Below are 111,541 nucleotides of genomic sequence, written 5' to 3' on the forward strand. Positions count from 1 at the left end.
GCAGCCACAGCGGCCTCGGGCTGAGCGCCTTCTACTACACGCTGCTGCTCGTGCTGGCCGGCTTCCTCGGCGGCAACGTCATCAACAACGCCGTCGACACCGCACTCGGCTACGCCGACAACGAGATCGGCCCCTGGCACACCCGCCGCCCCACCGTCCCCATCAACCGCACCCAGACGCTGCTGCTGAAGATGGCCATGACCGCCGGCATCACCGTCATCAGCGTCTCCCTGGTCATGCTCGCCACCATCGGCCTCCTGGGCATGGACGCCACACACATCCCGCTGCTGTGGATCTACTCCTACTGCGCCTCCCTCGCGGTCGGCCTGGGCGTGCAGGCCATCAACGCGGCATTCGGCGGCATCGGCCAGCTGGTGTCCATGTTCGTGTTCATCGTCCTCGGTCTGCCGTCCTCGGGCGCCACCGTCCCCCTCCAGGCCATCCCAGGCTTCTACCGCTTCCTGTCCCACTTCGAGCCCATGCGCCAGCTCAGCGACGGCGTCCGCGCCATCCTGTACTTCGAGGCCCGCGGGGACGCCGGCCTGACCCGCTCGTGGATCATGATCGCGGTCGGCGCGGCCCTGGGCCTGCTCTTCGGCTTCGCGATGACGCGGTACTACGACCGCAAGGGGCACCAACGGCTGACGCCGCAGCCGGTCGCTGCCCGTACCTGATACTGGCTGATCATGATGACCACCGACCCTTCCGATCTCGTCCGGCCGCGAACGGACGGCGACCTCGCCGCCTGCGTCGAGGTTCTGGCCGCCGTGCACCGACACAGCGGCTATCCGGTCAACTGGCCCGACCGCCCGGCCGATTGGCTGACGACACGCTCTCAGTTGGCGGCCTGGGTGGCCGAACTCGACGGCCCTGTGGTCGGGCATCTCAGCCTGTCCCGGGCCGCCGAGGGGGACGCGGCGCCCGCGGTGTGGGCCGCCCGCGCGGGGATCGGCGTCGACGTCACCGCCGTGGTCGGCCGGTTGTTCGTGTCACCGACCGCACGCGGGCACGGGCTGGGCGCCGCGCTGGTGGCACGAGCCGTCGGGGAGGCCCGGACACTGGGGCTGCATCCCGTGCTCGACGTCGTCGACTCCGACACCGCGGCGACGGCCCTGTACGAGCGCCTGGGCTGGGAACTGCTCGATGTCGTCGAGCAGCGCTGGGCACCGGACCGGACGGTGTCGGTGCGTTGCTATGCGGCGCCCGGGCAGCCGTAGTCGTCTTGCTGCGGTGGGGTGCGCCGAGGATGCTGTTCCGGTGCCAGGGCAGCGGAGGCGAAAACACCGGCAACGGGGAGAGCGGCGGCATGCCGCCGAACGTCCCGCTCCCGAGGCCGGCCACTGGAAGGTCGTCTTCGAGACTCAGGACGAGTCCGAATGGCGGGCGCATCTCCGGCGTCTGCGGGCCACGGACCGGCCCGACGCTCCGAGTGAGGGCGAGGGCCGCTGCAACCCTCTCGCAACCTCCCCCGTGCTGCCCTGAACCCATGTATGAGGAGACCCCGCGCGTCGAACTCACCCCCGCCGCCGCCGACCTGCTGCGCCGGCTGCGTGCCACGCACGGCCCGTTGATGTTCCACCAGTCCGGTGGCTGCTGCGACGGCAGCGCGCCCATGTGCTACCCGGACGGCGAGTTCCGCACCGGCGGCTCGGATGTGCTGCTCGCGGAACTGGAGGTCGACGGGGTGCCGGAGCCGGTGACGTTCTGGATGTCGCGCAGCCAGTACGAGGTGTGGAGCCACACCCGGCTGATCGTGGACGTCGTAGCAGGCCGCGGCAGCGGTTTCTCGCTGGAAGCACCCGAGGGGGTGCGTTTTCTCACCCGTTCTCGCGTAGTCGGCGCATAGTCGTCCCGCGGACCACCGCGATCTGATGCACTTCCCCTGAGACCCGAGACAGTTGACGATCCCTCAGGGGGAACTGTGACGCGTCATCAGAAGCGTTTCGCAGCAGGCAGATCCGAGGCAACGGTTCGGACGTCGGTCAGATCGGCACTGGCGTTTCTCATGGCATTCGGCGCACTGGCCGGTGCGGCCCTGGTGGGGGCGGCACCGGCCAGTGCTGTGGAGAGCGGCACGGCGCTCGCGCCGGGAGTCACCTACAAGCAGTTCGACGTCCAGGGGGCGAAGGGCGTGACCCACGCCCATCTGCTCACCGTGGACCTGCGCAACAAGCACGTACGCCTCGGCCTGCTCTATCCGGGAGCCGTGGCCGCACGTGCCGCCGTCTCCAGGATGGCCGACGCACAAGGGGCCCTCGCGGGCATCAACGGCGACTTCTTCAACATCTCCGAGACCCAGCACCCCGGCGTCGAGGTGACGGGCTCGACCGACGGGCCGGCGATCGCGAACGGCCATGTGCTCAAGGCGTCGGTGCCGGACGGGCAGCGCTTCGGGCCGGCCCTGCCACCGGGCATCACCACCCGGGACGTGCTCGGCGTGGGCATGGACCGCAGGGCCCGGCTGGACCGTCTGACCCTCGCCGGGTCGGTCCGCACTCCGTTGGGACGGCTGCCGCTGGGCGGGCTGAACCAGTACGCGCTGCCGGAGAATTCGGTCGGCGCCTTCACCTCCGGCTGGGGCAGCGTCTCCCGGGTCCGCGCCACCTGCGGCACGGACACCGACCGGGCGGCCGCCTGCAGCACGGACACCTACGAGGTGACGGTCCGCAGGGGCCGGGTCGTCGCCACGTCCGGCACTCCCGGCAAGGGCGCCATCGCCGCGGGGACCACGGTGCTCGTCGGCCGGGAGGCGGGCGCGCAGCGGCTGCGGAAGTTCTTCAAGGGCGAGCCGGTGACGGTGACGCACCGACTGGTCTCCGCCACCACCCGCAAGGCGTACAGCTTCGCGCTCGGCGGCTACCCCGTCCTGAAGGGCGGCCAGCCACTCGCGGGCCTGGACGACACGACCGGGGCCGTGCGCACGGCCGTCGGCATCGCGAACGGCGGGAAGCGGCTGCTGCTGTTCGCCCTGGACGGTGCGCCCGCCTACCGCAAGGGCCTGACGATCGCGGAAGTGGCCGACACCATGCGGGCGTTGGGCTCGACCGACGCCTTCAGTCTGGACGGTGGCGGATCGACGACCCTGGTCGCCCGCGCGCCCGGGGCGGCAACCGTCTCCGTACGCAATCATCCGTCCGGCGATGCGGAACGGCCGGTCCCGAACGGAATCGGGGTGTTCTCGACGTCATGAGACGGCTCGTGGCCCTCAGGGCCTGAGGCTGCTGACGATGTCTGCGGTCGCCGTCACGCCACTGTGAATGGTGGGCGCGATGTTCGTGCCGGCCAGATAGAAACCGAGCAGTGTGCACACCAGGGCGTGGGAGATCTTCAGTCCGCCGTTGCGGGTGAAGATCACCGCCAGGACCAGCAGCAGCACCACCACTGAGATGGAAATCGCCATTGTCAACCTCCTCCGCTGCGCCGCCACTTCCGGTTCGCGGCGTTCGGCCGCAAGTGTGGCGTAGCGGAGGGTTCGTCCGTGCGGCTGACCTGTCCGCCGAACGTGTGGTGTCTACGCCACTCGGTGGGCGTCCAGGAACGCCTCAAGGCCGGCGAGGTCGTCGGTGTTGAAGTAGTCGACGCCGGCGGCGAGCAGCTCGGCCCACAGGGCGTCCCGAGCGGGGCCGGCCAGATCAGGGGTGTTCCAGAAGCGCACCTTCTGCACGCGCGCGTGCGCCCGGCCGATGATGCCGCGCAGCTTCTCCCGCTCGGCGTCGGGGAACGTGCCCTCGCCGAGCCAGGTGAAGTTGAGCTGCCAGTTGTCGCTGATCAGCGGGATGAAGGAGGCGGGCGCCGAGGTGCCGAGGTCGGTGAGCCGGCCGTCGTAGAAGGCCCGCCGTACGGTCTGGGCCTCCATGGGGATACGCGCGGCACGGTCGCCGGAGATCACATTGGTGACCGGGCCGGAGTGCACACGGCCGTGGGCGTACGTCGTGAACAGGTGCTTGTAGCGGCGGAGATGGCGGTCGTGTTCGAGGTAGGTCGACGAGCCCTCGGTCTTGATGCCGATGAGCAGTTGGAGCGGCTTGCGGTGGCCCCGGTACACGGAGCCGTTGTTGGCCTTGACCAGAGCGGCCAGCGGGTCGAGGTAGAGGGACTCCAGGGTCCGGGTCGGGTCGAGGTCGCTCTCGGTGTGGCCGATGAGGAGCTGGTCGCCGACGAGGAAGATGTCGGCCTCGACGCTGCCGAAGCGGTGGTCGAGGGCGTCGAAGAGGGGGCGCGGATGCTCGTAGTCGTTGTGGGCGTGGGCGTTCCACAACGGGCGGCGGTGCTTGTGTTCGTCCGCGAACGCGCTGCCGGCGGGCGGCGCGAGCACTGCCGCGAGTGTGGCACCGAACGCGGTGAGGGCTCTGCGACGGGTGACGGGGCCATGTTCTGCCTCCCTGTGGGGCGGGTCGGAACCACAGGGAGTATCGGGCGGAAGCGGCCTCAATGGACCTGCGCACGACAGGAGTTGGCCGGACTGCCGTGGTCCGTTCACTCCTGTCGCAGGACGGCATGGAAAGGCCCGCCCCAGGTGGGGCGGGCTTCACCGGGTGACCGTCAGGGGACGTCAGGGTGCCTGGAGGTCGACGAGTTCGGCCACGGCGGACCGGTGGGCGCCGGCCGTGCCGTAGGCGATCGAGTCGGCCTTGGCCCGCTTGAGGTTCAGATGGATCGGGTGCTCCCAGGTCATGCCGATGCCGGCGTGCAGCTGGAGCGCCTCCTCGGCGGCGTGCACCGCGACCGGCGCCGCGTAGGACTGCGCCACGGCCACCGCCACTTCGACGTCTCCTCCGGTGGTGAGCGCGTCTGCGGCATTGCGGGCAACGGCGCGGAGGTTGACGACCTCCAGCCACAGCTGGGCGAGGCGGTGCTTGAGCGCCTGGAAGCCGCCGACGGGCCGGTTGAACTGCTTGCGCTCCTTCAGATAGCGCACGGTCTCCGTCAACGCCCAGTCGGCGAGCCCGAACTGCTCGGAGGCGAGCAGCCCGGCCGCGGACCGCAGGGCACTTCGTACGGCGGGTTCGGCCTCACCGAGCCTGCGCGCCCGCGCCCCGTCCAGGGTGACGGTCGCGAGCGGCCGGGTGAGGTCGAGGGAGATCTGAGGAGTGACGGTGGCCTCGGACGCGTCCACCGCGTACAGCCCACCGTCCTCGGCCGGTACGAGCAGCACGTCCGCGGCAGCCGCGTCCGCGATGCCGGTCAGCTCCCCGTGCAGGGTGCCGTTCTCCAGTCGTACGGCGGGAAAGGCGGTGCCGGGGGCGCGGTGCAGCGCCACCGCGAGCACGCCGATGGCACGCCCGGAGGCCAGCCGCTCGAGCAACTCCTCGTCGCCACACTCCAGCAGGGCCTCGGTGGCGACGACGGCGCTGGAGAGGTAGGGCACGGGGGCGACCGCGCGCCCCAGCTCCTCCAGTACGACGGCGACCTCGCGGTGCGTGGCGCCCTGGCCGCCCTGCGCCTCGGGCACCAGCAGGCCCGCCAGGCCCATGCCGTCGGCGAGGGCCTTCCAGGCCGCGAGGTCGTGCGGGGCGTCGGACTCGGTCCGTGCGATGACGCCGGGCGCGTCGCAGTGGTCGGCGAGGAGGTCCCGTACGGCGGACCGCAGCGCCTCTTCCTCCTCGGAGTAGAGGAGATCGGGCTGTGCGCTCATCGGGCGAGGTCCTTCCATGCGACGTCCTTGTCGGTGCGCGGCTCGGACGGGAGGCCCAGGACGCGTTCGGCGACGATGTTCAGCAGGACCTCGCTGGTCCCGCCCTCGATGCTGTTGCCCTTGGAGCGGAGGTAGCGGTAGCCGGCCTCGCGGCCGGTGAAGTCCACCAGTTCGGGGCGGCGCATGGTCCAGTCGTCGTACAACAGGCCCTCCTCGCCGAGGAGTTCGACCTCCAGACCGCTGATCTCCTGGTTGAGGCGGGCGAAGGCGAGCTTCATGCCGGCGCCCTCGGGGCCGGGCTGCCCGGCGACGAGCTGCTGGCGCAGGCGTTCGGCGGTGAGCCGGGCGACCTCGGACTCCACCCACAGCTTCAGCAGCCGCTGGTGCAGGTCGTGGGTGCGCAGTTCGGGGCGCTCGCGCCAGGTCTTCGCGACCGGGGCGATCATGCCGCCCTCGCGGGGCAGCCGCATGCCGCCGATGGCGACGCGCTCGTTGTTCAGGGTGGTCTGCGCGACGCGCCAGCCGTCGCCGATCTCGCCGAGGCGGCGGGAGTCGGGGATGCGGACGTCGGTGAGGAACACCTCGTTGAACTCGGCCTCACCGGTGATCTGCCGCAGCGGGCGGACGTCGACGCCGGGGTCGGTCATGTCGCAGACGAAGTACGTGATGCCCGCGTGCTTGGGCACGTTCGGGTCGGTGCGGGCGATGAGGATGGCCCAGCGGGCGTTGTGCGCGCCCGACGTCCACACCTTCTGCCCGTTGACGACCCAGTCGTCGCCCTCCCGGACGGCCCGGGTGCCGAGCGCGGCCAGGTCGGAGCCGGCGCCGGGCTCGCTGAACAGCTGGCACCACACCTCCTCGCCGATCCACAGCGGCCGCAGATAGCGCTGCTTCTGCTCCTCGGTGCCGTACTTGAGGATCGTCGGGGCGGCCATGCCGAGGCCGATGCCGTTGCGGCGCGAGTCGTTGTCGGGGGCGCCGGCGGCCTCCAGCTCGGCGTCCACGACGGCCTGAAGGGAGCGGGGCACGCCGAGCCCGCCGAGGCCCTGCGGGTAGTGCACCCAGGCCAGACCCGCGTCGAAGCGGGCCTTGAGGAAGTCCAGGCGGTCGGTGGTCGCCGGCGGGTGGGCGGCCAGCAACTCCTGTGTGCGGCTGCGCAGTTCGGCTGCGTCGGTCATGCGGCGGCTCCGTTCTCCAGGGACGGCAGGACGGCCACCCGGCCGGTGGTCACGCCGTCGGCGACGCGCTGCACTGCGGCCGCGGCCCCGGCCAGCGGCACGCGCTCGCTGACCAGCGGCTTGACGGCACCACGGGCGGCCAGCTCGGTGAGCTGCTCGTGGCAGTGCGCGATCAGCTTCGGGTTCCTGGTGCCGTACAGGCCCCAGTGCAGGCCGAGGATCGAGTAGTTCTTCACCAGGGCGTGGTTGAGCCCCGGGCTGGGGATGACGCCGCTGGCGAAGCCGACGACCACGATCCGGCCCTCGAAGGCGACGACCTTGGTCGACTGGGCGTAGGCCTCGCCGCCGACCGGGTCGTAGATGACGTCGGCGCCGCGGCCGCCCGTGGCCTCCTTGACGGCGTCGATGACGTCCTCGCTCTTGCGGTCGATGACGACGTCGCAGCCCGACTCCCTGGCCGCAGCCACCTTGTCGGCCCCGCCGACGACCCCGATCACGGTGGCCCCGGCCGCCTTGCCGAGCTGCACGGCCGCGCTGCCGACCCCTCCTGCGGCAGCGTGGACGAGCAGCGTCTCGCCTGCTTCCAGGTGAGCGCGCCGGTGCAGACCGAACCAGCCGGTCTGGTAGCCGATGTGCAGGGCGGCGGTCTCGGCGTCGTCCAGCGAGTCGGGCGCGGGCAGCAGGGTGGCGGCGTCCGCGAGGGCGTACTCCGCGAAACCGCCGTGCGGCAGCGCGGGGTTGGCGATGACCCGCCGCCCGTCCTCGGTCTCCCCGCAGATCTCCACGCCCGGCGTGAACGGCAGCGGCGGGCGCACCTGGTAGTGGCCACGGCACATCAGCACGTCCGGGAAGTTGATGTTCGCGGCCCGCACCTTCAGCAGCACCTGGCCGTCGCCGGGCGTGGGCGGCTCCACCTCCTCGAGCCGCATCACCTCGCTCGGCTCGCCGTTCTCGTGCACTTGCCATGCCTGCATGCGGTGCCTCCAGGGGACTGCTCTGTCTGACCGGGGTCCATCGCATACTAAGCGGTCGCTTGCCCATGAGGAAACACTTCCCACGGACAAGACTCCCGGTGGCCGGGTTCACTCGGGCAGTACACCGCGGCCGTCGCGGACCTCGAAGACCAGCTGGGTCTCGGTCTGCCGCACCATGGGGTGGACGGTCACGTGCTCCAGGATGAGATCCCGCAGCTCTTCCGGGCTCGCCACGGCCACATGCAGAAGAAAGTCGTCGTCGCCGCCGACGTGCCACACGGTCAGGGCTCCCGGCACCCTGACCAGCCGGTCGTAGAGGGTGCGGACGTGTTCGCGACTGTGGCTGCCCAGGCGGACCTTGATGATGGCGTGGATCGGGTGGCCGAGTGCGCCGAGGTCGAGCCGGGCGTTGATGCTCGTGATGACACCGGACTCCCGCAGCGCACGGACCCGGTACGCGCAGGTCGACTCGGCTACGCCCACCCGGGCCGCGAGCGCCGCGTTGGTCATCCGGCCGTCCTCCACGAGGGCGACCAGGATGGCCAGATCGGTGCCGTCGAGCGCCGCCGCAGCGGGTTGCGTTTTCTTCAGCTGCTGGCCTGTCATGAGCCCTCCTCTTGCCGAATCCGCACCAATATCGGGGATCGACCATGGCTTCCACAATGACTCTTGTGGGGTCTTGTGGATCGCCTCATTCTCTGGGCATGACCTCGTCGTACCTGCATCTCGACTCCCTGGCCGTCCACGCCGGCCGTGAGGACCTGACAGAGCTCGGCGTCCACGCGCTTCCCATCGACCTGTCGTCGACCAATCCACTGCCGGACATCGAGGCCGGCGGGCTGTCCTACGAGGCCATGGCGGGCGGAGGGACGCCGAACGCGGACGGTGGAGCCGTCTACGCGCGGCTCTGGAACCCGACCGTGGCGCGGTTCGAGTCGGCGCTGGCCCAGATGGAGCACGCTCAGGCCGCCGTGGCGTTCTCCTCGGGCATGGCGGCGATGACCGCGGCGATCCTGGCGACCGTGAAGGAGACCGGCCGCCGCCATGTCCTGGCCGTCCGCCCCCTCTACGGCGGCACGGACCATCTGCTGGCCTCGGGCCTCCTCGGCACGGAGGTGAGTTACTGCTCGGCGCCGGACGTGGCCGCCGCCATCCGTCCCGATACGGCGATGATCGTGCTGGAGACGCCCGCCAATCCGACCCTCGAACTGGTCGACATCCGTGCCGTCGTCGAGGCGTCCCAGGGCGTTCCGGTGCTCGTCGACAACACGTTCGCGACGCCGGTCCTGCAGAATCCCGTGGACCTCGGTGCCGCGATGGTGCTGCACAGCGCGACCAAGTACCTGGGCGGACACGGCGACGTGATCGCCGGTGTCATCGCCTGCGGCCAGGACCAGGCAGCCGCGCTGCGCCGGGTCCGCACGGTCACCGGCGGTCTGCTGCACCCGCTGGGCGCCTATCTCCTGCACCGGGGACTGGCCACGCTTCCGGTTCGGGTACGGGCCCAGCAGGCGAACGCCCAGCGGATCGCGGCATGGCTGACGACCCACCCGAGCGTCGACCGCGTCCACTACCCCGGGCTCGACGGAGACCCGCAGGGGCTGCTCGGCCGACAGCTGAAGGGCACCGGAGCGATGATCTCCATCGACCTCCGCGGCGGCTGCGAACAGGCCGCGCACGTCACCTCGGCGGTCAGCCTCTTCACCCATGCGGTGTCCCTGGGCGGCGTCGACTCACTGATCCAGCACCCGGCCTCACTGACACACCGGCCCGTCGCCCCTCAGGCCCGCCCCGCCGCCGGCCTGATCAGGCTCTCCATCGGGCTGGAGGCCCCGGAGGACCTGATGGCGGACCTCGACCGGGCGCTCACCACGCACCGGCCGATCCCTGTGGCAGCGGGCGTGTCCCACGCGTGACCGTCAGGTCGTGACGGACGGGCGGCCGCACGCCTGGCCTGCCCGGATCCGCGGGTTCGCCGCCCGGCAGGAACCGCAACCACAAGACCTCGCACCGCACCCACACCCCGCCGGCACTGAACCCGGCATCGCGGACCGGCCCCCCCGGCGGCGCAGTTGCGTCGCTCAGTGCGACTCGCGGCTCACCTCCGAGCCGCTGGAGCCGACGAGGAAGTCCAGGTCGGCGCCCGTGTCGGCCTGCAGGACGTGGTCGACGTAGAGGCGTTCCCAGCCGCGGCGGGGGTTGGCGAAACCGGTGACGGTCGCCTTGTCGGGGGTGCGGGCGGCGAGTTCGTCGGCGGGTACGTCCACGTCGATGCGGCGGGCTTCGACGTCGAGGGAGATGACGTCCCCCGTGCGCACCAGCGCGAGGGGGCCGCCCGCCGCGGCTTCCGGGGCCACGTGCAGGACGACGGTGCCGTACGCGGTGCCGCTCATGCGGCCGTCGCAGACGCGGACCATGTCGCGTACGCCCTGTTCGAGGAGCTTCTTCGGGAGCGGCATGTTCGACACCTCGGGCATGCCGGGATAGCCCTTCGGACCGCAGCCGCGCAGGACCAGCACGCTGTCGGCGCCGACGTCGAGGTCCGGGTCGTCGATACGGGCGTGGAAGTCCTCGATCGAGTCGAAGACGACCGCCCGGCCGCGGTGGCGCAGCAGATGCGGGGAGGCGGCGGCCGGTTTGACGACGGCGCCGTCGGGGGCGAGGTTGCCGCGCAGGACGGCGATTCCGCCCTCGGCGACGAGCGGTTGGGCGCGCGGGCGGATGACGTCCGTGTCCCAGATCGGGGCGTCGTCGAGGAATTCGACCAGGGGGCTTCCGGTGACGGTCAGGGCGTCGGGGTCGAGCAGGTCGCGGACTTCGCGCAGGACGGCAAGGAGGCCGCCGGCGCGGTGGAAGTCCTCCATGAGGAAGCGGCCGGCCGGCTGGAGGTCGACGAGGACCGGTACGCGGGAGCCGATGCGGTCGAAGTCGTCGAGGGACAGGTCGATGCCGAGGCGCCCCGCGATGGCGAGGAGGTGGACGACCGCGTTGGTGGAGCCTCCTACGGCGGCGAGCGCGACGATCGCGTTGTGGAAGGAGGCCCTGGTGAGGAAGGTTCCGGGCCGCCGGTCGGCGCCCACCATGTCCACCACCAGCCGTCCGGTGCCGTGCGCGGCCTTGAGAAGTAGGCTGTCGGGGGCGGGAGTTCCGGCCGTACCCGGCACGACCGTGCCCAGGGCCTCGGCCACCAGCGCCATCGTGGAGGCGGTGCCCATGGTGTTGCAGTGGCCGCGGCTGCGGATCATCGACGACTCGGAGCGGGTGAACTCCTCCTGGGAGAGGGTGCCGCCACGGACCTCCTCGGACAGCCGCCACACGTCGGTGCCGCAGCCCAGCGGCCTGCCGCGGAAGGTTCCGGTGAGCATCGGACCGCCGGGCACGACGACGGCGGGCAGGTCGACCGAGGCGGCGGCCATCAGCAGCGACGGGATCGTCTTGTCGCAGCCGCCCAGCAGGACGACGCCGTCGACGGGGTTGGCCCGCAGCATCTCCTCGGTGGCCATCGCGGCCATGTTGCGCCACAGCATGGCCGTGGGACGGACGTTCGTCTCGCCGAGCGACACCACGGGCAGGTCCAGGGGGATCCCGCCGGCCTCGTACACACCGTTGCGCACGGACGCCGCGACCTCGTTCAGGTGGGCGTTGCAGGGGGTCAGATCGGATGCGGTGTTGGCGATGGCGATCTGCGGGCGGCCCGTGAAGGCGTCGTCCGGTGCGCCCCGTCGCATCCAGGCCCGGTGGATGTAGGCATTGCGGTCCTGGCCCTCGTACCACTGCGCGCTGCGGAGCGTCACCTTGGCCTCTTCCAATAGTCGGTACGGCGCTCTAGAGTCCGGAACATCATGAAGCGTACGCAGACGTACGAGGGTCCGACAGACCCCGGCACGGACGGCTCCACCGGTGCCGACGGCGGCCGGCTTGTGGGCTCGGACCGGGTGCTCGCCGTTCTGAAGGAGCTTGCCCGGTATCCCGAGGGCGTTGGCCTGGAGGAGTTGACCCGGGTGATCGGCAGTCCGAAGCCGACCGTGCACCGGGCGCTCGCGGCCCTGCGCCGGGCGGGTCTGGCCGGACAGGACGCCCGCGGCCACTACGCGCTCGGGGACGAGTTCCTGCGGATGGCCTTCGCCCACCACGAGGCCCGGCCCGACCATGTCCGCGTCCGCCCGGTCCTGGAGGCGCTGGCGCAGCGGTTCGGCGAGACCGCGCACTACGCGGTCCTCGACGGCCGTGAGGTCGTCTACCGCGCCAAGGTCGATCCGCCCAGCGGTGCCGTCCGGCTCACCTCGATGGTGGGCGGCCGCAACCCCGCGCACGCCACCGGAGTCGGAAAGCTGCTGCTGGCCCGCCACTTGGAGACCGTGGCGGAGGTCGAGGCATGGGTCGGCGGCTCTGCCCTGGTGCGGCGCACCCCGCGGACCTTGTGCACCGCCGACGCCCTGCACCGCGAGCTGCAGTCCATACGTGAGCGGGGCTATTCCCTCGACGACCAGGAGAACGAGCCGGGTGTCAACTGCCTCGCCCTGCCCGTGTACGCGACCTCACCGAGGACGCCGTCCGGAGCCGTCAGCGTCAGTGCGCTGACCTACCGGACACCGCTGAGCGCCCTGGTCGAGGCGGCCGACGAGATCCGTGCCCTGCTCGGTCCCCTCGGCGAGCCCCACCGCTGAAGCCCCGCCGGGGGCCACCGACCCACCCCGCCGAACCCACCCTGGAGACTGAGCTCGTGTACCTCATGCGCATCGGCGCCGTCGGCGCCGAAAAGGCCGTCGCCCGCATCGACGACGAGACCTACGTGGACCTCTCGGACGTCGTCACGGACTTCGACGAGGCGTTCTTCGGCGCAGGCGGCCTGGACCGCGTCCGCCCCGTCGTGACGGAGCGGGCGGCGGCCGGGCAGGTGTCCCGCTTCGCCGGGGAGCGCATCGGCGCTCCCGTGGCCCGCCCGCACCAGATCCTGTGCATCGGTCTCAACTACCGCGACCACGCGGCCGAGAGCGGTATGGCGGTGCCCGACGAGCCGATCCTGTTCACCAAGTCGCCCAACACCCTGGTCGGTCCGAACGACGACGTGCGGATCCCGCGCGGGTCCGCCAAGACGGACTGGGAGGTGGAGCTCGGGATCGTCATCGGCCGGCGCACCCGCTACCTGGACTCGGTGGAAGAGGCGCGCGAGGCCATCGCCGGCTATGTGGTCGTCAACGACGTCAGCGAGCGCGCCTTCCAGCTGGAGCGGGGCGGGCAGTGGGCCAAGGGCAAGTCGGCTGAGACCTTCAACCCCGCGGGCCCGTGGCTGGCCACCACCGACGAGATCGAGGACGTCCTCGCGCTCGACATGTGGCTGGACGTCAACGGGGTGCGCCGGCAGACCGGCAACACCAAGACGATGGTCTTCGACCCGTACTTCATCGTGCACTACCTCAGCCAGTTCCTCGTCCTGGAGCCCGGCGACCTGATCAACACGGGCACCCCGCCCGGCGTCGGCATGGGCCTCACTCCGCCCGTGTATCTCCAGCCGGGCGACGTGATGGAACTCGGCATCCAGCAGCTCGGCACCCAGCGTCAGCACGTGCTCGGGCCCCGGTGAGCAGTGGCCTGATGCGCGCCTTCGTCCTGACCGGCCCGGGCAAGTACTCCGTGCAGGAGGTCCCCGCACCGGTGGCGGCACCCGGCGAAGTCGTCGTCGACGTCGAGCGGGTGGGCGTCTGCGGCACCGACGTGGAGTTCTTCACCGGGGCGATGGCCTATCTCCACCATGGCCACGCCACCTACCCGATGCGGCTCGGTCATGAGTGGGCGGGGCGGGTGGCGGCGGTCGGCGACGGTGTCGATCCCGGCTGGGTCGGGCGGCGCGTCATGGGCGACACCATGCTCGGCTGCGGGGTGTGCCGCCGTTGTCTGCGCAGCCACCGGCACGTGTGCGAGAAGCGGCAGGAGGTCGGCATACGCGGGGACCGGCCCGGCGCCCTGGCCGAGCAACTCGCCGTCCCCGCCTCTTCGTTGCACGCCCTGCCGGACTCCGTCGACGCCGTGCTCGGCGCGCTGGTCGAGCCGGGCGGCAACGCCCTGCGCGCCGCGCAGGCCGCCGCACCAAGCCCCGGGGACCGGGCTCTGGTCCTGGGACCGGGGACCATCGGACTGCTGGCCGCGATGTTCCTCCGTACGACCGGTGCGGAGGTCCACCTCATGGGCAACACCCCCAGCTCCCTCGCCTTCGCCCGCGCACTGGGGTTCGAGCACGTCTGGGCGGAGGGCTCGCTGCCGGACCTGCCCTTCGAAGCGGTCGTCGACGCCTCGAACGCCGCCCATCTGCCGGACCTGGCACTGGAGTTGGTCGAGCCGTCCGGCCGGGTCGTGTACATCGGGCTGGCCGGCGAACCCAGCAGGATCGACACCCGCACGCTCGCCCTCAAGGACGTCACCGCGGTGGGCATCCTGTCCGCCTCCCCCGGCCTCGACGCCACGATCCGCGCCTACGCCGCCGGGTCCGTCGACCCCAGGCCACTCGTCGCCGCCACGGTGGGCCTCGCCGAGGCAGGCCCCGTACTCGCCGGCGAGCGCCCGCCCGGCGCCGGGCCGGGCCCCAAGATCCATGTGGATCCCCGCTCGGGCTGAGGCGTGAAACCCGGACAAGAGCCCTGTCACGACCCAAGTGGGCCGATACGCTGGAGAACGGCCATGGACCGGGGGCGGGGCTGGGGGCGGGGGCATGGATCCACGGATGCAGCTGTCGGTGGGCGGATACGTCTGCGAGCGCGAGCTGGGTCGGGGCGGGCAAGGGGTGGTGTGGCTCGCCCGGGACCGGGCGGGGCGGCAGGTCGTGGTGAAGTTCCTGCTGCCGGGCAAGGAGTACGACGAGGTCGCGCTCGCCCGCGTACGGCGGGAGTTCGGTGCGGCGAGCCGGGTCGGGGAGCTGGCCACGGCGCGGGTCCTCGATGCCGACCTGTCCGGGCGCAGTCCGTACATCGTGAGCGAGTTCGTGCCGGGCCCCACGCTCCACCAGCATGTGGCCGCGGGCGGCCCGCTGTCCTCCGGGCGGCTGCAGTCCGTGGCGCTGGCCGTCGCCCACGCCTTGGCGCAGGTGCACCGGGTGGGTGTGGTGCACCGGGACATCAAACCGTCCAACATCCTGCTCTCCCCGGACGGACCACGGATCATAGACTTCGGTATCGCCCGCGACGACCGGCTGCTGGAGTCGGCGCTCACCACACCGGGCAGTGTGCTCGGTTCGCCCGCGTACATGTCGCCCGAGCAGGTCAAGTCGATGCGGGTCAACGGCGCCACCGACGTGTTCTCCCTCGGCGGCACGCTGTACTTCGCCGCCACGGGGCGGCATCCCTTCGAGGGGGAGAACGGCTACGAGGTGCTCGTCGCGGTGTGCGAGCGGGACGCGGATCTCGCAGTGGTGCCGGAGCCGGTCCGTTCGGTCATCGCCGACTGTCTGCGCAAGGACCCGGCGCAGCGGCCCACCGCCGCCCAACTCGTCTCCCGGCTCGCGGGCGCGGCGGAGGGCGCGCAGTCGCAGTCGGGGACACCACAGCCACCGCTGCCGGCGGCCGGACGCGGGAAGGGCGGCTCCCGCCCCGGCACCAGTGCCAGGCAGCTGCGCCTGTGGGGGTTCGCGGCCGGCAGTGCCGCGGCGGCGGTGCTGCTTGCCGTCGTACTGAGCACCGCCTCCTCCGGGGGAGCCCATGGCTCGGGCTCCACCTCCTCGTCCGGGAGGCCGAACAGCTCCGCGGGCTCCCAACCCCTCTCGTACACCGACGACTTGACCGACTCGGGCGACTGGACGCACAAGGACCCGACCCTGGCGAGGATCACGCACAAGGGCGGGACCATGCTGGTGGATCCCAGGACCGAGCTGGAGGTGTGGCCGCAGGCACCCTTCGAGCCGTCGTCGTTCGCGGTACGGCTGAGCACCCAGGCGGAGTGGTACGGGGGCGAGGGCGGGGTCGGGCTGTGGTGCAACGGCTCGGGGGACTACCGGAAGGGCTCCCGCTGGGCGACCTACCTGACGACAGGTCAGGAGGCTCTTATTGTGCGGGAGTTCCGCTTCAAAGGGGCTTTCCAGCATGACCGGGTCGTCGAGGTCGACCTCGCGGATGCGGGTCTGAAGGTGGCGAGTCAGCAGCAGGTCGACATGTCGATGACCTGTTCCCCGGCCGGTGCGGGCCGGATCAAGGTCGAACTCGGAGTGGACGGCACCCGGGTCGCCTCGTACACGGGGGCCGCCTTCGATTCCAGGGGCTGCGGGGTGGCCGCCTTCCACTACAGCGCGACCGACCCGCAGGGCACGGCCTTCCACGCCGGGTTCGAGCGCTTCACCGCCTCCGAGCCGGCGGGAGGCTGACGTCCGGCAAGAGGGGTGCCGCCACCGAGCGGCTGATTCCTCGGGCCGCGCGGCGTGTCCGGGTCGGCGGGGTGGCCGGCTCGGAGGAGGGTGGGCGGCACTGTCGTAGCGGAGGAGGAACCGTGAAGCGTCGTGTCGCCGCCGTCCTGGCCATCGCCCTCGCCGGGCTGATGCTGTTCGCGGGACCAGCCACAGCTCAGGACGGCCGTGGCGACGTCGAGAGCAACGACTGGAACATCCCGCTCACCAACATCGGCATCCTGTAGAGGTTGCGGATTGCGTTCCGAACCCTTGACGCCGCCTCTATGACTGCGTAGACATGACTACGTAGACATGACAGCGCAGTCAGCCGCGAGGTCAGCCGATCTGCGAATGGCATGATGGGGCTCGACCGAACGGCCACCGGGAGGCGCGATGACGCGAGGAACAGGGCGGGGCGCAGGCTCCGCCGCACCGCGCAGCGTGGACGTCGCCCGGCTCGCGGGGGTCTCGCAGAAGACGGTCTCCCGGGTCTTCAACGACGAGCCGTATGTCTCGGCCGACGTACGCCGGCGGGTGCTCGACGCCGCCGAGCAGCTCGGCTACCGGCTCAACAACGCCGCCCGCGCGCTGGCCTCCGGGCGCACCCGCTCGATCGGCGTGGTGACGCTCGGCACAGCGCTGTACGGGCCCGCCTCGCTGCTCATGGGTGTCGAGCGGGTCGTCCGGGACACCGGTTACGCCCTTCGCGTGGTCAACACGATGGAGGGCGACCCGGCGGGCGTCGCGGGTGCCGTGGACTCGCTCCTCGATCAGGGCGTGGACGGCATCGTCATCTCCGAACCGATCGACGAGCAGGCCGACGGCAAAGCACCCGCCCTCCGCCTCGACGTGCCGGTCCTCGTCATCGGCGCACCGCCGCCCGTCACGGCGCCCACGGTGCTGACCGCGGGCGACGGAGCCGACCTGATGGCCCGGACCGCCACCGAACACCTGCTGGACCTCGGCCATATGACGGTCCATCACCTCTCCGGTCCGCAGCGATGGTACGCCGCCCGGGACCGGCTGGACGGATGGCAGACGGCCCTGACCGCGCAGGGCCGCCAGGTGCCTGAGGTCGTCGCGGGCGACTGGTCGGCCGCCTCCGGCTACCGGGCGGGACGGGAGCTGGCGAAGGAGGGCGGCGTCACCGCGGTCTTCGCCGCCAACGACGACATGGCGATCGGACTGATCCGCGCGCTCACGGAGGCCGGCCGGCGCGTGCCGGAGGACGTCAGCGTCGTCGGCTTCGACGACATCCCGGTCGCCGCCTATGTGACTCCTCCCCTGACCACGGTGCGGCAACCGTTCGACGCCGTGGCCCAGGAAGGGCTCAAGCGCCTGGTGCATGCCATCGAGAACCCGAAGGCAGAGCCCTTGCCGCCGAGTGGCCCACCGGTCGACCTCGTCGTCCGTGCCTCGACCGCGGCGCCACCGCCGAGCCGGAAAACCCCGGCCCGCGGACGGCGCACCGCCTCCCGTGCCCACGGGACATCGAGTCCGCCGCTTGCGAACGGAGGCCTGTCCACCCGCCACTGAACCCCTCCGCAAGCCAGACCGACCACAGCCGTTGAGCTGCGTGCGATCCCCGTGCGAGCCGCTGTGCTGATCGCGCACCCGTCCACGAGCACCCCCGACGGACCGGCGCCACAGGGCCGACCCTGACCGCGATGGGCCCGAGTCAGGTTCACGCGCCCGCCGCCGCTTCCTCCCCACCCCGCTTCTTGTCTCCGACCCCGACCTCCGCCTTCAGCAGGTGGAGCGCTCAGCGGTCGCCCTCCACGAGGCCGCACACCGATTCGAGCCGCGGTCGTCGCGCCCTCGCACCTCTTTCTCACCCCCGCACGCCCTCGCCAGGCGTGCCGTCACCTTCGCCACCGGCGGGAGTTCACCATGCCCAGAAACACGTCCGTACCCAGCACGTCCGCCCTGAGCCGTCGGCTGTTCCTGACCGCCACGGGCGCCCTGTCGCTCGGCGCCGCCCTCACCGCCTGTGGCGGCAGCGACTCCGGCAGTTCCGCCGCGTCCGCCAAGCCGGTCAGCCAGGCCGACATCGACAAAGCCATGAAGACCCCGACCCAGCTGACGTTCTGGACCTGGGTCCCGAACATCGCGAAGGAGGTCGCGCTCTTCGAGAAGAAGTACCCGGCCATCAAGGTCAAGGTCGTCAACGCCGGGCAGGGAACACCCCAGTACACCAAGCTCCGTACGGCGCTGAAGGCGGGCAGCGGAGCCCCCGACATGGTGCAGATCGAGTACCAGGCCATCCCTACCTTCACGATCACCGACAGCCTGCTGGACCTGCGGCCGTACGGTGCCTCCGCGCTCAAGTCCGCGTTCGTGGACTGGACCTGGGGCCAGGTCAGCGGGCCGAAGGGGGAGGTCTGGGCGATACCGCAGGACACCGGCCCGATGGGCATGCTGTACCGGCAGGACATCTTCGACAAGCACGGCATCGAAGTACCCAGGACCTGGGACGAGTTCGCGGCCGCCGCACGCAAGCTGCACAAGGCGGACCCGGACGTCTATCTGACCAACCTCGCCGCCAACCAGGTCGCCGCCTGGCACGGTCTGCTCTGGCAGGCGGGCGCCGAGCCCTATGTGACGGCCGACAGGAGCGACATCACCATCCGCGTCGACGACGCCGTCTCCAAGAAGCTCGGCGCGTACTGGGGCGGCCTGGCGAAGGAAGGGGTCATCGGCGTCGAGCCGGACTTCACCGACTCCTGGTACGCCGCCCTCAACAAGGGCAAGTACGCCACCTGGATCACCGCCGCCTGGGGGCCCGTGTTCCTCTCCGGCTCCGCCAAGGCGACGGCGGGCAAGTGGAGGGCGGCCCCGCTGCCGCAGTGGGACGCCGCCAAGCCCAGCTCGGGCAACTGGGGCGGCTCCACCACGGCGGTCATCCGCTCGACCAAGAACCCCATCGTGGCGGCCGAGTTCGCCAAGTTCCTCAACAGCGACCCGGCCAGCGCGAAGATGTTCGCCACCGAGCAGTTCTTCTTCCCCGCCACCAGGTCCCTGCTCACGGACCAGTCCTTCGTGTCGGACGCGCCGTCCTTCTACGGCGGCCAGAAGGTCAACCAGGTCTTCGCCGACATCAGCACCACGGTCAACTCCTCCTTCCAGTGGCCGCCGTTCCTCGACCAGGCCGCGACGGACTGGACCGAGACGGTCGGCAAGTCCCTCGCGGACCACACCGACACCGTCCGGGCGCTCGGCACCTGGCAGTCCCGGCTGACCACGTACGCCAAGAACCAGGGCTTCACGGTCAGGGGAAGCTGACATGAGCGCCACGACCGCTGTCCCCGGCAAGGGGGGACCCAAGTCCCGTACGGCTCACCGAATTTCGGGGCCGCTGTTCGTCGCCCCGTTCATGGTGCTGTTCCTGCTGCTCTTCCTCGCTCCGCTCGGCTACGCCGCCTACCTCAGCCTGTTCCAGCAGCGCCTGATCGGCGGGACGGTCTTCGTGGGCCTGGACAACTACGTACAGGCCCTGGGCGACCCCCAACTCCTGCACGGCGTGGGGCGCGTCGCGCTGTTCTTCGTGATCCAGGTGCCGGTGATGCTGCTGCTGGCGCTGGTGTTCGCGCTCGCGCTCGACAGCGGACTGCTGCGGCTGGCGCGCGTGATCCGGCTGGGCATCTTCGTCCCGTACGCCGTACCGAGCGTGGTCGCCGCGCTGATGTGGGGGTATCTGTACGGGCCGGACTTCGGGCCGTTCGCCCAGCTGAGCCGGAATCTGAGCCTGCCGGCCCCGCACTTCCTCAGTGACGGCTGGATGCTCGGCAGTCTGGCGAACATCGTGACCTGGGAGTTCGTCGGCTACAACATGATCATCCTGTACGCCGCCCTGCGCACGATCCCGCAGGAGCTGTACGAGGCGGCCGCGATGGACGGAGCGGGTGCCTGGCGCATCGCCTGGTCCGTCAAACTGCCCGCGCTGCGGCCGACGCTGCTGCTCACCCTGCTGTTCTCCGTCATCGGCAGCTTCCAGCTGTTCAACGAGCCGAAGCTGCTGATGAGCATCGCCCCGGACGTCATCTCCAGCTCCTACACCGCCAACCTCTACGCCTACTCCCTCGCCTTCACCGGCCAGCAGGTCAACTACGCGGCCACGGTGTCCTTCCTCCTCGGCCTCGTCATCGTGATCGCCTCCTACGCCGTCCTGCTCACCGCGAACCGCAGGAGGACCCCCTGATGACGTCCCCCAAGCTCTCGACTTCGCTCGGCAAGGGGGCGCCCCCATCCACTCCCCCCGCCACGGTCGTGACGGCGGCCGAGCCGCCTGCCCCGGTGACGTCGAGGAAGCGCGGACCCAGGGCCCGCCGCAGCACTCCCCTGACCATCGCCATGCTGGCCGCCCTCGCCTACTTCCTCCTCCCCCTGTTCTGGCTGCTCATCGCCTCGACGAAGAACACCCAGGACCTCTTCAACAGCTTCGGCCTGTGGTTCTCGCACGCCCCGCAGCTGCTGACCAACATCAAGGCGACGTTCACCCAGGACGACGGCGTCTTCGTGAACTGGCTGCTCAACACGGTCATGTACGCCGTGGTCAGCGCGCTCGGCGCCGCACTGCTCGCGGCCGCCGGCGGCTACGGGTTCGCCAAGTTCCGCTTCCGCGGCGACCGTCTGGCCTTCAACGTGGTGCTGGGTGCCGTCATGGTCCCGACCACCGCGCTGGCCATCCCGACATATCTGCTCTTCGCGAAGGCGGGCCTGGTCAACACCCCGTGGGCGATCATCCTGCCGTCCCTGGTCAACCCGTTCGGCCTCTATCTGATGCGCATCTACGCGGCCGACGCCGTCCCGGACAGCATCCTGGAGGCCGCCCGCATCGACGGCGCCGGCGAGGCGCGGATCTTCTTCCGGATCGCGCTGCGGCTGCTGGGGCCGGGCCTGGTGACGGTGCTGCTGTTCACCCTGGTGGCGACCTGGAACAACTACTTCCTGCCGCTGATCATGCTCAACGACCCGAAGCTGTACCCGATCACGGTGGGCCTCGCCTCCTGGGCCGCGCAGGCCCAGAACGGCGGGGCGGGCGCCAGCAGCGACATGCTCGCGCTCGTCGTGACCGGCTCACTGCTCTCGATCATTCCGCTCGTCGTGGCCTTCCTGATGCTCCAGCGGTACTGGCAGAGCGGCCTGGCCACCGGCGGCGTCAAGCAGTAGCCCACCCCCCTCTTCCCTTCCCCCCGGAGGTTTCCCTTCATGGCGGCTCTGCCTGCCCGCGTCCTGTTCGGTGCCGCGTACTACCACGAGTACCAGCCGTACGAGCACCCTGCCGAACGCCTCAAGACGGACCTCGACCTGATGGCCGACGCCCATGTCAGCGTCATCCGCGTCGGCGAGTCGGTCTGGTCGACGTGGGAGCCGGACAACGGCCGCTTCGACCTCGACTGGCTGCAACCGGTGCTGGAGGGCGCCCACGAGCGAGGCATCTCCGTCGTCCTCGGCACCCCGACCTACGCGGTGCCGCCGTGGCTGGCCCGCCAGTACCCGGAGATCACCGGCGAGCGGCGCACGGGTGAGCGCATCGGCTGGGGCGCCCGGCAGGAGGTGGACTTCACCCACCCGACCTTCCGCTTCCACGCCGAGCGGGTGATCCGCCGTATCCTCGCCCGCTACGCCGACCACCCGGCGGTGATCGGCTTCCAGGTCGACAACGAGCCGGGCCTGGAGCTCTTCCACAACCACGGCGTCTTCCAGCGCTTCGTCGACCATCTGCGCGAGACGTACGGCGACGTGGAGACCCTGAACCGCGAGTGGGGCCTGGTGTACTGGTCGCACCGGCTGTCCACCTGGGCGGACCTGTGGACCCCGGACGGCAACGCGCAGCCGCAGTACGACGTCGCGTGGCGCGCGTTCCAGGCCCGCCAGGTCACCGAGTTCATCGGCTGGCAGGCGGACATCGTGCGCGAGTACGCCCGCCCCGACCACTTCGTCACCACCTGCATCTCCTACACCCGCCCGGCGGTGGAGGACGACGAGCTGACCGACCGCCTCGACATCGCCTCCGGCAACCCGTACTACGACATGCAGGACGGGCTGCTGCTGCCCGATCCCACGCCCGACGGCCACGAACAGATGTGGAAGACCACCGGTGTGTGGGCGCTGTACCAGACCGCCGACTGGATGTTCTCCTCCCGGCAGGAACCGTTCCTGGTCACCGAGACCAACGCCGGCTCCATCGGCTTCGCCTGGGACAACCGGCCCGCCTACGACGGCCAGTGGCGCCAGGCCGCCTGGGCACTGGTCGCACGCGGCGCCCGCATGATCGAGTACTGGCACTGGCACACCCTGCACTTCGGCGCCGAGACCTACTGGGGCGGCATCCTTGCGCACACCGGCCGGCCCGGCCGGACGTACACCGAACTCGCCCGTCTGGGCGGGGAGTTCGAGACCGCGGGAGCACTCGTCGCCGGGCTCGAACCGGACGCCGACATCACGATGGTGTACTCGACGCCGAGCAAGTGGCTGATGCAGAAGTACCCGCCGCTGGCGAGGCCCGACGGTGAACCGGACCCGGCCGCCTACCACCGCATCTTCGACCCGTTCTACCGCGGCGCCTTCGAGGCCGGCCGGCAGGTCCGCATCGTGCACGCCCGCCAACTGCACGACCCGAGCGGCGAACGGGAGGGCATGACCCCGCTGGAGGCGGTCCAACGTCACCCCGTTCTCGTCGTCCCGGCGCTGTACATCGCCGCAGACGCGACCCTCGACTGGCTCGCCGACTACGCCCGCGCGGGCGGCCACCTGGTCCTGGGCCCACGCACCGGCTACGCCGACCACGAGGCGCGCGCCCGCACCGAACCGGCCCCCGGGCGGCTCACCGGCGCCGCGGGCGTCAGCTACGACGAGTTCAGCAACCTGGCACGGGACATACCCGTGCGGTCCGCACCGGACAGCCCCCTCCAGCTCCCCCAGGGCGCCACGGCGACTCAGTGGGCGGACGGCCTGACCGTCGCCGACGCCAACGTACTCGTCACCTATGACCACCCGCACTTCGGCCGCTGGCCCGCGGTCACCACCCGTTGTCACGGCGCGGGCCGGGTCACATATGTCGGCACGGTGCCCGGCCGGGACCTCGCCCGGGCGTTGGCCGAGTGGCTGACGCCGTCGGCCCGCCACGGCTGGCGGGACCTGCCGGCCGCGGTCACCGCGACGACCGGTACCTCGCCGGACGGACGCCACGTCCACATCGTCCACAACTGGAGCTGGGAGCCCGCGAGCGTGTCTGCGCCGGCGAACCTCTCCGACGTCCTCAACGGCACAACCGTCCCTGTCGGCACGGCACTTGAGCTCGGCCCCTGGGACGTACGCGTCCTCGTCTCCGCCGACACCGCCCCCACCCGTTCGTGAGCCCCCCAGGAGAGGCCATGCAGAGAAGAAGAGCCGCCAGAGCACTGGGCACCCTCACCGCGGCGTCCGTGCTCCTCGCGATCCCGATGACGAGCGCGCAGGCGTACGACCCCACGGGCGGGATCCTGTACCAGCTCGGGAACGACCCCTGCCTGAAGGGGCGGGGCAACTGCGCGATCTACCCCAAGTCGGCGCAGCTGCCGAGCGGACGTCTGGTCGCGGCGTTCGAGAAGTCCACCGTCGTGCCTCGGACAGGAAGCGCCGACGGGCAGACCCTCCCGGTCTACAGGAGCGACGACCACGGCACGACGTGGCAGCCGCTGTCGGAGGTCAAGGCCCCAGCGTACCTGTCCAAGGATCCCCGGTACGCGCACTACACCAGCAACTGGACGAACCCGTATCTGTACGTGCTTCCGCAGCGCGTCGGCACGCTGAAGGCGGGCACGCTGCTCCTGGCGAGTGTCGTCTCGGGCGACGACCAGTACTACAAGGAGCACAAGGCGGCCGACCCGAACTGGACGCCGTCCAACGACGGCGACCGCAGTGACATGGCGATCGCCCTGTACTCCAGCACCGACGAAGGCGTGACGTGGAAGGTCGCCAATGTCATCGCGACCGGTGGCCGGCAGGGCGGCAGCGCGGGCGCGATCGGGCAGAACGTCGCCGCCGCGAACACATACAAGCAGGTGGATCCCCTCTGGGAGCCGTACCTGATGGTCTACAAGGGCAGACTCGTCTGCTACTACTCCGACGAGAACGACTACACCGGTTTCGACCCGGCCACCGGTGTCCCGGCGCTCGACCCGGCGAACGGCACCGCCACGGACTCGCACGGCCAGATCCTCGTCCACAGGACCTGGGACGGGAGCGGCGAGAAGTGGAGCGCCCCCGTCGTCGACGTCGCCGGTCTGACCCAGGACGTGGGGGGCGGCAAGTCGGAGATCGGCGGCGGCCGGCCCGGCATGACGAACGTGGTCCGCACGACGGACGGCAGATGGCTGCTGACCTTCGAGTACTGGGGCGGCGGGGCCAATGTCAGATACAAGATCGCGGACGACCCGCTGAAGTTCTTCCACGGTTCCGCCACCGGTATGGGGGTCAACTCCCTGCCGGTGGTGGCGGGTTCGCGGCCGCTCGCGACGGGCGGTAGTCCGGTCGTCGTCGCGCTCCCGGACGGGCGCCTGGTGTACAACGCCGCCGGCAGCGGCGATGTCTGGGTGAATGAGACCGGGCGCAGCGACGGCGTGTGGAAGGAGTACCAGACGACCTCGCCGGCCGCCTACAGCCGCAACCTGCAGTACGTCGAGGGCACCGGCCGCATCGCGATCCTCAACAACCAGGGCACCTCGACGCTCGCGTACGCCGAGGTCGACCTCGGCCACTCCGACGGCGCCTACTACCAGTTGGTGAACCGCAGGACCGGCCAGGTGATCGGCACCGGGAACAGGACCAACGACGCGAACCTCGGCAACGGCGACGTCCCCGACGTCGTCCTGGAGGATGCCGGATCGGCGGCGGACCCGGCCACCCAGTACTGGCATGTCGTGACCGAGCCCAAGGGCGGCGTGACCCTGCTGAACAAGTCGGGCGGCCGTGCGGCGGCCATCTGGACCGGCAACGCGACGGTCGGGCAACGCATCGGCCAGTGGGTCGACAACAGCCCGACAGGCAGCTGGAACCTGGCCAAGACCGCCGACGGCTACTACCAGCTGCAGTCGGTCAAGAACACCGCCCTTTACCTGACGGGCGCCTCCGACGGGGCCCCGCTGACCTTGCAGAACGCGGCCGGAGACGGCTCGCAGGACTGGAAGCTCGTCAGGTGAGGGAGACGGTAGTCTGCCGCCGCGCGGACGGGCACACTCCCCCGGTCCGACCCGGCGGGACCGCCCCGGCAGACGCCCGTCATGAGCCGCACCCGCCGACCCGCTTGCTGCTCAGCGCCACGTCGTCCATGTGCATGTCGTACGAGGAGGGGGTGGGATCGGCCTGGTACAACTGCCAGCCCAGCCTGAGCCTGTCGAAGTGCGGGAAGACGAAGTCGTCCGCCGTGCCGCCGTGTTGCTGTGTCGACACTGCCAACTCGGGCTGCTCGGCACCGTCCAGGTAGACGGTGACGCGGTTGTCGGTCGCGTCGAGGTGGAATTCGACGCACTGCCAGGCCCCCGCCGTGGCGGGAGCGGAGGTCTTCCAGGCGGTCCAGTCCCCGGTGGGACCCAGATCGGAACCGACCCCCCAGAAGTTGCCCTTCGAGGTGGGAACGTACTGGCCGCCCAACGGCCTCACCAGCGTGGGGACATCGGAACCGGAGGCTTCCGCGAGGGTCCAGTGCGCCCAGGCGGGAGCCGTGGGCAGGCGGTCCACGCGCAGTCGCAGCCGGGCCCAGAAGCTGTTGCCGGCAGGCGCGAGACCGGACAGGGCGAGGAAGGCGCGGCCGTTGCCCTCCGTGTGGAGCCGCAGTTCGTGTCCGCGGCCGGTGGCGCTGGGCTCCACGGTCAGCGAACCGCCCGAGGTGTCGGCACTCCAGCCGCGGCCGGCGGTGACCGGCCCGAGGGGAAGACGGTCGAAGTTCTCCTTGAAGAAGGTCTTGTGCGGGGCGGGGGTGGCGGAGGCGGTGGGGGGTATCGCGAGCAGCGCGGCCGATGCGGCCAACAGCGCGGCTGCGATCTTCCTCATGCGTGTCATGGGCTCAGTGTGCAACACCAGTCACAGCAGTCACATGGGCAGGGGTTCACGAGAAGTGAAACGGCCAACAGCCGGGCGGCGGCGTCGAGTTGGCGTATCGGCCCGACCGTCATGACCGCTTCGGCCGCGCCCTCACATGCATCCGCTCCCCCTGCGGCCCGAACAGGCTCAGGAACTCCACCGGACCCTCCCCCGTCGACCCGAACCAGTGCGGCACCCGGGTGTCGAACTCCGCCGCCTCGCCCGCCGCCATGACGACGTCGTGCTCGCCCAGCACCACCCGCAGCCGACCGGACAGGACGTACAGCCACTCGTAGCCCTCATGGGTGCGCGGTTCGGGCTCCTCATTGCTCTGCGGTACCAGCACCTTGAAGGCCTGGAGGCCGCCGGGCTGACGGGTGAGCGGCCAGAAGGTGCGGCCGTGTCGTACCAGGGGCTTGCCGCGTACCCGCGGGTCCCCCGCCGGCGGCGCGCCGACCAGTTCGTCCAGCGGCACCTGGTGCGCCCGCGCGATCGGCAGCAGCAGCTCCAGGCTGGGCCTGCGCAGCCCGGACTCCAGCCGGGACAGCGTGCTGACCGAGATCCCGGTCGCCGCCGACAGCCCGGCGAGCGTGGCACCCCGCTCCTTGCGGATCCGGCGCAGGCGGGGGCCGACCTCCGCGAGGACCTCGTCCGTGTCGTCGTCATTCATGGAGGACATTGCAGTTTCGGCAAACAGGTTTGTCAATGCGGCAGCGGTGCGGCGACCGTCGGTCGTGGAGGTGGTCTCCCATGACCGAGAAGCACAGCGAGCAGTACGAAGTGATCGTCGTCGGAGGGGGCGCGGCCGGGCTCTCCGCCGCGCTGGTCCTGGGCCGGGCCCGGCGCCGCACGCTCGTCGTCGACGCGGGCGAGCCCCGCAACGCGCCCGCAGCCCATATGCACGGCTATCTGTCGCGGGACGGCCTGCCACCTGCCGAGTTCCTGGCGATCGGCCGGGAAGAGATCGCACGGTACGGGGTGGAGCTGGTCCGGGACCGGGTGGTGGACGTCACCAAGGGCTTCACCGTGTCCCTCGCGAGCGGCCGTACCGTGCACGCACGGCGGCTTGTGATCGCCACCGGTCTGCGCGACGAACTGCCGGCGGTGCCCGGAGTCGCCGAGCGCTTCGGCCGGGACGTGCTGCACTGCCCGTACTGCCACGGCTGGGAGGTCCGCGACCAGGCCTTCGGCGTACTGGCCACGACCCCGCTGAGCGTCCACCAGGCCCTGATGGTGTCCCAGTGGTCGAAGGACGTGACGCTCTTCCTCCACACCGTGCCCGAGCAGGAACTGTCGGGCGACGACCTGCGCAGACTCGCGGCGGCAGGGGTGAAGGTGGTGCCCGGCGAGGTCGCGGAGCTGGTGATCCAGGACGACCACCTCGCAGCCGTACGCCTCACGGACGGCACGACGCACCCCCGCGAGGTCGTCTTCACCGCACCCCGGGCCTTCCCGCGGACGGATCTGCTGCAACGCCTCGGAGCCGAACTCCACGAGACACCCTTCGGCGCGTATCCCGTGGTCGATCCGACCGGCCTGACGACCGTGCCCGGCGTCTGGGCGGCCGGCAACGCGACGGGCTTCGCCGAGCAGGTGATCAACTCGGCGAGCCGCGGCTACCGCGCGGGCGCCACGATCAACGGGGATCTGCTGATGGCGGACCTTGACGCAGCCCCGCAAGGGGCGCGAGGAACTGCGCGACCAGCCACAACGGACCCGCAGACGAAACACAGGCCGTCCCCCCGGGTGTAACCCAGCGGAGCGCACCGCACCATGGCTTCATGCTGCTCGCCCGCCTGGCCCAAGTCTCGCAGGAGGTCGCCGCCACCTCGGCGCGGTCCCGGAAGATCGCTCTGCTCGCCGAGCTGTTCCGGGACGCCGAGACGGACGACGTGCCGATCGTGATCCCGTATCTGGCGGGACGGCTGCCGCAGGGGCGGCTCGGCATCGGCTGGAAGGTGCTCAGCCGCCGTGTCGCTCCGGCCGCCGAACCCACGCTCACCGTGCGGGAGGTGGACGGCCTCCTCGGCGAGCTGGGCAAGGTCTCGGGCACCGGCTCGCAGGCGGAACGAGTCCGGCTGGTCGGAGAGTTGATGGGTGCGGCCACCGAGGACGAGCAGCGGTTCCTGCTCGGGCTGCTCACCGGTGAGGTGCGGCAGGGCGCCCTGGACGCCGTCGCCGTCGAGGGCCTGGCGCAGGCCACCGAGGCGCCGCCCGCGGACGTACGCCGGGCGGTGATGCTGGCGGGCTCCCTGCAGACGGTGGCACAGGCGCTGCTCGCCGACGGGCCGGCGGCCCTGGACCGCTTCCGCCTCACCGTCGGCCGCCCGGTCCTGCCGATGCTGGCGCACAGCGCCTCCTCGGTGGCCGAGGCGGTCGACAAGCTCGGCGCGTGCGCGGTCGAGGAGAAGCTGGACGGCATCCGGGTGCAGGTCCACCGGGACGGCGACAGCGTAGGGATCTACACCCGCACCCTCGACGACATCACCGACCGCCTGCCCGAACTCACCGCCGTCGCACTGGAGTTGAAGGTCCGCAGGTTCATCCTGGACGGCGAGGTGATCTCCTTCGGGGCGGACGGGCGGCCCCGGTCCTTCCAGGAGACGGCCGGGCGGGTCGGCTCGCGCGTGGACGTGGCCACGGCCGCCGAGACGGTCCCCGTCTCCCCCGTGTTCTTCGACGCACTGTCCGTGGACGACCGCGACCTGCTCGACCTGCCCTTCGCCGAGCGGCACGCCGAACTCGCCCGGCTGGTGCCCGAGCCGATGCGGGTACGGCGCGCCCTGGTCTCCGGGCCACAGGACGTGAGCGCGGCCGAGGACTTCCTCGCCGAGACCCTGGAGCGCGGCCACGAGGGCGTGGTCGTGAAGGGCCTCGACGCCGCCTACAGCGCGGGCCGGCGCGGCGCGTCCTGGCTGAAGGTCAAGCCCGTACACACGCTCGACCTGGTGGTGCTCGCCGCCGAGTGGGGCCACGGCCGGCGCACCGGCAAGCTCTCCAACCTCCACCTCGGAGCCCGCAACCCCGACGGCTCCTTCGCCATGCTCGGCAAGACCTTCAAGGGCATGACCGACGCGATGCTCACCTGGCAGACCGAACGCCTCCAGGAGCTCGCCACAGGCACCGACGGCCACGTGGTGACCGTACGCCCCGAACTCGTCGTCGAGATCGCCTACGACGGCCTGCAGAGGTCCACCCGCTACCCGGCCGGCGTCACCCTCCGCTTCGCCCGCGTGGTCCGCTACCGCGAGGACAAGCGTCCGGAGGAGGCGGACACGCTCGAGACGCTGCTCGCGGCGCACCCGGAGGTGAAGCCATGAGCGGCAGGCGCAGCGCCGGCCTGCTGTTGTTCCGGCACACCGGTGGCGGCTTGGAGGTCCTGCTCGGCCACATGGGCGGGCCGTTCTTCGCCAAGCGGGACGCGGGGGCATGGACCGTCCCGAAGGGCGAGTACGAGCCCGAGGAGGAGACGGCCTGGGACGCCGCCCGGCGCGAGTTCCAGGAGGAGCTCGGGCTGGCGCCGCCCGACGGCGAGGCGGTGGCGCTGGGCGAGGTCCGGCAGACGGGCGGCAAGACCGTCACGGCCTGGGCGGTCGAGGCCGACCTGGATCCGGCGACGATCGTGCCCGGCACCTTCCGGATGGAGTGGCCGCCGAGGTCCGGGCAGACGCAGGAGTTCCCCGAACTGGACCGGGTGGAGTGGTTCGGGCTCGACCGCGCCCGGGATGTGATCGTCAAGGCGCAGTCCGCGTTTCTCGACCGGCTGGCGGAGCACTCGGAGGAATCCGAGCAATCGGATTAACCGCACGGCCGCCCACGCGTTGCGGTCACCGGCAGCGCGCGGGAAGGTCGAATCAAGCCCGCCCCAGGAGGTCAGCCATGCCCATCGCGACGGTGAACCCGGCGAACGGCGAGACGCTCAAGACGTACGAGGCCATGGGCGAGGAGGAGCTCGAGCGCCGGCTCCAGCTCGCGGAGGCGACGTTCCGCACGTACCGGAGGACGCCCTTCGCCGAACGCGCCCGCCTCATGAACAAGGCCGCCGCTCTCCTCGAAGAGATCCAGCAGGACATCGGCCGCGTCATGACCACCGAGATGGGCAAGCCGATCAAGCAGGCGCGTGCGGAGGCCGCCAAGTGCGCCAAGGCGATGCGCTGGTACGCCGACCACGCCGAGGAACTCCTCGCGGACGAGGAGCCGTCGGAGTTCGACGTCAAGGACTCGGGCGCCTCCCGCGTCCGGGTCCGCTACCGGCCGCTCGGCCCCGTCCTCGCCGTGATGCCGTGGAACTTCCCGCTGTGGCAGGTGATCCGGTTCGCGGCGCCCGCGCTGATGGCGGGCAATGTGGGCCTGCTCAAGCACGCCTCGAACGTCCCGCAGACCGCCCTGTTCCTGGAGGACCTGTTCCACCGGGCGGGCTATCCGGAGGGCTGCTTCCAGACCCTGCTGATCGGCTCCGGCGCCGTCGACGACATCCTGCGCGACGAACGCGTCAAGGCGGCCACCCTCACCGGCAGCGAACCCGCCGGACGGGCGGTCGCGTCCACCGCCGGGGACATGGTCAAGAAGACGGTGCTCGAACTGGGCGGCAGCGACCCGTACGTCGTCATGCCGTCCGCCGACCTCGACCGGGCCGCGCAGATCGCGGTCACCGCGCGCGTGCAGAACAACGGACAGTCGTGCATCGCCGCCAAACGGTTCATCGTGCACACGGACGTCTACGACGCCTTCGCCGAACGCTTCGTCGAGGGCATGAAGGCACTGAAGGTCGGCGACCCCATGGAGGAGGACACGGACGTCGGGCCGCTCTCGAGCGAGCAGGGGCGCGACGACCTGGAGGAGCTGGTCGAGGACGCGCGGCGGAGCGGGGCGGAGGTGCTGTGCGGCGGCCATCGGCTGCGCCGGCCCGAGCTGCCCGGCTGGTACTACCCGCCGACCGTGCTCACCGGGATCACCCGTGAGATGCGCATCCACCGCGAAGAGGCCTTCGGGCCCGTCGCCACGCTGTATCGCGCGTCCGACCTCGACGAGGCCGTGCTCATCGCCAACGATTCGCCGTTCGGGCTGAGTTCGAACGTATGGACGCGGGACGAGGCGGAGGTGGACCGCTTCGTACGGGACCTGGAGGCGGGCGCCGTGTACGTCAACGGGATGACCGCCTCCCACCCGGCGTTCCCGTTCGGCGGGGTCAAGCGGTCCGGTTACGGGCGTGAGCTGTCCGGGCACGGAATCCGGGAGTTCTGCAACATCACGACGGTTTGGCACGGTGCGTGACGGCCGCGCGGCTAACATCCCGGTTGTGAACCGCGAAGTGACTCTGCCTCTGATCGTCGATGACCGCGGTGTCCTGCAGGTGGCTGCGGTCGATGTGAGCAAGCTTCTGCGGACGGTGGGTGGGAGGTGGCTCCACCTGGTCGAGACCGGGGAGGACGGACTCGATGAGGACACGGTCGCTGCACTGACCATTGAGCTGGCCAAGCTGGCCGACCGTATCGACGTGGCGTGTATCGCTCACAGCAGCGGAAGTGCGCCGTAGGCGGAGCCGCACATCGATACGGCCCCGCGCCCTTATTGGGCCAGCTGCAGCAGCGTTGACCAGAACAGTGACTCGTAGCTCTGGAGCAGACGGCCGTAGCCGTGTGCGCGCTCCACATTCAGGAACCCGGTGTCCAGGCCCGCCTCCACCGCCGCCGTCGCCCTCTGGTCCAGCTCCGGGGCCGGTCGGGCGAAGAAGTCGAAGAATGCGCAGGCCTCGTCCGTGAAGTCGTAGTTGACGCGCAGGGACTCGGCGATGGTTCTGCAATAGCCGCCCCATGCGGAGAAGTTGGCGGTGATGGCCAGGACCGCGTCGGTCGGGGAGGCGTTGAGGGCGAGCCAGGCGACGTAGGACGGATAGGCCTGGCAGCCCGGGAGCGGCTCGTAGGCGAGCGTCCTTGCCTCGTCGATGCCGCATGCCTGCGCGAACGGCTGCAGCCGGTCGGCTGCCAGCGCCTCGCCGTCGGCGAGCATCTCGAAGAACGCGGCGGCCTCCGGTTCCTCCGTGGCGCGTTGCGCCAGATGGAGGAACGCGCGGCGGTCCGCGGGGATCACCCAGCGCTGTTCCAGGGCCAGGGTGGCGAGTGTGTCGCGGGAGGCCTCGCCCCGGCCGATGAGGGGCACGAGCGGGTTGGCCTGCGGGTCCGGGGCGAGCTTCGCGGTGGTCGTCTCCAGCAGTTCCGTGGCCGTACGCGTCATTGCGTCCTCCATGGGATCGGATGTGGGGCTCCTGCTTCGACCTTGGCACGGGGTCCCCGATACGGAGTAGTCCGGCGCGAGATCGTCGCCTCGTCGGGTGATCGTGGGTGAACCACCCCCAGAGGTGAACCCTTTTCGACCCGGGGGCCGAAAGCCTTCCGGACGGCGAAAGCAGGACGGTTCATGGCGACTTTGTGCAGACCCTCGGTGTCCGTCCCAGAGCACGTGATCACGATGGAGGAGACGCTGGAGCTCGCACGCTCCCGCCACGCCGACCATCCACAACTGCCGCTGGCCCTCCGGCTGATCGAGAACACCGGCGTTCGCACGCGGCACATCGTGCAGCCCATCGAAGAGACGCTGGAGCATCCCGGTTTCGAAGAGCGCAACAAGGTCTACCAGGCCGAGGCGAAGGCCCGGGTCCCCGCCGTCATACAGCGGGCGCTCGACGACGCGGAGCTGCTCACCAAGGACATCGACGTGATCATCTACGTGTCGTGCACGGGCTTCATGATGCCCTCGCTCACGGCCTGGCTGATCAACGAGATGGGCTTCGACAGCACCACCCGCCAGATACCCATAGCCCAGCTCGGTTGTGCGGCCGGCGGAGCCGCGATCAACCGGGCGCACGACTTCTGCTCCGCCTACCCCGACGCCAATGCGCTGATCGTGGCCTGCGAGTTCTGCTCGCTCTGCTACCAGCCCACCGACCTGGGCGTCGGATCCCTGCTCTCCAACGGCCTGTTCGGCGACGGGATCGCCGCCGCGGTGGTGCGCGGACGGGGCGGCGAGGGCATCGAGCTGGTGCGCAACGGCTCGTACCTGATCCCCAAGACCGAGGAGTGGATCATGTACGACGTGCGGGCCACCGGATTCCACTTCCTGCTGGACAAGCGGGTGCCGGGCACGATGGAACCGCTCGCACCGGCCCTGCAGGAGCTGGCGGGTCTGCACGGCTGGGACGCCTCCGACCTGGACTTCTACATCATTCACGCCGGCGGCCCGCGCATTCTCGACGACCTCAGCAAGTTTCTGCAGGTCGATCCGCACGCGTTCCGGTTCAGCCGGGCCACGCTCACCGAGTACGGCAACATCGCCAGCGCCGTCGTCCTCGACGCGCTGCGTCGGATGTTCGACGAGGGCGGAGCGAAGCACCGGGCGCGCGGGCTGCTGGCCGGGTTCGGGCCCGGCATCACCGCGGAGATGGCGCTGGGCCGCTGGCACAGCCCCGACGACAGAACGGCGTGAGTACGGCATGACTGAAGAAACCCTCACCGAGACCCTCCCCCCGATCCGGCACTGGCCGGCCCTCGACCTGACCGGCGTCGACTTCGACCCGGTGCTGGCCGAGCTGATGCGCGAGGGCCCCGTCACCCGCATCCAGCTGCCCAACGGGGAGGGCTGGGCCTGGCTGGTCACCCGCTACGACGACGTGCGCATGGTGACCAACGACCCCCGCTTCAGCCGTGAGGCGGTGATGGACCAGCCGGTCACCCGGCTCGCACCGCACTTCATCCCGCAGCGCGGCGCGGTCGGTTTCCTCGATCCGCCGGACCACACCCGGCTGCGCCGCTCGGTGGCCGCGGCGTTCACGGCGAAGGGCGTGGAGCGGGTGCGCGAGCGGTCGCGGCGGCTGCTGGACGAGCTGGTCGACGAGCTGTTGCAGGACGGTCCTCCGGCGGACCTCACGGCGGCCGTCCTCAGCCCCTTCCCCATCGCGGTGATCTGCGAGCTGATGGGCGTCCCGGCCGCCGACCGGCACGGCATGCACACCTGGACCCAGCTGATCCTGTCCTCCTCGCACGGCGCGAAGGTCAGCGAGAAGGCCAAGAACGAGATGAGCGCCTACTTCGCCGACCTCATCGGGCTCCGGGAGGGCAGCTCCGACGAGGACGTGACGTCCCTGCTCGGTGCCGCCGTCGGCCGCGAGGAGATCACCCTGGAGGAGGCCGTCGGTCTTGCCGTGCTCCTGCAGATCGGCGGCGAGGCAGTCACCAACAACAGCGGCCAGATGTTCTACCTCCTGCTGACCCGCCCGGACCTTGCCGAACGGCTGCGTGCGGAGCCGGAGATCCGTCCCCAGGCCATCGACGAGCTGCTGCGCTACATCCCGCACCGCAACGCGGTCGGTCTCTCGCGCATCGCGAGGGAGGACGTGGAGATCAGCGGTGTACGGATCCGCGCGGGCGACCCGATCTACGTCTCCTACCTGGCCGCCAACCGCGATCCGGACGTCTTCCCGGACCCGGAGACCATCGACTTCACCCGCGCCCCGAACCCCCATGTGTCGTTCGGCTTCGGCCCGCACTACTGCCCGGGCGGCATGCTGGCCCGGCTGGAGTCGCAACTGCTCGTCGACGCGCTGCTGGACCGGGTTCCGGGCCTGAAGCTCGCCGTACCGCCCGGCCAGGTGCCGTTCAAGAAGGGGGCGTTGATCCGCGGTCCCGAAGCACTGCCGGTCACGTGGTGAGCAGCCGGTGACGGCGACGGAGGGTCTGCTGGTACCGCCGGGCCACGGCCGGGTCGTGGAGACGCCGGCCCAGCGCGTGACGTTCAAGGTGACCGGCACGCACTCGCGCACGGCCTCCACCTTCGAGGTGGAGGTACCGCCCGGCTTCGACGTCGGCGCCCATGTGCACACGCGCAGCGAGGAGTTGTTCTACGTACTCGAAGGCGAACTGGACGTCCTCGCCTTCGAGCCACGCGTCCGGACCCCCGACAACTGGCAGCACTGGGAGTCGAGTTCGGGGAATCGGGTGGTACGCGCCACCCCGGGCACGGTCATCGTCGTACCCCCGGGCTGCCCCCACGCCTTCGCCAACCCTGCGGACACCCCGGCAAAGATGTTCTTCCAGGCCTCCCCGCCCCCGGATCACGAGCGCTACTTCGAGGAACTGCTGGAGATCCTGGGGTCGGGGGGACCGCCGGACCACGAGGCGATCGAAGAACTGCGCGGACGCTACGACATCGAGCAGCTGACGCCCCTGCGGCACCGCTGAGCGACCCGGGGCTCCGGTCCGTCGCCGCACCCCGCCTGCCCCGCCCGTCGTGCACTGTCGGGGTTCCGCGCGTGCGCCCTGGGGGGTTGCTGTGAAGTGTCCGTTTGACGGCAGGTGCCGTAGCACACGCCGCGAGCCCCCGGCCGGTGTCGGCCGCGGGCTCGTGGACAGCACCGGGGGCGCTACCGGATCGGCATCCCGGACAGCGTGCGCGCGATCACCAGGCGCTGGATCTCGCTCGTGCCCTCGAAGATCGTGTAGATCGCGGCGTCACGGTGCATCCGCTCCACCGGGTACTCGCGGGTGTAGCCGTTGCCGCCCAGGATCTGCACCGCCTGCGCGGTGACCTTCTTCGCCGTCTCGCTCGCGAAGAGCTTCGACATGGAACCCTCGGCGGCCGTGAACTGCTTGCCGCTGACCGCCATCCACGAGGCACGCCACACCAGCAGCCGGGCGGCGTCGATGGACGTGCGCATGTCCGCGAGCTGGAAGGCAACACCCTGGTTGTCGATGATCGGCCGCCCGAACTGCTCACGCGTCTTCGCGTAGTCGAGGGCCACCTCGTACGCGGCGCGGGCCGTGCCGACCGCCATGGCGCCGACGGCCGGGCGCGACGCCTCGAACGTGGCCATCGCCGCGTTCTTCACGCGCTCGCCGCCCGCCTTCGCCCGCTCCCGGGCCCGGGCGAGGCGCTCGTCGAGCTTCTCCTTGCCGCCGAGCAGGCAGGAGCCGGGGACCCGGACGTTCTCCAGGACGACCTCCGCGGTGTGCGAGGCGCGGATGCCGTGCTTCTTGAACTTCTGGCCCTGGGACAGGCCCGGCGTGTTCGGCGGGACGATGAAGGACGCGTGGCCCTTGGAGCCGAGCTCCGGGTCGACGACCGCGACCACGACGTGGACGTTGGCGATGCCGCCGTTGGTCGCCCAGGTCTTGGTGCCGTTGAGCACCCACTCGTCCTTGGCCTCGTCGTACACGGCCCGCGTACGCATGGAGGCGACGTCGGAGCCGGCGTCGGGCTCGGAGGAGCAGAACGCGGCGACCTTGACATCGTTCGCGTCGCCGTACATCTGCGGGATCCAGGTGCCGATCTGTTCCTCGGTTCCGTTGGCAAGAACGCCCACGGCGGCGAGCCCGGTGCCTACGATCGACAGGGCGATGCCCGCGTCGCCCCAGAACAGCTCCTCCATGGCCATCGGAATGCCCAGGCCGGTGGGGTCGAAGTACTGCTGGGCGTAGAAGTCGAGGGAGTAGATGCCTACCTTCGCGGCCTCCTGGATGACCGGCCAGGGAGTCTCCTCACGCTCGTCCCATTCGGCGGCCGCGGGGCGGATGACGTCGGCGGCGAAGCCGTGCAGCCAGTCCCGGACCTCCTTCTGTTCGTCGTTGAGCTCCATGGTGAACTCGGCCATGTCCCCTCCAGCGGCGGTGGTGCTCTTGCATGTTACTAGCGGTAACGCCAGTGTGTTACTCACGGGTAGGAAAGTCAACTCCCGATGACGGGTCGGGACGGGTCGGCAGCCCGTTCGATGCGGGGGCCATGCTGAGTGTTAGTTTGCGCAGGCGTCACCGAATAAGCACGGGTGGGGAGAGCTCATGGACACCACGCAGCGGACCGAGCAGCAGCGGTCCGCCGACCGACGTCGGCGCGAGCTGCTGGAGGCCGCCGACAGAGTGGTGCTGCGCGACGGACCGCAGGCCTCGATGAACGCCATCGCCGCGGAGGCGGGCATCACCAAGCCGATTCTGTACCGGCACTTCGGCGACAAGAGCGGACTGTACGCCGCACTGGCGAAGCGGCACACCGACGCGCTGCTGAACTCGCTCCGCGCGGCGCTGGACGCCCCGGCGGACCGGCGGGAGCGGGTCGAGGCCACCCTCGACACCTATCTCGCGGCGATCGAGGCACGTCCGCAGGTGTACCGGTTCCTGATGCATCCGGCGGAGGGCAGCCCCGGCGGTGAGCAGGGGTTCGACGTCGGCAAGCATTCGATTCCGCTGCTCCGGCGTATGGGCGAGGAGTTGGCGCAGGTCATCGAGGACCGGCTGGATCTCGGGCCCGGGGGGCAGCAGCTGGCTCGGGTGTGGGGGCACGGGATAGTCGGCATGATGCATGCCGCCGGGGACTGGTGGTTGGGGGAACGGCCTTGTTCTCGGGGGGAGTTGGTGCGGAGTCTGGCTGATCTGCTGTGGGGGCGACTGGCCGCGGCCGGCGACAGGATAGGTGGGCCTGGGTTCTGACGGTTGCCTTTCGACTGCGGGCCGGTGGGGTTGATCGCGCCCGCGGGGCGCAGGCGCAAATCGACACGGCCCCGCGCCCCTAGGTAGCAGCATCCGTCCGGCGCCAGGACGCTCGCGTCACCTGGCGCATCAGTTTCCGGTGGCGCCGGCCCTTCAAGTGGTCCGCGTAGATCCTGCCCTCCAGGTGGTCGCACTCATGCTGCAGGCAGCGGGCGAAGAAGCCCGTCCCATGAACGGTGATCGGCTCTCCGGTCGCCGTGAAGCCCTCGACCACCGCATGGTCGTAGCGCTCCGTCCCGGCCTCCAGGCCCGGTAGGGAGAGGCAGCCCTCCGGGCCGCGGATCACCACGCCGTCCTTCTCGACGAGTCGGGGGTTCACCACGTGGCCGACGTGGCGGACGTCCTCGTCGTCGGGGCAGTCGTAGACGAACACGCGCAAAGGTTCACCGATCTGGTTCGCTGCCAGGCCGACGCCCTGCGCCGCGTACATCGTCGCGAACAGGTCCTCCACGAGGGCCGAGAGTCCGGGGCCGAAGTCGGTCACCTCCTCGCAAGGGGTGTGCAGGAGCGGGTCCCCGAGCAGGGTGAGGGGCCGGACGCGCCCTCGGGCGCCCGGAATGGAGCTGTTTCGCATGGCCGTCAGGGTACGGCGGTTCGGGACTGTGAATGGATCTCGATAGGCTGAGGTCCACACCACGTTGCCGTCAGGCAGAGGCGCGGCGCGTACGCAAGGAGGATCGAGAACTCATGGCAGGCAACTCGGACCCGCTCACGCCGCGGGCCAAGCTGGCCGTGACCGCGGGCAAGGCGGTCGCGGCGGCATCGCGCGCCGCGGGGCGCGGGAGCGGTTCGGTGATCGGTGGCCGGGTGGCGCTCAAGCTCGACCCCGACCTCCTCGCGCGGCTCGCCCAGAACCTGGACGTCACCCTGGTCTCGGCGACCAACGGCAAGACCACGACCACCCGGCTGATCGCCGAGGCGCTGCGCGCCGCGGGCCCGGTCGTCTCCAACGCACTCGGCGCCAACATGCCGGCCGGCATCACCTCGGCCCTCGCGGGCAGCTCGGACGCCCGGTTCGGGGTCATCGAGGTCGACGAGAAGTACCTCGCCGGGGTCGCCCGGGACACCGCCCCGAAGTGCATCGCGCTGCTGAACCTCTCCCGCGACCAGCTCGACCGCGCCGCGGAGACCCGCATGCTCGCGGAGAACTGGCGTGAGGGGCTGGCCGGGTCGAAGGCCGTCATCGTCGCCAACGCCGACGACCCGCTGGTCGTGTGGGCCGCGTCCTCCTCCCCCAATGTGATCTGGGTCGCCGCCGGGCAGATGTGGAAGGACGACGCCTGGTCCTGCCCGTCCTGCGGTGGTGTGATGCAGCGCCCGGGCGACGACTGGTTCTGCGGTGAGTGCGGTTTCCGCCGGCCCACGCCGAGCTGGGCGCTCTCCGGGGACCACGTCCTCGACCCGCACGGGTCCGCATGGCCCATCCATCTGCAGCTGCCCGGGCGCGCGAACAAGGCGAACGCGGCCAGCTCCGCCGCCGTGGCCGCCGTCTTCGGTGTGCCGCCGCAGGTCGCCCTGGAACGCATGTACCAGGTGCAGGCCGTCGCCGGACGCTACGACGTGGTGCAGTTCCAGCAGCGCGACCTGAGACTGCTGCTCGCGAAGAACCCGGCGGGCTGGCTCGAAACGTTCAGCCTGATCGATCCTCCGCCCACCCCGGTGATCCTCTCCGTGAACGCGCGCGGCGCCGACGGCACCGACACCTCCTGGCTCTGGGACGTCGACTACACGCGTCTGACCGGCCACCCGATCTGTGTGATCGGCGACCGGAAGCTGGACCTCGCGGTGCGTCTGGAGGTCGCGAACCAGCACTTCCAGGTCTGCGACGACCTCGACCAGGCGGTGCAGATGAGTCCGCCGGGGCGGATCGAGGTCATCGCCAACTACACCGCCTTCCAGGACCTGCGCCGCCGCGTCGGCAACTGACACAGGGGACATTTGTGAGCGACAACCAACTGCGGATCGTCTGGATCTACCCCGACCTGCTCTCCACCTACGGCGACCAGGGCAACGTCCTCGTCGTGGAGCGCCGCGCCCGGCAGCGCGGCCTCGACGTGGCACGCCTCGACGTGCGCAGCGACCAGGCGATCCCGACCTCCGGCGACATCTACCTGATCGGCGGCGGCGAGGACCGTCCGCAGCGGCTCGCGGCCGAGCGGCTGCGCCGGGACGGCGGACTGCACCGGGCCGTGGAGAACGGCGCGATCGTCTTCTCGGTCTGCGCCGGCTACCAGATCCTCGGCCACGAGTTCATCAACGACCTCGGCCAGCGCGAGCCCGGCCTCGGGCTGCTGGACGTGGTCTCGGTACGCGGTGAGGGCGACCGCTGCGTCGGTGACGTGCTCGGCGACATCGACCCGCGCCTGGGCCTGCCCCCGCTGACCGGCTTCGAGAACCACCAGGGCGTCACCCACCTCGGCCCGACGGCCCGCCCGTTCGCCAAGGTCAAGCTGGGCAACGGCAACGGCACGGGCGACGGCACGGAAGGCGCGTTCAACGACACCGTCTTCGGTACGTACATGCACGGGCCGGTGCTGGCGCGCAACCCGCTGATCGCCGACCTGCTGCTGAAGCTGGCGCTCGATGTGAACGCGCTGCCCCCGACCGACGACCGCTGGTACGAGGCCCTGCGCAACGAGCGCATCGCAGCAGCCCAGCAGCCCGCCTGACACCTGGATGCAAGGTCCGCTCCACCAGCCCGTCTGACACCCCGTCCGCACAGGTGAGCGGGGTCGTCCAGCAGGCGGACGCATGCTGCTGCCCCGCCCCCTCCTGCCGCTAGGGTGGCGGGGTTCGTGCCGGACGACGGGGTCCGGTCCCGGCCCACGTTGAGAAGGTTCTTTCGGGCTATGCGCATTGGTGTCCTCACGTCCGGCGGCGACTGCCCCGGCCTGAACGCCGTCATCCGGTCCGTCGTGCACCGTGCCGTCGTCGACCACGGCGACGAGGTCATCGGCTTCCGGGACGGCTGGAAAGGCCTCCTGGAGTGCGACTACCTCAAGCTCGACCTCGACGCGGTGGGCGGCATCCTGGCCCGCGGCGGCACCATCCTCGGCTCCTCCCGCGTCCAGCCCTCGCATCTGCGCGACGGCGTGGAGCGGGCCAAGGGCCACGTCGAGGAACTCGGCCTCGACGCGATCATCCCCATCGGTGGTGAGGGCACGCTGAAGGCGGCCCGGCTGATGTACGACAGGGGACTGCCGATCGTCGGCGTCCCGAAGACCATCGACAACGACATCGCGGTCACGGACGTCACCTTCGGCTTCGACACGGCCGTCGGCGTGGCGACCGAGGCTCTGGACCGGCTGAAGACCACCGCCGAGTCCCACCAGCGCGTCCTGGTCGTGGAGGTCATGGGCCGGCACACCGGCTGGATCGCACTGCACTCCGGCATGGCGGCCGGCGCGCACGCCATCGTCGTCCCCGAACGGCCCTTCGACATCGAGGAGTTGGCCAGGCGGGTCGGCGAGCGGTTCGAGGCGGGCAAGCGCTTCGCGATCGTGGTGGCGGCGGAGGGCGCCAAGCCCAAGGCCGGTTCCATGGAGTTCGACGAGGGCGGCAAGGACATCTACGGCCACGAGCGCTTCGCCGGGATCGCCCGCCAGCTCTCCATCGAGCTGGAGGAGAGGCTGGGCAAGGAAGCCCGGCCGGTCATCCTGGGGCACGTCCAGCGTGGCGGTACGCCGACGGCGTACGACCGTGTGCTGGCCACCCGCTTCGGCTGGCACGCCGTGGAGGCGGTGCACCGGGGCGAGTTCGGCAAGATGACCGCGCTGCGGGGGACCGACATCGTGATGGTGTCTCTGGCGGAGGCCGTCGAGACGCTGAAGACGGTTCCCTCGGAGCGGTACGACGAGGCGGAGTGCGTTCTGTAGTGCGCATTTGATCTCGTACGGAATTGAAGAGTCCGCCCCCGGTCGCAGCAGCGGCCGGGGGCGGTTCTACTCTGGGTCCGGACAGACAGCGCACAACCCCCACGAATCAGGAGCCGTTGGATGGATCACAGCGGGCACGGCATGACCATGGATCTGCCGCCGTTCACGCTGGGGCGGGGTCTTCAGTGGTCGGCGGACCCGTTCTTCCTCGTGGCCTGCCTGGTGGGGCTCGGGCTGTACGCGTACGGCGTGGTGCGGCTGCGGCGGCGCGGGGACAGGTGGTCGGCGGCGCGGACGGTGTCGTTCGTCCTCGGTGTGCTGACCATCGGGCTCGTGATGTGCACGAAGCTCAACGACTACGGCATGGTCATGTTCAGCGTGCACATGGTGCAGCACATGATCATCAGCATGCTGTCGCCGATCCTGATCCTGCTCGGCGCGCCCGTCACGCTCGCCCTGCGCGCACTGCCGACCGCGGGCAACGGCCGCAGGGGGCCGCGCGAAGTGCTGCTGATGCTGCTGCACAGCCGGTACATGCGGATCATCACGCATCCCGCGTTCACCATTCCGCTGTTCATCGCGAGCCTGTACGCGCTGTACTTCACCCCGATCTTCGACTTCCTGATGGGCTCCAGGGCGGGGCACATCGCGATGATGGTGCACTTCCTCGCCGTGGGCGTCGTGTTCTTCTGGCCGATCATCGGGGTGGACCCCGGACCGCAGCGGCCGGGCTATCTGATGCGGATGCTGGAGCTGTTCGCGGGCATGCCGTTCCACGCGTTCTTCGGCATCGCCCTGATGATGGCTTCGACGCCGATGGTGGAGACGTTCAAGAACCCACCCGCCTCTCTCGGCATCGAGGCGCTCTCCGACCAGACCGCGGCGGGCGGCATCGCCTGGGCGTTCAGCGAGATCCCCTCCGTGCTGGTGCTGCTCGCCCTGCTGTTCCAGTGGTACGGCTCCGAGCAGCGACAGGCCCGCCGCAAGGACCGGGCTGCCGACCGTGACGGCGACAAGGAACTCGAGGCATACAACGCCTATTTGGCCTCATTGAACGCACGCGGGCGTTGAAGGCCTCGTCATTCGAAAGCATTCAGTAGCATGAAGTGCATGGGGGGAACCGCCGGGGGGAGCGGTGATGACACTTCACGCATTTATGCAAGGGGCCGGGAAATCGGCGATTCGCAAGGTCGCCGTCCTGCTCGTTTTCGTACTGGCGCTCAGCGGTTGTGATCGAAGTACACCGCTGCTCGTCGTGAAGGCGGTGGCCGCGGGAGTTCCCTCCCTCGCGCCTTTCTTCGACGAGGGCAGCGGGCTGGGCCATGACGCCGCGATCAGGCCGCAGAGGGTGCAGGGGAGTCTGCAGCAGGGGGACACGCCCGGTCTGTACGGGGGCACGAGGAAGCCGACCATCTGCGATGTCAAGCAGCTCAAGGCATTCCTCACGGACCCCAGGAATCATCAGAAGGCGCAGGCGTGGGCGACTGCGCTGGACATCACCACGGATGAGATTCCGGGATACCTGGACCGGCTCACTCCAGTTCTCCTGCGTCACGACACGCTCGTGCAGAATCACGACTACAAGAAGGGAAAGGCTGTTCCCTTCAACTCCCTGCTGGAGGCGGGAATCGCCGTACTCGTCGATGAACAGGGACTTCCGGCTGTGAAGTGCTCGTGCGGAAATCCACTGCGTCCCTTCACGGGTGACACAGACAGGATTTCGGTCAAGTTCGGGGACGGGAACGAGAAGTGGCGGGGATATCAGCGCTCCTCCGTGGTGGCCGTGCAGCCGGCCTCCCGGAAAATGCAGCGGCTCGTTCTGGTCGACGTCGGCGATCCCGCCGTGGGCATCGACCGGCCGGTCGGCACGACGGGGGCGCACGACAAGACCTTCGAGACGCGCAGGGAACGGGCCGTGCCCCGGCTCGCCGGGACGACGTTCGGGGATGCGAGCCGGCGGCTGGCCGACGCGGGGCTCGCGGCCGGATACGACGGCAAGGCACGACCGCCCGACGACGCGCGGGTGACGGCGTCGGACCCGCCGCCGGGGAGCAGGCTGGGGTTCGGGGCGTACGTGACGCTGAGCGTGGCCGGGGGGACGTCTCACGAGGCGACCGCTCCCCCGCCGCCCTCGACGTCGGGGCCGCCGTCCACAGCGCCGCCGTCCTCGCCGTCGTCGTCCCGGTCGTCACCGGCATCGCCGTCGTCGCCGTCGCCGTCGGGCAGCGGCCCCGCGTCGTCGTCGAGTGCGCCGCCCCGTTCCAAGGCGCCCCCGTCGAGCGCGCCGCCCAGTTCGCCGCCGCCGACGACCGGTTCGCCCGCGACGACCAGCGCCCCGGTCACCAGCAGCGCGCCCCCGCCCGGCAAACCGGTCACCACGAGCGCCCCGCCGCCCGGGACCACGAGCGCTCCGGCCACCGGCGGGTCGGCGAGCAGCGCACCTGCCACGCGTGAGCCCGCGAGCTCGGGGCCCGCCTCGATCGCGATCACGTAGCGCCTCCGCAGAACCGGGGAGTCACCGGATGCATTCAGGATCACCCACGTCGGGAGTGGGCCGGGTCATCGCCGGCCGCTATCTGCTGCTGAACCGGCTCGGCAGCGGTGGCATGGGCCATGTGTGGCTCGCCCACGACCAGAGACTCGCCTGCGAGGTCGCGCTCAAGGAGATCGCGTTCCGGGACCCGGACCCGACCGGCGACGAGCGGGAGGCCCGGGTCGCGCGGGCCCGCGCGGAGGCCCGGCACGCGGCGGGACTGCGCGGCCACCCGCATGTGGTCACGGTGCACGACGTGCTGGAGCACGAGGGGCTGCCCTGGATCGTCATGGAGTACGTGGCGGGCGCCGTCGACCTCAAGGAGCTGGTCGAGACGCGCGGCCCCCTCGCGCCCGCCGAGTGCGCCCGCATCGGGCTGGCCGTACTGGACGCGCTGACCGCCGGGCACGAGCGGGGCGTCCTGCACCGGGACGTGAAACCGGCGAACATCCTGCTCGCCCCGGACCGCTCCGGGGCGCCGTACGGACGCATCCTGCTCACCGACTACGGCATCTCGGTGCAGCCGGACGCCGGCGAGACGCGGTACACGCTGGCGTCCGTGCTGGTGGGGACGTCGGGCTATCTGGCGCCGGAACGGGCCACGGGCGGGCCGCCGACCCCGGCCGCCGACCTGTTCTCGCTGGGCTGCACGCTCTACCACGGCGTCGAGGGCCACGGCCCCTTCGAGCGCGAGTCGCACCTCGCCGAGGTCACCGCGGTGGTCATGGAGGAGCCGCGTCCGGCCCTGCGCGCCGGTGCGCTGGGCCCCGTACTGCAGGCGCTGCTGGAGAAGGATCCGGGGCGGCGACCGTCCGCGCCGGAGGCGGAGGCTGCGCTGTCGCGGATCGTCACGCCGCAGGCCGAGGCGTACGCCCGGACGCAGACCGACCCGGGTTCGCAGCCGCCCTGGGCCGGGCCCACAGCCGCTCCCTTTCCGCCGGGGCCCGGGACGAACGGCTTCGGGCCGGTCGTCGCGTCCGCGTCCGGTCCCGCCCACCGTCGCCGCGAGCTCCCACGGGCGCTGCGGGCGGTCCTCGCCGCCTCGCTCGGTCTGGTGCTGGCCCTGGGCGGGGTCTGGTACGCCGTGGCGCACCAGAAGAGCGGCGGCGACGGGACGGCCTCGCCGTACGGTTCGGCCGTGGGGCTTTCCGCCCCGCTCAAGGACGGCGAGTGCGTGCTCGCGGACTGGCCGGGCGACCGTTTCCAGGGGGTGCCGCGGCTGAGGCCGGATCCGTCCTGCCGGGACCAGACCCCCGACGGGCAGGTGATGGCGTTCGCGTCGGCCGCGTCCGCGGACGAGGCGCGCAAGCTGGGGCCCACCCGGTGCGAGGAGCGTACGCAGGAGATCCGGGAGCGGCTGGCGGACGTCCGCAGCGTCGCCGTCGTACCCACCGGGGCCGGGTTCGAGGCCGCGGGGCGGCGCACCGCCTGTGTGGTGCTGGGCGCGCACGGGCCGGTCTACGGGCCGCTCGGCGATCGGCGCAAGGTCGGCTCGGACTTCACCGACACGGCGAACATGCAGCGCCGTGACTGTCTGCAGACCCGCTCCGACCGGGCCGCCCGGCTGGTGTCCTGCAGCGGCCCGCACGACGAGCAGGTGCTCGGTTTCACCCGGCTGGGCAGGGACGTCACGCTCACCGAGGCCCGTACGCAGTCGGATGCGGCCTGTGCGAAGGACGTGCCGCCGCGGGACTACGGCTTCGATCCGTCGGTGTACACCTCCGGTTCCTGGAGCAGCCAGGGCGCCTGGAGGTCGGGCACGCATTTCGTCGTCTGCACCGTACGGATGCAGAACGGGGGCACCATGGAGGGGGACGAATCCTGAGGAGGGTGTTGCGATGCCCGGTTCTACGGACGGTTCTACGAAGGCGATGGGGGCGATCACGGTCGGCGGCCTGGTCGTGGTGACCGCCTACACGGTGGCCCTCGGCTCCAACGGCTGGCTGTGGTTCGGCTGGGTCGTGCTGGGTCTGCTCACCCTCGGGATGGTCGCCTCCCGCAGCACGTGACACTTCCGCAGCACGTGCCGTTCATTCCTCGCTCAGCCGCCCGGCCGAGTGCACTCCCGGCTGGTATTTCGGCAGCCTGGCGGTGATCTTCATGCCTGCTCCCACGGCGGTCTCGATGACGAGCCCGTAGTCGTCGCCGTAGACCTGGCGCAGGCGGTCGTCGACGTTGGACAGTCCGATGCCGCCCGACGGGCTGACCTCGCCTGCGAGGATGCGGCGCAGCAGGTCGGGGTCCATTCCGGCGCCGTCGTCCTCGATGACGACCAGGGCCTCGGCGCCGGCGTCCTGCGCGGTGATGCTGATGTGGCTCTTGCCGGCGGGCGCCGCCTTGCCCTCCAGGCCGTGTTTGACGGCGTTCTCGACGAGCGGCTGCAGGCACAGGAAGGGCAGGGCGACCGGGAGCACCTCGGGGGCGATCTGCAGGGTGACGGAGAGGCGGTCGCCGAAGCGTGCCCGCACCAGCGCCAAGTAGTGGTCGATGGCGTGCAGTTCGTCGGCGAGGGTGGTGAAGTCGCCGTGCCTGCGGAACGAGTAGCGGGTGAAGTCGGCGAATTCCAGAAGGAGTTCGCGGGCGCGTTCGGGGTCGGTGCGGACGAAGCTGGCTATCACCGCGAGCGAGTTGAAGATGAAGTGCGGGGAGATCTGGGCGCGCAGTGCCTTGATCTCGGCCTCGATCAGACGGGTGCGGGACTGGTCGAGATCGGCCAGCTCCAGCTGGACGCTCACCCAGCGGGCGACCTCTCCGGCGGCCCGGACGAGGACGGCGGACTCGCGGGGGGCGCAGGCGACCAGGGCGCCGTGCACGCGGTCGTCGACGGTGAGGGGGGCGACGACCGCCCAGCGCACCTGGCAGTCCGGGTCGGGGCACTTGAGGGGGAAGGCCTCGCCGCGGCCGGTCTCCAGGGGTCCGGCGAGGCGTTCCATGATCTCGCCGCGGTGGTGGCCGCCGACGCCGTCCCAGACCAGGACCTCCTTCTGGTCCGTCAGGCACAGGGCGTCCGTGCCGAGGAGGGTGCGCAGCCGGCGGGCGGACTTGCGTGCGGTCTCCTCGGTCAGTCCGGCCCGCAGCGGGGGTGCGGCCAGGGAGGCGGTGTGCAGGGTCTGGAAGGTGGCGTGCTCGACCGGGGTGCCGAGTCCGCCGAGGCTCTCGGGGCGTGCCGTACGCCGGCCGAGCCAGAACCCGCCGGCCAGCAGCGGCAGGACGGCCACGCACAGTCCGGCGAGGAATCCGCTCACGCCTTCACCTCCGCGCGCAGCTCCTCCGGCAGATGGAACCTCGCCAGGATCGCCTCCGTGCCGCCCGGCACGCGGCCCGGGGTGGCCAAGGACACCAGCACCATGGTGAGGAAGCCCAGCGGCACCGACCAGAGGGCGGGCCAGGCCAGTAAGGCGTGCAGCGGGCCCGTGCCCGGGAAGCCCGCCATCGTCGCGGCCACCGCCAGGAACGCCGAACCGCCGCCGGTCAGCATCCCGGCGGCCGCGCCCGGCGGGGTCAGCCTGCGCCACCAGATGCCGAGGACGAGCAGCGGGCAGAAGGACGACGCGGACACCGCGAAGGCCAGCCCGACGGCATCGGCGACGGGAAGCCCGCCGACGATGACGCTGGCGGCGAGCGGCACCGCCATCGAGAGCACCGTGCCGAGCCTGAAGTGCCGTACTCCGCGCGTCGGCAGGACGTCCTGGGTGAGCACCCCGGCCACGGCCATGGTCAGCCCGGACGCCGTGGACAGGAACGCGGCGAAGGCGCCGCCCGCCACCAGCGCACCCAGCAGGTCGCCGCCCACGCCGCCGATCATGCGGTCGGGCAGCAGCAGGACGGCGGCGTCCGCGTCGCCGGTGAGGGTGAGTTCGGGGGTGTAGAGGCGGCCGAGGGCGCCGTACAGGGGCGGCAGGAGGTAGAAGGCGCCGATCAGTCCGAGCACGGCCACGGTGGTGCGGCGGGCGGCGACGCCGTGCGGGCTGGTGTAGAAGCGGACGACGACGTGCGGCAGGCCCATGGTGCCGAGGAAGGTGGCGAGGATCAGCCCGTAGGTGGCGTAGAGCGGGCGTTCCTCGCGGCTGGAGGCCAGCGAGGTCGACATGCCGCCGTTGGTGCCGCGGTCGGCGGCCGGGACGGTGGCGCCCTTGGCGAAGGCCAGCCGGGTGCCCCGCTCGATGTGGTGGGTGCCGGGGGGCAGTCGGATCCGTCCGCCGTCGTGGGTGCGGCCGTCGACCGTGCCGGTCACGGTGACGGTCAGCGGCCGGTCCAGTTTCAGGTCGAGGCTGTCGTCGACGCGTACGACGCGCTGCTCACGGAGGGTCGCCGGCTCCTCGAAGGCGTGGCGGGGCGCGCCGTCGCCCTGCCAGGCGAGGACCAGGAACAGGGCGGGCACCAGCAGGGCGGTGAGCTTGAGCCAGTACTGGAAGGCCTGGACGAAGGTGATGCTGCGCATCCCGCCGGCGGCGACGGTGGCGACCACGACGACGGCCACGATCAGCCCGCCGAGCGAGCCGGGCGCACCCGTCAGCACCGTCAACGTCAGCCCCGCGCCCTGGAGTTGGGGCAGCAGATACAGCCAGCCGACGCCGACGACGAACGCCCCGGCCAGCCGCCGTACCCCCTGCGAGGCCAGCCGGGCCTCGGCGAAGTCGGGCAGCGTGTAGGCGCCGGAGCGGCGCAGCGGGGCGGCGACGAACAGCAGCAGGACCAGATAGCCGGCGGTGTAGCCGACCGGGTACCAGAGCATGTCGGGGCCCTGGACCAGGACCAGGCCCGCGATGCCCAGGAAGGAGGCGGCGGAGAGGTACTCGCCGCTGATGGCGGCCGCGTTGAGGCGGGGGCCGACGGTGCGGGAGGCGACGTAGAAGTCGGAGGTGGTACGGGAGATGCGCAGGCCGAAGGCGCCGACCAGGACGGTCGCCACGACCACGAGGGCGACGGCGGGGACGGCATAACTGGAGTTCATCGGTCCTCGTTCATCGGTCCTCGTTCAGCGGTCCTCGACGAGGCGCACGAAGTCCCGTTCGTTGCGCTCGGCGCGCCGGACGTACCACAGGGCGAGCAGGACCATCGGGGCGTAGAGGCAGAAGCCGAGGATCACCCACTGCAGTCGGCGGGCGTCCGGTGTGGCGGCGAAGACCAGGGGCAGCGGGCCGATCAGCAGGCCGAGGAACGCGAACACCGCGAGTGCGGCACGGAGTTGGGTGCGCATGAGGGAGCGGACGTAGGTGTGCCCGAGGGTGGTCTGCTCGTCGATCTCGGTGCGCGGGCGGTAGTAGCCGGAGGCATGGGGGTACCGCCCGCGCGAGCGAAGCCGAGCGTGGGGGAGGGTGCGGCGCGGCGGGCCGGTCACGACGACGCGCCGCTCGGCGGGGTCCTGGCTGGGCACGGCTACGGCCTCCTCATCAGCAGGTCCCGCAGTTCGCGTGCGTGGCGGCGGCTGACCTGCAGTTCCTCGGCGCCGACCAGGACGCTCACCGTGCCCGCGTCCAGACGGAGTTCACCGACGTGCCGCAGAGCGACCAGGTGACGGCGGTGGATGCGGACGAAGCCGCGGGAGCGCCAGCGTTCCTCCAGGGTGGACAGCGGGATCCGTACGAGGTGGCTGCCCCTGTCGGTGTGCAGACGGGCATAGTCGCCCTGGGCCTCGACGTGGGTGATGTCGTCGACGGCGACGAAGCGCGTCACACCGCCGAGTTCGACCGGAATCTGGTCGGGGTCGGGCTCGTGCACGGGGATGCGCGGGGTGTTGCCCGTCAGTTCGGCGGCGCGGCGAACGGCCTCCGCGAGGCGTTCCTTGCGGACGGGCTTGAGGACGTAGTCGACGGCCTTGAGGTCGAATGCCTGTACGGCGAAGTCCTCGTGGGCGGTGACGAACACGACCAGCGGCGGCTGGGCGAACCCGGTCAGCAGCCGGGCCAGGTCGAGGCCGTCGAGGCCGGGCATGTGGATGTCGAGGAAGACGACGTCGATGGCCTCGGGACCGCCCGGACCGGACTGGAGCGCCCGGTTGATGCGGCGCAGCGCCTCGGTCGCGTCGCCTGCGCCCTCCGCGCTGCCGATGCGGGGGTCCGCGTTCAGCAGATACAGCAGTTCCTCCAGCGAGGGGCGTTCGTCGTCGACGGCGAGGGCGCGCAGCATGAACCCGGAGTGTAGGTGGAATCCGCACCTGTGGACATGTGCCGTGGTGTGGACGTCCGTGCTGGATACAGTGCCGACATGAACAGCAGGCCGGCCCCCTTCGACGAGCTCGACCGGAAGATCATCACCGCGTTGATGGCGAACGCCAGGACGAGCTTCGCCGAGATCGGTGCGGCCGTCGGGCTGTCGTCCACGGCGGTCAAGCGGCGCGTGGACCGGCTGCGCGAGACGGGCGTGATCACCGGGTTCACCGCCACGGTGCAGCCGGCGGCGCTCGGGTGGCGCACGGAGGCGTACGTCGAGGTGTACTGCGAGGGCGCGGCCCCGCCGCGGCGGCTCGCGGAGGTGGTCCGCAACCATCCGGAGATCACGGCGGCGATGACGGTGACCGGCGGCGCGGACGCGCTGCTGCACGTACGGGCGCGGGACGTGGACCACTTCGAGGAGGTCCTGGAGCGGATCCGCATCGAGCCCTTCATCCGCAAGACGATCAGCGTGATGGTGCTGTCCCATCTGCTCCCGGAGAGCCCAGAGGCGGGCGCGACCCAGCCCGCCCCCGAATAAACGTCCGAACGCGCAGCGGCGCTGCGTATAACCGGTCCAAGACGCAGCATTCCTGCGCGGACACGCAATTCTCGTTCCTTGTCGCTTTACTCCGTCACTTCCTACCTTGGTGTCAACCCACCCTCGACACCGCAGGAAGCGGAGGAACCCCTCTGTGTCCGATTCCCGTGTGCCGCGCCGGCGGCGCTTCCTCGTCTGCGAACCCAGACATTTCGCCGTGCAGTACGCGATCAACCCCTGGATGCAACCCGATGTCCGCGTCGACGTGGACCTGGCCCAGGAGCAGTGGCAGGCGCTGATCGGCGCCTACCGGACCCATGGCCACACCGTCGACACCCTGGAGCCGGCCCCCGGCCTCCCGGACATGGTCTTCGCCGCGAACTCGGCGGTCGTCGTCGACGGCCGCGTCTTCGGCTCCCTCTTCCACGCGCCCGAGCGGCGCCCGGAGTCCACCCACTACGACACCTGGTTCAAGGCGGCCGGCTTCGACGTCCACCGCCCCGAGGCCGTCTGCGAGGGCGAGGGCGACCTGGTCTGGACGGGCCGCTACGTCCTGGCCGGCACCGGGTTCCGTACGACCCGCGAGGCGCACCGCGAGGTGCAGGAGTTCTTCGGCCACCCGGTGATCAGCCTGACGCTGGTGGACCCGCGCTTCTACCATCTGGACACCGCGCTGTTCGTCCTGGACGACGACAACATCTCCTACTACCCGGAGGCTTTCTCCCCGGGCAGCCGGGAGGTGCTGGCGCGGCTGTATCCGGACGCGGTGCTCGCCACCCTGGACGACGCGCTGGCCTTCGGTCTCAACTCCGTCTCCGACGGCCGCAACGTCTTCATCGCGCCCCAGGCCGAGTCCCTCGCCACCGCCCTCGCCGGCCGCGGCTATGTCCCCGTGCCCGTCGACCTGTCCGAGTTCCGCAAGGCAGGCGGCGGCATCAAGTGCTGCACTCAGGAGATCCGTTCATGACCGCTCCCGTGACCACGCGTTCGTCCGCCGAGCTGATCCGCGCCGAGGAACCGGTCCTGGCGCACAACTACCACCCGCTGCCCGTGGTCGTCGCGCGTGCCGAGGGCACCTGGGTGGAGGACGTCGAGGGCCGCCGCTACCTCGACATGCTGGCCGGCTACTCGGCCCTCAACTTCGGCCACCGCCACCCCGCGCTGATCGAGGCGGCCCACCGCCAGCTGGACCGCCTCACGCTCACCTCGCGCGCCTTCCACAACGACAGGCTCGCCGAGTTCGCCGAGCGGCTGGCCGAGCTGACCGGCCTGGACATGGTGCTGCCGATGAACACGGGCGCCGAGGCGGTCGAGTCCGGCATCAAGGTGGCCCGCAAGTGGGCGTACGAGGTCAAGGGCGTCCCCGCCGACCGGGCGACGATCGTGGTCGCGGCGGAGAACTTCCACGGCCGTACGACGACGATCGTCAGCTTCTCCACGGACGAGACCGCACGGGCGGGCTTCGGCCCGTTCACGCCGGGCTTCCGGATCGTGCCGTACAACGACCTGGCGGCGCTGGAGGCGGCGGTCGACGAGACGACCGCGGCCGTGCTCATCGAGCCCATCCAGGGCGAGGCGGGTGTCGTCATCCCCGACGAGGGCTATCTGACGGGAGTGCGGGAGCTGACCCGCCGCAAGGGCTGTCTGTTCATCGCGGACGAGATCCAGTCGGGCCTCGGCCGCACCGGCCGTACCCTCGCCGTCGAGCACGAAGGCGTCGTCCCGGACGTCCTGCTGCTGGGCAAGGCGCTGGGCGGCGGCATCGTCCCGGTGTCCGCGGTGGTCGCCCGCCGGGACGTGCTCGGCGTGCTGCGGCCGGGCGAGCACGGTTCGACGTTCGGCGGCAACCCCCTCGCCGCCGCTGTCGGCACGGCCGTCGTGGAACTGCTGGAGACGGGCGAGTACCAGCGCCGGGCCGCCGAGCTGGGCGTGGTCCTGCGCGGTGGCCTGGCCGCCCTGGTCGGCAAGGGCGTCGCCGGCTTCCGCGCCCGCGGCCTGTGGGCGGGCGTCGACGTCGACCCGGCCATCGGCACCGGCCGCGAGATCAGCGAACGCCTCCAGCGCGAGGGGGTCCTGGTCAAGGACACCCACGGCTCCACCATTCGGCTGGCGCCGCCGCTGACCATCACCGGCGAGGAGCTGGAGTCCGCGATCGGCGCACTGGAGAAGGTCCTGGGTTCCTGACCGGGGTGGGGGGCGGCCGGACTCCGCCCCCCGCTCTTCTCTGCGTCCTCACCGATTGCCCGGAGGGTGAAGATGGGGACAAGAGGTGGTAGACCACTCTCAGCGACAGAGAGGTCGGCCGTGGGCACTGACGAGGAGCAGGACCTTGCCCGGCAGCGGTTCGACGTGGCCGATGCCGCGCCTCTGCTGCTCGACGCCCAGGGCGTGGTGACCAGCTGGACCCGGGACGCCCGGCGGCTGCTGGACTACACCGCCCCCGAGGTGGTCGGCACCCCGGTGACCGGCCTGCTGGCCACGGAGGACGCCGCACGGGTGCCCGAGGTGGCCGAGCGGTGCCGCAGGGACGGCGGCTGGGCCGGGCTGCTGACCGCCCGGCACAAGGACGGGCACCCGGTCCGCGTAATGGTCCGGATCACTCCGGCGGTGGGGCCCGGCGGCGGGGCCCACTGGCTGGTGCTGCTCTCCGACATGGCCGGAGCACGCGGCTGGGACATGAGCCGCGCGGTGCTGGAGCAGATGGTGACCGGCTCGCCCGTCGGCATAGCGGTCGTGGACGCGAATCTGCGGTGCGTCTGGTCGAACGCGGCCCTGGAGCGGTTCGGCGGCGGCTCCCCAGGGGAGCGGCTGGGTCGGCGGCTGGCGGAGATCCAGCCGGGCATCGACTCCGAGGGCATCGAGACGCAGATGCGGCGCGTGCTGGAGACCGGGCAGCCGGTGGTCGGCTACGAGCACGTCGGCCGTGTGCGCTCGGCACCGCTCCAGGAGACGGCGCACATGATGTCCTTCACCCGCCTCGAGGACGACCACGGCCACCCGATGGGCGTCTATTACACCGTCGTCGACATCACCGAGCGGCACCGCGCCCGGCAGCGGCTGGCCCTGCTCGACCGGGCCGGCGAGCAGATCGGCCGCAGCCTGGACATCGTGCGGACCGCCCAGGAGCTGGCCGACGTGGCCGTGCCGGGCTGCGCCGACTTCGTCTGCGTCGACCTGCTGGAGTGGGTGCTGCGCGGCGCGGAACCCCCGGCCGGGCCGCTCAGCCCCACGGAGGCGGTGCCCCTGCGGCGGGCCGGACACCAGTCGGTGAACCCGGGCGTCCCCGAAGCCGTCGTCGAGATCGGCGCGGTGGCCACCTATCTCCCCGGATCGCCCCCGATCCGCTGCCTGGCCACCGGTCTGTCCTGGCGCGAGGAGCGGCTCGACCCGCTGGCCCGGGAGTGGGCCGGCGACCGTACGGCCACGTTCCTGGAGCTGGATCTGCACACCGTGATGATCGTGCCGATCCGCGCGCGGGGCGTCACCCTCGGCGTCACCACGTTCTTCCGGCGCCGGCCTCAGGAGCCCTTCGACGAGGACGACCTCAGCCTGGCCGAGGACCTGGTCTCGCGGGCCGCGGTCTGCGTGGACAACGCCCGCCGCTATGCCCGCGAACGCAATGCGGCCCTGGTGCTGCAGCGCAGCCTGCTCCCCCGTCGGCTGCCCGATCAGGACGCCGTGGAGGTGGCCGCCTGCTACCGGCCGGCCGACGAGCTCACCGGCCTGGGCGGCGACTGGTACGACCTCATCCCGCTGTCGGGCGCCCGCGTCGCCCTCGTCGTGGGCGAGGTGCCGGGGCACGGCATAGACGCCGCGGCGGCCATGGGGCGCCTGCGGACCGCCGTACGCACCCTGGCGGCGCAGGATCTGCCGCCCGAGGAGGTGCTCGCGCACCTGGACGACCTGGTCGCTCGGACCGGCCGAGAGGAGCTCGGCGATCCGGAGGGCGTCGACGTGCAGGTCGCGGGGTCCGGCTGTGTGTACGTCATCTACGACCCGGTCGACGGACAGTGCACGATGGCCGCCGCGGGCCACCCCGCACCCGCCGTCGTCCTGCCCGACGGCAGTGTCAGTTTCGTGGACCTGCCGCAGGGGCCGCCGCTCGGCGTGGGCGGGCGGCCCTTCGAGGCGGTGGAGCTGGCCCTCGCCGAGGGCAGCACGCTCGTCCTGCACACCGACGGGCTGCTGGCCCGCGAGGACGACGACCGTCCGGTCGACGCGGACCGTGACCGGCTGCGCCGGGCCCTGGAGCGGATCGCACCCTCCCTCGACCTGCGCTGCCGGGCCGTGGTCGACACGCTGATCCCGGACCGCCCGGACGACGACGTGGCCCTGCTGATGGCCCGCACCAGGCTGCTGGGCGCCGACCAGGTAGCCGACTGGGACCTGCCCGCGGACCCGGCCGTCGTCGCCGACGCCCGCAAGGAAGCCACCCGGCAGCTGACCGAGTGGGGCCTGGAGGAGCTGGCCTTCACCACGGAACTCGTGGTCAGCGAGCTGGTCACCAACGCCATCCGGCACGCCGAAGGCCCCATCCGGCTCCGCCTGATCAGGGAACGCGCTCTGATCTGCGAGGTCTCCGACGGCGGCGCCACCGCACCCCATCTGCGCCATCCGCGCACCACCGACGAGGGCGGCCGCGGGCTCCTTCTGGTCTCGCAGTTCACCGAGCGGTGGGGCACCCGTTTCGTCCCCGAGGGAAAGGTCATCTGGGCCGAGCAGTCCCTGACGGATCCCCCGGCCTGACACACCGATACCGCACATACACCGCATCACATGGGAAAATGGCGTGAACCCGGCGATGAGGCGGCAGCCATGAACGATGGGGCGATCGACTACGCGGCAGTGTTCCAGTGCCTGCCGGGGATGGTGGCGCTGCTGACGCCCGAGCTGGTGTTCGCCGACGCCAACGAGGAGTTCCTGCACAATGCCGGGCGCACCCGCGAAAATGTGGTGGGCCACTATCTGTTCGACGTCTTCCCCGACAACCCGAACGACTCCACGGCCTCCGGCATGCGCAATCTGGCGGCCTCGCTGCAGCGGGTGCTGGAGACCGGCGAGCGCGACGCCATGGCCCTGCAGCGCTACGACGTCGAGAGCCCCGACCGGCCCGGCGAGTGGGAGGAGCGCTACTGGAGCCCGGTCAACGCGCCGGTGCTCGGCCCGGACGGCAAGGTGGTGCTGCTGGTGCACCGCGTCGAGGAGGTCACCGAGCTGATCAAGGCCAGGGGCAGCCCGCGCGGCAGCCGGGCCCGGGTGCTCGAGGCCGAGCTGTACACCCGCGCCCGCGAACTGCAGGACCTCAACGAGCGGCTCCGGCAGGCCCACGCCCGCGAGCGCGAGGTGGCCATCGCACTGCAGGAGGCGATGCTGCCCGCCCGCCGGCAGGCCGGCCACCAGCACGCCGCCGTGCGCTACCGGCCCGCCGTCGGCTCACTCAACGTGTGCGGGGACTGGTACGACCTGGTCGACCTGGTGGGCGGCCATCGCATCGGCGTGGCGGTGGGCGACGTGGTCGGACACGGGCTCGCAGCCGCCGGGGTCATGGGCCAGCTGCGCAGCGCGCTGAGCGCCGCCTCCCGGGTCGCCAAGGGCCCGGGCGAGGCGCTGAACGTCCTGGGCCGGTATGCGAACGTGGTCGACGGCGCCGAGTCCGCCACCGCCGTCACGACGTTCATCGACTTCGACGAGCACACCATCACCTACAGCAGCGCCGGCCACCTTCCGCCGGTCCTCGTCCACGCAGACGGCCGTATCGAGTTCCTCGACCAGGCCACCGACCCGCCGCTCGACGCCCGACCCGACCCGATGCCCAGACCCGAGGCCTGCACGCGGTACGCCGAGGGCGCCACCCTCGTCCTCTACACCGACGGTCTGGTCGAACGCAGAGGCGAGGACATCGACACCGGACTGGCCCGCCTCGCCGACTCGCTGGCCCGCCACCGCACCGAGGACCCGGAACGGCTGGCCGACGCGGTCCTGCTGGAGCTGCTGCCGCCGGGAGGTGCGACCGATGACACCGCCCTGGTCATCGTGCGGCTGTGAGCGAGCAGACGGGGTGGTGCGCCGCAAGGGCCGGGCGTCCGCCAGCAGTTGAACGCGATCGCGCCATGATGTGCCATCAGGTTGCTGTCTACCGGTCGGTAACTGGAGGCTGGTGCGGCAGTTGTCCCCACGCGCGCGACGCGGCGTCCGCCGTGTTCCGGCGAACTGCGCCTGCACATAGACTGGCGATCCCACGACACGCCGGTTGACCTGCTGGAACGCGGCGGCACAGGCGATCCGCCGGAGTGAGGAGCGACCCTTTGTTCTACTACGTGCTCAAATACGTGTTGTTGGGACCTCTGCTGAGACTGGTCTTCCGGCCTCGCATCGAAGGCCTCGAACACGTACCTGCCGAAGGTCCGGCGATCGTCGCCGGCAACCACCTGTCCTTCTCGGACCACTTCCTGATGCCGGCCATCCTCAAGCGCCGCATCACCTTCCTCGCGAAGAAGGAGTACTTCACCGGTCCCGGCATCAAGGGCCGCCTCACCGCGACCTTCTTCCGCAGCGCCGGGCAGATCCCGGTCGACCGCACCGGCAAGGAGGCGGGCCAGGCCGCCATCCGAGAGGGCCTCGGCGTGCTGCGCAAGAACGAACTGCTCGGCATCTACCCGGAGGGCACCCGCTCGCACGACGGTCGCCTCTACAAGGGCAAGGTCGGGGTGGCGGTGATGGCCCTGCGGGCCCAGGTGCCCGTCATCCCCTGCGCGATGATCGGCACCTTCGAGGCGCAGCCGCCCGGCAAGGTCATCCCGAACATCCACCCGGTCGTCATCCGCTTCGGCAAGCCCCTCGACTTCTCCCGCTACGCCGGCATGGAGAACGAGAAGGCGATCCTGCGGGCCATCACCGACGAGATCATGTACGCGATTCTGAAGCTCTCCGAGCAGGAGTACGTCGACGAGTACGCGGCCGTCGCCAAGGCGCAGCAGGCCGAGGCGGCCGGCGCGGCGGAGAAGAAGGCGCGCCGCCTCCCGCGGATGCCACTGGGTTAGGACGAGCTGAGCACGAGGAAGGGGCGGCCGGAGTGTTCCGGCCGCCCCTCACTTCGTATCGCTGCCGGTTACGGCTTGGGCGTGGCGTGCGGGGTGCAGGTCACGTCCGCGGAGTCCAGCTTGCCGCTCAGGAGGTAGTCGTCCACCTTCTGGTTGATGCACGGGTTGACCAGGCCGGTCACACCGTGCGAGCCCGCGTCCTTCTCGGTGATCAGGCGGGAGCCCTGGAAGCGGTTGTGCAGTTCGACGGCGCCGTCGTACGGGGTGGCGGCGTCACGCGTGGACTGCACGATCATGACCGGCGGCAGGCCCTTGTGGGTCTTGACGTTCACCGGGGTCTGCTGCTTGACCGGCCAGGTGGCGCACGGCAGGTTCATCCAGGCGTTGGCCCACGTCATGAACGGGTAGTTCTTGTTGAGCTCGGTGTTGTCCCTGTCCCACTTCTTCCAGCTGGTGGGCCACTTGGCGTCGGTGCACTCGACGGCCGTGTAGACGGCGTTGCCGTTCTCCGCGGTGATGTTGCCCGCCGTGTTGGACATGTCCGGGGCGGCCGCGTCGACCAGCGCCTTGGTGTCGCCGGCGAAGTACTTGCTGAACGCCGTGGCGACCGGCACCCACGAGGAGTCGTAGTACGGGGCGCTCTGGAAGAAGGAGATCAGCTCGGCCGGGCCGACGACCCCGCCGAGGGGGCTCTTCTTGGCGGTGGCGCGCAGCTCCAGCCACTTCGCCTGGACCGCGTCGCGCGTGGTGCCGAGGTGGAAGGCGGCGTCGTTGGCGGCGACCCAGTCCTCCCAGTCCTTCCAGCGGCCCTCGAAGGCGACGTCCTGGTCCAGGTTGGCCTGGTACCAGATCTTCTCCCGCGACGGGTTGACGACGCTGTCCACGATCATGCGGCGCAGATGGCCCGGGAACATGGTGCCGTAGACGGCGCCGATGTAGGTGCCGTAGGAGACGCCCAGGTAGTTGAGCTTCTTCTCACCGAGCGCGGCACGGATGACATCCAGGTCGCGCACCGTGTTGGGCGTGGTCATCTGCGAGAGCATCGCCTTGCCGGTGCGCTCGGCGCAGCCCTTGGCGTACTCGGCGGCCAGCTTGCGCTGGGCCAGCTTCTCGGCCTCGGAGTCCGGCACCGGGTCGGCCTTGGGCGCCTTCACGAACTCCTGCGGGTCGATGCAGGAGATCAGCGCGGAGTGGCCGACACCGCGCGGGTCGAAGCCCACGAAGTCGTACGCCTTGGCCACGTTGACCCACACCGGGTTCTTGGTCGTGACCCGACGCGGGAAGCGCATGCCGGAAGCGCCGGGGCCACCCGGGTTGTAGACGAGCGCACCCTGGCGCTCCTCCTTCGTCCCCGTGTTGCCGATGCGGTCGACGGCCAGCTTGATCTGCTTGCCGTACGGATGCGCGTAGTCGACCGGGACGCTGACGTACCCGCATTGGATGGGCTTCTCGAAACCCCAGTCGGCGGGGCAGTCCTGCCAGTCGATCCCGGCCTTCGCCGCCCGCTCGGCCGCGATGGCCGCACCTCGGGCCTCGCGGTCCTTGGCGGGCCGCGAGCCGGCGGTCGCGCTGGCACTCGGCGCCGCGACGGCGCCGGCTATGAGCGTCGCCGCGGCGAGCACACCGGCCGAGCCGAGCGCGGTGGCCCGCTTCTTTCGTCTCATATCCCTCAAGTGGGACCTCCCCCAACGTCATTGCGATTGTCAGGGGCGATCCTTTCGGCTGTGAACATGCCGAGAACAGGGGTCGTTGACCTTCTTTACCAATCCGATAAACGGTGACCGTTGTCCCGCTCAGCGGAATTTCACGCCACAGCGGCCAGCGCCTCGTCCAGCACCCGCCGCAGCCGCAGGGCATCGGCCGCCACCGCGCTGACGAGCACGGCGGGCCCGGCGAGCGGCATCACCACGGCCCCCTCCCCCAGCACCCGGGCCGCCACGGGCTCCACCCCGAACTCGGGTCGTACGACGACCAGTTGCCCCACGGCCCGGTGCCCGCCCAGCACGGCCGGACCGTCCCACCCGCCCGGCGCTCCGGGCCCGCAGGCCAGCTCCTGGTCGAGGATCACCCGCCCCTCGACACACACCGTAAGACGACTGGTCAGCCGCCCGGGTTGCTCCCCGACCCGCCCGAGCACCTGCTCCTCGCGCAGCACGAGCCGAGCGGCATCGCCCAGCTCGACCCGCGTCCTGACATACAGGTCGCTGCCGTGCGCGGAGATCAACTGCTCGGGCAGCCACTCCAGTTCGCCGCCGTCAGCGACGTCGAGCCGCACGTCGTAGCGTGCCTCGCCCTTGGACTGCCCGGGCAGCGCGATGGTGGCGGCGGCCGACCCGACCCTCAGCCGTGCCCCGCTCCCCACCTCGGCCTCGACGGCGAACTCGTCCCCGCCGAGCGGCCCGCTCATCGCCCCGACGAGCATGACGCGGGCCTCGGCGCCACTGCCCCGCGTCCGCCGCAGCGCGAGCGGCCCCTCCCCCTGAAGCACGGGCAGGGCCGTACCGCCCCTGCCGTCCTCCCGGGCGACGATCCGGGCGGTGGCCCGCACCCCGCTCACGGTCACGCCGTCCACGCGGCGAGCTGCGCCCGCACCCACCCTGCGACGTCCGTCACCCCGGCCTCGCTCCTCAGCGACTGGAAGACGACGGGCAGTTCGGCACGTTGCGCCTTGGCGTCGGCGGCCATCCGCCCGAGGTCGGAGCCGACGTACGGCGCGAGGTCGGTCTTGTTGACGACGAGCAGATCGGCCGTGGTCACCCCCGGCCCGCCCTTCCGCGGAATGTCGTCACCACCGGCCACATCGATGACGAAGATCTGGGCGTCGACGAGCCCCTTGGAGAAGGTCGCGGTGAGGTTGTCCCCACCGGACTCGACCAGGATCAGAGCCAGCGGCCCGACCTCGTCCTCCAGATCCTCAACCGCCTCCAGATTGGCCGAGATGTCGTCCCGGATCGCGGTGTGCGGACAGGCCCCCGTCTCCACGGCAGTGATCCGCTCGGGAGGCAACACGGCTTCCCGGAGCAGGAATTCGGCGTCCTCGCGGGTGTAGATGTCATTGGTGACGACGGCGAGGGAAAGCTCGTCGCGCAGGGCCCGGCACAGCGCCGCAACGGTGGCGGTCTTGCCGGACCCGACAGGCCCGCCGAGCCCGATCCGCAGCGCGCGCCGCGATCCGTCGGGACGCCGGGCGTCGGCGCTGACGGCGGCAGGCCCGTCGTGAGTGTGATCCAGATGCATGACTACGGCTCCAATACTTCAGCGTCCGGCGCATCCCAGGCCGTCCGGCATTTGAGGACGAGGCCGTTCAGGCCGATACAGGGGGTCTGGGGGCAAAGCCCCAGGGTCGGGAACGGGCAGGGGCTCCGGGCGCGCTGCATCCATCAGCGGCTCCGCCGCGGGCCTACGAGGCGAACAACCGCACAGCCCAGGCGGCATGCACCTCCGCGGAAATCTCCAGCAACGGCGCAGAAGCCGCAGGCAACGCATCGACCCCCTCGTCGACAACCCCCCGCGCCGCCTCCACCGCGCGATCCGCGACAAGATCCACCTCCGGCGCCAGCCGAGCCAGCACCCCCGTCGCATCGAACGGATCAAGGCTCAACAACCGCACGGTCGCACTCGCCGCCCCACTGACACTCTCGTACGCCGCACAGTAGGCCGCATCCACGGCCTCCAAGCCCGCCGCCCGCGCGGCCAACCCGAGCACCACCGCCTGATGCGCGCCCTTGGGAAACTCCCGTGCCAGCGCATCGAGTTCACCCGAGGGCCAGGCAGCGCGAGCGGCCCGCATCAGCTGCCGGCCCAGCTTCCGCCCGGCGACCCGCAACGCAGGCGACGGCGTCCGCGCATCCGCGGCCGCGTCCAGGGCCACAGGATCCACGCCGAGCACGGCGGCGGCCGCGAGCGAGGCCGCGACCAGCCCCGCGGTGTGCAGCCGCCCCCGGCAGAAGGACTCCAGGCTCGCGGCTCCAGTGATCCGCCCGGCCTTGACGGCTGCCTCGGCCCCGCCGGAGTGCGCATGCCCTCCGGCGGGAAAGCGTCCGTCGGCCAGAACGAGAAGAGCTGCCCGCGACATCACGACCACGCCATCAGGAAAGTCATCAGAACAGGGAGCGTCATCAGAACAGGAAGTACCGCTGGGCCATGGGCAGTTCGGCAGCGGGCGTCGCCTCGACGAGCTCCCCGTCGATGTGTACGGCGAAGCTGTCGGGGTCGACCTGCACCCGGGGCCGCGCGTCGTTCTCCCGCATGTCGGCCTTGGTGACCCCACGCGTCGAGTCGATCGCGACGAACCGCTTGCCGAGCGAGAGCCGCTCCGGCAGCCCGTCCTCGATGGCGAGCGGCGCCACGAAGTTGAAGGAGTTCGAGGCGGGTGCCCGCCCGATCGCCCCGTACATCGGCCGCGGCAGGATCGGCTGCGGCGTCGGGATGGACGCGTTGGCGTCGCCCATCTGCGCGTAGGCGATCTGCCCGCCCTTGACGACCAGGTGCGGCTTGACCCCGAAGAACGCGGGCTCCCACAGCACGAGGTCGGCGAGCTTTCCGGTCTCCACCGACCCGACCTCGCGGGCAAGTCCCTGCGCGAGCGCCGGATTGATCGTGTACTTGGCCACGTACCGCCGCACCCGCCGGTTGTCCGCGCGCCCGTCACCCGGCAGCGCTCCCCGCCGCCGCTTCATCACATGCGCCGTCTGCCAGGTCCGCATGACGACCTCGCCGACGCGTCCCATGGCCTGGGCGTCGGAGGAGATGATGGAGATGGCGCCCAGGTCGTGCAGGATGTCCTCCGCGCCGATGGTGGACGGCCGGATCCGCGACTCGGCGAACGCCAGGTCCTCCGGCACCGCCGGGTTGAGGTGGTGGCAGACCATCAGCATGTCGAGGTGTTCCTCGGCGGTGTTCACGGTGAACGGCCGCGTCGGGTTGGTCGAGCTCGGCAGCACATGCGGCTCGGAGACCACGGTCATGATGTCCGGCGCGTGCCCGCCGCCCGCACCCTCGGTGTGGTAGGCGTGGATGCCGCGCCCGCCGATCGCGGCGAGCGTGTCGCCCACGAACCCGGCCTCGTTGAGCGTGTCCGTGTGAATGGCGACCTGGATACCCGTCTGGTCGGCCACGGTCAGCGAGGCGTCGATGACGGCGGGCGTGGAGCCCCAGTCCTCGTGCAGTTTGAGGCCCAGGGCCCCGCCGCGGATCTGCGACAGCATCGCCTCCTGCGAGACGGTGTTGCCCTTGCCGAGGAAGCCGATGTTGAGCGGGTACTGCTCCATCGCCTCCAGCATCCGCGCGAGATGCCAGGGGCCGGGCGTGACCGTGGTCGCCTTGGAGCCCTCGGCCGGTCCGGTGCCGCCGCCCACCAGGGTGGTGATGCCGGCGGACAGCGCCTCGTCGGCGATCTGCGGGCAGATGAAGTGGACGTGCGCGTCGATGGCGCCGGCGGTCAGGATCCGCCCGTTGCCTGCGATGACCTCGGTCTCGGGCCCGATGACCAGGTCGGGATGGACGCCGTCCATGGTGTCGGGATTGCCGGCCTTGCCGATCCCGGTGATCCGGCCGTCGCGGATGCCGACGTCGGCCTTGACGATGCCCCAGTGGTCGATGATCACCGCACCCGTGATGACGGTGTCCGGGGTGCCCTCCGCGCGCGTGGCACGCGACTGGCCCATGGACTCCCGGATGACCTTGCCGCCGCCGAACACGGCCTCGTCACCGGCGAGTCCGGGTCCGCCGGAACGATCCTCCTCGATCTCGACGATCAGATCGGTGTCGGCGAGCCGGATGCGGTCACCGGTGGTGGGGCCGAACAGGTCGGCGTACGCGGCACGCGAGATCTCAGGCATCGAGGGCACCTCCGGTCTCCCCGCGCAGCCCGGGCACCACACGGGCGCCGGCCAGCGGGACGAGTTCGACGTCGACGGGGATCCCGGGCTCGAAGCGCACGGCCGTACCCGCGGCGATGTTGAGCCGCTTGCCGCGGGCGGTGGCGCGGTCGAAGTCCAGGCCGGGGTTGGCCTCGGCGAAGTGGTAGTGGGAGCCGACCTGGACGGGCCGGTCGGCGGCGTTGAGCACGGTCAGCCGGGTGACCTCGCGGCCCTCGTTGTAGACAACGGGCTCGTCCGCGAACAGGATCTCGCCGGGAATCATCGAGGCCCCCTCAGACGATCGGGTCGTGGACGGTGACGAGCTTGGTGCCGTCCGGGAAGGTCGCCTCGACCTGGACGTCGTGGATCATCTCGGGGATGCCCTCCATGACGTCGTCCCGGGTCAGGAGCTTGCGCCCGGACGCCATGAGCTCGGCGACCGTCCGGCCGTCACGGGCGCCTTCGAGGATGTGCGAGGTGATGAGGGCGACCGCCTCGGGGTGGTTGAGCTTGAGCCCGCGGGCCCGGCGCTTCTCGGCGACGTCGGCCGCCACATGGATGAGCAGTCTCTCTTGCTCGTGCGGGGTCAGTTGCACGTCCCACCTCACAGTCCTCACCCGGACCGTGCGGGGTCCGGTTGCCGCGGCCACGGGGCAAAGTCCCTGGTGGCGTGGATCGGCAGGCTAGTTGGACCGAGTTTCAAGCAAGTTAACCGCACCGTGATCCTGCACGCTCATCAACGCCCGTAGACCGTCTCGCAGGACGTCGCTCGAAGCCGGCCCGAACAGGGCCTGCTGCGCGAGGAAGCCCATCGCGGCGGCCATCATCGTGCGGGCCACGTCGTCCGGGGACACGTCCGACGGCATCGTCCCGGCTTCCTGGTACGCCTCGACGATCCGTCCCCAGGTCTCCTGCACCGCGCCGTAGCCCTCGCGCAGCAGGGCCGTGAGCTCCTCGTTGCGGAGGGTCTCCGCCCACACCTGGATGACGAGCCCCGGAAAGGCGGGCCGCCCGTCCACGGTCAGCGACTCCTTGGTCGCGAGGACGCGGCCGAGCACCGACGACACCAGGAGGTCCGGAGGCAGGGGCGGGCTGCTGTCGGCCTCCTCCTCGAAGCCCTGGTGGACCTGGCCGAGCACCTCGGCGACGATCGCGGCGATCAGCTCCTCCTTGCCGCTGAAGTAGCGGTAGACGGCACCCGCGGAGAGGTCGGCCTCCTTCAGCACGTCCTGCATGGACGTGGCGTGGAAGCCGTTGCGTGCGAAGCAGAGCGCGGCGCCGTCGAGGCACCGCCTCCGCTACCCCCACAACGGCGCACCGCCGCCGTCTGATCGCGGTCGTCGTCCTCGTCCCGCTGCTCGCAGCCCTGGCACTGTGGGCCTTCGCCTGGCCCGCCGCGCGCACCGCGCCCCGCGACCTGCCGCTCGGCGTGGCCGGCCCCACGGCCGCGACGGCCCAGGTGGAGAAGCAGCTGGAGCAGAAGAAGGGCGCGTTCGAGATCCACCGCTACGCCGATGAGGCCGCCGCCCGGGACGCCATCGCGGACCGGACCGTATACGGCGCGGTCGTCGTCACACCCCAGGGCCCCGAGCTACTCACCGCCTCGGCCGCGGGCCCGACGGTCGCGCAGCTGCTGCAGCAGGCGGTGGGCCGGCAGGCGTCCGCCCGGGGCACGCAGATCCGTACGGTCGACGTCGTGGCCGCCCCGGCGAACGACCCGCGCGGCGCGGCCCTGAACGCCGCCGTGCTACCGCTGGCCCTGGCCGCCATCGCGGCCGGCTCGGTGGTGACCATGGCGGGACTGCGCGGACTGCGCGCCGTGGCCGCGCTGATCGGGACCGCCGCTCTGGTCGGCGCGACCGCGGCCGGTATCGCGCACAGCTGGCTCGGGGTGCTCACCGGCAACTGGCGGGCGGAGGCCGGTGTACTGGGCCTGGCGACGCTGGCCGTGAGCGCCGCGGTGGCAGGGCTCGGCGCCCTGTTCGGCCGGGCCGGCATGGGAATCGCCGCGGGTACCGTGATGCTCTTCGGCAACCCCTTCTCCGGTGCACCCTCGGCCCCGCAACTGCTGCCCGAGCCGGTCGGCACGATCGGACAGTGGCTGCCGCCGGGCGCGGAGACGACCCTGCTCCGCTCGGTGTCGTTCTTCGACGGCGCGGCGGCGACCGGCCCCGCACTGACGCTCACCTGGTGGGCCCTGGTGGGCCTGGGCGCCGTACTGCTGGGCCATGCGCTCAAGGCGCGGGCGAAGACCACCGAGCCCGCCGCCGAGCGGAGCCTCGCCCCGGTCGGCTGACCCTCCGGCGCACCGGGCCGACCGTGCACCCCCGCTGTAGCGGACGGGGGTGCACGGTCTTTGCTTCGCCTAGGAGGCGCCGGTCCCGCGGTGGTGCGCCGCGATGCCGAAGCGCTGCTGTTCGCGGGGAGCGGACGCCACCTCTCGGACGGTGGAGACCGAGCTGATCACCGGCTCCTCGGCAGGCTCCGGGACTTCCTGCAGCTCCTCCAGGCGCTCCAGGTCAGCGGCGGAGACCAGGGCGACGAGGGGCTTTCCGTGCCGTGTCACGACGACGCGTTCACCGCCGTACACCACCCGGTTGATCAGGTCGGCGAGCTCAGCCCTGGCTTGCGTCACCGGAATCTCGTAGGCCATACCCCCATCATAACGTCATGTACGTCCTGTACATTTTTTACAGACCAGAAGGAGGGGTACCGATGACCCGACCGTCCGCCCGTTACGTCCTGCCCGAGTTCACCGAACGCACCAGCTCCGGCACGAAGACGACGGATCCGTACTCCAAGCTGCTGAAGGAGCGGATCGTCTTTCTCGGGACGCCGATCGACGACACCTCGGCCAACGATGTGATGGCCCAGTTCATGCACCTCGAGTACCAGGCCCCGGACCAGGACATCTCGCTCTACATCAACTCCCCCGGCGGCTCGTTCACCGCCATGTCGGCGATCTACGACACGATGCAGTACGTCGGCTGCGACGTGGAGACGATCTGCCTGGGGCAGGCCGGCTCGTCCGCCGCGGTGCTGCTCGGCGCAGGCACGCCGGGCAAGCGGTTCGCGCTGCCGGGCGCGCGCATGGTGATCCATCAGCCGCTCCTGGCCGAGCCCATCGAGGGACAGACCAGCGATCTGGCCATCCAGGCCGAGGAGTTGGGGCGGATGCGGGCCCGGCTGGAGGAGATGCTGGTACGGCACACGGGACGCAGCCCGGAGCAAGTCGCCGCGGACATCGAACGGGACAAGATCCTGAACGCCCAAGAAGCCGTGGAATACGGTCTGGTGGACCGGATCATCCCCAGCCGAAAGGCCACCCTCGCCCCGCCCACCGGGCGGTGAGCGGCCGGTGCTCCCACCCGACCTTCCGCCGCTGCCCGCCCTCACCCGCGCCGAGGGCGAGTTGATCGACCGTTACCTCGACGTGGTCGACCTGCTCGGCCGCATCAACCCGGCGCGGCACGGCGACACGTATCGCGGGCTGCGGGCCGCTCAGGCGCTGGTGAGCAGGGCGGCCCAGCTGCGCGACGCCCTGGCGCTGATGCACCAGCGGGGCGAGACCGAACTGCACGCCTCGGCCCTGGGGCGCGCCCTGCGGGTGCTGGACGGGGAGCGGCGCACCGCCCGGGTCACGGTGCCGCCGCAGTCCGACAGTTGACGCACGTACGACCGGTCCGGACCGTCCGCCCCGTCGGGGGCGTCCGGACCGGAGTTCAAACGGACCAAACGAGGTACCCCCGTTCGGCGTAGTCGCGGCTCCTTTTTCGCGACCGTCAGGGTTGCGCAACGCGCCTGCCCCAAGGGCGGCTTCTGGTGCTCCGGTGCTGGTCCGAGCCTCCTCGGGGGCCTCAACGCTCCCTCGAACACAGGGGTGTCCACCCGAACGGGTGAGTGGTGAGTAACGACACAAACCCCCGGTTCCGTTGGGATTTTCGGACTTGTATGGGTGAAGATCCCTGTCTGACGACAAGCCCCCGCCACAGCGGCGGGGCGATCCGGGCGGACGCCGAGTCCTGCCGCCGCCCGGATGACCGGTCGACAGGAGTGGATCGGCAGGAGTGGAGGACCCAGGCAAGACGGGTCGCCGGAACGGTCGGCTCCGCATGGAGGCGCCGGATCGAGCAGCCCTTGGGGTGAAGCCGCAGCCGCGGCCGGGCAACTTCGCCAGCCCGAATCCGACAGGTCATCCTTCACAGGCGGCTGACGAAGGGTTGCGCATGACTGCGCTCAATCGTGTCCCGTCGCTCATGGTCCGGGCCGGTACGGCCTCGGCCCTCACCATCGCCGCAGTGGGCGGCTCCATCGTGGTCCCGGGTGTCGCCTCCGACGCCTCGGCAGCCACGATGGCGACGAAGGCACTTCAGATCGCGGCCTCCAAAAAAGGTTCCCCGTACAAGTGGGGCGCCTCGGGACCGCGCCGGTTCGACTGCTCAGGGCTCACGCTGTACTCGTTCAAGAAGGCGGGCAAGATACTGCCCCGTACGGCGGCCCAGCAGTACAACAAGACCGAGCACATCTCCGCGAAGAGCCGGAAGGCCGGAGACCTGGTGTTCTTCCACTCGGGCTCCAACGTCTACCACGTGGGCATCTACGCCGGGAAGGGGAAGATCTGGCATGCCCCGAAGACCGGGGACGTCGTAAGGCTGCAGAAGATCTGGACGTCCAGCGTCTGGTACGGCCGGGTCAGCTGACTCTCCCGCGGGGGCGACGGCGACCTGACACGCCGTCGCCTCCGCGGGGCATTACGCGGCACCAGAGCGCCCCGGGTGCGGTTGCGCGGCACGATTGAGCGACTACGGCTCCTGCTGCCCCGCTGCCGTCACCGGCTGGACCGGTACGGTCCACGGGAGTTCGATGGTGACCGTCTTGCCGCCCTCACGGGTGGGGCGGACATGCAGTCGGCCACCGCACTCGGCAGCCAGCCAGCGGATGATCACCATGCCGCGGCCGTTGTCCTGCTGCACGGCGGCGGGCAGGCGCTTGGGGAAGCGGGGGTGACTGTCGGTGACACCGATGCGGAGCTGCTCGTCACGGTGGAGTGCGATGTCCACCGTGAAGGTGGGTGACTGACCGAAGGTGTGCTGTACGGCGTTGGTGGCGAGTTCGGAGACGATGAGGCGGATGGTCTCGGCGGCTTCCGTGTCCGCCGGCAGCCCCCACTCGGCCAGAGTGCCGACCACGAAGCCGCGGGCCGCGGAGACCGAGGCGGGATCGCTCGGCAGAGTGACGGATGCTTCCAAATGGTCTGCCATGGCGCGGTCGTCCCTTTCCCACGGGACCGGAGTCCGACACGGAGCGGATGGTTCGAGTACGGTCCCGGACTGGTGCTTCGTCGCCAGACTGCCATTACCGCGCCCGTCACGGGTGGCGATCCACCAAGATATGCATATATCTGTCGCTCAAAGCGGTGAACTCTGCGACGGGAGACCGTATTTGGGTGGCACGGAAGGAGTAAGGAGAAGCGCATGCAACACGGTCCCGCGGTGCGCCGCCGGAAGCTGGGTGCCGAACTGCGTGCGCTCCGCACGAGTGCGGGGCTCACCAGTGGTGAGGCCGCCCGGCTCGTGGGCTGGCACCAGTCGAAGGTGAGCCGGATCGAGACGGGCGCCAGCGGGGTGAAACCGGCCGATGTGCGGTTACTCCTGGACGCCTACGCCGTGGCGGACGCCCAACTCCGTGAATTGCTGCTGGTGTTGGCGGGTTCCGACGAGGGAGCCGGCCGGCATCACTGGTGGCACGCCTATCGCGGGGTACTGCCGCCGACCTACCGCGATTTCATCAGTCTGGAGTCCCAGGCGAGCACGATGAGCACGCTGGAGACGTCCGTCGTCCCCGGCCTGCTGCAGACGCCCGCCTATGCACGTGCGGTGACCCGGGCGGCAGTCGGCGGGCTGGACGACGAACGGCTGGACGCCCTGGTCGAGGTGCGGCTGGCCAGGCAGGACGTGCTGCATTCTGATCCGCCGCTGGAGCTGAGCGCGGTACTGGACGAGGCGGTGCTGCGCCGGGAGATCGGCGGCCCCGATGTCATGAAGCAGCAGCTGGAGCGGCTCCTGGAGGCGGCGCGGCTGCCTCAAGTGCGGCTTCAGGTAATGCCGTTCGCCGCAGGGGCGCATGTCGGCGTCACCGGGCCTTTCGTAATCTTCTCATTTTCGAGCACTTCCGATCTGGACGTGGTTGTTCTCGACCACTTGACGAGTAGCCTCTACCTCGAACGGAAAGAAGACCTCCGGGCCTACACCGAGGCCTTCAACGCCCTTCAGTTCCACGCCCTTTCGCCCGAGGACTCGTTGGATTACATCGCCGGGATAGGTGACGGCGCGTAAGGAGGCACCATGTCCGCTCTGCCTCGGAACGTACCTTCCAGTACCGATCTGCACGGCGTGCAGTGGCTGCGCAGCAGCTACAGCACGGGTGCGAACAACTGTGTCGAGACGGCACGGCCGCACTCCGGCCCCTGGGCCGGGCTGCTCGCCGTGCGCGACTCCAAGGACCCGGCCGGGCCCGCCCTGCTCCTCTCCCCCGAGAGCTGGACGGACTTCACGGCCGCATTCAAGTCCTGATCAGTCCCTGTCGGCCCTGGTCAGTTCTGATCAGTTCCGCATAGTGCGGCACACGGCCGTGTCACGCCGACTCATGGTCGCGTATCGCCGATCACACGTACAGCGTGTTCGATCTGCGCCTCGGAGAGGTCCGCGCGGGCGGTCAGCCTGAGCCTTGAGATGCCGTCGGGCACGGAAGGAGGACGGAAGCAGCCCACGGCGAGGCCTGCCGTACGGCAGTCGGCCGCCCACTGCACGGCCCCCTCCGGGGACGGAGCACACACGGAGACCACCGCGGCGTCCGGGCGCACCGCCTCGTGACCCGCGGCGGTCAGACGTGCGTGCAGTTCGGCGGCGACAGCACGCGCGCGTGCCGCACGCTCCGGCTCGCGGCGCAGCAGCCGTAGTGCCGCCAGGGCCGCGCCTGCCGCGGCGGGGGCGAGGCCCGTGTCGAAGATGAAGGTGCGGGCCGCGTTGACGAGGTGGTCGATGACCCGTTCGGGGCCGAGGACGACTCCGCCCTGGCTGCCGAGCGACTTGGACAGCGTGGCGGTCACGACGACGTCGTCGGCGCCCGCGAGGCCCGCCGCGTGCGGGGCGCCGCGGCCGCCGTCACCGAGGACGCCGAGGCCGTGCGCGTCGTCGACCAGCAGTCCCGCGCCGCGCTCCCGGCAGACGGCGGCCAGCTCGGCCAACGGGGCCGCGTCGCCGTCGACCGAGAAGACCGTGTCGGAGACGACGACCGCGGTTCCCTCGTGCGTCAGCAGCGCCTTGCGCGCCGCCTCCGGGTCGGCGTGTCCGACGACCTGGGTGGTGCCCCGGGCCAGTCGGCAGCCGTCGATGAGGGAGGCGTGGTTGCCCGCGTCGGAGACGACCAGCGAGCCGTGCGGTGCGAGCGCGGTGACCGCGGCGAGGTTGGCCGCGTAGCCGGAGGAGAAGACGAGTGCCGCCTCGAAACCGCAGAAGCCGGCCAGCTCGTGCTCCAGCTCGGTGTGGAGTTCCGTCGTACCGGTGACCAGTCGAGAACCGGTCGAGCCACCGCCCCAGGTCCGCGCCGCCACCGCCGCGCCCTCGGCGACGGCCGGATGGTGAGCCAGCCCGAGGTAGTCGTTGCTCGCGAGGTCCAGCAGCGGGGAGTCGGCCGGGCGCGGGCGCAGGGTCCGTACGAGTCCGGCGCGGCGGCGCTGCTGCGCCTGTTCGTCGATCCAGCCGAACGCCATGGCTCCTCCGGGCTTTTGTAGGCAGTGGACAGACACTAGCCGGACGGGCCGCACCCCATGGTGTGGCAATACCCACACGACGAAGTGCTCCTGTTGTTCATTCTCTCCTTGGCCGGGAGCGCTTCCGTAGGACAGGATCGGCTCTCATGGACCTGCTGAACACGCTGGTGGACAAGGGGCTTCGGCGCGAGCTGCCGACCCGCGAGGAAGCTCTGGCCGTCCTCGCCACTTCCGACGACGACGTGCTCGATGTGGTGGCCGCGGCCGGAAAGGTGCGCCGGCACTGGTTCGGCCGACGGGTGAAACTCAACTACCTCGTCAACTTGAAATCCGGCCTGTGTCCGGAGGACTGCTCGTACTGCTCTCAGCGGCTCGGTTCCAAGGCCGACATCCTGAAGTACACCTGGATCAAGCCGGACGAGGCCTCGCAGGCCGCGGCTGCCGGGCTTGCGGGTGGCGCCAAGCGGGTGTGCCTGGTGGCGTCCGGACGCGGGCCGACCGACCGGGACGTGGACCGGGTCGCCGGCACCATCAAGGCGATCAAGGAGCAGAACGAGGGCGTCGAGGTGTGCGCCTGTCTCGGTCTGCTCTCCGACGGCCAGGCCGAGCGGCTGCGCGAGGCGGGCGCGGACGCCTACAACCACAATCTGAACACGTCCGAGGCGACGTACGGGGACATCACGACCACGCACACGTACGCCGATCGGGTGGACACCGTGACCAAGGCGCACGCGGCCGGTCTGTCCGCCTGCTCCGGTCTGATCGCGGGCATGGGCGAGAGCGACGAGGACCTGGTGGACGTGGTCTTCTCGCTGCGCGAGCTGGACCCGGACTCGGTGCCGGTGAACTTCCTGATCCCGATGGAGGGCACCCCGCTCGCCAAGGAGTGGCACCTCACCCCGCAGCGCTGCCTGCGGATCCTGGCGATGGTGCGGTTCGTGTGCCCGGACGTCGAGGTACGCATCGCCGGCGGCCGTGAGGTGCATCTGCGCACCATGCAGCCCCTGGCGCTGAACCTGGCCAACTCGATCTTCCTCGGCGACTACCTCACCAGCGAGGGCCAGGCCGGCAAGGCCGACCTGGAGATGATCGCGGACGCCGGCTTCGAGGTGGAGGGCGCCGGCGAGGTGACACTGCCGGAGCACCGGGTCACGTCGGGCGGCGGCTGCGGTTCGCACGCCGGGGCGGGCTGCGGCTCCCACCAGGACGGCGGGTGCGGGTCGCACGCGGACGGCGGTGTCTGCGGTACGGCGGCCCCGGCGCCCTCGGCCGAGCCCCGCACCGACCTGGTCGCCATGCGCCACCGCGGCGTCGGCACGGACCTCGCACCCAATGCCTGACCTGCCCGTCTCCGAGCTGCTCGAACTCGACCGACGGCATGTCTGGCATCCGTACGGGCCCATGCCCGGCCGTGTCGAACCGCTCGTCGTCGAGTCGACGAGCGGGGTGCGGCTGCGGCTCGCGGACGGCTCGGGCGAGCTGGTCGACGGCATGTCGTCCTGGTGGTCGGCCATCCACGGCTACAACCACCCGGTGCTCAACGAGGCCGCCCGTGAACAGCTCGGCCGGATGAGTCATGTGATGTTCGGCGGGCTCACGCACGAGCCCGCCGTCCGGCTCGCAAAGCACCTTGTCGACATGTCGCCCGACGGTCTGGAGCATGTCTTCCTCGCCGACTCCGGGTCGGTGTCGGTCGAGGTCTCGGCGAAGATGTGCCTGCAGTACTGGCGTTCGCTGGGCCGCCCCGGCAAACAGCGGCTGCTGACCTGGCGCGGCGGCTATCACGGCGACACCTGGCAGCCCATGTCGGTGTGCGACCCCGAGGGCGGGATGCACGAACTGTGGAGCGGGGTCCTGCCGCGCCAGGTGTTCGTGGACGCGCCCCCGGCCGAGTACGAGGAGTCGTACGCGCAGCAGCTGCGCTCGGCGATCGAGCGGCACGCGGACGAACTGGCCGCGGTGATCGTCGAGCCGGTGGTGCAGGGCGCGGGCGGGATGCGCTTCCACTCCCCCGCTTATCTGCGGGTGCTGCGGGAGGCGTGCGACGCACATGACGTGCTGCTGGTGTTCGACGAGATCGCGACCGGGTTCGGCCGCACGGGCGCCCTGTTCGCGGCCGACCACGCGGCCGTGACACCGGACGTCATGTGCGTGGGCAAGGCGCTGACCGGCGGCTATATGACGATGGCGGCGACGCTGTGCACATCCCGCGTGGCCGACGGCATCTCGCAGGGCGAGGTGCCGGTCCTGGCCCACGGCCCGACCTTCATGGGCAACCCCCTGGCCGCGTCCGTCGCCTGCGCCTCGATCGAGCTGCTGCTCGGCCAGGACTGGCTCGGCGAGGTCAAGCGGATCGAGACGGGACTGCGGGAGGGACTGGCACCGGCTCGCGACCTCCCGGGCGTGCAGGACGTACGCGTCCTCGGCGCCATCGGGGTCGTACAGCTGGACCACGCCGTCGACATGAAGGCGGCGACGCACGCGGCCGTGCGCGAGGGCGTGTGGCTGCGGCCGTTCCGCGATCTGATCTACACGATGCCGCCGTACGTCACGGGGGATGCCGACGTGACACGGATCGCGCGCGCGGTGTGCGCGGCGGCGCGGGAAGGATGAGCACAGCATGACGATCCTGGTGATCACGGGCACCGGCACGGAGGTCGGCAAGACGGTCACGACCGCCGCGGTCGCCGCCTGCGCGCTCGCGGCCGGCCGGTCGGTGGCCGTGCTGAAGGCCGCGCAGACGGGCGTGGGGCCGGACGAGCCCGGGGATGCCGCCGAGGTCGCCCGGCTCGCGGGTGGCGTGACGGCGGCCGAAATCGCCCGCTTTCCCGAGCCGTTGGCGCCGGGGACGGCGGCCCGGCGGGCCGGTATGTCCCCGGTGCACCCGCTGGACGTCGCCGAGGCCGCCGCCAAGCTGGCCGCCGAGCACGACCTGGTGCTGGTCGAGGGAGCGGGCGGGCTGCTCGTCCGCCTCGACCCGGCGGGCGGGACGCTGGCGGACGCGGCGGAACTGCTGAAGGCGCCGGTGCTGGTGGTGGCGTCGGCCGGCCTGGGCACGCTGAACACGACGGAGCTGACTGCGCGTGAACTCCGTTCCCGCCGGCTCGACCTGGCCGGGATCGTGATCGGCAGCTGGCCCGACTCCCCCGACCTCGCCTCCCGCTGCAACGTGGCGGACCTGCCGGACGTGGCCGACGCACCGCTGCTGGGCGCCCTGCCCGCCGGGGCGGGCTCGCTGGCGCCCGCCGCCTTCCGCACGGATGCGCCGAATTGGCTGGCACCGCGGCTGGACGGGACGTGGGACGCGGAGGCGTTCCGACGGCGGGAGGCGCCGTAGACCCGCCCTCCGCCTGATTCAGCCGGAGCGCTCGTCCGCCTCGACGAGCCGGGCGAGGTTGGCCAGGGCCATGCGCGTGCCGGTCTCGTTGTCGGCGGCGGGCACGGCGTCGGGGATCCCCTCGTGCACGACGCGGACGTCGGTGCCGCCGTCCGCGGCGGTGAGTGTGGTGGTCATCGTCATCGTGCCCCGCAGCGCTGGGTCCGCGGTCTCGAACTCGAGCACCTCGACGACCTGCTCGTCCGGTACGAGCTTGGCGAAACGGCCGTGGTAGGTGTCGGTGTGCGCGGCCGACTTGCCGGTGCCGACCGGCGCGTCGTAGGTGAGCGAGACACGGAACCGCCCGCCTTCGCGCGCGTCGAATTCATGCACGTGGCTGCTCATGCCGTCCGGCACGCGCCATTCGGCGATCGCGTCCGCGTCCAGCAGAGCCCGGTAGACCGCCGAGGGCGGGGCTTGCACGTGTCGTGAGACCTGCGCCGAGTACATGAGGTCAACGTAGCGCTCGGCGAGCCTCACGTCCCGATCAGGGCAGCTGGCGCGCGATCCCGGGGCGGACCGGTGCCCGCCGTCTGATCGCCGGTCGCCCTTGGGTGCGGTCGTCGGTCAGTGCGCGGATCAGTGCGTGGTCGGGGGAGAGTCGGCAGGCGGGGTCCGTGCGGGCTGCGTCGGCCGTGAGGGCGTATGCCTGGCAGCGGCAGCCGCCGTGGTCCTCCTCTCGGCGGGGACAGCTGCGGCAGGGGTCGGCCATCCAGTCGGTGCCGCGGTAGCGGCTGAAGGCCGGGGAGCGGTCCCAGATCCAGGCCAGTGGATGGTCCCGGACGTTCGGCGGGTCCAGGTCCGGCAGCGAGGCCGCGGCCGGGCAGGGCAGCACGGTGCCGTCCGGGGTGACGGTGAGCGAGATCGCGCCCCAGCCGCCCATGCACGGCTTGGCCACACCGTCGAAGTAGTCGGGGACGACCCAGACCAGCTCGGGGCCCTTTGGAGTGAGCCGCTCCCGCCACCGCTCGACGGCGTCCCGGGCCCGGGCGAGCTGCTCGCGCGTGGCGAGCAGGGCGGCGCGGTTGAGCAGGCCCCAGCCGTAGAACTGCGCGTTGGCCAGTTCGATGCGGTCCACGCCCCAGGACAGGCCCAGTTCGACGACGGCGTCGATGGAGTCGAGGTTCTCGTGGTGCAGGACGACGTTGAGGCCCAGGGACAGGCCCGCGGCCCGTACGACTGCGGCGGCCCGTTCCTTCTCGCCGAAGGACCGGCGTCCGGCGATCTGGTCCGAGGCACGCGGGTCGGCGTGCTGGACGGACAGCTGGACGCTGCGCAGCCCGGCGGCGGTGAGCACGGCGAGCCGCTCCCGGTCCAGGCCCACACCGCTGGTGACCAGTTGCGTGTAGATCCCGGCGGCCTCGGCCGCGGCGACGATCTGCTCCAGGTCCCGGCGCAGCAGCGGCTCACCGCCCGAGAGATGGGTGTGGACCACTCCGAACTCGCCCGCCTGGCGCATCACGTCCGCCCACTGCCCGGCGGTCAGCTCGCGTGAACGCCGGGTCAGCTCCAGCGGGTTGGAGCAGTACCCGCAGTGCAGCGGGCAGGCGTGGGTGAGTTCGGCCAGCAGCGCCCAGGGCCGGGCGGGCGCGGGCGCCGCAGGGGCGGGCGCCGCAGGGGCGGGGGCGGTCGGATCGGTGAGGGTCATCGCAGCCAGCCCTCCTTGCGCAGCCGTTCGAGGAAGGGAGGGACGTCGGTGGCCACGGGGGCGCCCGGGAAGCGTTCGGACAGTTCGTCGACGATGTCGTGCACGCTCCGGGCGCCGTCGCACAGGGCGACGACCGCGCCGGCCCCGCCCTGCAGGACGACGACACGTTCGGGAAGGAGCAGCAGGTCCGTGTCCCGGGTGTGGTCGTGGCGCAGGAGGACGGCGGGTGCCGGCACGGGCCGCCAGTCGGTCACCGACGTCGTCCTCACCCCTGCTCCCGGCGGCCCGCCTGGTCCACGGCGTCCAGCAGCGACCACAGGACGTCGCACTTGAAGCGCAGTGCCGCCAAGGCCCGTTCCTGGTCCTCCCGGCTGCGGGCCCAGCCGAGCACCAGGTCGAGGGCCTCACGGCTGTCGCGCCGGCCCTGGGAGACCCGGGTGCGGAAGTAGGCGAGGCCCTGGGGTTCGATCCACCGGTAGTGGCGCTGGAAGGCCTCGATGCGGGTCCGCATCAGATCAGGGGCGGACAGTTCCGTCAGCGATGCGGCGACGGCTTCGAGGGGCGTGCGCAGCCGGCAGAAGTTGACGTATCCGTCGACCGCCAGCCGTACGCCCGGCAGTACGCCGTCGCCGGCGAGCAGCGTCTCACGGGGCAGGCCGGCCGCCTCACCGAGCCGCAGCCACCGGTCGAGGCCGCCCTCGCGGTCCTGCTGCCCGTCGTGGTCCTGGATGCGGCGCAACCACATCCGGCGCAGCACCGGGGTGTCCAGCTTCGCCGTGATCAGGGCGTCCTTGACGGGGATGTGGCGCTGGTAGTGGAAGCGGTTGACGATCCAGCGGCGGAGTTCGTCCTGGCTGAGATCCCCGCTGTGCATACGGAGATTGAAGGGGTGGCTGTCGTGGTACCGCTCCTCCCCCACCGCGCGCAGCCGTGCCTCGAACTCGGCGGGGCGCCAGGGCTCGGCGAGCGGGTCGGGTGCCGTGTTCCGTGCGGTCGTGTTCAGTGCTGTCGTGCTCATGGGTCGATCACCATCCCGTCGTACGCCACCTCGAGGCCCAGCCGTGCGAGCCGCTTGTGCTGGGGCGCGGCCGGGTCGACGAGGGGGTTGGTGTTGTTGAGGTGGGTGTAGAGGCAGCGGGCGGAGAGACGGGCCAGGCGTTCGGCGGTTCCGTCCGGTCCCTCGATGGGCAGATGGCCCATGCCGGTGGCGGTGCGTTCGGAGATTCCCGTGCGGCGGGGTTCCTCGTCGTCCCAGAAGGTGCCGTCGACGATGACGCAGTCCGCCTCGGCGGCGGCCTGCTGGAAGCGGTCCGGCCAGGCGGCCAGGGCGGGTGCGTAGAGCGCGGTGGCGCCGGAGGCCGGGTCGTACAGACGCAGCGCCACGACCCATGCCTCGTCGTCCGGGGCGTCGGCGGCGTACCGCGGGCGCTTGCCCGACACCGGGATGCCGCTGATCTGCAGGCCCGGGGCACCGCGGTCCAGCGGTTCGGCGCCGCGCGGCGGCAGTTCCCGCCAGGTGATGGAGGTGTACGGACCCAGTACGTCGTCGAGGTGCAGGCGGTCCAGGAGCGCCCGTCGGACCGGGGCCGTGGAGATCACCTGGAGGGCGTCCGCCTCGCGCAGCCGTGCGATGCCCAGGGTGTGGTCGAGTTCGGCGTCGGTGAGGACCAGTCCGGCGAGCGGTGTCTGCCGGGGGCCCGGCCCCGGGTGGAGTTCGGGCCGGGCTTCGATCTGGTCGCCGATGTCGGGGGTCGCGTTGACGATGTACCAGCGGCCGTCGCCGGTCCGTACCGCGAGGGAGGCATGACGGCGGCGCCGGCCCGGGTGGGCGCGTGCCCCGGAGCATCCGGAGCACGCGCAGTTCCACTGGGGGATGCCGCCGCCGGCGGCGGTGCCGAGTACCAGCAGTTGCATGGCGCCGGCTAGCGGGAGCTGAGCGAGTAGGCGGTGACTTCGAGCGCGGTGTCGACGACCTCGTAGGCGGGCGTCTGCCAGGTGGCCGCGTCCGTGTCCTGCGAGGCGATCTGCTCGACCGGCTTGAGTTGCTCCGTGGCTTCGTTCATGGGTGATACGTCCTCTCCGGTGGGATTTCTGGGGGTGCAGGGAGGGTCACTTGAGGGAGACGCGGAGGATTTTGTCCTTGCCGTATCCGAGGTCGCTGGTGCCCACCCACAGTTCGTCCGCGCCGGGCACCTTGGCAATGGCGCGCAGGCGGCCGAACCGGCCGGGGTAGAAGTCGACCGGTGTGCCGGTGAACTCGCTGTCCCCGTCGATCGGGATGCGCCACAGCCGCTTGCCGCGCAGCGACGTCACGTAGATCACGTTGTCCACGATGACGAGTTGGGCGGGCACGCCCCACTCGGGGTGGAAGACGACCCTCGGGGTGGTCATGCCCTTGACGTCGCAGGCGCCCTCGCAGGCAGGAAAGCCGTAGTTGGCGCCCGGTTTGATCAGGTTGATCTCGTCCCAGGTCTGGTCACCGACCTCCGTCTCCCACAGTCGGCCGCTGCGGTCCCAGGCCAGGCCCTCCGGGTTGCGGTGGCCGTAGCTGTAGACGCGGGTGCCGAACGGGTTGCCGGGGGCCGCTGCGCCGGTCCTGGTGATGCGGAGGATCTTTCCGTTGAGCGACTTCTTGTCCTGCGCGAGCTTCGGCTGGAAGGCGTCGCCGGTGGAGACGTAGAGGTAGCCGTCGGGGCCGAAGGCGATCTGGCCGCCGTTGTGGTTGCCGACCCGCTTGATTCCGCCGAGCACCACCTTGTAGTTCGACAGCGACCTGCCGTCGTAGTCCATTCTGACGACCTGGGTCCGGGTCCTCGTGGTGTGCACGAAGAACACCTGCTTGTCGGTCGTGCCGTTCCACGTCGGCGACGGGGCCACGCCCAACAGGCCGCCGGGGCCGTCGTCATAGGGTTCGGGGACGGTGTTCGGCACTTCGCCGACCCGCGTCTTACGCCCGTCCCGGTCGAGGCGGTAGACCTGGTAGGTGAGCCGCTCGGTCACCAGCGCCGAGCTTCCGTCCGGCATGAACTTGATCTCCCAGGGCGTCTGCCATCCCGTGGAGAGCGTGCTGACGTCGTCCGTCGGAGCACCGCCGTCCGCGGCGGCAGCCGTGAACGCGGTGGTGGACGGCGCCGCGGCGGCGGGCGCCGACTGCGGCAGGCCGGCCGCGAGCAGCGCGGCCGCAGCGGCGAGCGAGCCCAGAACGATCCGGGATGGACGCCGCACTGAGCGGCCTGGGTCTGTCATGTCGACGCCCTTCGTCGTTCCTCGAGTGAACCGTCGTCACGCGGCGTGTCCACACGCTCGCGAGGGGCAGCGTATTTCGCGGACATGGCTACAGCCTGTATTGAAATCATGACAATTGGCACCACGTACGCCATTCGGATGAGCCGTCGGCACGCGGGCCGCGGGTGCGGCAATGCCTCCCCTTCGCCCAACTCGCCGTGTCCTGCTGGCCGGTGGCCTGGGAGCAGTTGTCGCCGGAGCCGCAGTCCCCTGTCGCCGCTTCGCCGGCGGCCGGTTCCCTTCCTCTCCACCTCGCCGGGCCGACCGGGCCCGCGCCGGTGGGTGCGGTGGAGTTGAACCTGATCGACCCGTCGAGAACAGATCCACGGTCGGAGACGGGGCAGCCGCGCGAGCTGACCGTGACCTGTCCGACGACCTGCGTTTCGTGCTGGACTGCCCGGCCGAGCTGAACCGGGGCGGCAACCCCGACGCACAGCGGCGGCCCATACCGCGGTGCCGACCTGGACGGCGCCTTGTTCGGGCCGGTGGTCCAGCGCGGTCTCCAGCGGCCGTTCCTGCTGATGAACACGGCAATCCACGGCGGCCTGAACGCGGACACGTCCTGTCCGCCTTCCGGGAGGAGTACTGACGGGTGCTTCACCGCGCTGTCCCGAAATCCGTTACGTGGCCGGCTGAGCGGCTCAGCGGACGGCACCTCGCGGCCCCGCGGAGGGTCATTGCGCGCGCCCGCCGTCCCCCAGCAGCCGCACCAGGTCGATCCGCGAGCGGATCCCCAACCGGCTGAACACGCCCCGCAGATGGTGGTCGATCGTGCGCGGGCTGAGGGCGAGGCGGGCGGCGATCTCGCGGTTGGTGGCGCCGTCGGCGGCCATGCGGGCGATCAGGAGCTGCTGGGCCGTCAGGCGCGTGACGGGGTCGTCGGTGCGGCCGCGCGCGGGAGTGGCGGGAGCGGCGGGAGCGCCCAGTGCGCGGAGTTCGGCGCGGGCCTGTGTCGCGCAGTGCGGGGCACCGAAGTACTCGAACGCCTCCAGGGCGCTGTACAGCCGGTCGCGTGCCTCCGTGCGGCGGCGCAGCCGGCGCAGTGCGCTGCCGAACAGCAGCTCCGTGCGGGCGCGTTCGAAGTCGCGGTCACCTTGCGCGTGCAGGTCGAGTGCCGTGCGGTAGTGCTCGACGCCCTCGTCGCCGGGCGCGAGCAGGGCGCTGCAGCGGGCGCTCAGAGCCAGGTCGTCGGTGCTGCGCACGGCATTCGCCCAGCGGTGGTAGTCGGCGTGTGCGGCCCGGGCGACCCGGGTGTCGCCGGTGCGGACGGCGGCCTCGACGTAGTGCGGGGTGGCCAGGTGGCGGATGGCGCGGTGGCCGTGGCCGGGACCGAAGCCGGCGAGGGCGCGCAGCCGGGCCGCAGCTCCCGCGAAACGGCCGTCGGCGAGGTCGAGGAAGGCGAGCGCCCACTGGGCGAGCGCGGCGGGCAGGCCGAGGCCGCGGGCAAGGGCGTACGACCGTGCGGTTGCGGCGCGTTCGCGGCAGGTGGCCGCGTCGCCGGTGACCGCCGCGAACATGGCGAGGGCGGCCTGCAGATGGCAGGCACCGTTGTCCTGCCCGGTGGCGTGGGCCTGCCGCAGGGCGTCCGTGGCGGTGGCCGCGCCGACTTGTGGGCGTCCGGTCCAGAAGTCGGCGTAGGCACGGAACTCCAGCGCCTGTGCCACGGTGGCGGCGGCACCGCGCGCCCGGGCCGAGGCGGCCGCCCGCACGGTGGCGGTGGCGGCCCGGGTGTGGTCGCCGAGCATCAGCGCGGCGATACCGGCGTGCACCAGCAGGGTGGGGTCCCCTCCCGGCCCGCATCGCCCTGCCGCCGCCTCCAACAGCCCTCTCGCATCCTCGTACCGCCCCTCAAAGGCAGCGACGAGCCCTCCCAAGGTGCCGGGTGCCTCGATCCCGAGCCGCCCGGCCACCACGGCGGCCTCCCGGCAGCGACGCAGGTCACCGGTGTAGATGGCGGCTTCGGTGGCGCGGGCGAGGAGGTGGGAGGCAGGCGCGGAGTCGCGGGCCGGCCCACGAACTGCTCGCCCTACGTGCGGTGTCGATCCGGCACGCCGGTCGGCCCGCACTCCCGGACCGTCCGCCACTTCCGCAGGCCGGCGCACCCCACCGCCGCCCTGCTCTCTCCGTCCCGGTGCATGGGCGCCGCCGCACCCGCCGCGTCTCGGTACTCCCCCGACGTCACCGCCTCGCGCGCCCTCCACCTGTCCGGCGCCCCGCGGCTTCTTCGGGGCGTCCGGAAGTCCGTTCCCGCTCCCCTGGTCGTCCTCCCCGCCACCGCCTTCGACCACCGCCGTCAGCAGCGCGTCGAAGGCCTCCGTCGCGTTTCCCGCGCGCAGCGCGAACAGGCCCGTCAGTACGTCGTCGGGTCTCGTGGTGGCCGCCAGTCGGCGGGCGCGGTCGGCGTCGCCCGAGTGCCAGGCGGCCGTGGCGGCGCGGGCGCGGAGGCGGGACTGTTCGGAGGGGGTGGGGCTGAGGGTGGCGGCGCGTTCCAACAGGGCCCGGGTGAGGGTGAGTTGGCCCGCGGCGCGGGCCTGCTCCGCTGCGGCGCGCAGTTCCGCCGCCAGACGGGCGCTCGGGCCGAGGGCGCCCGCGCCGCGGTGCCAGGAGCGGCGGGGCGTCTCACCGGCGCCGTGCAGGACGCGTGCCAGCAGGCGGTGGACGTCGCGGCGGTCCGCCGGGGAGCCGGTCTCGTACGCCGCGATCCTCGTCCAGGCGTCCCGGAAGACGACGCCGCCCGCCCCCGTCTGCGCGATCCCGGCGGCCTCTGCGGCTTCCAGCGGACGGGTGTCCAGGCGGACGGCCGCCACCGCGCGCAGGAAGGCGTGGGTGGCGACCGGGTACTGGTCCGCGGCCGCGAGCAGCAGGAGCAGACGCGTGTCGTCCGGAAGGGCCCGGATCTCCGCGCGGTGCGAACGCAACAGGTCGGGGGCGAGCGCGGACGGTTCCGTCGGGAGCGGGTCGAGGCCCGCCGACTGGCGGTCGGTCAGCAGCGGTACGAGTTCGGCGGCGGCACGCGGATCACCGTAGACGGCGTGCAGGACCCGTACGCGGACGCCCTCGGAAAGCTCGGACGTCGTGCGCCGCGGTGGCGAAGTGCGGTCAAGGGGAGGGGGGTTCACCGGAGTCACCACTCAACTGACGTTACTGGCGAGTTAATTGAACCGTAAAGACCGGCGATTTCGCCGATGCGTCGCGCGTAGACCCGAGTCGACACTCCTGGCGACCCCACCCCGTCAGGAGGCACCATGCAGCGCCACAAGCGTCGTATCGCCACGGCATTCTCGGCCGTGGTCGCATCGCTCCTGCTCTCCCTCTCCCTCTCCGCCGCCCCCGCTCGGGCGGCGGCGCACGACCCGATCGTGTTCGTGCACGGCCTCAGCGGTGACGCGAGCAGCTGGAACGACTGGGTCGCGGACTTCGAGGCGGACGGCTACTCGTCCTCCGAGCTGTACGCGTGGTCGTACGACTGGGGGCAGTCCAATGCCACCACCGCGCAGCAGCTGGCCACCGAGGTCAAGGACGTGCTGGCGAAGACCGGTGCGTCCAAGGTCGACATCGTCGCCCACTCGATGGGCGTGCTCAGCTCCCGTTACTACCTGAAGAACCTCGGCGGAACGGCGTACGTCGACGACTTCGTCTCGGTCGCCGGGGTGAACCACGGCACGTCCGTCGCCTCGTGGTGCGCGTGGCTGTACACGTCCTGCAAGGAGATGCAGACCGGCAGCTCGTACCTGACCGCGCTGAACTCGGGCGACGAGACACCGGGCGCCGTGTCGTACGCGAGCTACTGGTCGGACTGCGACGCCGCGGTCGTCCCGAACAGCTCGGCGCTCCTGAGCGGCGCGACCAATGTCGACGCCGGCTGCATCTCGCACACCGACATGAACAATGACCACGGCGTGTACGAGCAGGTGCGTGCCTTCGTCTCGTGAGCCGCGCTTGAACCGGTGGGTGCGCGGGGCCCGTACGGGGGAGAATCGCGGTAGGCCCGTCCTGCCGAGGAGGTCCTCATGCCGCTACGGTCCCCCGGCGCCGCCAAGCCGGCGCGGGATCCCGTGCACCATCCGCTGTTCGCCCGGTACTACGCCCGGATCAGTGTGACCGCCGAGACCCGGATGGGTATGGGCGGCGTCCGCGAGCGGCTCCTGTCCGGACTGTCCGGGCGGGTGATCGAGATCGGCGCGGGCAACGGGCTGAACTTCGCGCACTATCCGAGGACCGTCTCGGAGGTCGTGGCGATCGAACCGGAGCGCCGGCTGCGGCAGTTGGCGCTCGACGCCGCCCGCCGCTGCGAGGTGCCGGTGGATGTCGCTCCCGGTGCCGCGGAGGCACTGCCCGTCAAGAGCGAGGCCTTCGACGCGGTGGTGCTCTCGCTGGTGCTGTGCAGTGTGCGGGACGTGCCGCGGGCGCTCGGGGAGATACGGCGGGTGCTGCGGCCCGGCGGCGTGGTGCGGTTCTTCGAGCACGGCCGCGGCGGCGGACCGGCGATGACCTTCACCCAGCGCGCCCTGGACCGCACGCTGTGGCCGCCCCTCAACGGCGGCTGCCATCTGGCCCGCGACCCGATCGCCGCGCTGCGCGAGGCCGGGTTCGAACTCGGCCCCTACCGGCGGATGCTGATGCCTCAGAAGGGGCCGAGGCTGCCCACCTCGTACTGCGTGCTGGGCACGGCGTGGCGGCCGGAGCCCGGCGGGGCGGCCACGTGAAACGCCCTGCTCACATGGTCCAGCCGCGCAGCTCCGCCGCGATGTCGTACACCGTGGCGTTGCCCCTCTTGACCAGGCGGGCGAGGTCGCGCACCTGCACCGGCGAAGTGGTGACCCTGAGGCCGCTGGCGACGAGGTAGGCGTACGCGACGGCCGAGGCGAACAGGGCGTTCGAGCGCTCCAATGCGGGGATGTGGATGAGGAGTTGGAGCAGGGCCGCCGCGCGTGCGTGCGGGTTGTCGTAGACGGGGACGTCGAATATCTCGGCCTCGTGGCGCGCAACGGCCGCGACGAGGGCACCCCAGTCGGTGACCTGGGGGTCTCCGGGCGTCTTCTGTTCGGCGAGCATGAGAAGCCAGGCGAGATCGATGCTGAGGTTGCTCAAGGGATCAGCGGCGACCTTCGCGCGTGTTGTCGTCCTCGCCGGCGAACTCATCGGCGAAAACCGCCTCGTACTGCTTCATGAAGTCGGCGGCGGCCTCGACGAACGTCTGGCCGACCTCCCCGGTGTCCTGTCTCACGAGTTCCTCGATGTAGCGGTTGACGCTCATGCCGCGGGCCAGAGCGCGTTCGCGAGCGGCACGGGCCGTGCCCTCGTCCACTCTCACGTTCAGCTGGGTCTTCGCCATACTTCGAAGCTAGCGCCGAAGTGCTAGCACGACAAGAGCTCCTCCTGCGGGTGGAGCATGCCCCTTACATCGGAATCCGGGACCCGATCTGCGGTGGAGACCACCCGGGACCTTCGGCGGATATCCGGTGTGGGCGGGATCACACTACTCTCGGCCTGGACGAAGGAGTCGACACTCCATGCGAGCGAGGAGGCAGCGTTGTCCACAGCAGCTGCGGAGCACGCCCCGGGCCATGCACCGGCCGACGGGATTGCGGCCCGCGCCCGCGGTCTGACCAAGGCGTACGGCTCGGGCGAGACGACCGTGCTCGCCCTGGACTCGGTGGACGTGGACATCGCGCGCGGCCGCTTCACCGCGGTGATGGGGCCGTCGGGCTCCGGGAAGTCCACGTTGATGCACTGCCTGGCGGGGCTCGATTCGGTGTCGGCCGGCCAGGTGTGGCTCGGCGACACGGAGATCACGGGGCTGAAGGAGCGCGAGCTGACCCGGCTGCGCCGGGACCGGATCGGGTTCATGTTCCAGTCCTTCAACCTCATCCCGACGTTGAACGCGGCCGAGAACATCACCCTGCCCATGGACATCGCGGGCAAGAAGCCCGACGAGAAGTGGCTGGACCAGGTCATCGACACCCTCGGGCTGCGGGACCGGCTGAAGCACCGGCCGTCACAGCTGTCCGGCGGTCAGCAGCAGCGGGTGGCGTGCGCGCGGGCGCTGGCGTCCCGGCCGGAGCTGATCTTCGCGGACGAGCCGACCGGCAACCTCGACTCGCGGGCCGGGCTCGAGGTGCTCGCCTTCCTGCGCGAGGCCGTCGACAGCCTCGGCCAGACCGTCGTCATGGTGACCCACGACCCGGGCGCCGCCGCCCACTCCGACCTGGTGCTCTTCCTCGGGGACGGACGGATCGTCGACGAGATGGAGCGGCCCACGGCGGAGGCCGTGCTCGAACGAATGAAGCGATTCGACGTGATCCGCAGCCAGTTCGACGAGAGCGCCGCTGCCGCCGAGGAGGACTGACACCGTGCTCAAGGCGACGCTCCGCAGTTTCCTCGCACACAAGGGACGGCTGCTGCTCTCCGCGCTGGCGATCATCCTGTCCGTGGCGTTCGTCGCGGGCAGTCTGATCTTCTCCGACACGGTCACCCGCACCTTCGACCGGCTCTTCCACTCCACCTCCGCCGATGTGACCGTGGAGCCGAAGCAGGGCCTCAAGTCCCGGGTGCCGACGGGCGCGACCGAGACGGTGCCCGCCTCGCTGGCGGCGCGGGTCGCGAAGGTCGACGGGGTCGCCTCTTCCCACGCGGATGTCAGCGTCCAGAACATCACCGTCGTCGACAGCAGGAACAAGTCGGTCGGCCCCACCACCGGGGCGCCCACCATCGCCTCCGACTGGTACCTCACCGACCGCAGCCCGGTGAAACTGACCTCGGGCCACGCCCCGCAGGGCGGCGGCGAGGCGCTCCTGGACGCCGACACCGCCGACAATAAGCATGTGAGGATCGGCGACACCCTGACCGTGCTCGCCCAGCCGGGCACCTTCAAGGTCAGGGTCGTCGGGATCGCGACCTTCACCACGACCAACCCGGGCGCGGCCCTGGTCTTCCTCGACCCGAAGACGGCTGCGGCCCAGCTGCTCGGCTCGGCGGACAGGGCCACCAGCGTCCAGGCGAACGCGGCGAAGGGCGTGAGCGACGCCCAGCTGAAGAGCCGGATCGCGGCCGTTGTCGACACCGGCACCTACGACGTGAAGACCGCCGACGAGCAGGCCAAGTCGGCCGCCTCGGACCTCGGCGGCTTCCTCGACGTCATCAAGTACGTGATGCTCGGCTTCGCCGGGATCGCCGTCCTGGTCGGCATCTTCCTGATCGTCAACACCTTCTCCATGCTGATCGCCCAGCGCACCCGGGAGCTGGGCCTGCTGCGGGCCCTCGGCGCCGACCGGCGGCAGGTGCGGCGGTCCGTCCTCACCGAGGCGATCCTGCTCGGCCTGGTCGGCTCGACGCTGGGCCTGGCGGCGGGCATCGGGCTCGCGGCCGGGCTGATCAAGCTGATGAGCGTGTTCGGGATGAACCTCAAGACCACGGAGATGGTCGTGGGGTGGGGCACCCCGGTGGCGGCGTACGTCGTGGGCGTCGGCGTCACCTTCGTGGCCGCGTATCTGCCGGCCCGGCGCGCGGCGACCGTCTCCCCGATGGCCGCGCTCGCGGACGCCGAGATCGCCGGGATCGGCAAGCCGCTCAGGACGCGGGCGGTCGTCGGCTCGGTCGTGGGAGCGCTCGGCGCGGCGGCCCTGGTCGGCTGCGCCACGGCGACGAAGACCGCCTCGTCGGCCTCGCTGCTGGGGCTCGGCGTCGTCCTGACCCTGATCGCGACGGTGATCGCGGGCCCGCTGCTGGTCCGCCCCGTCATCCGGGTGCTGGGCGCGGCCTTCCCCGCCCTGTTCGGCTCGGTCGGCCGCATGAGCCAGCGCAACGCCCTGCGCAACCCCCGCCGTACCGGGGCCACCGCGGCCGCACTCATGGTGGGCCTCGCGCTGGTCGGGGGTATGTCCGTGGCCAGCGCCTCCATGTCGAAGTCCTTCGACCAGCAGATCGACAAGACGCTGGGCGCCGACTTCATCGTCCAGAACACCAACTTCGTGCCCTTCAACAAGGAAGTCACCGACAGGGTCCGCGCCACGCAGGGCGTCGGCCTCGTCGTACGGCAGCGGTTCGCACCGGTGGCCGTGCGTCTCCCGGACGGCAGGCGCATCGAGACCACTGCCGCGGGCTACGACGGCAGAGTCGACGACGTCGCACACGTGACGTACGCGGCCGGGAACACGGCGGCGGCGCTGGCGGGCGGCAGCATCGGCATGGACGTCAAGTTCGCGAAGAAGCACGACGTCACGATCGGCAGCACCATCCCCGTCGAGTTCCCGGCCGGCCACAGGACCGAGCTGAAGGTCGGGGCCCTCACCGACCAGGACCAGGCCGAGGGCTTCGGCATGCAGGGCGGGCTGTTCTTCGGGATCGCGACGGTCGAGAAGTACGTACCCGGCGGGCAGGACTCCGCGCTGTACGTCAACAAGGCCTCCGGCACGAGCGCCGACCAGCTGCGCAAGAGCCTGGAGCACACGCTCAAGCCGTATCCGCAGGTCCAGGTCCGCGACGAGGCCGACTACAAGAAGCTGGTGCACGACCAGATCGCCGTGCTGCTCTACCTCGTGTACGCGCTGCTGGGGCTGGCGATCATCATCGCGGTGCTCGGTGTGGTCAACACCCTCGCCCTGTCGGTGGTGGAGCGGACCCGGGAGATCGGGCTGCTGCGGGCCATCGGGCTCGCCCGGAGGCAGCTGCGCCGGATGATCCGGCTGGAGTCGGTGGTCATCGCGGTGTTCGGCGCGGTCCTCGGGCTCGCGCTCGGTCTGGTGTGGGGCGTGTGCACCCAGCGGGTGCTGGCGCTGCAGGGCATGAAGGCGCTCGCGATCCCGTGGACCACGATCGTCGCGGTGGTGATCGGCTCCGCGGCGGTGGGCATCGTGGCGGCACTGCTGCCCGCGTTGCGCGCCTCCCGCATGAACGTACTTGCGGCCATCGCACACGAGTGACGGAATCACGGCCGAGGCTCAAGTCCCTTGTCGGTGAGGAGAGTTCATGCCGCGTCCGTTCCGTTTCGGGGTCAACCTGCTCGACCCCGCGCCCGCCGAGGAGTGACCAGGTGCCGCCGCGGCTGGGCACGCCCGTGCTCAACGCGGCCTTCTGGATTCCCACGCTGCTCGCCCGCGCGGTGGCCACGACGGACACCCTGACCGGGGGCCGCCTCGAAGCAGAGAGCGTGGGGCGCTACCGGCGGCCGGCCGAGGGCCGCAAGGAACCGGCCGCCGGTGGACCGGGTGCCCGGAGCTGTCGTGGAGGGCGCACTGGAGTTGCCGATCCTGCTGGTCGGCACCGTGGACCGGATCGTCGCCCAGGTGCCGGCCCCGCGCGAGCGGTACGGCTTCACGTATCCGGCGGTCCTGGAGCCGTACATGGAGGCGTTCGCGCCGGTCGTCGCGGAGCTGGGCGTCAGCTGACCGCCCGGTCCGTCCGGATGCTGGAATTCCGGGTCCGGAACGGGCGGGCGTGCTGGGATCTCCGTATGACCGATCTGCGCATACGGGCCGCTTCGGCCGCGGACCTCGACACCGTTCTCGCCTTCTGGAAAGTGGCCGCCGAAGGCACGAGCATCAGCGACGACCGGGACGGCGTGGAGCGGCTGGTCGCCCGGGATCCCGAGGCGCTGATCCTGGCCGAGCAGGGCGGCGAACTCGTCGGCACGGTGATCGCGGGCTTCGACGGCTGGCGCTGCCATCTGTACCGGCTCGCGGTGCACCCGGACCGCCGTCGCCAGGGCATCGGGTCGGCGCTGCTGGCCGCGGCCGAGGAACGGTTCGTACGGCTCGGGGGACGGCGCGGGGACGCGATGGTGCTGGTGCGCAACGAGAGCGGGCAGCATGCCTGGCGGGCGGCCGGGTACACGCCCGAGGAGCACTGGCGGAGGTGGGTGAAGCACCTCACACCCTGATCACCTTTGCCTGTCCTTTACCATTGGAGGACCGTATCCGGATCCTTTCCGGCCCTTCGATGAAAGGTGTGAGCGTCCGCCCATGGGCGAGCCTCCCAGTAGTGCGCGCAGTACACGACATCGCGCGTTCCTCCCGCCCCTGTCCGACGATGGGACGGAGGTGACCCGATGACCGAAGTGCTCCTCCTGCTGGTGGCGATCCTGCTCTCGCTCGCCTGCGGCGCCTTCGTCGCGGCCGAGTTCTCGCTGACCACGGTCGAGCGGGCCGAGCTCGAACGGGCCGCGGAACGCGGCGAGCGGGGTGCGGCGGGCGCCCTCAAGGCCGTCCGGAGCCTGACCTTCCAGCTCTCCGGCGCGCAGCTCGGCATCACCGTCACCAACCTGGTCGTCGGCATGCTCGCCGAACCGTCGATCGCCAAGCTGATCGCGGGCCCGCTGGAGGCCCTCGGCATCTCGGGGTCGGCGGCGAGCTCGCTCGCCCTGGTGCTGGGCACGGCCCTGTCGACCGTCTTCCTGATGGTCGTCGGCGAACTGGTGCCCAAGAACTGGGCGATCTCCTCGCCGCTGGCCGTGGCCAAGCGCGTGGGCAATGCGCAGCGCCTGTTCAGCGCGGTCTTCCGCCCCTTCATCAGCCACCTCAACAACACGGCGAACCGCGTGGTGCGCCGCATGGGCCTGGAGCCCACCGAGGAACTGGCCTCGGCGCGCGGCCCCAAGGAGCTGGCCGCGCTGGCCCGGCACTCCGCCAAGGAGGGCGCCCTGGAGGCGGACACCGCGGAGCTGTTCGTACGGACCCTGAACCTCGCCGACCTGACCGCGGAGAACGTGATGACGCCGCGCGTCCAGGTCATCGCCCTCGAAGTCCAGGCCACCTGCGAGGACGTGGCGAACGCGACCCGGGCGACCGGGCTGTCCCGCTTCCCGGTCTACCGCGGCAGCCTCGACTCGGTCGTGGGCACCGCGCACATCAAGGACGTCCTGGCGATACCTGCCCACCGCCGCACCCATACCCGGGTCTCCGAACTGATGCGTGAGCCGCTCCTCGTCCCCGAGACCCTCACCGTCGACCGGCTGCTGGACCGGCTGTCCGGCAAGCGCACCATGGCCGTCGTCATCGACGAGTACGGCGGCACGGCGGGCGTGGCCACCCTGGAGGACATCGTCGAGGAGGTCGTCGGCGAGGTGCGGGACGAGCACGACCCGCACGAGACGCCCGACCTGGCCCCCGCGGGCAGCGACGACGCGGGCCGCGCGCTGTACTCGGCCGACGGCTCGGCCCGGGTGGACCAGCTCGTGCGCGTCGGCCTCAGGGCGCCGGAGGGACCGTACGAGACGCTGGCCGGCCTCGTCGCGACGGAGCTCGGCCACATCCCGGCCGTGGGCGACTTCGTCGAGGTCTCCGGATGGCGGCTCGACGTGGTGGACGCCTCGGGGCGCAGGGCCGCGCGGGTGCTGATGCACGCGCCCTTTGAGGACGAGGCGGACGGTACGACGAACCGGGAGGCCACGAAGTGACCGCCGTACAACTGCTGATCGGCCTTGCGACCCTGGTCGTCAACGCCTTCTTCGTCGGCGCCGAGTTCGCGCTGATCTCCGTACGGCGTTCGCAGATCGAGCAGTATGTGGAAGGAGACGCGGAGGGCGACCGGCGGGCCAAGAGCGTGCTGTGGGGCCTGGAGCACGTGTCCGCGCTGATGGCGGCCGCGCAGCTGGGCATCACGCTGTGCACGCTGGTCCTGGGTGTGGTCGCGGAACCGGCCATCGCGCATCTGCTGGAGCCGGTGTTCCACGCCATGGGCGTGCCCGAGTCCGCGGGGCACGCGGTGTCCTTCGTGATCGCGCTGACCCTGGCGACGTATCTGCACATGCTGCTCGGCGAGATGGTGCCGAAGAACATCGCGCTCGCCGAGCCGGTGCGCAGCGCGCTGCTGCTCGGTCCGCCGCTGGTCGCCCTGGCGCGGGCGCTGCGCCCGGTGATCTTCGCGATCAACGCCTTCGCCAACACCCTGCTGAAGCTGTTGCGGGTGGAGACCAAGAACGAGGTCGCGGCCACCTTCTCGGATGCCGAGCTGGCCCGGATCGTGCGGGACTCGGGCGAGGCGGGCCTGATCGACGACCGCGCGCTGGAGCGGCTGCACGACGCGCTGGAACTGGGCCGCCGTCCGGTGCGCGACGTGGTGCTCCCACTGGAAAGCGTCGTCTACGCGCGCGTGGGCGTCACCCCGGAGGAGCTGGAGCGGCTGTCGGCCCAGTCGGGCTTCTCCCGCTTCCCGGTGGTGGACGAGGGCCGTCGCATCGTGGGCTATCTGCACGTCAAGGACGCGCTGGACGCCTCTCCGCGGGATGTGCCGTTCCGGGTACGGGACATGCGGCCCATCGCACGCGTACGGGAGGGCACACCGCTGGACGACGTGCTGACCGCGATGCGCGGCAGCCGCACACACCTGGCGGCCGTGCTCGGCAGCGACGGCCGGCTGGCCGGGCTTGTGACCATGGAGGACGTGCTGCAGGAGCTGTTCGGCCAGCGGGCCTGAGCCGCCGGTCCGAGTGAGCAGGGCCGACCGACCGACGGGTATGGACGCGGGATACCATTTCTTCCGCCATGCAGAAGAACCACATACACACCAGCCTGGTCGCGGTCGGCGACTCCTTCACCGAGGGCATGTCGGACCTGCTGCCGGACGGCTCCTACCGGGGCTGGGCCGATCTCCTCGCCGGCCGGATGGCGGCCGTCACCCCCGGCTTCCGGTACGCCAACCTCGCGGTGCGCGGCAAGCTGATCGGGCAGATCGTCGACGAGCAGGTCGACGTGGCGGCCGCCATGCAGCCCGATGTGATCACGCTGGTGGGCGGCCTCAACGACACCCTGCGGCCCAAGTGCGACATGGGGCGGGTACGGGGGCTGCTCACCGAGGCCGTGGAGCGGCTGGCCCCGGCCTGCAAGCAGCTGGTGCTGATGCACAGCCCCGGTCGCCAGGGACCGGTCCTGGACCGTTTCCGGCCACGCATGGAGGAACTGTTCGCCACGGTCGACGAGCTCGCCGCGCAGCACGGCGCGGTGGTCGTCGACCTGTACGGGGCTGCTTCGCTCTCCGACCCGCGCATGTGGGACGTCGACCGGCTGCACCTGACCGCGGAGGGGCACCGCAGGGTCGCCGAGGCGGTCTGGCAGACGCTCGGCTACGACCCCGAGGACGCCGAGTGGCACACGCCCATGGCGGCGACCCCGCCTCCGGGCTGGGCCGCGCGACGGGTGGCGGACGTCCGCTTCGCCCGGCAGCACCTGCTGCCGTGGATCGGCCGCCGCCTGACGGGCCGCTCCTCGGGGGACGGACGGACAGGCGCCCACTTCAGCGCTGAGCTGGGCAAAGCCTTCTGGGTCACCCCTGCGGACCACGCAAACCCCGGCCCTGTGACGGACTGGCGACGGGTGGGGTCCTAGCTGCAATACCGGCCGTTTTGCAGCTGGGTAGTTCTGGCTGAGCTGCGCCCAGAGGGGCGCGGGGCACTGCGCGACCAGCCACGACTGGGCCGCGGACGGTCGGCGGCCCATCGCCGCACATCCCGCGGAGCGCTCAGCGCCGCTTGCGCTTCTTCTTGCTCCGGTTGTCGGCGCTCGGCCTGTCCCTCGGTCGACCGGGCGCCGTCGGGTTCGCCGCGGCCTCGCGCAGGCCGATCCGGCGAGTCCGCCAGACGGTCAGCTCCCACAACCCGAACGCGACGCCGACTCCCACGACGCCGACGGGGAGGTTGCTGAAGTCGGCATCGGCGGGCTGCGGGGCCAGCCAGCCGCTCGGGTCCGCCAGCAGGTCCTCGGTGGTGCCGGCGTCCTCCGTGCCGTTGCAGCCCATGCCGACGATGTCGGCGTGGGCCATCGGCCTGCCGTCGGTCCGCTTCAGCCTGCAGTGGTAGATCGGGCCGGTCTTGCCCTCGGTGGTGTACGCCGAGGTGATCCGCACCTCAGTACGCCGCCCCTGGCTCTGCATCAGCGCGGACTGGAAGACCAGCCCGGAACCGAGCACGACGGCCAGTTGGATGATCAGTCCGGCGAAGAACACCCACCTCCTGGTCGCGGTCGCCATCAGCACCGCGATCGCGAGCGCCACGGTCAGCAGACCGAGGATCAGCGCCGCCGGAAACCAGTCCGGGCTGGTGCCGAGCACGCCGATGCCCACCATCAGCAGCGGGGCGAGCGCGGCTATGCGGGCGAGCCGCCGCACCACGTGCGGGGGCCAGGCCACGTTCTTCCTGGAACCGGCCGTCGTCATCGGCCCTCGAACCGGTGCAGCCCGACCCGCCGGGACAGCCAGACCAGCAGCTCGAAGAGCACCAGCACCACCGGCAAGGCCCACGCGGCGATGTCGACCCCGCTGTAGTCCGTCTCGGCCGGCTCCGGCGCCGTCCAGCCGTGCGGGTCGACGAGCACGTCCTCGGTCTGCCCGACTTCCATCGGTCCGTCGCAGGAGTCGTTGCCCAGCTCGGCGTGGTTGAGCGGCTTGCCGTCCACCCGCCCCAGACGGCAGGTGTACTCCGGCCCGTGCCTGCCCTGATACGCCTGCACCGAGGTGACTCGCACCTCCACCCGCTGCCCTTGGTGCGCCATCACCTCCGCTTGCAGCACCGGCCCCGGTCCGGACAGCGCGGCGATCCCCACGATCACCCCGCCGACGATCAACCACCCGTTCGGCGCCGCGATGATCATCAGTGAGAGAGTCGCGATCAGCGCGAAGGTCCCGAGCACCAGTCCGAGCCCGCTCCAGTCCGGGTTGGCGGCCAGCAACGACAGCCCGACGATCACCGGCGGGCCGAAGTACGCCATCGTGGTGAGGCGGCGGACCTGCCGGGACGAGGTGGCGGTGGCTGTTCGAGGCACGGCGTCAGTGTGACGAACGGGGTCATCGGGCTGAAGAGCGGGGTGACGGACCGGCAACGGCCGACGCCTCCCCTTGATCACCTGGAGACATGGGACATCAGCATGCGGTCACCGGTACTTGCATAGCGGAAACGGCAGTTCACCCATGCTCCGGGGAGGCTTTCGTGGGGATCGGGTCTGTGAAGCCGCCTGAACGTGTTGCTGTCATCGGGGCGGGCGTCCTCGGAGCCTGCGTGGGCTGGAATCTCACGCGACGTTGCTCGACACCTCGAAGCGTGGAGAACGGCCGTCCCGCTGTCTCGGGAACGAACCAAGATCAGCAGGTCAGAGGAACCGGCGAGGTCGAACAGCAGGCTGATGTCCGGCGCTTGTGTGCGGGCGAGCCCTGGGCCGGTCGTTCGGGTGGTGTGATCGCCGTCGCTGTGCATATTCGTGTGGCCTTCTAGAGTCGGTTCGCCTTTCTTGGATGGCGCTGGCGCGCCCTTGACCGTGTGCGCCGTCCGGCACCCGATGCGACACAAGCGGGCTCCACCGCATGGCGATGGAGCCGTGCCTCGAGGAGGAATCTTCATGCAGGCCCGGAGGATCGGCGCCATCGCCGCAACAGCAGTGGCGCTGGTGGCAGCCCGCGACCTTGTCCAGAAGCGGCACGCGCTGCTGCGGAACTTCCCGGTGATCGGGCACGCCCGGTACCTGTTGGAGACGATCGGACCGGAGCTGCGGCAGTACATCGTGACCTCCAACGAGGAGGAGCGGCCGTTCAGTCGTGACCAGCGGTCCTGGATCTACGCGTCGGCGAAGGAGGAGAACAACTACTTCGGATTCGGGACCGACGTCGACGTCGAGCATGTGCAGGGGCACGCCTACCTGAAGCAGCGCACGTTCGCCGGCACGCTGCCCGATGTGCACGACCCGCTCGCTCCACTGCCCTCGGCCAAGGTGCTGGGCGGGCCGCGGGGGCGCGCCAAGGCGTTCCGGCCGGCGAGCGTGGTGAACATCTCGGCGATGAGCTTCGGCTCGCTCTCAGGCGCTGCCATCACGGCGCTCAACAAGGGGGCGGCACTGGCGGGCACGATGCACAACACGGGCGAGGGCTGGCTGTCTCCGTACCACCGCAACGGCGGCGACCTCGTCCTTCAGATCGGTACGGCGTACTTCGGCTGCCGCAACGAGGACGGCAGCTTCAACCTCGACAAGCTCAAGGACGTGGTCGCGAGCGCCCCCGTCAAGGCAATCGAGATCAAGCTCTCCCAGGGCGCCAAGCCGGGGCTGGGCGGGATGCTGCCGGGCGCGAAGGTGACCCCGGAGATCGCCCGGATCCGCGGCATCCCCATCGGCAAGGACTGCGCCTCCCCGTCGCGGCACACCGCGTTCAGCGACGTCGACTCGATGCTCGACTTCGTCGAGCTGCTCGCCACCGAGACCGGTCTGCCGGTCGGGATCAAGAGCGCGGTCGGAGAGATGGGCTTCTGGCAGGAGCTGGCCACGCTGATGGCGCGTGGGGATCGTGGTGTCGACTTCGTGACCGTCGACGGCGGCGAGGGCGGCACCGGGGCGGCGCCCCTGATCTTCACCGACTCGGTGTCGCTGCCGTTCCGGATGGGCTTCTCCCGGGTCTACGGCGCCTTCGCCGAGCTGGGTCTGGCCGACGACCTGACCTTCATCGGCTCCGGCAAGCTCGGCCTGCCCGAGAACGCCGCGGTCGCCTTCGCCCTGGGCGCCGACATGGTCAACGTGGCCCGTGAGGCGATGCTGTCCATCGGCTGCATCCAGTCGCAGAAGTGCCACACGGACAAGTGCCCCACCGGCATCGCCACCCAGAACCAGTGGCTGGCCCGCGGCCTCGACCCGGCCTCGAAGGCCACCCGGGCCGCTGTCTACCTGCGCACCCTGCGCAAGGAGCTGACCAAGGTCTCGGCGGCCGTCGGGGTTGCCCACCCGGCGCTCATCACCGCCAACGACATCGAGATCATGAACGGCGACTACGAGGCCCGCACCCTGGCCGGCGTCTACGGCTACAAGGACGGCTGGGGCGAGCTCGGCCCGCACCTTGCCAAGGAGATCACCGAACTGCTCGTCTCCACGCCGACCTCCGCGAACAGCCGGCCGGAGTGATCGCAACATGCCCGAAGAAGTGAGATTCCAGAGTGTCGTCGGCCCCGAGCTGGCCGGGTCGATCGACCTGCCGGAGGGCCAGGTCCGGGGCTGGGGGATCTTCGTCCACGGATTCACGCTCGGCAAGGACTCGCCGGCCGCCTCGCGGGTCAGCAGGCAGTTGGCCCGCGAGGGGATCGGCATGCTGCGCTACGACAACCTCGGGATCGGCGATTCCGACGGCGACTGGGGGGACGGCTCCTTCACCGTCAAGATCCAGGACACCGTCCGAGCTGCAAACCTGATGGCAGAGCGGGGGACTCCCGCGGGTCTGCTGGTGGGTCACTCGTGGGGAGGCGCCGCCGCCATCGCCGCGGCGGCCAAGGCGACCGGCGTCCGCGCGGTCGCCACGATCGGGGCGCCCGCCGACCCCAGCCACGTGGAGCACCAGTACGACGCGGTCGTGGATCGCGTGCTCAGTGACGGGCAGCACGAGTGGTTCGTCGGCGGGCGGACCCTGGTCCTCAAGCGGGCCTTCGTCGAGGACGTCCGCCGTGCCCGTCTGCACGACCAGGTCCGTGAGTTGGACCGGCCACTGCTCGTGATGCACTCGCCCACCGACGACACCGTCGATATCGCCGACGCCGGGGAGATCTTCCTCAAGGCTCAGCACCCGCGAAGCTTCGTCTCGCTCGAAGGAGCAGACCACCTCCTGACCGCACGAGGGCAGGCGCAGCGAGCCGCCCACATCATCAGCGCCTGGGCCGACCAGTACATCCACGCCTGACGACCCTCAGGAGAGGACGTCGCGTGACAGGCCTCTGCCTGCGACGAGACGCGCAGGCAGAGGCCTCTGAGAAGCTCGGCGGCCATGGGTGTCACACCGTCCGGGGACGGCCGACCGGCCAAGCGCCCGGAACTCCTGCCGTACGAGGGCCCGGCGGCGTAAGGTCCCGCCCCCGGACCCCCGCTCCCGGCTCAGCCGACCAGCCCGCGTGACACAGGTCTCGTAGGTTCCGCCGAAGGCACCCGTGGCGCCGGCCTGCACAAACCGCCAGTAGAATCTGGACACGTGACTTCTGCGCCCGCCAAGCCCCGCATCCCGAACGTCCTCGCCGGACGCTACGCCTCCGCCGAGCTCGCCACGCTCTGGTCGCCCGAGCAGAAGGTGAAGCTGGAGCGGCAGCTCTGGCTCGCCGTGCTCAAGGCTCAGAAGGACCTCGGCATCGAGGTGCCGGACGCGGCGATCGCCGACTACGAGCGTGTCCTCGACACCGTCGACCTGGCCTCGATCGCCGAGCGCGAGAAGGTCACCCGGCACGACGTGAAGGCGCGGATCGAGGAGTTCAACGACCTCGCGGGGCACGAGCACGTGCACAAGGGCATGACCTCCCGCGACCTCACCGAGAACGTGGAGCAGCTGCAGATCCGGCTCTCGCTGGAGCTGATGCGCGACCGCACGGTGGCGGTCCTGGCGCGGCTCGGCAAGCTGGCGGGCGAGTACGGCGAACTGGTCATGGCCGGCCGCTCCCACAATGTGGCGGCACAGGCCACCACCCTCGGCAAGCGCTTCGCGACCGCCGCCGACGAGCTGCTCGTCGCCCACAGCCGGGTCGAGGAGCTCCTCGGCCGCTACCCGCTGCGCGGCATCAAGGGCCCGGTCGGTACGGCCCAGGACATGCTGGACCTGCTGGGAGGCGACGCGGGCAAGCTGGCCGACCTGGAGAACCGGATCGCCCAGCACCTGGGCTTCTCGCAGGCGTTCACCTCGGTGGGCCAGGTCTACCCGCGGTCGCTGGACTACGAGGTCGTGACCGCGCTGGTGCAGCTGGCGGCGGCTCCCTCCTCGCTGGCCAAGACGATCCGTCTGATGGCCGGGCACGAGCTGGTGACCGAGGGCTTCAAGCCCGGCCAGGTCGGCTCCTCGGCGATGCCGCACAAGATGAACACCCGCTCCTGCGAGCGCGTCAACGGCCTGATGGTCATCCTGCGCGGCTACGCGTCGATGACCGGCGAGCTGGCCGGCGACCAGTGGAACGAGGGTGACGTGTCCTGCTCGGTGGTGCGCCGGGTCGCGCTGCCGGACGCGTTCTTCGCGCTGGACGGTCTGCTGGAGACGTTCCTGACGGTGCTGGACGAGTTCGGCGCGTTCCCGGCGGTCGTAGCCCGTGAGCTGGACCGCTACCTTCCGTTCCTGGCCACGACCAAGGTGCTGATGGGTGCGGTGCGCGCGGGCGTCGGCCGTGAGCTGGCGCACGAGGCCATCAAGGAGAACGCCGTCGCCTCCGCCCTCGCGATGCGCGAGCAGGGCGCCGAGCGCAACGAGCTCCTGGACAAGCTGGCCGCCGACGAGCGCATCCCGCTCGACCGCGCCCAGCTGGATGCGCTGATGGCCGACAAGCTGTCCTTCACGGGCGCCGCCGCCGACCAGGTCTCCGTGGTCGTCGGCCGTGTCGAGGAGATCGTCAAGCAGCACCCGGAGGCCGCGGGCTACACGCCGGGGGCGATCCTCTGACCCGCTTCACCGCGACGGAACTGGAGGCCGCCCGCGACCGCCTCGTCCAGGACGTGGTCGCGGACGGCCTTTCTGTACTCTTTTGCGGCATCAACCCTGGCCTGATGACGGCTGCGACGGGACATCACTTCGCCCGTCCCGGCAACCGCTTCTGGCCGGTGCTGCACCGGTCGGGCTTCACGCCCCGGCTCCTGAAGCCGTCGGAGCAGAGCGAGTTGCCGTCGTACGGGCTGGGCATCACGAACGTCGTGGCCAGGGCGACGGCGCGGGCCGACGAGCTCGGCCCGCAGGAGTATCGCGAGGGCGGGCGGCTGCTGGCGCTGAAGGTGGCACGGCTGCGGCCGCGCTGGCTGGCGGTGGCGGGAGTCATGGCGTACCGGGCGGCGTTCGACGACCGTAGGGCCCAAGTGGGGCCGCAGGAGCGGACGTTCGGGGAGACACGGGTGTGGGTGCTGCCTAATCCGAGCGGGCTGAATGCACACTGGACGGTGGAGGCGATGGCCGAGGAGTTCGGGAGGCTGCGGGTCAGGGCGGGTCTGTCTCAGTGACCATGAGGAGGAGTCCGGGCTCCTCCTCGGTGTTGCGGTCGGCGACAGCCAGGTTGCCCCGGCGTCCCGTGCCGTTCGCCTCCCAGGTACGCAGGTCGTCCGCCCGGGCGCTGAGCACGTCCCAGGGTTCGGGTAGGCGTACAGATCGTCCACACTCGGCCAGGGGCCCGTCCCTGACGGGGTGAGGTGGTAGCCGGGTCCGCCCGCGGCGATCCGCGGCCCGCTGTGCTCCGTCGGAAAGTCCTCGGTGCACAGCAGGCCGGTCCGGGCCAGGTCCTTCGCGATGTCCATGTGATCCAGTGAAGCGGCCGGCACTGACAATCGGTGAGGTGTCAGGCATCGAGGCCACGCGCGCGGTGCTGCGAACGGTCGACGATCCGCCGAAGATCCTCGTCGTGACGACGTTCGAGAACGACGACTACGTCTGCGAGGCGCTGCGGGCGGGCGCCGACGGGTTCCTGCTGAAGCGGGCCCGCCCGGCCGAAATCGTGCACGCGGTGCGCCTGGTCGCCGAAGGCGAGTCACTGCTGTTCCCGGCGTCCGTACGGCAGTTGGCCGCCGAATACGGCGCCGGCGAGGGAAACCGGGCCGCCCGCGCCGCGATGGACCGAGCCCGCCTGACCGAACGGGAGGCCGAGGTGCTGCGACTGATGTCCCGGGGCCTGTCGAACGCCGAGATCGCCACCCGGCTCGTCGTAGGCACCGAGACGGTGAAGTCGCACGTCAGCGCCATCCTGGCAAAGCTGGGTGCACGCGACCGCACCCAGGCCGTGATCGCCGCATACGAGTCAGGCTTCGTAGCCCCGGGCTGATTGAGCGCTCCAAAGGGGCGCGGGGCAGTGTCCGTATGCGGCTCCGCCGCGATGGGGGTCCCCCCGCTCGAGCGCAGCCGAGAGTGGGGGAGCGACCAGCCACAACGGCGCGGCAGACGAAAGACGACCCGTCGCGGCACCGCCAAGCGGCACAACCCGGCGGAGCGACCCGGTACGATCCGGCCAACACGCGCACGAGCTGGGAGGACGGGACGTTGGGGCGGCTGACCGGCGGGGATCCCTCGCTGCTGCGAAGGATCAACTCCGCGGTGGTCCTGCACGCGCTGCGTGCCACGGACGCGGCGACACTGACGGAGATCACCCGTGTGACCGGGCTGTCCCGGCCGACCGTCGAGGGTGTCGTCGAGGGCCTCATCGAGGCGGGTTACGTCGTCGAGAAGGCGACCGACGACAGCGTGGTGCGACGCCAGGGGCGGCCTGCGCGGCGCTTCCGGTTCCGGGCGGAGGCGGGGCATCTGCTGGGCCTGGACATCGGCTCGCATCGGGTCGCCGCGCTCCTCGCCGACCTGGACGGCAGGGTGCTCGGCTCGGTCGCCAAGGACGTCGACGAGACGGCTCCGGCGGACGAACGCCTGGAGCGGCTGCGCACCGCGGTGGCCGAACTGCTACGCCGCGCCGGGGTCGCACGCGGCTCGCTGCGGGCCGTGGGGGTCGCCTCACCCGGCATCGTCGAGGCCGACGGCACGGTGCGGCTGTGCGCGGCGCTGCCCGAGTGGACGGGGCTGCGCCTGGGCGAGCGGCTGAGCCGGTCCTTCAAGTGCCCGGTGCTGGTCGAGAACGACGCCAATGCCGCGGCCGTCGCCGAGCACTGGAAGGGCGCGGCCACCGAGTCCGACGACGTGGTGTTCGTGCTCGCCGGGCTGAGCCCTGGGGCCGGTTCGCTGATCGGCGGGCAGCTGCACCGGGGGTACGGCGGGGCGGCCGGCGAGATCGGCGCGCTGCATCTGCTGGGCCGCGAGGTGACCCCCGAGACGCTGCTGTCCACCACGGACGAACCACTGCACCCGCTCGACGAACAGGCCGTCGCCGAGGTGTTCGCGCAGGCCCGCGAGGGCGACCAGCGGGCCCGCGCGGCCGTCGACCGCTTCATCCAGCGGCTCGTGCACGACGTGGCCGCCCTGGTCCTGGCGCTCGACCCGGAACTCGTCGTCGTCGGCGGCTGGGCGGCCGGCCTGGACGGCGTCCTTGCGCCCCTGCGCCGCGAGTTGGCCCGCTACTGCCTGCGCCCGCCGAAGGTGGCCCTGTCACTGCTGGGCGAGGCGGCAGTGGCAACGGGTGCGCTGCGGCTCGCCCTGGACCACGTGGAGGAGCAACTGTTCGCGGTCGAGGGCACGGTGACGGCGCGGCGCTGAGCCGGCGGCGCCGCAACGCGCTGTGCCCCGGAGCAGTTCCGGGGCACAGCAGGTCCGGCGGGGCCGGGGCTCAGGAGGCCTGGCGCTCGGGCCCCTGGTGGATCTCCACGCCGCCCGAGTCACCGAAGGTCAGGCGGCAGGTGTCCGCGCGGTAGGTGGCGACGGAGAGTGCCGCGGTGCGGCCGTCGGCGAGGAAGCGGGTGGTGACCACGAGGACGGGCGCCCCCGGGAGGCGGTCCAGTTCCTTGGCGTCGTCCGCGCGGGCGGAACCGAGCTCGACGGCGCTCTCGCGGCCCTCCAGCTCAAGGCGCTGCAGCTCGCGCAGCACGGCACGCGCGCGTGCCGGTCCGGACGGCGCGTCTATGGCCGAGAGGTCCGGCACCGAGGACGCCGGGACGTAGAGCAGCTCCGCGGCCACGGGCTGGCCGTGGGAGACGCGCGAGCGGCGCACCGTGTAGACGGTCTCCTCCGGGCCCGTCCCCAGTGCGGCGGCGACCGCCGCGGGCGGGGCCGCGGGGGTGCAGTCGACGGCCTGCCAGACGTCCCCTGAGGCCCCCGGCCAGGCGTGCTGCTCGGTGCCGACCGCGACGCCCACGCGCGGCGGGGCGACGGTCGTCCCGACACCGCGGCGGCGCTGCAGCCTGCCTTCCAGTTCGAGCTGCTCCAGGGCCTGCCGAAGCGTGGCGCGCGCGACGCCGAAGCGGGCGGCCAGGTCGCGTTCGTTGGGCAGGATCTCGCCCACGGAGAACTCGGAGTCCAGTGCCTCGCTGAGCACGGTCTTGAGATGCCAGTACTTCGGTTCCGGCACCGATTCCAACTGCGTGGTCCCCACCCTGTCCTCCGCAATCGCCGTGGTCCGGCGGCGTTTTAGCGCCCTTGTTTATTAAAGGTTGTTGCACTTATCTGCGACCATAGGGCGGCCCAAACCCTTGGTCAAGACCAATCCTGGATCCCATGGGCGCGACACAGGGAGCTCGCAGCGCAGGGTTCACACGGTGTTCGTACGGGACCGTCCTCGTGGCCTACGCGGAGGGCAGCGAGAGCAGCTTGTCCGGATTGCGGATGACGTAGAGCGACTGGATGCGCCCCTCGAAGACATCCACCTGGAAGACGCTGTCCGGCTTGCCCGCGGACAGCACGACGACCGCGAGGCCGCCGTTGAGCTCCATGAACCGGAAGGACTGGTCCGGTACACCCTTCTGGGCGGCCCCGACGAGGAAGCGGCCCACCTTGTCGGCGCTCTCCAGGACCCGCAGCGGTGCCCTGGACTTGCCGCCGCTGTCGCCCACCAGCCGTACGTCGGGCGCCAGCAGCGCCATGAGCCCTTCCAGGTCCCCTTCCGCAGCGGCGGCGAGGAACCGTTCGGTCAGCTCACGGCGCCGGCCGGGGTCCACCTCGTAGCGCGGCCGCCGCTCCTCGACGTGCTTGCGGGCCCGACCGGCGAGCTGGCGGACCGCCGCCTCCCCGCGGTCGAGCATCACGGCGATGTCGGCGTACGGGTGGCCGAAGGCCTCGCGGAGCACGAACACCGCCCGCTCCAGCGGTGACAGCGACTCCAGGACGACGAGGACGGCCAGCGAGACGGAGTCGGCGAGCACGGCCCGCTCGGCGGTGTCCGGGACGGTGTCCCCGAAGTCGGTCACATAGGGCTCGGGCAGCCACGGACCGACGTACGCCTCGTTGCGAGCCTTGATCTGGCGCAGCCGGTCGATGGCGAGGCGGGTGGTGATGCGCACCAGGTAGCCGCGCGGTTCGCGCACCTCGCTCCGGTCGGCGCCGGACCAGCGCAGCCAGGCCTCCTGGACCACGTCCTCCGCGTCTGCCACCCGCCCGAGCATGCGGTAGGCGACCCCAAGCAGGACGGGGCGGTGCTCTTCGAAGACGTCGGTCTCGGTGTCGGTGGTCACGGTCCCATCCCATGCGACGCGTCCGGACATGTCCAGGAGAAATCCGCGGTGTCCCGGAGCAGAATGGCCCGCGGGCCGTCGGCGGTCGGCGGCCGGATGTGCGGAGGTGGCGATGCGGTACGCGGTTCTGGGCACGGGCGACGTCGGCCGCACGCTCGGCGGCAGGCTGGCGGAGCTCGGCCACGAGGTGACGCTGGGCTCGCGCACGAAGGACAATCCCGTGGCCCTGGAGTGGGCGCGGAGTGCGGGCGCCGGGGCGCGGGCCGGCACGTTCGCGGAGGCGGCCTCGTCCGCCGAGGCGGTGGTGGTCGCCGTCGGCGGGCGGGTGGCGCTCGCCGCGCTGGAGGCGGCCGGGGCGGCGAATCTGGACGGGAAGGTCGTCGTCGACGTCTCCAACCCGATGGTGTTCGAGGAAGGGGAGGTGCGGCTGTCTCCCGTGGAGTCGGACAGCGTGGGCGAGCAGATCCAGCGCGCCTTCCCGCACGCGCGCGTGGTGAAGACGCTGAACACGGTCAATTGCAAGGTGATGGTCGATCCCGCGCTGGTGCCGGGCGAGCACCAGGTCTTCGTGTGTGGCGAGGACGCGGGCGCCAAGGAGCAGGTCAGGGGCATGCTCGGGGAGTTCGGGTGGCCGCCGCACCGGGTGCTCGACCTGGGTGGCATCCGGTCGGCCCGCAGCGTGGAGATGCTGCTGCCCCTGTGGCTCGATCTCTTCCGGCATCTCGGGCATGCGGAGTTCAACCTGGAGGTGCGCAGGGGCCGTTGAAAGCGGTGCCGTCGTGAGGTCCGCCGCCACCAGGGGCTACCCGTCGGTAGCAATTGCTGACAAGCTGTCTACACAGCGTCCGCCGGCGAGCCCCAGACGAGGAGCACCCCCATGCCCGCCACCGTCTCCTTCAAGGTCCCCTCTCCAGGGGGCCCGCAGCCCGTGACCGTCTCCTACGCGCGCGTGGGCAGCGGCGAACCGCTGCTCCTGCTGCACGGCATCGGTCACCACCGGCAGGCCTGGGACCCGGTGGTGGACATCCTGGCGACCGAGCGCGATGTGATCGCCGTGGATCTGCCCGGCTTCGGTGTCTCCCCCGCCCTGCCCGACGGGCTCGCCTACGACCTGTCCACGACGACGGCCGTCTTCGGCGCGTTCTGCGAGGCGCTGGAACTCGACCGTCCGCATGTGGCGGGCAACTCGCTCGGCGGTCTGCTCGCCCTGGAGCTCGGCCGCGAGCAGCTCGCGCGGTCCGTGACCGCTCTGTCCCCGGCCGGGTTCTGGTCCGAGGCCGAGCGGCGCTACGCCTTCGGCGTGCTGGTCACGATGCGGCACATCTCCCGGCGGCTGCCGCTGCCCCTGGTGGAACGGCTGTCCCGCTCGGCGGCCGGCCGCACCATGCTGACCAGCACCATCTACGCCCGCCCGGGCCGCCGCTCACCCGAGGCCGTGGTCGCCGAGACGCTGGCCCTGGCGCAGGCGACGGGGTTCGACGCGACCCTGCGGGCCGGCAGCGCCGTGCGGTTCACCGACGACATCCCCACCATCCCGGTCACCGTGGCCTGGGGCACCAGGGACATGCTGCTCGTACGCCGCCAGGGGGTGCGCGCCAAGCAGATCGTCCCCCGCGCCCGGCTGGTGCGGCTGCCCGGTTGCGGGCACTGCCCCATGAACGACGATCCGGCGCTGGTCGCCCGCGTCATCCTCGACGGCAGCCGCTGACCCACGCCTCACGCTCAACGCGCCAGATCCGAGGGCGACTCCGCCGCCGACCAACGCGCTGCCGACGGCCTGTGCGGCCCCGTAGGAACCCGTTTCGACGAGCGGGGCCGTGCAGGCGGCGGCGACCGGGATGAGGCCGGAGAACAGCGTGGCGCGCTCGGCGCCGAGCCGCTGCATGCCCATGTACCAGCACACGAAGCCGACTACGGTGACGATCGCCGCCTGCCACAGCAGCGCGGCGGTCTCGGTGGCGTCGGGGCGCCGCAGCCACGCCGTTCCGTCGGCGAGCAGTCCGGCCGCCGCGGACTCGGCCGCTGCCAGGCCGCACACCGTGGCGGACAGCAGCCGGGGGCCCAGGGGCCGCAGAACGGGCACGGCGAGCACGGCGAAACCGACCTCGCCGGCCAGCGCGCAGGCCGAGAAGGCGATCCCCGTGCCGTCCGTACGCCCCCACCCCTGAACCGTGAAGGCGCCACAGGCGACCAGCAGCGCGCCGTACAGGACCCGGCGTTGAGGACGGCGGCCCTCCAGGAGCGGGACGACGACGGCCACCACCACGGGCGCGCAGCCCACGAAGACGCAGGGCATCGCCGGTTCCGCGGAGCGCTCGGCCGCGATGACGGCCAGGTTGAAGCCGACCATGCCGACCGCGGAGAGCAGGGCGAGACGGGCCCACTGGCGGGGCCCGAGCAGCCGCAGTCGCGCCGAAGCTCCCGGGCCGGCCAGCGGCAGAAGCAGCAGACAGGCGAGGCCGTAGCGCAGGAACTGGCCGCCCGCGTACGGGTAGTGGCCGAGGACGCTGTTCGCGGTGAAGGACCCTCCGACGAGGACACAGGCGAGGGCGGCGAGAAGGGCTCCACGGGTGGTGGTGGCGTTCATGGCAGCGACGCTAGGCAGCGCCGCGGTCCGGTTTAAGGTCCATTTCCATGACATCATCGGAGACCAATCAGGCTGGCACGCCCGCCTGGGAGCTGCTCCTGCCGGCCGCCTCCGCGCCCGCACGCACGCGTGGACGTTCGCTGCAGGCGGCGCTGCGTGAGGCCGTGCGCACGGGGAGGCTGTCACCCGGCACCCGGCTGCCGTCGAGCCGGGATCTCGCCGCCGACCTCGGGGTGTCACGGGGGCTGATCACCGAGGCGTACGAGCAGTTGGCGGCGGAGGGCTATCTGCGCAGCGGGCGGGGTGCGGGCACCTGGGTGGGAGGCGCGGTGCGGGCCGCGCCGCCACGCGCGCGTGATCTCGCCCCGCGCTCCCCCGGTGCGCGCGCCGACTTCGTGCCCGGCACCCCGGATCTGTCGCTGTTCCCGCGCGCCGCCTGGGCCGCGGCGCAACGCGCGGTCCTGGCCGAACTGCCCCACCGGGACCTCGGTTACCCCGACCCGCGCGGACTGCCCCAGCTGCGTACCGCCCTGGCGGAGCTCCTGGCGCGCCGCCGGGGTGTGGTCGCGGATCCGGAGCGGATCGTGGTCGTCTCCGGGGTGGCGCAGGCGACGACGCTGCTCGGATTCGCGCTCCACGCACACGGGTTGCGCACGGTCGGCGTCGAGGATCCGGGCAGCCCCCAGCACGACGCGCTGTATGCCTCGGCCGGTGTCACCACCGTGCCCGTGCCCCTGGACGGGGAGGGGATCGTCGTCGGAGCGCTGCGGGACTCGGGCGTGCGGGCCGTCGTGACGACGCCCTCCCACCAGTTCCCCACCGGGATCGCCTACTCCGCGCGCCGCCGCACCGAACTGCTCGACTGGGCGCGGTCCGCGGACGGGCTCGTCCTGGAGGACGACTACGACGGCGACTTCCGCTATGACCGTGCCCCCGTGGGCGCGCTGCAAGGACTGGACCCGGAACACGTGGCCTACACGGGCTCCGTCAGCAAGTCACTCGCCCCGGGTCTGCGGCTGGGCTGGCTGCTGGTGCCCGAGGCGCTGGCCGAGGAGGTCGTCGAGCGCAAGCGCACCATGGACCTCGGCCATCCCACCCTCGACCAGGCACTGTTCGCCCGCTTCGTGGAGCGCGGCGACTACGACCGCCAGCTCCGCCGCTGCCAGCGGGCGTACCGCGAGCGGCGTGATGCGCTCCTTGCCGCGCTGCAGGAGCACTTCCCAGGCTCACAGGTCGCCGGGATCGCGGCGGGACTGCACGTCATCGTCCGGCTGCCCGAACGGTACGGCCCCCTGGAGCGGTTCCTCGCTCGGGTGACGGCGGCCGGGGTGGCCGTACGCGGGCTGGCGGACTACACGCACGGGCACGTCGAGAGCGGGGACGTGCAGCTGGTTCTGGGGTACGCGTATCAGCCACCCGCACGCATCCGCGACGGCATACGGCTGATGGCCCAGGCCACCGCCGTATGACCATCGGCTGACCGGCAGATGGCTCAACCCTAGCGTCGACGGGGCCACTGATACCGCACACCAGTTCCCTTGCCTCGGTGGTCAGTTGTTCACTTGTGGTTTCCGTGTGCGCTGCGGCGCCCGAGTAGTTGTGGCACCGCACACTGGCCGGATCCCGTCCTGGAGGCCCCCTATGTCCCTTTCGCTCCCTGGTCGTCGCAGCGTCCTGCGCGGCTCCCTCGCCGCATCGGCGGCCCTGACCCTGCCCACCTCCCTCGGCGCGGCACCGGCGTTCGCCCTGTCCGGCCGGCCCAGCGCGAACTGGGGTGTACAGGCGGGAGACGTGACCTGCGGCTCGGGTCTGGTATGGGTGCGCTCCGATCGTCCGGCCCGGATGATCGTCGAGACGTCCGCGACCGAGTCCTTCCGCAACCCGCGCAGATGGCACGGCCCGCTCCTCGGCGCGGACTCGGACTTCACCGGCACCACCCGGCTGCACGGGCTGCCGTCCGGCGAGCAGATCCACTACCGCGTGCTGCTGGCCGACCCGGACGACCCGCGCCGCACCGGCGAGCCGGTGACCGGCACGTTCCGTACGGCCCCGGCGAAGCGCCGCCAGGGCGTGAAGTTCGTGTGGTCCGGCGACCTGGCCGGACAGGGCTGGGGCATCAACGAGTCGATCGGCGGCTACCGGATCTTCGACGCCATGGCGAAGGTCGACCCGGACTTCTTCCTGTGCAGCGGCGACAACATCTACGCCGACGGCGTCATCTCCGCCACGCAGGCGCTGCCCGACGGCAGCCTGTACCGCAACATCACCACCGAGGAGAAGTCGCACGTCGCGACCACCCTGGACGACTACCGGGGCAACTTCCGCTACAACCTGCTCGACCATGCGCTTCGCCGGTTCAACGCCCAGGTGCCGAACATCATCCAGTGGGACGACCACGAGGTGCGCAACAACTGGTACCCGGGCGAGGTCATCGGCACCGGCACGCCCTACCCGGCCGGCACCAGGCTCGACGACCTGGCGCTGCGCTCCCGGCAGGCCTTCTCCGAGTACTTCCCGATCTCCACCATCAGCGGACGCCCGGACGGCCGGATCTACCGCAAGGTCAGCCACGGCCCGCTGCTGGACGTGTTCGTGCTCGACATGCGCACCTACCGCAACGCCAACTCGCCGGACAACCAGACCACCGACCCGGTGGGCATCCTCGGCCGCGAGCAGCTGGAGTGGCTCAAGCGGGAACTCGCCAGGTCCCGCGCGGTGTGGAAGGTGATCGCCAACGACATGCCGCTCGGACTGGTCGTGCCCGACCCGGTCGAGGGCAAGCCGAACTTCGAGGCCGTCGCGCAGGGCGACCCGGGCGCCCCGCTGGGCCGCGAGCTGCAGATCGCCGAACTGCTGCGGTTCATCAAGCACCGGCGGATCACCGGCACCGTGTGGCTGACGGCCGACGTGCACCACACCTCCGCCCAGCACTACGACCCGTCACGGGCCGCGTTCAAGGACTTCGAGCCGTTCTGGGAGTTCGTGTCCGGCCCGCTCAACGCCGGCGCCTTCCCGGCCAACGCACTCGACGGCACCTTCGGCCCGGACCGGGTCTTCGTGAAGGCGCCGACGACCGCGAACGTCTCGCCGGCCCAGGGCTACCAGTTCTTCGGCGAGGTCGACATCGACGGGGACAGCGGCGAGTTGACGGTGCGGCTGCGCGAATACGACGGCACCGTGCTCTTCACGCAGGTGCTGCAGCCGGGCCGGGTCGGCCAGTAACTCCCGTACGCTTTCCCGTGGGCCGCGCACCGGCGTCATCCCCCGGTGCGCGGTGCCGTTCCGCAGCCGCGAGCTCGCCACCTCGCATGCGTGTTCGCAGCTACAAAAGGAGCATAACGACACTTTACCGATCAGTCACAAGGCGTTCGTGATCACGCAACACCTTTCCTTCACAGTGGTTGCATGAGTCGAGAAATGTCTGATGTGACCCGTGCAAAGCACGGCCGTCCCGTGCACCACTGGCGGCGCGACGTCGTCGAACTCGCCGCCCTGTTCACGTCCGTCGCCGTGGCCGACGGCGTGGCGAACCTGGTCGGGCACGGGCCCGACGGTCCGGCGCTGCTGGTGATCTCCGCGGTCGCCCTGGCCGCCACGGCGGGGTTCCACACCTGGTGGACACGCCGTCACGGTCACGCACCTCCGGCCGGTGATACCGACGCCCGGTCGCTGCCGCAGAAGCAGCAGGCCGGGCCGTCCGACGAGTCCTCGGCGACGCCGGAGACCGAGCCCGGTCAGAGCGTGCTGTGGCGGATGCGGACGACGGTGAAGGACGAACCGGGGTCGCTGGCCGCGCTGTGCACGGCGCTGGCCGGACGGCAGGTCGACATCCTGAGCCTGCAGACGCATCCGCTGGCGGAGGGCACGGTGGACGAGTTCCTGCTGCGGGCTCCCGGCGGGCTCATGGCCTCCGAGCTCACCAAGGTGGTCTCGCTGGCCGGGGGCACCGACACCTGGATCGAGCGGGCCGACGCCCACGATCTGGTGGACGCCCCCACCCGGGTCCTGGGTCTGGCCGCCCGCACCGCCCTGGACGCGGCCGAACTGCCGCTCGCCCTCAGGCAGTTGCTGGGCCGGTGCACCATCCGCCAGCTGCCCGCCACGCCGGTCGGCGGCGGCCGCGGTCCTGGCGGCGTGCCCGTGGAAGGTGTGCTGGAGGACACCGTGATGCGGCTGCGGGCGCCGGAGGGCGGAGTGATCACCGTGGAGCGGCCGTATCTGCCGTTCACCCCGACCGAGTTCGCCCGGGCGCGGGCGCTGGTGGAACTGGACGCCCGGCTCGGACCGCGCGTGCCGCACAGCCAGGACGTGCTGACGCTGCCCGAGGGCAACGAGATCACCGTACGCCGGGCCGACACACGTGACCTGGACGCCGCGAAGGCGATGCACGAGCGGTGCTCGGCGCGGACCCTCGGCATGCGCTACCACGGGCCGGTCGGCGACGCGGACCGTTACCTGAGCCACCTGCTCAGCCCGCGGTTCGGCCGCACCCTCGCGGTGCAGACCGCATCCGGACGCCTCGTCGGCCTCGGCCACCTGCTGTGGGACGGGGACGAGACCGAGGTCGCGCTCCTGATCGAGGACAAGTGGCAGCGCCGCGGCGTCGGCGCTGAACTGCTGGAGCGGCTGGTGGCGATGGCGGCCGAGGCGAACTGCGAGAGCGTCTACGCCGTGACACAGGCCTCCAACACCGGCATGGTCGCGGCGATGCGGGGCCTCGGGCTCCCCCTCGACTACCAGATCGAAGAAGGCACCCTGGTCATCACGGCCCGCCTGCAGACGGGCCAGGCCGGCTCCCGGCTGCCGTACGAGGTGGCACAGGAGCAGGTCGGCGAGCGGATCGCACGGGACTAGCTCCCGGCACAGGACATCTGGGGACGGCCCGGCGGGAACGCCGGGCCGTCTCGCGTACGGAGGTATCCCGGAGCACGTCCTACGCCCTCGGCTCAATCCGGATGACGTGCGGCGGCCACTCGTATGAGGATGGACCGCATGTCACAGACCACTGACCCGCTGCCCCGCGAGGTCGCCGACGCATACGTCGACGAGCTCATCGCCCTCGACCCGGTGACCGGAACGTACCTCGGTGTGAAGGAGAGTTCGAGCAGGCTCCCCGACCTCTCGC

107 protein-coding genes, 5 pseudogenes and 1 riboswitch (2 of these 113 cut by a window edge) are annotated in these 111,541 nt (G+C 71.1%); of the genes and pseudogenes, 68 read left to right on the plus strand and 44 right to left on the minus strand.

The genetic code is table 11. From position 1 onward, the window contains the following. From AB0N07_RS00470 to AB0N07_RS00485, 4 genes are all read left to right on the plus strand, one after another. Positions 1–674, plus strand: partial view of a DUF3533 domain-containing protein gene (locus AB0N07_RS00470; protein WP_365830535.1) — the 3' portion only. 604 nt of this gene lie to the left of the window's left edge; 674 of the gene's 1,278 nt are visible here — the last part of the coding sequence; its start codon lies beyond the left edge, outside the window; its stop codon occupies positions 672–674. A 15-nt stretch (positions 675–689) separates the two neighbouring features. Next, complete coding sequence (locus AB0N07_RS00475; protein WP_365830801.1) at positions 690–1,217, plus strand: GNAT family N-acetyltransferase; 528 nt, start codon at positions 690–692, stop codon at positions 1,215–1,217. 269 nt (positions 1,218–1,486) lie between these two features. After that, positions 1,487–1,846, plus strand: coding sequence for a DUF779 domain-containing protein (locus AB0N07_RS00480; RefSeq protein ID WP_365830537.1), 360 nt, complete (start codon positions 1,487–1,489; stop codon positions 1,844–1,846). 159 nt (positions 1,847–2,005) lie between these two features. Beyond that, positions 2,006–3,190: a phosphodiester glycosidase family protein gene (locus AB0N07_RS00485; protein ID WP_365830539.1), complete on the plus strand. Its 1,185-nt coding sequence runs from the start codon at positions 2,006–2,008 to the stop codon at positions 3,188–3,190. Positions 3,191–3,205: 15 nt separating this feature from the next. Here the strand turns inward: AB0N07_RS00485 and AB0N07_RS00490 are convergent, their stop codons facing one another. From AB0N07_RS00490 to AB0N07_RS00515, 6 genes are all read right to left on the minus strand, one after another. Continuing rightward, on the minus strand, positions 3,206–3,400 hold the full coding sequence (locus tag AB0N07_RS00490; RefSeq protein ID WP_365830541.1) for a hypothetical protein: 195 nt from the start codon (positions 3,398–3,400) through the stop codon (positions 3,206–3,208). A gap of 111 nt (positions 3,401–3,511) precedes the next feature. Then, a complete protein-coding gene (locus AB0N07_RS00495) occupies positions 3,512–4,315 on the minus strand; it encodes a phosphatidylinositol-specific phospholipase C/glycerophosphodiester phosphodiesterase family protein (protein WP_365830543.1) in 804 nt (267 codons plus the stop codon). Positions 4,316–4,552: 237 nt separating this feature from the next. Then, positions 4,553–5,635, minus strand: coding sequence for an acyl-CoA dehydrogenase family protein (locus tag AB0N07_RS00500; protein ID WP_365830545.1), 1,083 nt, complete (start codon positions 5,633–5,635; stop codon positions 4,553–4,555). Continuing rightward, the gene (locus tag AB0N07_RS00505; protein ID WP_365830547.1) at positions 5,632–6,813 is read right to left on the minus strand and encodes an acyl-CoA dehydrogenase family protein; all 1,182 of its coding nucleotides are present in this window, start codon (positions 6,811–6,813) and stop codon (positions 5,632–5,634) included. Before AB0N07_RS00505 ends, AB0N07_RS00500 begins: the two co-directional genes overlap by 4 nt. Beyond that, entirely contained in the window at positions 6,810–7,787 is a 978-nt protein-coding gene (locus AB0N07_RS00510) for an NADPH:quinone oxidoreductase family protein (protein ID WP_365830549.1), read from the minus strand. Before AB0N07_RS00510 ends, AB0N07_RS00505 begins: the two co-directional genes overlap by 4 nt. Before the next feature lie 108 nt (positions 7,788–7,895). Then, positions 7,896–8,393 (minus strand): Lrp/AsnC family transcriptional regulator, encoded by a 498-nt coding sequence (locus tag AB0N07_RS00515; protein WP_365830551.1) that lies wholly within the window; start codon positions 8,391–8,393, stop codon positions 7,896–7,898. Between the two features lie 98 nt (positions 8,394–8,491). Here AB0N07_RS00515 and AB0N07_RS00520 point away from each other — a divergent pair, with 98 nt between their 5' ends. Continuing rightward, a complete protein-coding gene (locus AB0N07_RS00520; protein WP_365830553.1) occupies positions 8,492–9,703 on the plus strand; it encodes a PLP-dependent aspartate aminotransferase family protein in 1,212 nt (403 codons plus the stop codon). A 165-nt stretch (positions 9,704–9,868) separates the two neighbouring features. Here the strand turns inward: AB0N07_RS00520 and AB0N07_RS00525 are convergent, their stop codons facing one another. Then, positions 9,869–11,581: an IlvD/Edd family dehydratase gene (locus tag AB0N07_RS00525; protein WP_365830555.1), complete on the minus strand. Its 1,713-nt coding sequence runs from the start codon at positions 11,579–11,581 to the stop codon at positions 9,869–9,871. A 48-nt stretch (positions 11,582–11,629) separates the two neighbouring features. Here AB0N07_RS00525 and AB0N07_RS00530 point away from each other — a divergent pair, with 48 nt between their 5' ends. The 11 genes from AB0N07_RS00530 (at position 11,630) to AB0N07_RS00580 (ending at position 25,337) form a co-directional block, all read left to right on the plus strand. After that, positions 11,630–12,454 carry an IclR family transcriptional regulator gene (locus AB0N07_RS00530; RefSeq protein ID WP_365830557.1) on the plus strand — a complete coding sequence of 275 codons (825 nt, stop codon included), beginning with the start codon at positions 11,630–11,632 and terminating at the stop codon, positions 12,452–12,454. Between the two features lie 56 nt (positions 12,455–12,510). Further along, positions 12,511–13,371 (plus strand): fumarylacetoacetate hydrolase family protein, encoded by an 861-nt coding sequence (locus tag AB0N07_RS00535; protein WP_365830559.1) that lies wholly within the window; start codon positions 12,511–12,513, stop codon positions 13,369–13,371. Positions 13,372–13,382: 11 nt separating this feature from the next. Then, positions 13,383–14,399, plus strand: coding sequence for an alcohol dehydrogenase catalytic domain-containing protein (locus tag AB0N07_RS00540; RefSeq protein ID WP_365830561.1), 1,017 nt, complete (start codon positions 13,383–13,385; stop codon positions 14,397–14,399). Positions 14,400–14,505: 106 nt separating this feature from the next. Beyond that, on the plus strand, positions 14,506–16,134 hold the full coding sequence (locus tag AB0N07_RS00545) for a serine/threonine-protein kinase (RefSeq protein WP_365830563.1): 1,629 nt from the start codon (positions 14,506–14,508) through the stop codon (positions 16,132–16,134). Between the two features lie 122 nt (positions 16,135–16,256). Further along, on the plus strand, positions 16,257–16,400 hold the full coding sequence (locus AB0N07_RS00550; RefSeq protein ID WP_365830565.1) for a hypothetical protein: 144 nt from the start codon (positions 16,257–16,259) through the stop codon (positions 16,398–16,400). 148 nt (positions 16,401–16,548) lie between these two features. Continuing rightward, positions 16,549–17,691, plus strand: coding sequence for a LacI family DNA-binding transcriptional regulator (locus tag AB0N07_RS00555; RefSeq protein ID WP_365830567.1), 1,143 nt, complete (start codon positions 16,549–16,551; stop codon positions 17,689–17,691). 354 nt (positions 17,692–18,045) lie between these two features. Then, positions 18,046–19,437: an extracellular solute-binding protein gene (locus tag AB0N07_RS00560; protein WP_365830569.1), complete on the plus strand. Its 1,392-nt coding sequence runs from the start codon at positions 18,046–18,048 to the stop codon at positions 19,435–19,437. A 1-nt stretch (position 19,438) separates the two neighbouring features. Further along, positions 19,439–20,353: a sugar ABC transporter permease gene (locus AB0N07_RS00565; RefSeq protein WP_365830571.1), complete on the plus strand. Its 915-nt coding sequence runs from the start codon at positions 19,439–19,441 to the stop codon at positions 20,351–20,353. Continuing rightward, complete coding sequence (locus AB0N07_RS00570; protein WP_365830573.1) at positions 20,353–21,324, plus strand: carbohydrate ABC transporter permease; 972 nt, start codon at positions 20,353–20,355, stop codon at positions 21,322–21,324. Before AB0N07_RS00565 ends, AB0N07_RS00570 begins: the two co-directional genes overlap by 1 nt. 39 nt (positions 21,325–21,363) lie before the next feature. Continuing rightward, entirely contained in the window at positions 21,364–23,514 is a 2,151-nt protein-coding gene (locus AB0N07_RS00575; protein ID WP_365830575.1) for a beta-galactosidase, read from the plus strand. A 17-nt stretch (positions 23,515–23,531) separates the two neighbouring features. Beyond that, positions 23,532–25,337 (plus strand): RICIN domain-containing protein, encoded by a 1,806-nt coding sequence (locus tag AB0N07_RS00580; RefSeq protein ID WP_365830577.1) that lies wholly within the window; start codon positions 23,532–23,534, stop codon positions 25,335–25,337. A gap of 79 nt (positions 25,338–25,416) precedes the next feature. On the opposite strand, the gene AB0N07_RS00585 is transcribed toward AB0N07_RS00580, so the two are convergent. Together AB0N07_RS00585 and AB0N07_RS00590 are read right to left on the minus strand one after the other, a co-directional pair. Further along, positions 25,417–26,196, minus strand: coding sequence for a hypothetical protein (locus AB0N07_RS00585; RefSeq protein WP_365830579.1), 780 nt, complete (start codon positions 26,194–26,196; stop codon positions 25,417–25,419). 109 nt (positions 26,197–26,305) lie between these two features. Further along, the gene (locus tag AB0N07_RS00590; protein ID WP_365830581.1) at positions 26,306–26,887 is read right to left on the minus strand and encodes an XRE family transcriptional regulator; all 582 of its coding nucleotides are present in this window, start codon (positions 26,885–26,887) and stop codon (positions 26,306–26,308) included. Positions 26,888–26,967: 80 nt separating this feature from the next. Here AB0N07_RS00590 and AB0N07_RS00595 point away from each other — a divergent pair, with 80 nt between their 5' ends. The 5 genes from AB0N07_RS00595 (at position 26,968) to AB0N07_RS00615 (ending at position 31,753) form a co-directional block, all read left to right on the plus strand. Further along, the gene (locus AB0N07_RS00595) at positions 26,968–27,969 is read left to right on the plus strand and encodes an NAD(P)/FAD-dependent oxidoreductase (protein ID WP_365830583.1); all 1,002 of its coding nucleotides are present in this window, start codon (positions 26,968–26,970) and stop codon (positions 27,967–27,969) included. Between the two features lie 29 nt (positions 27,970–27,998). Beyond that, positions 27,999–29,537 carry an ATP-dependent DNA ligase gene (locus tag AB0N07_RS00600; RefSeq protein WP_365830585.1) on the plus strand — a complete coding sequence of 513 codons (1,539 nt, stop codon included), beginning with the start codon at positions 27,999–28,001 and terminating at the stop codon, positions 29,535–29,537. Next, complete coding sequence (locus tag AB0N07_RS00605; RefSeq protein WP_365830587.1) at positions 29,534–30,019, plus strand: NUDIX domain-containing protein; 486 nt, start codon at positions 29,534–29,536, stop codon at positions 30,017–30,019. Before AB0N07_RS00600 ends, AB0N07_RS00605 begins: the two co-directional genes overlap by 4 nt. A gap of 77 nt (positions 30,020–30,096) precedes the next feature. After that, entirely contained in the window at positions 30,097–31,491 is a 1,395-nt protein-coding gene (locus AB0N07_RS00610) for an NADP-dependent succinic semialdehyde dehydrogenase (RefSeq protein ID WP_365830589.1), read from the plus strand. Between the two features lie 25 nt (positions 31,492–31,516). Continuing rightward, positions 31,517–31,753, plus strand: a complete 237-nt coding sequence (locus AB0N07_RS00615) for a DUF6213 family protein (protein WP_232652941.1) — start codon at positions 31,517–31,519, stop codon at positions 31,751–31,753. Between the two features lie 32 nt (positions 31,754–31,785). On the opposite strand, the gene AB0N07_RS00620 is transcribed toward AB0N07_RS00615, so the two are convergent. Continuing rightward, positions 31,786–32,451: a transcriptional regulator gene (locus tag AB0N07_RS00620; protein WP_365830592.1), complete on the minus strand. Its 666-nt coding sequence runs from the start codon at positions 32,449–32,451 to the stop codon at positions 31,786–31,788. Between the two features lie 171 nt (positions 32,452–32,622). On the opposite strand from AB0N07_RS00620, the pseudogene AB0N07_RS00625 reads away from it, so the two are divergent. The 3 genes and pseudogenes from AB0N07_RS00625 to AB0N07_RS00635 form a co-directional block, all read left to right on the plus strand. Further along, positions 32,623–33,699: pseudogene (locus tag AB0N07_RS00625) on the plus strand (type III polyketide synthase); the annotation flags it as partial. Between the two features lie 7 nt (positions 33,700–33,706). Next, complete coding sequence (locus tag AB0N07_RS00630) at positions 33,707–34,921, plus strand: cytochrome P450 (RefSeq protein ID WP_365830594.1); 1,215 nt, start codon at positions 33,707–33,709, stop codon at positions 34,919–34,921. Positions 34,922–34,928: 7 nt separating this feature from the next. After that, on the plus strand, positions 34,929–35,450 hold the full coding sequence (locus tag AB0N07_RS00635) for a cupin domain-containing protein (protein ID WP_365830596.1): 522 nt from the start codon (positions 34,929–34,931) through the stop codon (positions 35,448–35,450). Between the two features lie 182 nt (positions 35,451–35,632). On the opposite strand, the gene AB0N07_RS00640 is transcribed toward AB0N07_RS00635, so the two are convergent. After that, complete coding sequence (locus AB0N07_RS00640; protein ID WP_365830598.1) at positions 35,633–36,859, minus strand: acyl-CoA dehydrogenase family protein; 1,227 nt, start codon at positions 36,857–36,859, stop codon at positions 35,633–35,635. Between the two features lie 184 nt (positions 36,860–37,043). Between AB0N07_RS00640 and AB0N07_RS00645 the strand changes: the two genes are divergently transcribed. Continuing rightward, positions 37,044–37,688, plus strand: a complete 645-nt coding sequence (locus AB0N07_RS00645) for a TetR/AcrR family transcriptional regulator (RefSeq protein WP_115914117.1) — start codon at positions 37,044–37,046, stop codon at positions 37,686–37,688. 79 nt (positions 37,689–37,767) lie between these two features. On the opposite strand, the gene def is transcribed toward AB0N07_RS00645, so the two are convergent. Then, a complete protein-coding gene (def, locus tag AB0N07_RS00650) occupies positions 37,768–38,322 on the minus strand; it encodes a peptide deformylase (protein ID WP_365830600.1) in 555 nt (184 codons plus the stop codon). 113 nt (positions 38,323–38,435) lie between these two features. On the opposite strand from def, the gene AB0N07_RS00655 reads away from it, so the two are divergent. From AB0N07_RS00655 to AB0N07_RS00675, 5 genes and pseudogenes are all read left to right on the plus strand, one after another. Further along, positions 38,436–39,674 (plus strand): MurT ligase domain-containing protein, encoded by a 1,239-nt coding sequence (locus AB0N07_RS00655; protein ID WP_365830602.1) that lies wholly within the window; start codon positions 38,436–38,438, stop codon positions 39,672–39,674. Between the two features lie 14 nt (positions 39,675–39,688). Beyond that, positions 39,689–40,417: a glutamine amidotransferase gene (locus tag AB0N07_RS00660; RefSeq protein ID WP_365830604.1), complete on the plus strand. Its 729-nt coding sequence runs from the start codon at positions 39,689–39,691 to the stop codon at positions 40,415–40,417. A gap of 180 nt (positions 40,418–40,597) precedes the next feature. Further along, complete coding sequence (locus tag AB0N07_RS00665) at positions 40,598–41,623, plus strand: 6-phosphofructokinase (RefSeq protein ID WP_365830606.1); 1,026 nt, start codon at positions 40,598–40,600, stop codon at positions 41,621–41,623. Between the two features lie 120 nt (positions 41,624–41,743). After that, a complete protein-coding gene (locus AB0N07_RS00670) occupies positions 41,744–42,694 on the plus strand; it encodes a cytochrome c oxidase assembly protein (protein ID WP_365830608.1) in 951 nt (316 codons plus the stop codon). A gap of 85 nt (positions 42,695–42,779) precedes the next feature. Continuing rightward, positions 42,780–43,655: pseudogene (locus AB0N07_RS00675) on the plus strand (DUF6777 domain-containing protein); the annotation flags it as partial. Positions 43,656–43,726: 71 nt separating this feature from the next. On the opposite strand, the gene AB0N07_RS00680 reads toward AB0N07_RS00675, so the two are convergent. Further along, positions 43,727–44,113: a hypothetical protein gene (locus AB0N07_RS00680; protein ID WP_365830813.1), complete on the minus strand. Its 387-nt coding sequence runs from the start codon at positions 44,111–44,113 to the stop codon at positions 43,727–43,729. 32 nt (positions 44,114–44,145) lie between these two features. Here AB0N07_RS00680 and AB0N07_RS00685 point away from each other — a divergent pair, with 32 nt between their 5' ends. Together AB0N07_RS00685 and AB0N07_RS00690 are read left to right on the plus strand one after the other, a co-directional pair. Next, entirely contained in the window at positions 44,146–45,981 is a 1,836-nt protein-coding gene (locus tag AB0N07_RS00685) for a protein kinase (RefSeq protein WP_365830610.1), read from the plus strand. A 13-nt stretch (positions 45,982–45,994) separates the two neighbouring features. Next, positions 45,995–46,165 carry a hypothetical protein gene (locus tag AB0N07_RS00690; protein WP_030928253.1) on the plus strand — a complete coding sequence of 57 codons (171 nt, stop codon included), beginning with the start codon at positions 45,995–45,997 and terminating at the stop codon, positions 46,163–46,165. 21 nt (positions 46,166–46,186) lie between these two features. Here AB0N07_RS00690 and AB0N07_RS00695 read toward each other — a convergent pair whose 3' ends face one another. From AB0N07_RS00695 to AB0N07_RS00710, 4 genes are read right to left on the minus strand one after another with little or no spacing between them, the layout of a single operon-like run. Beyond that, positions 46,187–47,401: a histidine kinase gene (locus AB0N07_RS00695; RefSeq protein WP_365830612.1), complete on the minus strand. Its 1,215-nt coding sequence runs from the start codon at positions 47,399–47,401 to the stop codon at positions 46,187–46,189. Next, the gene (locus AB0N07_RS00700; protein ID WP_365830614.1) at positions 47,398–49,110 is read right to left on the minus strand and encodes a cation acetate symporter; all 1,713 of its coding nucleotides are present in this window, start codon (positions 49,108–49,110) and stop codon (positions 47,398–47,400) included. Before AB0N07_RS00700 ends, AB0N07_RS00695 begins: the two co-directional genes overlap by 4 nt. Before the next feature lie 24 nt (positions 49,111–49,134). Further along, positions 49,135–49,533: a hypothetical protein gene (locus AB0N07_RS00705; RefSeq protein WP_365830616.1), complete on the minus strand. Its 399-nt coding sequence runs from the start codon at positions 49,531–49,533 to the stop codon at positions 49,135–49,137. A 2-nt stretch (positions 49,534–49,535) separates the two neighbouring features. Then, positions 49,536–50,285: a LytTR family DNA-binding domain-containing protein gene (locus AB0N07_RS00710; protein ID WP_365830618.1), complete on the minus strand. Its 750-nt coding sequence runs from the start codon at positions 50,283–50,285 to the stop codon at positions 49,536–49,538. A 78-nt stretch (positions 50,286–50,363) separates the two neighbouring features. Between AB0N07_RS00710 and AB0N07_RS00715 the strand changes: the two genes are divergently transcribed. The 6 genes from AB0N07_RS00715 to AB0N07_RS00740 all read left to right on the plus strand — a co-directional run bounded on the left by AB0N07_RS00715 (position 50,364) and on the right by AB0N07_RS00740 (position 57,889). Continuing rightward, positions 50,364–50,849, plus strand: a complete 486-nt coding sequence (locus AB0N07_RS00715) for an Lrp/AsnC family transcriptional regulator (protein WP_351479364.1) — start codon at positions 50,364–50,366, stop codon at positions 50,847–50,849. A 154-nt stretch (positions 50,850–51,003) separates the two neighbouring features. Next, entirely contained in the window at positions 51,004–51,816 is an 813-nt protein-coding gene (gene ddaH / locus AB0N07_RS00720) for a dimethylargininase (protein WP_365830621.1), read from the plus strand. After that, the gene (gene rocD / locus AB0N07_RS00725; protein ID WP_365830623.1) at positions 51,813–53,033 is read left to right on the plus strand and encodes an ornithine--oxo-acid transaminase; all 1,221 of its coding nucleotides are present in this window, start codon (positions 51,813–51,815) and stop codon (positions 53,031–53,033) included. The genes ddaH and rocD overlap by 4 nt, the downstream gene beginning before the upstream one ends. A 120-nt stretch (positions 53,034–53,153) precedes the next feature. Beyond that, positions 53,154–55,595 (plus strand): SpoIIE family protein phosphatase, encoded by a 2,442-nt coding sequence (locus AB0N07_RS00730; RefSeq protein WP_365830625.1) that lies wholly within the window; start codon positions 53,154–53,156, stop codon positions 55,593–55,595. Between the two features lie 69 nt (positions 55,596–55,664). Then, a complete protein-coding gene (locus AB0N07_RS00735; RefSeq protein ID WP_365830627.1) occupies positions 55,665–56,894 on the plus strand; it encodes a SpoIIE family protein phosphatase in 1,230 nt (409 codons plus the stop codon). A gap of 260 nt (positions 56,895–57,154) precedes the next feature. Beyond that, the gene (locus AB0N07_RS00740) at positions 57,155–57,889 is read left to right on the plus strand and encodes a lysophospholipid acyltransferase family protein (protein WP_365830629.1); all 735 of its coding nucleotides are present in this window, start codon (positions 57,155–57,157) and stop codon (positions 57,887–57,889) included. 68 nt (positions 57,890–57,957) lie between these two features. Here AB0N07_RS00740 and AB0N07_RS00745 read toward each other — a convergent pair whose 3' ends face one another. The 8 genes from AB0N07_RS00745 to AB0N07_RS00780 all read right to left on the minus strand — a co-directional run bounded on the left by AB0N07_RS00745 (position 57,958) and on the right by AB0N07_RS00780 (position 64,985). Beyond that, on the minus strand, positions 57,958–59,562 hold the full coding sequence (locus AB0N07_RS00745) for an alpha/beta hydrolase (RefSeq protein ID WP_365830631.1): 1,605 nt from the start codon (positions 59,560–59,562) through the stop codon (positions 57,958–57,960). A gap of 131 nt (positions 59,563–59,693) precedes the next feature. Then, the gene (locus AB0N07_RS00750) at positions 59,694–60,461 is read right to left on the minus strand and encodes an urease accessory protein UreD (protein WP_365830633.1); all 768 of its coding nucleotides are present in this window, start codon (positions 60,459–60,461) and stop codon (positions 59,694–59,696) included. Then, positions 60,449–61,126, minus strand: a complete 678-nt coding sequence (ureG, locus tag AB0N07_RS00755) for an urease accessory protein UreG (protein ID WP_365830635.1) — start codon at positions 61,124–61,126, stop codon at positions 60,449–60,451. Before ureG ends, AB0N07_RS00750 begins: the two co-directional genes overlap by 13 nt. Positions 61,127–61,289: 163 nt before the next feature. Next, a complete protein-coding gene (locus AB0N07_RS00760; RefSeq protein WP_365830803.1) occupies positions 61,290–61,964 on the minus strand; it encodes an urease accessory UreF family protein in 675 nt (224 codons plus the stop codon). Positions 61,965–62,007: 43 nt separating this feature from the next. After that, positions 62,008–63,729, minus strand: coding sequence for an urease subunit alpha (locus tag AB0N07_RS00765; RefSeq protein ID WP_365830637.1), 1,722 nt, complete (start codon positions 63,727–63,729; stop codon positions 62,008–62,010). Further along, complete coding sequence (locus AB0N07_RS00770; RefSeq protein ID WP_365830639.1) at positions 63,722–64,033, minus strand: urease subunit beta; 312 nt, start codon at positions 64,031–64,033, stop codon at positions 63,722–63,724. The genes AB0N07_RS00765 and AB0N07_RS00770 overlap by 8 nt, the downstream gene beginning before the upstream one ends. A 10-nt stretch (positions 64,034–64,043) precedes the next feature. Beyond that, positions 64,044–64,346, minus strand: a complete 303-nt coding sequence (locus AB0N07_RS00775; RefSeq protein WP_010355509.1) for an urease subunit gamma — start codon at positions 64,344–64,346, stop codon at positions 64,044–64,046. An 87-nt stretch (positions 64,347–64,433) separates the two neighbouring features. Next, complete coding sequence (locus tag AB0N07_RS00780; RefSeq protein ID WP_365830641.1) at positions 64,434–64,985, minus strand: TetR/AcrR family transcriptional regulator; 552 nt, start codon at positions 64,983–64,985, stop codon at positions 64,434–64,436. Between the two features lie 92 nt (positions 64,986–65,077). Here AB0N07_RS00780 and AB0N07_RS00785 point away from each other — a divergent pair, with 92 nt between their 5' ends. Beyond that, a complete protein-coding gene (locus AB0N07_RS00785) occupies positions 65,078–66,046 on the plus strand; it encodes an ABC transporter permease (protein WP_365830805.1) in 969 nt (322 codons plus the stop codon). Between the two features lie 69 nt (positions 66,047–66,115). Here the strand turns inward: AB0N07_RS00785 and AB0N07_RS00790 are convergent, their stop codons facing one another. After that, positions 66,116–66,403, minus strand: a complete 288-nt coding sequence (locus tag AB0N07_RS00790) for a type II toxin-antitoxin system Phd/YefM family antitoxin (RefSeq protein WP_365830643.1) — start codon at positions 66,401–66,403, stop codon at positions 66,116–66,118. Positions 66,404–66,465: 62 nt separating this feature from the next. Between AB0N07_RS00790 and AB0N07_RS00795 the strand changes: the two genes are divergently transcribed. The 3 genes from AB0N07_RS00795 (at position 66,466) to AB0N07_RS00805 (ending at position 68,450) form a co-directional block, all read left to right on the plus strand. Then, positions 66,466–67,101 carry an ATP-dependent Clp protease proteolytic subunit gene (locus AB0N07_RS00795; protein WP_365830645.1) on the plus strand — a complete coding sequence of 212 codons (636 nt, stop codon included), beginning with the start codon at positions 66,466–66,468 and terminating at the stop codon, positions 67,099–67,101. 7 nt (positions 67,102–67,108) lie between these two features. After that, entirely contained in the window at positions 67,109–67,417 is a 309-nt protein-coding gene (locus AB0N07_RS00800) for a hypothetical protein (RefSeq protein ID WP_365830647.1), read from the plus strand. 414 nt (positions 67,418–67,831) lie between these two features. Further along, positions 67,832–67,973, plus strand: a riboswitch (cyclic di-AMP (ydaO/yuaA leader). 3 nt (positions 67,974–67,976) lie between these two features. After that, the gene (locus tag AB0N07_RS00805) at positions 67,977–68,450 is read left to right on the plus strand and encodes a C40 family peptidase (RefSeq protein WP_365830649.1); all 474 of its coding nucleotides are present in this window, start codon (positions 67,977–67,979) and stop codon (positions 68,448–68,450) included. Between the two features lie 102 nt (positions 68,451–68,552). Here the strand turns inward: AB0N07_RS00805 and AB0N07_RS00810 are convergent, their stop codons facing one another. After that, a complete protein-coding gene (locus AB0N07_RS00810) occupies positions 68,553–69,011 on the minus strand; it encodes an ATP-binding protein (RefSeq protein WP_365830651.1) in 459 nt (152 codons plus the stop codon). A gap of 213 nt (positions 69,012–69,224) precedes the next feature. On the opposite strand from AB0N07_RS00810, the gene AB0N07_RS00815 reads away from it, so the two are divergent. Together AB0N07_RS00815 and AB0N07_RS00820 are read left to right on the plus strand one after the other, a co-directional pair. Continuing rightward, a complete protein-coding gene (locus AB0N07_RS00815) occupies positions 69,225–70,085 on the plus strand; it encodes a helix-turn-helix transcriptional regulator (RefSeq protein WP_365830653.1) in 861 nt (286 codons plus the stop codon). A gap of 9 nt (positions 70,086–70,094) precedes the next feature. After that, the gene (locus AB0N07_RS00820; RefSeq protein ID WP_365830655.1) at positions 70,095–70,322 is read left to right on the plus strand and encodes a DUF397 domain-containing protein; all 228 of its coding nucleotides are present in this window, start codon (positions 70,095–70,097) and stop codon (positions 70,320–70,322) included. 71 nt (positions 70,323–70,393) lie between these two features. On the opposite strand, the gene AB0N07_RS00825 is transcribed toward AB0N07_RS00820, so the two are convergent. Next, positions 70,394–71,521, minus strand: coding sequence for an 8-amino-7-oxononanoate synthase (locus AB0N07_RS00825; protein ID WP_365830657.1), 1,128 nt, complete (start codon positions 71,519–71,521; stop codon positions 70,394–70,396). Positions 71,522–71,667: 146 nt separating this feature from the next. Between AB0N07_RS00825 and bioB the strand changes: the two genes are divergently transcribed. The 3 genes from bioB to bioD are packed head-to-tail and all read left to right on the plus strand — an operon-like array spanning position 71,668 to position 74,858. Then, complete coding sequence (gene bioB / locus AB0N07_RS00830; protein WP_344399275.1) at positions 71,668–72,861, plus strand: biotin synthase BioB; 1,194 nt, start codon at positions 71,668–71,670, stop codon at positions 72,859–72,861. Further along, positions 72,854–74,134: an adenosylmethionine--8-amino-7-oxononanoate transaminase gene (locus AB0N07_RS00835; protein WP_365830659.1), complete on the plus strand. Its 1,281-nt coding sequence runs from the start codon at positions 72,854–72,856 to the stop codon at positions 74,132–74,134. The genes bioB and AB0N07_RS00835 overlap by 8 nt, the downstream gene beginning before the upstream one ends. Before the next feature lie 7 nt (positions 74,135–74,141). Then, a complete protein-coding gene (gene bioD, locus AB0N07_RS00840) occupies positions 74,142–74,858 on the plus strand; it encodes a dethiobiotin synthase (protein ID WP_365830661.1) in 717 nt (238 codons plus the stop codon). Positions 74,859–74,876: 18 nt separating this feature from the next. On the opposite strand, the gene AB0N07_RS00845 is transcribed toward bioD, so the two are convergent. The 8 genes from AB0N07_RS00845 to AB0N07_RS00880 all read right to left on the minus strand — a co-directional run bounded on the left by AB0N07_RS00845 (position 74,877) and on the right by AB0N07_RS00880 (position 82,958). Next, positions 74,877–75,347: an SRPBCC domain-containing protein gene (locus AB0N07_RS00845; protein ID WP_365830663.1), complete on the minus strand. Its 471-nt coding sequence runs from the start codon at positions 75,345–75,347 to the stop codon at positions 74,877–74,879. Positions 75,348–75,384: 37 nt separating this feature from the next. Beyond that, the gene (gene pqqE / locus AB0N07_RS00850) at positions 75,385–76,545 is read right to left on the minus strand and encodes a pyrroloquinoline quinone biosynthesis protein PqqE (RefSeq protein WP_365830665.1); all 1,161 of its coding nucleotides are present in this window, start codon (positions 76,543–76,545) and stop codon (positions 75,385–75,387) included. Next, positions 76,542–76,814 (minus strand): pyrroloquinoline quinone biosynthesis peptide chaperone PqqD, encoded by a 273-nt coding sequence (gene pqqD, locus AB0N07_RS00855; RefSeq protein ID WP_365830667.1) that lies wholly within the window; start codon positions 76,812–76,814, stop codon positions 76,542–76,544. The genes pqqE and pqqD overlap by 4 nt, the downstream gene beginning before the upstream one ends. Further along, entirely contained in the window at positions 76,811–77,563 is a 753-nt protein-coding gene (pqqC, locus tag AB0N07_RS00860; RefSeq protein WP_365830669.1) for a pyrroloquinoline-quinone synthase PqqC, read from the minus strand. Before pqqC ends, pqqD begins: the two co-directional genes overlap by 4 nt. Continuing rightward, complete coding sequence (pqqB, locus tag AB0N07_RS00865) at positions 77,560–78,459, minus strand: pyrroloquinoline quinone biosynthesis protein PqqB (protein ID WP_365830671.1); 900 nt, start codon at positions 78,457–78,459, stop codon at positions 77,560–77,562. The genes pqqC and pqqB overlap by 4 nt, the downstream gene beginning before the upstream one ends. Before the next feature lie 8 nt (positions 78,460–78,467). After that, positions 78,468–78,608 carry a pyrroloquinoline quinone precursor peptide PqqA gene (gene pqqA / locus AB0N07_RS00870; RefSeq protein WP_365830673.1) on the minus strand — a complete coding sequence of 47 codons (141 nt, stop codon included), beginning with the start codon at positions 78,606–78,608 and terminating at the stop codon, positions 78,468–78,470. 46 nt (positions 78,609–78,654) lie between these two features. Further along, a complete protein-coding gene (locus AB0N07_RS00875; protein ID WP_365830675.1) occupies positions 78,655–79,791 on the minus strand; it encodes a PQQ-dependent sugar dehydrogenase in 1,137 nt (378 codons plus the stop codon). 713 nt (positions 79,792–80,504) lie between these two features. Continuing rightward, entirely contained in the window at positions 80,505–82,958 is a 2,454-nt protein-coding gene (locus tag AB0N07_RS00880; RefSeq protein WP_365830807.1) for a LuxR C-terminal-related transcriptional regulator, read from the minus strand. 117 nt (positions 82,959–83,075) lie between these two features. Between AB0N07_RS00880 and AB0N07_RS00885 the strand changes: the two genes are divergently transcribed. Further along, on the plus strand, positions 83,076–83,762 hold the full coding sequence (locus AB0N07_RS00885; protein ID WP_365830677.1) for a triacylglycerol lipase: 687 nt from the start codon (positions 83,076–83,078) through the stop codon (positions 83,760–83,762). A gap of 78 nt (positions 83,763–83,840) precedes the next feature. Then, a complete protein-coding gene (locus AB0N07_RS00890) occupies positions 83,841–84,536 on the plus strand; it encodes a class I SAM-dependent methyltransferase (RefSeq protein ID WP_365830679.1) in 696 nt (231 codons plus the stop codon). A gap of 10 nt (positions 84,537–84,546) precedes the next feature. Here the strand turns inward: AB0N07_RS00890 and AB0N07_RS00895 are convergent, their stop codons facing one another. Further along, positions 84,547–84,921 carry a fic family toxin-antitoxin system, toxin component gene (locus tag AB0N07_RS00895; RefSeq protein ID WP_344399262.1) on the minus strand — a complete coding sequence of 125 codons (375 nt, stop codon included), beginning with the start codon at positions 84,919–84,921 and terminating at the stop codon, positions 84,547–84,549. A gap of 4 nt (positions 84,922–84,925) precedes the next feature. Next, positions 84,926–85,165: a toxin-antitoxin system HicB family antitoxin gene (locus AB0N07_RS00900; protein ID WP_365830681.1), complete on the minus strand. Its 240-nt coding sequence runs from the start codon at positions 85,163–85,165 to the stop codon at positions 84,926–84,928. 198 nt (positions 85,166–85,363) lie between these two features. Between AB0N07_RS00900 and AB0N07_RS00905 the strand changes: the two genes are divergently transcribed. The 7 genes and pseudogenes from AB0N07_RS00905 to AB0N07_RS00935 all read left to right on the plus strand — a co-directional run bounded on the left by AB0N07_RS00905 (position 85,364) and on the right by AB0N07_RS00935 (position 93,149). After that, positions 85,364–86,179, plus strand: coding sequence for an ABC transporter ATP-binding protein (locus AB0N07_RS00905; protein ID WP_365830683.1), 816 nt, complete (start codon positions 85,364–85,366; stop codon positions 86,177–86,179). A gap of 4 nt (positions 86,180–86,183) precedes the next feature. Next, positions 86,184–88,751 (plus strand): ABC transporter permease, encoded by a 2,568-nt coding sequence (locus tag AB0N07_RS00910; protein WP_365830685.1) that lies wholly within the window; start codon positions 86,184–86,186, stop codon positions 88,749–88,751. A gap of 46 nt (positions 88,752–88,797) precedes the next feature. Further along, positions 88,798–89,216: pseudogene (locus tag AB0N07_RS00915) on the plus strand (hypothetical protein). Between the two features lie 65 nt (positions 89,217–89,281). Further along, positions 89,282–89,707 carry a GNAT family N-acetyltransferase gene (locus AB0N07_RS00920; RefSeq protein WP_365830687.1) on the plus strand — a complete coding sequence of 142 codons (426 nt, stop codon included), beginning with the start codon at positions 89,282–89,284 and terminating at the stop codon, positions 89,705–89,707. A gap of 168 nt (positions 89,708–89,875) precedes the next feature. Further along, complete coding sequence (locus AB0N07_RS00925; protein WP_365830689.1) at positions 89,876–91,222, plus strand: hemolysin family protein; 1,347 nt, start codon at positions 89,876–89,878, stop codon at positions 91,220–91,222. Then, positions 91,219–92,241: a hemolysin family protein gene (locus tag AB0N07_RS00930; RefSeq protein WP_365830691.1), complete on the plus strand. Its 1,023-nt coding sequence runs from the start codon at positions 91,219–91,221 to the stop codon at positions 92,239–92,241. The genes AB0N07_RS00925 and AB0N07_RS00930 overlap by 4 nt, the downstream gene beginning before the upstream one ends. A 68-nt stretch (positions 92,242–92,309) precedes the next feature. Further along, positions 92,310–93,149, plus strand: coding sequence for an SGNH/GDSL hydrolase family protein (locus AB0N07_RS00935; RefSeq protein ID WP_365830693.1), 840 nt, complete (start codon positions 92,310–92,312; stop codon positions 93,147–93,149). A 133-nt stretch (positions 93,150–93,282) separates the two neighbouring features. Here AB0N07_RS00935 and AB0N07_RS00940 read toward each other — a convergent pair whose 3' ends face one another. Together AB0N07_RS00940 and AB0N07_RS00945 are read right to left on the minus strand one after the other, a co-directional pair. Continuing rightward, on the minus strand, positions 93,283–93,975 hold the full coding sequence (locus tag AB0N07_RS00940; RefSeq protein WP_365830695.1) for a hypothetical protein: 693 nt from the start codon (positions 93,973–93,975) through the stop codon (positions 93,283–93,285). Then, positions 93,972–94,580, minus strand: a complete 609-nt coding sequence (locus AB0N07_RS00945) for a hypothetical protein (protein WP_365830697.1) — start codon at positions 94,578–94,580, stop codon at positions 93,972–93,974. The genes AB0N07_RS00940 and AB0N07_RS00945 overlap by 4 nt, the downstream gene beginning before the upstream one ends. Before the next feature lie 570 nt (positions 94,581–95,150). Here AB0N07_RS00945 and AB0N07_RS00950 point away from each other — a divergent pair. From AB0N07_RS00950 to mug, 4 genes are all read left to right on the plus strand, one after another. Next, the gene (locus AB0N07_RS00950) at positions 95,151–96,695 is read left to right on the plus strand and encodes an FMN-binding glutamate synthase family protein (protein ID WP_365830699.1); all 1,545 of its coding nucleotides are present in this window, start codon (positions 95,151–95,153) and stop codon (positions 96,693–96,695) included. A 7-nt stretch (positions 96,696–96,702) separates the two neighbouring features. Beyond that, the gene (locus AB0N07_RS00955) at positions 96,703–97,461 is read left to right on the plus strand and encodes an alpha/beta fold hydrolase (protein ID WP_365830701.1); all 759 of its coding nucleotides are present in this window, start codon (positions 96,703–96,705) and stop codon (positions 97,459–97,461) included. 285 nt (positions 97,462–97,746) lie between these two features. Continuing rightward, entirely contained in the window at positions 97,747–99,189 is a 1,443-nt protein-coding gene (purB, locus tag AB0N07_RS00960) for an adenylosuccinate lyase (RefSeq protein ID WP_365830703.1), read from the plus strand. Next, entirely contained in the window at positions 99,186–99,737 is a 552-nt protein-coding gene (gene mug / locus AB0N07_RS00965) for a G/U mismatch-specific DNA glycosylase (protein ID WP_365830809.1), read from the plus strand. Before purB ends, mug begins: the two co-directional genes overlap by 4 nt. On the opposite strand, the gene AB0N07_RS00970 is transcribed toward mug, so the two are convergent. Continuing rightward, on the minus strand, positions 99,715–99,855 hold the full coding sequence (locus tag AB0N07_RS00970; RefSeq protein ID WP_365830705.1) for a hypothetical protein: 141 nt from the start codon (positions 99,853–99,855) through the stop codon (positions 99,715–99,717). The genes mug and AB0N07_RS00970 overlap by 23 nt on opposite strands. 214 nt (positions 99,856–100,069) lie before the next feature. Here AB0N07_RS00970 and AB0N07_RS00975 point away from each other — a divergent pair. Further along, positions 100,070–100,549, plus strand: a pseudogene (locus AB0N07_RS00975) (response regulator transcription factor); the annotation flags it as partial. Positions 100,550–100,764: 215 nt separating this feature from the next. Then, entirely contained in the window at positions 100,765–101,922 is a 1,158-nt protein-coding gene (locus AB0N07_RS00980) for an ROK family protein (protein ID WP_365830707.1), read from the plus strand. Between the two features lie 70 nt (positions 101,923–101,992). On the opposite strand, the gene AB0N07_RS00985 is transcribed toward AB0N07_RS00980, so the two are convergent. Next, on the minus strand, positions 101,993–102,754 hold the full coding sequence (locus tag AB0N07_RS00985; protein ID WP_365830709.1) for a GntR family transcriptional regulator: 762 nt from the start codon (positions 102,752–102,754) through the stop codon (positions 101,993–101,995). A 190-nt stretch (positions 102,755–102,944) separates the two neighbouring features. Then, positions 102,945–103,829: an RNA polymerase sigma-70 factor gene (locus AB0N07_RS00990; protein WP_365830711.1), complete on the minus strand. Its 885-nt coding sequence runs from the start codon at positions 103,827–103,829 to the stop codon at positions 102,945–102,947. A gap of 112 nt (positions 103,830–103,941) precedes the next feature. Between AB0N07_RS00990 and AB0N07_RS00995 the strand changes: the two genes are divergently transcribed. Together AB0N07_RS00995 and AB0N07_RS01000 are read left to right on the plus strand one after the other, a co-directional pair. Continuing rightward, entirely contained in the window at positions 103,942–104,595 is a 654-nt protein-coding gene (locus AB0N07_RS00995; RefSeq protein ID WP_365830713.1) for an NAD(P)-binding domain-containing protein, read from the plus strand. Between the two features lie 111 nt (positions 104,596–104,706). After that, a complete protein-coding gene (locus tag AB0N07_RS01000) occupies positions 104,707–105,537 on the plus strand; it encodes an alpha/beta fold hydrolase (RefSeq protein ID WP_365830715.1) in 831 nt (276 codons plus the stop codon). Between the two features lie 42 nt (positions 105,538–105,579). Here the strand turns inward: AB0N07_RS01000 and AB0N07_RS01005 are convergent. Next, positions 105,580–106,473 (minus strand): annotated as a pseudogene (locus AB0N07_RS01005) (EamA family transporter); the annotation flags it as partial. Here AB0N07_RS01005 and AB0N07_RS01010 point away from each other — a divergent pair. The 4 genes from AB0N07_RS01010 to AB0N07_RS01025 all read left to right on the plus strand — a co-directional run. Next, entirely contained in the window at positions 106,464–107,885 is a 1,422-nt protein-coding gene (locus AB0N07_RS01010; RefSeq protein WP_365830717.1) for a PLP-dependent aminotransferase family protein, read from the plus strand. The pseudogene AB0N07_RS01005 and the gene AB0N07_RS01010 overlap by 10 nt on opposite strands. 172 nt (positions 107,886–108,057) lie before the next feature. After that, on the plus strand, positions 108,058–109,638 hold the full coding sequence (locus tag AB0N07_RS01015; protein ID WP_365830719.1) for an alkaline phosphatase D family protein: 1,581 nt from the start codon (positions 108,058–108,060) through the stop codon (positions 109,636–109,638). Positions 109,639–109,833: 195 nt separating this feature from the next. Beyond that, positions 109,834–111,270 carry a GNAT family N-acetyltransferase gene (locus tag AB0N07_RS01020; protein ID WP_365830721.1) on the plus strand — a complete coding sequence of 479 codons (1,437 nt, stop codon included), beginning with the start codon at positions 109,834–109,836 and terminating at the stop codon, positions 111,268–111,270. A gap of 138 nt (positions 111,271–111,408) precedes the next feature. Then, positions 111,409–111,541, plus strand: the 5' end (the start) of a protein-coding gene (locus AB0N07_RS01025) for a DUF885 domain-containing protein (protein ID WP_365830723.1). It continues 1,559 nt past the right edge of the window; only the first 133 of its 1,692 coding nucleotides appear in the window; its start codon is at positions 111,409–111,411; the stop codon falls past the right edge of the window.

The organism is Streptomyces sp. NPDC051172 (assembly GCF_040682555.1).
Taxonomy (GTDB): domain Bacteria; phylum Actinomycetota; class Actinomycetes; order Streptomycetales; family Streptomycetaceae; genus Streptomyces.

What these genes read in the sequence shown, in the direction of transcription:
- AB0N07_RS00790 (WP_365830643.1), bottom strand. Translation starts at nt 66,403, where the DNA reads ATGGCCTACGAGATTCCGGTGACGCAAGCCAGGGCTGAGCTCGCCGAC.
- AB0N07_RS00590 (WP_365830581.1), bottom strand. Translation starts at nt 26,887, where the DNA reads ATGAATGACGACGACACGGACGAGGTCCTCGCGGAGGTCGGCCCCCGC.
- AB0N07_RS00710 (WP_365830618.1), bottom strand. Translation starts at nt 50,285, where the DNA reads ATGCTGCGCGCCCTCGCCGTCGACGACGAACGCCCCTCGCTGGAGGAA.
- AB0N07_RS00845 (WP_365830663.1), bottom strand. Translation starts at nt 75,347, where the DNA reads ATGTACTCGGCGCAGGTCTCACGACACGTGCAAGCCCCGCCCTCGGCG.
- AB0N07_RS00715 (WP_351479364.1), top strand. Translation starts at nt 50,364, where the DNA reads ATGAACAGCAGGCCGGCCCCCTTCGACGAGCTCGACCGGAAGATCATC.
- AB0N07_RS00595 (WP_365830583.1), top strand. Translation starts at nt 26,968, where the DNA reads ATGACCGAGAAGCACAGCGAGCAGTACGAAGTGATCGTCGTCGGAGGG.
- pqqB (WP_365830671.1), bottom strand. Translation starts at nt 78,459, where the DNA reads ATGCAACTGCTGGTACTCGGCACCGCCGCCGGCGGCGGCATCCCCCAG.
- pqqC (WP_365830669.1), bottom strand. Translation starts at nt 77,563, where the DNA reads ATGAGCACGACAGCACTGAACACGACCGCACGGAACACGGCACCCGAC.
- AB0N07_RS00885 (WP_365830677.1), top strand. Translation starts at nt 83,076, where the DNA reads ATGCAGCGCCACAAGCGTCGTATCGCCACGGCATTCTCGGCCGTGGTC.
- AB0N07_RS00640 (WP_365830598.1), bottom strand. Translation starts at nt 36,859, where the DNA reads ATGGCCGAGTTCACCATGGAGCTCAACGACGAACAGAAGGAGGTCCGG.
- AB0N07_RS01015 (WP_365830719.1), top strand. Translation starts at nt 108,058, where the DNA reads ATGTCCCTTTCGCTCCCTGGTCGTCGCAGCGTCCTGCGCGGCTCCCTC.
- AB0N07_RS00795 (WP_365830645.1), top strand. Translation starts at nt 66,466, where the DNA reads ATGACCCGACCGTCCGCCCGTTACGTCCTGCCCGAGTTCACCGAACGC.
- AB0N07_RS00565 (WP_365830571.1), top strand. Translation starts at nt 19,439, where the DNA reads ATGAGCGCCACGACCGCTGTCCCCGGCAAGGGGGGACCCAAGTCCCGT.
- AB0N07_RS01010 (WP_365830717.1), top strand. Translation starts at nt 106,464, where the DNA reads ATGACATCATCGGAGACCAATCAGGCTGGCACGCCCGCCTGGGAGCTG.
- AB0N07_RS00805 (WP_365830649.1), top strand. Translation starts at nt 67,977, where the DNA reads ATGACTGCGCTCAATCGTGTCCCGTCGCTCATGGTCCGGGCCGGTACG.
- AB0N07_RS00700 (WP_365830614.1), bottom strand. Translation starts at nt 49,110, where the DNA reads ATGAACTCCAGTTATGCCGTCCCCGCCGTCGCCCTCGTGGTCGTGGCG.
- AB0N07_RS00820 (WP_365830655.1), top strand. Translation starts at nt 70,095, where the DNA reads ATGTCCGCTCTGCCTCGGAACGTACCTTCCAGTACCGATCTGCACGGC.
- AB0N07_RS00485 (WP_365830539.1), top strand. Translation starts at nt 2,006, where the DNA reads ATGGCATTCGGCGCACTGGCCGGTGCGGCCCTGGTGGGGGCGGCACCG.
- AB0N07_RS00665 (WP_365830606.1), top strand. Translation starts at nt 40,598, where the DNA reads ATGCGCATTGGTGTCCTCACGTCCGGCGGCGACTGCCCCGGCCTGAAC.
- bioD (WP_365830661.1), top strand. Translation starts at nt 74,142, where the DNA reads ATGACGATCCTGGTGATCACGGGCACCGGCACGGAGGTCGGCAAGACG.
- AB0N07_RS01000 (WP_365830715.1), top strand. Translation starts at nt 104,707, where the DNA reads ATGCCCGCCACCGTCTCCTTCAAGGTCCCCTCTCCAGGGGGCCCGCAG.
- AB0N07_RS00540 (WP_365830561.1), top strand. Translation starts at nt 13,383, where the DNA reads ATGCGCGCCTTCGTCCTGACCGGCCCGGGCAAGTACTCCGTGCAGGAG.
- AB0N07_RS00815 (WP_365830653.1), top strand. Translation starts at nt 69,225, where the DNA reads ATGCAACACGGTCCCGCGGTGCGCCGCCGGAAGCTGGGTGCCGAACTG.
- AB0N07_RS00620 (WP_365830592.1), bottom strand. Translation starts at nt 32,451, where the DNA reads ATGACGCGTACGGCCACGGAACTGCTGGAGACGACCACCGCGAAGCTC.
- AB0N07_RS00475 (WP_365830801.1), top strand. Translation starts at nt 690, where the DNA reads ATGACCACCGACCCTTCCGATCTCGTCCGGCCGCGAACGGACGGCGAC.
- AB0N07_RS00605 (WP_365830587.1), top strand. Translation starts at nt 29,534, where the DNA reads ATGAGCGGCAGGCGCAGCGCCGGCCTGCTGTTGTTCCGGCACACCGGT.
- AB0N07_RS00900 (WP_365830681.1), bottom strand. Translation starts at nt 85,165, where the DNA reads ATGGCGAAGACCCAGCTGAACGTGAGAGTGGACGAGGGCACGGCCCGT.
- AB0N07_RS01020 (WP_365830721.1), top strand. Translation starts at nt 109,834, where the DNA reads ATGTCTGATGTGACCCGTGCAAAGCACGGCCGTCCCGTGCACCACTGG.
- AB0N07_RS00760 (WP_365830803.1), bottom strand. Translation starts at nt 61,964, where the DNA reads ATGTCGCGGGCAGCTCTTCTCGTTCTGGCCGACGGACGCTTTCCCGCC.
- AB0N07_RS00685 (WP_365830610.1), top strand. Translation starts at nt 44,146, where the DNA reads ATGCATTCAGGATCACCCACGTCGGGAGTGGGCCGGGTCATCGCCGGC.
- AB0N07_RS00610 (WP_365830589.1), top strand. Translation starts at nt 30,097, where the DNA reads ATGCCCATCGCGACGGTGAACCCGGCGAACGGCGAGACGCTCAAGACG.
- rocD (WP_365830623.1), top strand. Translation starts at nt 51,813, where the DNA reads ATGACCGCTCCCGTGACCACGCGTTCGTCCGCCGAGCTGATCCGCGCC.
- AB0N07_RS00570 (WP_365830573.1), top strand. Translation starts at nt 20,353, where the DNA reads ATGACGTCCCCCAAGCTCTCGACTTCGCTCGGCAAGGGGGCGCCCCCA.
- AB0N07_RS00655 (WP_365830602.1), top strand. Translation starts at nt 38,436, where the DNA reads ATGGCAGGCAACTCGGACCCGCTCACGCCGCGGGCCAAGCTGGCCGTG.
- pqqA (WP_365830673.1), bottom strand. Translation starts at nt 78,608, where the DNA reads ATGAACGAAGCCACGGAGCAACTCAAGCCGGTCGAGCAGATCGCCTCG.
- AB0N07_RS00580 (WP_365830577.1), top strand. Translation starts at nt 23,532, where the DNA reads ATGCAGAGAAGAAGAGCCGCCAGAGCACTGGGCACCCTCACCGCGGCG.
- AB0N07_RS00920 (WP_365830687.1), top strand. Translation starts at nt 89,282, where the DNA reads ATGACCGATCTGCGCATACGGGCCGCTTCGGCCGCGGACCTCGACACC.
- AB0N07_RS00480 (WP_365830537.1), top strand. Translation starts at nt 1,487, where the DNA reads ATGTATGAGGAGACCCCGCGCGTCGAACTCACCCCCGCCGCCGCCGAC.
- AB0N07_RS00560 (WP_365830569.1), top strand. Translation starts at nt 18,046, where the DNA reads ATGCCCAGAAACACGTCCGTACCCAGCACGTCCGCCCTGAGCCGTCGG.
- AB0N07_RS00690 (WP_030928253.1), top strand. Translation starts at nt 45,995, where the DNA reads ATGCCCGGTTCTACGGACGGTTCTACGAAGGCGATGGGGGCGATCACG.
- AB0N07_RS00735 (WP_365830627.1), top strand. Translation starts at nt 55,665, where the DNA reads ATGAACGATGGGGCGATCGACTACGCGGCAGTGTTCCAGTGCCTGCCG.
- AB0N07_RS00825 (WP_365830657.1), bottom strand. Translation starts at nt 71,521, where the DNA reads ATGGCGTTCGGCTGGATCGACGAACAGGCGCAGCAGCGCCGCCGCGCC.
- AB0N07_RS00510 (WP_365830549.1), bottom strand. Translation starts at nt 7,787, where the DNA reads ATGCAGGCATGGCAAGTGCACGAGAACGGCGAGCCGAGCGAGGTGATG.
- AB0N07_RS00490 (WP_365830541.1), bottom strand. Translation starts at nt 3,400, where the DNA reads ATGGCGATTTCCATCTCAGTGGTGGTGCTGCTGCTGGTCCTGGCGGTG.
- AB0N07_RS00925 (WP_365830689.1), top strand. Translation starts at nt 89,876, where the DNA reads ATGACCGAAGTGCTCCTCCTGCTGGTGGCGATCCTGCTCTCGCTCGCC.
- AB0N07_RS00555 (WP_365830567.1), top strand. Translation starts at nt 16,549, where the DNA reads ATGACGCGAGGAACAGGGCGGGGCGCAGGCTCCGCCGCACCGCGCAGC.
- AB0N07_RS00585 (WP_365830579.1), bottom strand. Translation starts at nt 26,196, where the DNA reads ATGACACGCATGAGGAAGATCGCAGCCGCGCTGTTGGCCGCATCGGCC.
- def (WP_365830600.1), bottom strand. Translation starts at nt 38,322, where the DNA reads ATGCGAAACAGCTCCATTCCGGGCGCCCGAGGGCGCGTCCGGCCCCTC.
- AB0N07_RS00520 (WP_365830553.1), top strand. Translation starts at nt 8,492, where the DNA reads ATGACCTCGTCGTACCTGCATCTCGACTCCCTGGCCGTCCACGCCGGC.
- AB0N07_RS00575 (WP_365830575.1), top strand. Translation starts at nt 21,364, where the DNA reads ATGGCGGCTCTGCCTGCCCGCGTCCTGTTCGGTGCCGCGTACTACCAC.
- AB0N07_RS00995 (WP_365830713.1), top strand. Translation starts at nt 103,942, where the DNA reads ATGCGGTACGCGGTTCTGGGCACGGGCGACGTCGGCCGCACGCTCGGC.
- AB0N07_RS00780 (WP_365830641.1), bottom strand. Translation starts at nt 64,985, where the DNA reads ATGCAGGACGTGCTGAAGGAGGCCGACCTCTCCGCGGGTGCCGTCTAC.
- AB0N07_RS00810 (WP_365830651.1), bottom strand. Translation starts at nt 69,011, where the DNA reads ATGGCAGACCATTTGGAAGCATCCGTCACTCTGCCGAGCGATCCCGCC.
- ureG (WP_365830635.1), bottom strand. Translation starts at nt 61,126, where the DNA reads ATGCATCTGGATCACACTCACGACGGGCCTGCCGCCGTCAGCGCCGAC.
- AB0N07_RS00765 (WP_365830637.1), bottom strand. Translation starts at nt 63,729, where the DNA reads ATGCCTGAGATCTCGCGTGCCGCGTACGCCGACCTGTTCGGCCCCACC.
- AB0N07_RS00505 (WP_365830547.1), bottom strand. Translation starts at nt 6,813, where the DNA reads ATGACCGACGCAGCCGAACTGCGCAGCCGCACACAGGAGTTGCTGGCC.
- AB0N07_RS00940 (WP_365830695.1), bottom strand. Translation starts at nt 93,975, where the DNA reads ATGACGACGGCCGGTTCCAGGAAGAACGTGGCCTGGCCCCCGCACGTG.
- AB0N07_RS00935 (WP_365830693.1), top strand. Translation starts at nt 92,310, where the DNA reads ATGCAGAAGAACCACATACACACCAGCCTGGTCGCGGTCGGCGACTCC.
- AB0N07_RS00515 (WP_365830551.1), bottom strand. Translation starts at nt 8,393, where the DNA reads ATGACAGGCCAGCAGCTGAAGAAAACGCAACCCGCTGCGGCGGCGCTC.
- AB0N07_RS00955 (WP_365830701.1), top strand. Translation starts at nt 96,703, where the DNA reads ATGCCCGAAGAAGTGAGATTCCAGAGTGTCGTCGGCCCCGAGCTGGCC.
- AB0N07_RS00890 (WP_365830679.1), top strand. Translation starts at nt 83,841, where the DNA reads ATGCCGCTACGGTCCCCCGGCGCCGCCAAGCCGGCGCGGGATCCCGTG.
- AB0N07_RS00770 (WP_365830639.1), bottom strand. Translation starts at nt 64,033, where the DNA reads ATGATTCCCGGCGAGATCCTGTTCGCGGACGAGCCCGTTGTCTACAAC.
- AB0N07_RS00670 (WP_365830608.1), top strand. Translation starts at nt 41,744, where the DNA reads ATGGATCACAGCGGGCACGGCATGACCATGGATCTGCCGCCGTTCACG.
- bioB (WP_344399275.1), top strand. Translation starts at nt 71,668, where the DNA reads ATGGACCTGCTGAACACGCTGGTGGACAAGGGGCTTCGGCGCGAGCTG.
- pqqE (WP_365830665.1), bottom strand. Translation starts at nt 76,545, where the DNA reads ATGACCCTCACCGATCCGACCGCCCCCGCCCCTGCGGCGCCCGCCCCT.
- AB0N07_RS00530 (WP_365830557.1), top strand. Translation starts at nt 11,630, where the DNA reads ATGAAGCGTACGCAGACGTACGAGGGTCCGACAGACCCCGGCACGGAC.
- AB0N07_RS00545 (WP_365830563.1), top strand. Translation starts at nt 14,506, where the DNA reads ATGCAGCTGTCGGTGGGCGGATACGTCTGCGAGCGCGAGCTGGGTCGG.
- AB0N07_RS00600 (WP_365830585.1), top strand. Translation starts at nt 27,999, where the DNA reads ATGCTGCTCGCCCGCCTGGCCCAAGTCTCGCAGGAGGTCGCCGCCACC.
- AB0N07_RS00950 (WP_365830699.1), top strand. Translation starts at nt 95,151, where the DNA reads ATGCAGGCCCGGAGGATCGGCGCCATCGCCGCAACAGCAGTGGCGCTG.
- AB0N07_RS00835 (WP_365830659.1), top strand. Translation starts at nt 72,854, where the DNA reads ATGCCTGACCTGCCCGTCTCCGAGCTGCTCGAACTCGACCGACGGCAT.
- AB0N07_RS00875 (WP_365830675.1), bottom strand. Translation starts at nt 79,791, where the DNA reads ATGACAGACCCAGGCCGCTCAGTGCGGCGTCCATCCCGGATCGTTCTG.
- AB0N07_RS00630 (WP_365830594.1), top strand. Translation starts at nt 33,707, where the DNA reads ATGACTGAAGAAACCCTCACCGAGACCCTCCCCCCGATCCGGCACTGG.
- AB0N07_RS00645 (WP_115914117.1), top strand. Translation starts at nt 37,044, where the DNA reads ATGGACACCACGCAGCGGACCGAGCAGCAGCGGTCCGCCGACCGACGT.
- AB0N07_RS00500 (WP_365830545.1), bottom strand. Translation starts at nt 5,635, where the DNA reads ATGAGCGCACAGCCCGATCTCCTCTACTCCGAGGAGGAAGAGGCGCTG.